Below are 113297 nucleotides of genomic sequence, written 5' to 3' on the forward strand. Positions count from 1 at the left end.
GAGCACGACCTTGCCAAGGTCGGGGTCGCGAGTTCGAGTCTCGTTTCCCGCTCCAGATTAAAGACATGCGCAATAGCGGGTGTCGCGTAAAAAAGTTTTACGGCGCGTTAGCAAAGCGGTTATGTAGCGGATTGCAAATCCGTCTAGTCCGGTTCGACTCCGGAACGCGCCTCCACTTTCTTCCCTGGCCGGATGGTGGAATCGGTAGACACAAGGGATTTAAAATCCCTCGGCGTTCGCGCTGTGTGGGTTCAAGTCCCACTCCGGCTACCATGGGAAAAAGCAGAATAATCAAAGCAATAAGCAGTGTCGTGAAACCACCGAAAGGTGGTTTTTTTGTGCCTGTTTTTCGCCGTATACCATAGTTTCACCTTTCAACTTCGCCACAATAAGAGGGCAATCATGCCCAACAATGGCCATTACCGATAGGATCTGTTGGCGTCGGTCGTCAGCTGCGAAATCACGGTTTTAAATACTGATGGCACTGTCTCTCTGCGTCACCCGGCCCAGAAGGGTCCTCTAAACCGGGTAACGCAGTCGCACTACCAGGCGGTATGGTACAGCTCGCTAATATCTGCCAGGCTCGCTTCCCGTGGGTTGCCGGCAGTACAGACATCATCATATGCCGCCTGGGCCAGCATCGGGATATCTTCTTTTTGTACTCCAGCCTCACGCAGATGGAGCGGGATGCCCACATCGTGATTAAGCCTGAAGACGGCATCCACGGCAGCATTGCGCGCGTCTGCAAGGCTCAGCCCTTCAACCTTCACGCCCATCGCCCGTGCAATATCGCGGAATTTATCGCCGGTAAAGTCAGCGTTGTAACGCATGATATGAGGCAGCAAAATGGCATTCGCCACGCCGTGCGGTGTGTCATAAAAAGCACCCAGCGGGTGCGCCATACCGTGAACCAGCCCCAGGCCAACGTTGGAAAAGCCCATGCCGGCAACATACTGGCCCAGCGCCATCGCCTCGACGGCATCTCGATCGCCCTTGACTGAATCGCGCAGCGCGCCGGCAATAATCTCAATCGCCTTGATGTGTAGCGCATCGGTCAAGGCCCATGCGCCCCGGGTGATATACCCTTCAATCGCATGAGTCAGCGCATCAACGCCGGTTGCTGCTTTCAGCACTGGCGGCATACCGTCCATCATATCTGCATCGATAAAAGCGACCTGCGGAATGTCGTGCGGATCGACGCAAACAAATTTACGCCGCTTCTCTTCATCAGTGATCACGTAGTTAATGGTCACTTCAGCCGCTGTTCCGGCTGTAGTGGGAATGGCCAGAACGGGTACACTGGGGTTACGGGTTGGGGACAGGCCTTCAAGGCTACGAACATCCTTAAACGCCGGGTTATTGTTGATAATGCCGATTGCCTTACAGGTATCCTGAGGCGAGCCGCCCCCGATAGCGATAAGGTAATCTGCGCCGCTGTTCTGAAAAACACCCAGCCCTTCCTGTACTATTCCGATTGTCGGGTTAGGAAGCACGCCGGAGTATATTTCCCAGGCCAACCCCGCTTCGTCCAGCTTATCCGTGACCTTCGCCACCACGCCACACTGTATCAGCGTCCTGTCGGTGACAATCAGCGCTTTTTGATAGCCGCGACGCTTTACCTCATCGCAAAGCATCCCTGTTGCGCCCCGGCCAAACCAGGCCGTTTCGTTCAAAATCATTCTTTTCGCCATGGCATTTCTCCTGTTTGCTATGCGATGTCATTCTTCAATGCGCAGTCCGTAGGTTTTGAATTTTTCCAGCACAATGGCGATAGCATCGTCATCCAGTACCGGGACCGGATCCGTTATTGCCAGCGTGCAAAGGTACAGTTGTGCCAGTACTTCAACTTCATGCGCCAGCCACAGGGCTTTTTCCAGATTTGCTTCACAGGCAATTAAGCCGTGGTGCTGTAACAGCGTTGCTTTGCGGTTCCTGAGGGCAAAGGCGACATAGTCGGACAACTCGCGTGTCCCAAATGTGGCATATGGCGCGCAGGGTATGGAATTACCGCCTGCGGCGGCAATCATGTAATGAATGGCCGGGATAGGGCGGTTAAGAATAGACACGGCGGTACAGTGCACCGCATGGTTATGCACCACCGCCTGCGCATCCGGGCGCGTCTGGTAGGCGGCCATATGGAAACGCCACTCGCTGGAAGGCAGTTTGCCCTGTTCATGCTGACCGTCGGCATCAATATAAACGATGTGTGACTCCGTCAGTTTTTCATAGGGGATCCCCGTTGGCGTTATCAATATCCCGTCCTGATAGCGCACGCTGACGTTGCCAGCCGTGCCCTGATTTAACCCCAGGCGGGTCATTTCCAGGCAGGTATCAATAATCTGCCGCGCCAGTCTATTTCGTTCCATTTTTTTACCTCTCTTGATGATCTAAAGCACCAGCAGGACAAGCCTGTTGTCCTGATGAATTAACCGTATATTTGCGCACCATCTTTATAGGGAATAACGCTAAAAGAATTCCGGTGGTTTCACTTTGTGATCGCCGTCAATTAATAGTCGGGAATTGATCCTTATTCGATTAATTCATTTCGGTAAAAATGACCGATTCAGAAGATTTTTATTCAAACAGTCGTTTTGATGATTTTTACCGTGAAAATGCCCGTTTCCGGAGTAATGCATTAAATCGGTCACTGGGGTTGTGGTTTTTCATGTTTATTTTCCCCGATGGGGGTTGTTTTTATTAAATTTAAAGTGATAACGATCACATAAAAATATCGCGTTGCCGTTAAATGTGATTGTCATCATATTCGCCCCCCTTTTTTACATGAAAATGCATTCACGAGATCATTCCGATCGCCAGATTCGCGCCAGTAAGAGTAAAGCACCTTTTTATTTTTACCGTCTGGCAAGAAAGGAAAGTCACATTCTGACGCTTCTGACTAACGAGGGTGTTATGGGAAATACAACAATACCAACGCAGAGTTTTCGTGCGGTCAATGCCGGGCAAGCCCAGCGTTACATTATTCCTTTCGCGTTACTCTGCTCACTGTTTTTTCTTTGGGCAGTCGCTAATAACCTGAATGACATTTTACTCCCCCAGTTTCAGCAAGCCTTTACCCTGACAAACTTCCAGGCTGGCCTGATACAATCTGCGTTCTATTTCGGCTACTTTGTCATTCCAGTTCCTGCCGGGATACTGATGAAAAAACTCAGCTATAAGGCAGGTATTATTACCGGGTTGTTTTTATATGCCATTGGTGCTGCATTATTCTGGCCTGCGGCTGAGTTAATGAATTATACATTGTTTCTTGTCGGTCTTTTTATTATAGCGGCGGGGTTAGGTTGCCTTGAAACTGCTGCTAACCCCTTTGTGACAGTGCTGGGGCCAGAGAGTGGCGGTCATTTCCGTCTTAATCTGGCGCAAACTTTTAATTCTTTTGGCGCTATTATTGCCGTTGTGTTTGGACAAAGCCTAATTTTGTCTCACGTGCCGCATCACTCTCAGGCGGTACTCGATAAAATGACGCCAGAACAGCTAAGCATTTATAAGCACAGCCTGGTGTTATCCGTACAAACGCCTTATATGATTATCGTGGCAATTGTATTGTTGGTCGCCCTGCTGATTATGTTGACCAAATTTCCGGTCCTTCAGAGCGATAATCACGTCGACGGCACACAAAGCACATTTTCTGCCTCTCTTTCCCGTCTGGTCCGTATTCGCCACTGGCGCTGGGCGGTGCTGGCGCAGTTCTGCTATGTCGGCGCGCAAACTGCCTGCTGGAGCTATCTGATCCGGTACGCTATTGAAGAGATCCCCGGTATGACGCCAGGTTTCGCCGCCAACTACCTGACCGGCACCATGGTGTGCTTCTTCATCGGTCGTTTTACCGGTACATGGCTAATCAGCCGCTTCGCACCGCATAAAGTACTGGCCGCTTATGCCCTGCTTGCCATGGTGCTATGCCTGTTCTCCGCCGTATTCGGCGGCCATTTCGGCCTACTGGCGCTAACGCTGTGCAGTGCATTTATGTCTATTCAGTACCCAACCATTTTCTCCCTTGGGATTAAGAACCTGGGTCAGGACACCAAATACGGCTCGTCATTCATCGTCATGACCATTATCGGCGGCGGGATTGTGACGCCGGTCATGGGCTTTGTCAGCGATGCTGCAGGCAATATCCCAACAGCAGAACTGGTTCCGGCAGTGTGTTTTGCCGTCATCTTCATCTTTGCCCGTTTCCGTTCGCAAGCGGCAACGAATTAAATCTGTATCCGAAAACGTGAGGGATCTGTCATGAAAAAAATCAGCTTACCGAAAATAGGTATTCGTCCGGTGATTGATGGTCGTCGTATGGGGGTTCGTGAGTCTCTGGAGGAGCAAACCCTGAATATGGCCACCGCCACCGCCGCGCTGCTCACTGAAAAGCTTCGTCACCCCAACGGCGAGCAAATTGAATGCGTCATTGCTGACAGTTGCATTGCGGGGATGGCCGAATCCGCCGCCTGTGAAGAAAAATTCAGCAGCCAGAACGTCGGCGTGACCATCACCGTGACGCCGTGCTGGTGCTACGGGAGCGAAACGATCGATATGGACCCCATGCGTCCGAAAGCCATCTGGGGTTTTAACGGGACTGAACGTCCGGGTGCCGTTTATCTGGCCGCCGCGCTGGCTGCACACAGCCAGAAAGGGATTCCGGCATTCTCTATTTATGGTCATGATGTCCAGGACGCCGACGACACCTCGATTCCCGAAGATGTTGCGGAAAAACTGCTGCGCTTTGCGCGTGCCGGTTTAGCCGTCGCCAGTATGAAAGGGAAAAGCTATCTCTCCATTGGGGGGGTGTCGATGGGGATTGCCGGTTCCATCGTCGACCCTAACTTCTTCGAATCCTGGCTGGGGATGAAGGTACAGGCAGTTGATATGACTGAACTGCGCCGCCGCATTGATCAGAAAATCTTCGATGAAACCGAACTGGAAATGGCGCTGGCCTGGGCGGACAAAAACTTCCGCTACGGCGAAGACCAGAACGCGCAGCAGTATAAGCGTAACGAAGCGCAGAACCGCGAGGTGCTGAAAGAGAGCCTGCTGATGGCGATGTGTATCCGCGACATGATGCAGGGCAACCCAGCACTGGCGGAAAAAGGGCGGGTGGAAGAATCGCTGGGCTACAACGCCATTGCGGCAGGCTTCCAGGGCCAGCGTCACTGGACCGATCAATACCCGAACGGCGATACCGCCGAAGCGTTGCTTAACAGCTCCTTTGACTGGAATGGCGTGCGTGAACCCTTTGTCGTCGCGACCGAAAATGACAGCCTCAACGGCGTGGCGATGCTAATGGGCCATCAGTTGACCGGCACAGCACAGGTGTTCGCCGACGTGCGCACCTACTGGTCTCCAGAAGCGGTAGCGCGCGTGACCGGTCAACCGCTCAGCGGTCTGGCTGAGAAGGGTATTATCCACCTGATCAACTCCGGCTCTGCGGCTCTCGATGGCTCATGCAAACAGCGCGGCAGCGATGGCAATCCAACAATGAAGCCATTCTGGGACATTAGCCAGCAGGAGGTTGATGCCTGCCTGGCGGCCACCGAATGGTGTCCGGCGATACATGAATATTTCCGCGGCGGCGGTTTCTCTTCTCGCTTCCTGACCGAAGGTGGCGTGCCGTTCACCATGACCCGCGTGAATATCATCAAAGGTCTTGGCCCGGTTCTGCAGATTGCAGAAGGCTGGAGCGTGGAACTGCCGAAAGAGATGCACGATCAGCTTGACGCCCGTACCAACTCAACCTGGCCGACCACCTGGTTTGCACCACGTCTGACGGGTAAAGGTCCCTTTACCGACGTTTATTCCGTGATGGCGAACTGGGGGGCAAACCATGGCGTGCTGACCATCGGCCACGTTGGCGCTGACTTCATCACCCTGGCATCAATGCTGCGAATTCCAGTCTGCATGCATAACGTGGAAGAGTCGAAGGTCTATCGTCCTTCCGCCTGGGCTGCGCACGGCATGGATAGCGAAGGCCAGGATTACCGCGCCTGTCAAAACTATGGCCCGCTGTACAAACGTTGAGTAACGTCTTTGCCCGGTAGCGTATGTTTACCGGGCCTGTAAAACACCGAATTGCAGGCCGGATAAGCGACACGTTAGCCGGCGACGTTTCAGGAGTTGCTATGAAACAAGAGGTTATTCTGGTTCTCGACTGCGGAGCGACCAATATCCGGGCCATTGCCGTTGACCGGCAGGGCAAAATTATCGCCCGTGCCGCTACGGCAAATGCCAGCGACATCGCCATAGAAAATAACGCCTGGCACCAGTGGTCTCTCGAGGCCATTATGCAACGCTTCGCGGACTGTTGCCGCTCGCTGAAGACGAGTCTGGCAAACTGTCGTGTTCGCGGCGTCACGGTGACCACCTTCGGCGTTGATGGCGCGCTGGTCGATGAGCACGGCAGGCTGCTCTACCCAATCATCAGCTGGAAATGCCCACGCACCGCCGAAGTGATGAAAAATATTGGCCGCTTGCTGTCACCTCAGCGGCTTCAGGACATTTCCGGCGTGGGGGCATTTGGCTTCAATACGCTGTATAAGCTGGTGTGGCTAAAAGAAAATCACCCGCAGCTGTTGGAACAGGCACACGCCTGGCTGTTTATCTCGTCGCTGATTAACCACCACCTGACCGGCGAATTCACCACCGACGTTACTATGGCAGGGACCAGCCAGATGCTGGATATTCAACAGCGCGATTTCAGCCATGAAATTTTGCAGGCTGCGGGTTTGCCGCGTCGGCTCTTCCCACGTCTGGTGGAAGCCGGTGAGCTCGTCGGTAATTTACAGTCTGATGCTGCCCAATGGCTTGACCTACCCGCCGGTATCCCGGTGATTTCCGCCGGACACGATACCCAGTTTGCGCTGTTTGGTGCAGGTGCCGCGGCGGATGAACCCGTCCTCTCCTCGGGAACATGGGAGATCCTGATGGTGCGCAGTGCGCAGGTCAACACGCCGCTGCTCAGTCGCTACGTCGGTTCTACCTGCGAACTGGACAGCCAGCCAGGGCTGTATAACCCTGGCATGCAGTGGCTGGCATCGGGCGTACTTGAATGGGTACGTAAACTGCTTTGGACCGAAGAGACGCCCTGGCAAACGCTGATTGAGACAGCCCGCCGCATACCCATGGGGTCCGAAGGGGTGAAAATGCACTGTGATCTCCTCGGCTGTCAGCATGCAGGCTGGGAGGGCGTCACACTCAACACCACACGCGGTCATTTTTATCGCGCTGCGCTGGAGGGCCTCACCGGGCAGCTGGCGCAGAATCTGCGCACGCTGGAAAAGATTGGTCACTTCAACGCGACTGAACTGCTGCTGGTCGGCGGTGGCAGCCGTAACATGCTGTGGAACCAGATCAAAGCCAATATGCTCGGCATCCCCATCAAGGTACTTGATGATGCAGAAACCACTGTCGCGGGGGCAGCCCTGTTTGGCTGGTACGGGGTCGGAGAATTTACGAGCCCGGAACATGCCAGAGCGCAGATGCATTATCAGTACCGCTACTTCTTTCCGGAAACCGAATCTGCACCGATCGAGGGAGTTTGAGATGTTAAAAACGATTTCACCGTTAATATCACCTGAACTACTGAAAGTCCTGGCCGAAATGGGCCACGGCGATGAGATTATTTTTTCTGATGCCCATTTCCCCGCCCACACTATGGGACCGCAGGTTATACGCGCCGATGGGCTAAAGGTCAGCGAATTGCTGCATGCAATTATCCCGCTGTTTGAGCTCGACAGCTACGCGCCGCCACTGGTGATGATGGCTGCAGTTGAGGGTGACTCCCTCGATCCCCGTGTTGAGGCTCGCTATCGCGATGCGCTTTCACGTCAGGCACCCTGTCCGGCAATTACCCGCATTGACCGCTATGCGTTTTACGCACGTGCCAAAAAATCCTTTGCGATCGTTGTCACAGGGGAGTGTGCTAAATACGGGAATATTCTTTTAAAAAAGGGGGTAACGCCGTAATCTCATGCCGGTGCGCCCGCCAGCGCGGGCGTGTATCGAATGATGGGTGAGAAAAAATGAAAGAGGCACGTCAGCAAACGATAATCGACCTGTTGATTCAGCATCATAGTCTGACGACGGACGTTTTATCCACCCAGCTTAACGTCAGTAAAGAGACCATTCGCCGCGATCTCAGCGAACTGCAGGCGCAGGGAAAAGTGCTGCGCAACCATGGTCGGGCGAAATATATTCACCGGGAAAACCAGGACAGCGGCGATCCTTTTCATATTCGCCTTAAGAGCCACTTCACGCATAAAGCGGATATCGCCAGAGAAGCGCTGGAGTGGATTGAAGCCGGGATGGTCATTGCTCTGGATGCCAGCTCAACCTGCTGGTATCTTGCGCGTCAACTGCCTGACATCGATATTCAGGTCTTTACTAACAGTCACCCCATCTGTCTGGAACTGGGCAAACGTGAACAGATTCAACTTATTAGCTCCGGCGGTAAACTCGAGCGTAAGTATGGCTGCTACGTTAACCCCTCGTTGATTTCACAACTCAAAGTGCTGGACATCGACCTGTTTATCTTCTCCTGCGAAGGGATAGACAGTCATGGAGGGTTGTGGGATTCCAACAGGGTCAACGCTGGCTTCAAATCGCTGCTACTCAAGCGCGCTTCTCAGTCTTTATTGTTGATAGATAAGAGTAAGTTTAATCGTTCAGGGGAGGCCAGAATTGGGCACCTGGATGAGGTAACGCATATTGTGTCTGACACACAACTGAATGAATCAGGGCTGAGACAATAAGCCACCTGACACATTATGACGCAATTAAGTCTATTAGGGATGTGTTTGTTCGCGATAGCGTTAACGTATTATTCATTCCGTATAAGGTTTTTAACGCGGGGGAGGGTAAACAAAAGATGTTAGCAGCACAAATAAGAAGGGGATTACCCTTAAATAAGGGCATCTACAAGAACAGCCATACATTCAGAATAATTATAAATATTTCTTAGCCGCATCCAGAATTTCCTGAGAAGTCAGCTCCCTGTCCGACGCCACATAAACCACTTCATGATCGCCGGTCAGAGAAGGAAAACCTGCGGACATTATCTGCAGGTTTATCGCTTCACCATTTGGATATTCCTGCCGTATGGATGTAATACCCTTAAGCACGGTGACAACATTGCTCGGTTTACCATTGAAAAAGACGATGACTTTCTTCATATCTCACCTTGTTGGTCGTTATCTGCTTAAGCACCTTCTCTGTGAAGGCGAGGGGAATCAGGACGGCGCGAAAATTTTTGTCTGGCTGTCAGGTCTGTCTGCGAATGTCATCGTCGATTTGCAGAAAATGCATTTAGCGCCATACGGATTTTTTTCAGACACATCAAAAATCGACGTTCTGTATTGGGAGCCATGACAACATGGGCATCTGAAGTGAATATTTAAGTTGATATCATTTACCTTTTTTAACATTAGCGGTATTTAATTTTCGAAAAAGCGTTGCATTTGTACTTTCTTTGGTTTTTGCAATCATTCGGAAATAAAAGCAAGCAATCATCTTCGTGAACGTGTATGGTGACAGTCGTTTAAATCAGGAGATGCCTATGTCAGGACGTAAAAATACACAATTCCGTCGCAATTACTTAGTTAAATGTCCATGTCCAAACTGTTCAAAAGACTCTGAGCATAGTTTCAGCCGTGTACAAAAAGGGGCTCAACTTGTCTGCCCACACTGCAGCACTCTTTTCAAAACCGCTCAAAAATTCTAAAAATGCATTTGCCAGATGATGAATTTGCGTCTTTACAGACAATCTCATTTGGCAAAGCAACATTGAAGAAGTGATGCTTTTGGAGGTTGCCTGACCTCTTACGCACTTTGATATTTTACAAGCAGCTCGCTTCTGCTTTAAGACTCTTCGTGCAGCAGACCTGCACTTCATCACATCGGTCAGCACACTCTTTCTACGAGAAAAATATGCTGACCTGTTGCTCAGAAAAAGCCTTCTAATCCAGGACCCGTCTACTCAGGAAAAATCCATCATCGTGATCGCGGGTCCGTGATAACTTTATCTATCGCAAAGTATTACGCTTGCAGCAGCAGGGCCTTTTTCGCCACTCTGGATAGCAAATTCGACTTTCTGGCCTTCAAAGAGAGTTTTAAAATCATCACCCTGCAGAGCAGAAAAGTGCACAAACACATCTTTGCTACCATCGACAGGAGAGATAAAACCGAAACCTTTATCTTCGTTAAACCACTTAACCAAACCTATAATTCTTGAAGACATGCAGACTCCTTGTGAGTATTTGAAATGCTAAGAAACGTATAATATTAAACGTATGGACTCAAAAGGAGGGGATATCAGCGATAGCGCCTGGTTATGAGGACTGCCGGGTAAAATTTTTTACGCTCGTGTGTGGATTAAACCAACGACTTCATTAATGCATGAGGCGGGAGAATTAGCAATTTTTATTTTAGCCTTCCGGAAGGCTCACATAAAAAGTGTCACGCTGCATTAGCTTAAAATTAATTTGTGTGTATAGTTAATGCATGTTTTCTAAGAGGATCTTATTTGTCTCGTAAAATGACAGGAATTGTCAAAAGTTTTGATATGCACAGTGGTAAAGGCCTAATCATCCCTTCAGATGGTCGAAAGGACGTTTTTCTCCACATTTCAGCCTTTAATAACAACGAAAAAGAAACGCTCCTTCCCGGGATTCGCGTTGAGTTCTGTCGCATTAACGGACTCAGCGGACCGATGGCCGCAAATGTCTATCTTTCATAAATAATCAGCGAAGATGTTAATAGAGGTATATTGAATCAACCGCGTCGCATCGCCTGACATATATTTACAGTTATGCGCGACATGCGTATGACACGCGTATGAATTACACCCCGCCTAAATAGGCTTTTCTTACCTCCTGGTTTCCCAGCAACTCCTCGCCGCTGCCGCTGAGGCGAATTTGCCCGTTGACCATGACGTAGCCACGGTCAGAAAGCTTCAGAGCATGATGCGCATTTTGCTCTACCAGAAAAATGGTCATGCCGTTGCGAGCCAGCTCGCGCAGCGTCTGGAAGATCTGCTTAACCACTATGGGCGCCAGACCCAGGCTGGGTTCATCCAGCAGTAGCAGTTTAGGGCGGCTCATTAGCGCGCGGGCGATGGCAAGCATTTGCTGTTCTCCGCCGGACATGGTCATGGCTCGCTGTTTACGGCGTTCTTTGAGGCGCGGGAACAACTCAAACATGCTCTGCATATCGTCGGCGGCAAATTGATTGCCGACAGGAATGGTCCCCATCAGCAGGTTCTCTTCAACCGTCATATCCGGAAAAATACGCCGCCCCTCGGGTGCCTGCGCTATGCCGCCGGAGGCCACATAGTGAGTAGATTTATGGCTGATGTCTTCGCCGCAAAACAGGATCTGCCCGTTACGAATACGCGGCTGGCCAAAAATAGACATCAGCAATGTCGATTTACCCGCGCCATTCGCGCCGATAAGCGCCACCGTTTCCCCTTTATGCACTTCGAGGGATACCTGCTTCAGCGCCTGGATCACGCCATAGAACACATCCACCTCGCGAAATGCCAGCAGCGGCTCATTCATAGGGTGACCTCGCTTTCATCGGTGCCCAGATAGGCGGCAATCACCTTTTCGTCATGCTGGATCTGCTCAGGTTTCCCCCGGGCAATCACATCGCCATGGTCGAGCACAATAATGTCGTCCGATATTTCCATCACCATCCCCATGTCGTGCTCAATCAGTAATACCGTTATGCCGTGGTTGTCGCGCAGAAAACGAATAATGTTACTCAGCTTATGTGTCTCTACCGGGTTCAGCCCGGCGGCGGGTTCATCCAGACAGATCATTTCCGGGCCGGTGCACATGGCCCGCGCGATCTCCAGGCGCCGTTGTTGACCGTACGACATCTCGCCCGCCAGGCGGTTGGCGCACTCCACAAGATCGACCACCTCCAGCCAGTAAAAGGCCCTGTCCAGCGCGTCGTTTTCCGCCCGTCGGTACGCTGGCGTATTGAATACGCCAGCCAGCAGGTTGCGATTGACGCGCATGTGCTGGGCCACGAGCAGGTTTTCCACGACCGACATCTCGCGAAAAAGACGAATATTTTGAAAGGTGCGCGCAAGTCCGGCGCGGTTCACCAGGTGAGTGCCGCCGAACATTTTGTAGAACAGGCGTTGCCCAAACTGCGCAGGGTGGATCCAGTCTCCTGGCTGGAATTTTTGCCCGAGGATCTGAATGACGTTGGTCGTCTTATTGCGCGTATTGAAGAAAATATTGCCGCCGGAAGCCTTATAGAAACCGGTCAGGCAGTTGAAGACGGTGGTTTTTCCCGCGCCGTTTGGGCCAATAAGCGCAGTAATTGAACCGCGCTGCACGTCCAGGTTGACGTCGTTTAACGCCTTGATCCCGCCGAAATGCATCATCAGATGTTCAACGCTTAATATCGTTCCGTTCATGGCGCTACGCCCTTACGCACGGCAAACCCGCTGCGGTTAATGCGGATCAACCCGCGTGGACGCCAGATCATCATCACCACCATCAGCATGCCAAACAGCAAAACCCGGTACTCGGCAAAACTGCGCAGCAGCTCCGGCGTCACCGTGAGCACAAACGCCGCCAGCACCACGCCAAGCGTTGAGCCCATACCGCCGAGCACCACAATCGCCAGGATCAGCGCCGATTCAAAAAAGGTAAACGATGTCGGGTTGACAAAGCCCTGATAAGTGGCAAAAAACACCCCGGCGATGCCGGCAGTCGACGCGCCAAGCGTAAAGGCCGAGAGCTTGACCAGCACATGATTTAATCCCATTGAGCGACAGGCGATTTCATCTTCCCGCAGGGCTTCCCACGCCCGACCAATCGGCATCCGCGTCAGACGATGCTTGATATACAGCACCAGCATCACCACCAGGAACAGCACCGTGTAGATAAAGATAAACTTCATGTTCGGGTTGTAGGTCAGATGGAAAAATTCGTGAAAGGGCACGCCTCCTTCTTTGGCACGGCGGCCAAACTCCAGTCCGAAAAAGGTGGGAGGCGGGGCAGAAACGCCGTTCGGGCCACCGGTGAAGGTCAGCCAGTTGTTGAGGATCAGGCGAATAATCTCCCCAAAGCCAAGCGTGACGATCGCCAGGTAATCACCGTGCATGCGCAGCACCGGAAAGCCGAGCAGGGCGCCGGCCGCGGCAGCCATAATTGCCGCCAGCGGCAGCATGCTCCAGAATCCTAATCCCAGATACTGATACCCCAGCGCCAGCCCGTAAGCGCCGATGGCATAAAAAGCGACATAACCGAGATCCAGAAGCCCGGCCAGACCGACCACAATATTCAGCCCGAGACCGAGAAGCACGTAGATAAGACCAAGAATGGCGACGGTGAGAACGTACTTGGTGGCAACAAAGGGAAAGCAGATCGCAAGGGCGATAATCAGCGGGATTATCCAGCGCATACGGCTTTTGTATTCCGGCGGCCGGACATAAACCCCCGCGCTGTCGGCTTCAAAACGTGCCTGGAAACGTGCACCCGGAGCGGTACCTAAAAAAGCGCTCAGCAGAAAACGGCCCAGCATCACGATGCCGACTATCCATGCGAGCCGCTGTCCGGCGAAATTAAAGCTGTATCCGTCCAGCACCACGCCGGCAATCGGGCCAAAAATTATTAACGCAATCAGCCCGGAAAAAATGGCGTCCAGAATGCAGCGCTTAAGCGAAAAGCCGTGAGAGGTCATCGTATTCTCCTTCACACTTTGGCGACAATCGGGCGGCCAAGCAGACCCTGAGGACGAAAAATCAGGATCAAGACCAGCAAGCCAAACGAGAACACATCTTTATAATCTGAGTTCACCATGCCGGAAAATTGCGCCTCGGCGACGCCCAGAATCAACCCGCCGAGCATCGCACCGGGCAGGGAGCCAATCCCGCCGAGCACCGCTGCGGTAAACGCCTTGATGCCAATGACAAATCCGACGTAGAAATCGAAGGTGCCGTAATTCATGGTGATGAGCACACCCGCCAGACCGGCCATCGCCGCGCCAATCACAAAGACCAGCGAAATGATTCTGTCGGTGTTAATGCCCAGAATGGAGGCCATTTTGCGGTCCTGCTGCACCGCACGGCACATCCGCCCAAGCCGGGTATTGTTGATTATCCATGTCAGCAACAGCATGCCGGCGAACGAGGCAACCAGAATAAACACTTTGGTGTAGGTTATCTGAACGAACCCCTCACCAATATGCAGGCGAAGTACGCCATCCAGCATCGTGGGCACCCCTTGCTGACGCGGCCCCTGGCTCAGCTGCGCGTAGTTTTGCAAAATCAGAGACATCCCGATGGCGGAGATAAGCGGTGCCAGACGGGTAGAGTTACGTAGCGGCTTATAGGCAATGCGCTCGATAGTCCAGCCGTAAACACCGGTCACCACAATCGTGAAGATCAGCGTACCGAGGATAAGCAACGGGAACGACTGCAGGCCGAAGAAGGAGAGCAGCGCCAGGCCAATGGCGCAGAGGTAGGCGGAGATCATATACACTTCGCCGTGGGCGAAATTAATCATACCAATGATGCCATACACCATGGTGTAGCCGATGGCGATTAATCCATACACGGAGCCCAGCGTTAAGCCATTTATTAACTGTTGCAGGAAGAATGTACTCATCATAGCGCGCTCGTTATTTTAAGCTGCGCGGCACGCGCAGCCTGATGTTTATTACGCGCCGACAGGCGAACCTGCCGGCGTTGAGCGTGACTCCGTCCCGTTACTGAACTTCCTTATATTTTCCGTTATCGTCCCACTGATACACCACGTAGTCAGACACTTTCAGATCGCCTTTGCTGTCCCAGGCTTTTTTGCCCATAACCGTGTCGACGGCATTGGCTTTCAGCCATTCGCTGGCTTTGGCCGAGTCTTTACCGCCCGTAGCCTTGAAGGCCGTGGCAATGGCCTGAACGGAGGCATAAGAGTAGAGGGTGTAACCTTCAGGCTCGAATTTTCCGGCGCGGAATTTCTCAATGACCGCTTTCCCATCCGGGATCAGACGCGGGTCCTTACCAAAGGTCATATAAATCCCCTTGGTATATTGTGGCCCACCCGCCGCGGTCACCATCTCTTCGTTGACGATACAGTCGCCGGAGAAGAATTTCGCCTGCACGCCCTGTTCACGCATCTGGCGAACCAGCGGGCCGGCTTCAGGGTGACAACCGCCGAAGAACACCACATCCGGCTTTTGCGCGCCGATTTTTGTCACCAGCGCGTTAAAGTCTTTCTCACCACGGGATAAGCCCTCATACATCACATCCTGAACCCCGCGCTTCGCCAGCGCAGCTTTGGTAGCGTCTGCCAGCCCCTGACCGTAGGTGTCTTTGTCATGGATGATGACCACACGTTTGGCTTTCAGCTTATCGATAATGAAATCGCTGGCGACCTGGCCCTGCTGGTCATCGCGACCACACATGCGGAACATATCGGTCATGCCTCGTTCGGTAATGAGCGGGTTGGTGGAGCCGGGGGTAATGGCAAGGATCCCCGCGTCGCTGTACACCTCGGAAGCGGGCATTGTGGAAGAAGAGCAGAAATGGCCGACCACCGCGTTGACTTTATCCTGGTCGACCAGGCGGTTGGCGACGGCCACGGCTTGTTTCGGCTCGCAGGCATCATCCCCCTGAACCAGCTTAATCTTCTCGCCGTTAATGCCGCCTGCGGCGTTAATGTCTTCAGCGGCCTGCGTTGCACCGTGCCAGTACTGATCGCCATAGGTGGCGTTTGGGCCGGTAAACGGCCCGGCCACACCAATGACAATATCTGCATGCGCAGAAAATGCCGTCACCAGACAACCGGCCAGCACGAGAGAAAGGGGAGTTCTGATAAATTTCAGCGACATTATTATGTTCCTTAGCAAAGAGGTTTTTGCACCACGGCGTAAACCCGGACGCCGGCGGCGCAGCCAATCCAAAAACACGAGCAAGAACAAAATGCACTAAACGAACAAGATCCAGACAACGCCTGCGTAATACGGCGAGGTTTCCCTGCGCAGGTTCGCGCGAAGAACATTAAGCAAAATCGTTGCCAGAATGGTTAACCCATTGAGCGGGTTGTGACATGTTTGAGTATAGAGTGCGGTGATATGGCACCTTGTGGGACGCGATGAAATTACAGCGGAGATCACATATCGTTAACAACAAAGCCCATAAGTTGTGCAATGGTCACGATTTGCACGTTTTTGCAGCAATAAAGACCTAAACTTCAGATAGGAAAGCCGCGAGATATGTGTCAGGATCTTTTCCTTTTTTATCAGGAGTGTCAGCGATGACTGAAGGCCCATTGAATGAAAGCGAAATGGCGTGGCTGGAAGAGACATTAATGTCTTACGGTCATGACGATGCGTCCGTGATTGACGTGTCTGAACTGGACGGCATGCTTACCGCAGTCCTTTCCGGCCCTGTTGTCGTTGAGCCAGATACCTGGCTGGTGGCCGTGTGGGGTGGTGAGAAATACATTCCGCGCTGGAAAAACGATCGTGAAATGCACCGTTTTATCGATCTCTGCTTTAAGCATATGAACGACATTGCTGAGCGCCTGAGCGAATACCCGGATCAGTTTGAGCCGATGTTTGGTTACAACGATGTCGACGATGAGAGCTATACCGTTGTTGAAGAGTGGTGTTATGGCTATATGCGCGGTGTGGCGTTGACGGACTGGTCAGCCTTACCGGAAGCACTGAAGGCCGATCTTGATGCGATTGCGCTGCACGGTACAGACGAGAACAGCGAGAAGCTGGATGAGCTGAGCGAAGACGAATATAAAGCCAGCATTGAGAGCATTCAGCCTGCGGCACTGCGTTTGTACAATTACTGGGTCGACAACCCACAGCAGCCGGAAGCGAAAAAACCGATTGTTAACGGCACAAAGGTCGGGCGTAACGATCCGTGTCCGTGCGGCAGCGGGAAGAAGTTTAAGAGCTGCTGTTTGCACTAATAAAAAGGGGCTGATTTCAGCCCCTTTTTTGTTAACCCACTTCCGGTAGCATTCCTGCGGCTATCAAGCACTGCACCAGAATAATCATCACTCCGCAGGCAAACACAATGCACAGCAGCGGTTTGCCGCCCATGACGCGGTACCCTTGCTGAGGATGCTGCTGGCGGCTCTTCCAGGCCAGCAGGGAAGGGAGCAGCAGGGCCAGCACGGATAACGCCACACCTGCATACCCCAGCGCCATCACGAACCCACGCGGGTAAAACAGCGCGAACGCGAGAGGAGGCAGGAAGGTGACTGCCCCCGTCTGTAAGCGTCCTGCGGCAGTATTACGACGCTGGAACAGATCGGCCAGGTAATCAAACAGGCCGAGCGCCACGCCCAGGAATGAGGTGGCCAGCGCCAGGTCGGCAAACAGATGGACCGCCAGCTCAACGTGCGGGGAGGTGACAACCTCACGCAGTGCCAGCAGAAAGCCGTTCAGGCCAGCGTGTTCCGCCATCAGCCCGGTAAAGGTCGACGCGTCAATGCTCCCCAGCGTCACCAGTTGCCAGAAAATATAGGCAATCAGCGGGATGGCGCTCCCCACCATAAAGACGCGGCGTAGCTTACGGATATCGCCGTTCATATAGCTCACGATGCTGGGTACGCTACCGTGGAAGCCAAACGAGGTGAAAATAACCGGGATCGCGGACAGCGCCAGCCCTTTTTCCAGCGGCAGCGTCAGCAGATTAACCTTGTGAACATGCGGTGCCAGCAAAACCAGCATCACAATCAGGAACAGTATTTTGGCGCTGAACAGAAAACGGTTAAACAGATCGACCAGCGAAGTCCCCACACAGACCACACCCCCGCCAATAAGCGCAAAGAAGATAACGCCCGTTGAAGGCGTGATATCAGCGTCGAACCAGTCGTTAACGCTGGAGGCGATTAACTCGCCGGCGCCGCTGATATAGGCCGCGGTCAGGGCGTACATCAGGAACATCATGCTAAAGCCGGTTATCCACTGGCCATAGCGTCCCAGGTAGCGTGCCGCAAGAGAACCCAGGCCGGTATCCGCGGGCACATGCTGATAAACCTCAAGCAACAGCAGGGCGGTGTAGCACATCAACGCCCAGAGTGTGCCAAGGAGCAGCAGTGTCACTCCAAATCCAACGCCTGCGGCAGCCAGAGGCATCGCCAGCATTCCTGCGCCAATCGTCGTTCCGGCGACGATAAAAATACTTCCCAGGGTTCTGTTTTTCACGCATTCCTCTACAACGATTCGTAATCGCGACAAATTCTGCGGCGCAGAGTAAGGGAAAAGCCCCGCTTCGTCAAATGACCGTTACAGTGGATGTAATGAATTATTTACGATATTTTTCGACTTTAAGTAATTTACCCGCACCTGCCCCTTTGGGAGGGGATACCTACTTCGTAAGGGCACTATTTTTGCCGAAAAATCAGGCGTAATTTAAACAATAATTATAAGTTTTCAAATAAAGTGAGGGCAGATGGCGGGAAATAATCCCTTTACCGCGGCGTGGAGCCGGGGCGGTAATTTACTGTGCCATGGTCACTGGATAATCAGCTGGCAGAACCAGGCCCTGCAGCTTCCTGAATCGCGTCGTGAAAAGGATATGGGCACCTGGGCCATTTATTCGATCATCGATCCTGAGGACGACACCTTTGCGCAGGGGCTAAAAGAAGATGAGTGGATCATCGAAAACGTAGACTGGCTGACAGATGTTTTTTTTGACGCCGGTATTCCGCTGGAGACGGCTAACTACCGGTATTATTACCAGGCGGTCAATGCGCAGGACTGGCGGTGTACAAGCTGTGCGGGGTGTATGTAAATCTGTGCGCGGAGAATAAAAAGTGCGGCGCTGAAAACAGCACCGCAGCAATATTATTTCTGTGTATCGAGGGTAGAAAGTTCTTTATCGATAAAGTAAAGACCTTCGCCTGTTTTCCCCACCAGAGACAATTTATCCAGCACGGATTTAAACAGTTTCTCTTCTTCGTGTTGCTCTGCCACGTACCACTGCAGGAAATTAAAGGTCGGATAATCCTGGCCGATCATTGCCGCATGAACCAGTTCGTTAATTTTTTGCGTAATCAGCTGCTCGTGCTCATAGGTCGCACGGAACAGCTCATCAAGCGAATTATACTCGGCAAACGGGGACGCAACGTTATCGATGCGCGGCAGGCTGCCCGTGTCAGTCAGATAATCAAACAGACGCTGCATGTGGGTCATCTCTTCCTGCGCGTGGCGGCGCAGGAAGGCGGCAGCGCCTTCAAAACTGTGGTAGCTGCACCAGGCGCTCATCTGCTGGTAGAGAAGGGATGAAAAAAGCTCAAGGTTCATTTGCGCATTGAGCTTGTCGATCATTTCAGTTTTCAGCATGGTGACGCTCCGGGTTATTAATTCTGGTTCACAATGAGCGACACTATAATTTGTTATTTAATTATATGCAAAACGTAAAATAATTATTTCTTTATTTAAAATACGAATGGGAATAAAACGCATTGCCGATTTTATATTTTATTAATGAGAATTGTTTTTGTTCGTAATGAAATACACTGCCAGTCAATACTGGCAGCATAGATTAATACCACGGGTTATTTGCTTTAGGGTTTACGGCAAAGCCCATGCATTTATACTGGATCGTCACGCTCTCATTGAGACACAGAGAGCCGCTGGTCAGGGTGCAGGTTTTAATGGGCTGGCCATAGGCAGAGGCGGTGGCATACCCCATGCTCTGACACGCTTTAGCTGCGGTGCCGTTATTAACATACTCATCGGAATAGGCGTTTTGCAGCATTGCTTGCCCGTAGTCGAGGCGGACGATGCCATTTGGCGCGTCCAGGGTGCTGACCTCAGCCTGGCGATTAATGTTACAGCCCGCCAGCAGCAGGATCGTACCGGCGACGAAGACTCTTTTCATGGTTCGCTCTGAGTGAGTGGAAATACGTTATCGTACCTGCAGATGTGAGTCGCAATGCGAGGAATAGCCGGGCAATCTGCGCTTTCTCTTTGCGACGGGCCGTTTAGTCGGCCAGGCTGTCAAAAATGGTTTTAAACTTAAGATGATGCAGGCGAAACAGCGCAATAAGCTGCGGGTCAAAATGGCGGCCGTCACCCTCCAGAATGATTTTGCAGGCTTGCTCGTGTGTGAATCCCGGCTTATAGACCCGCTTTTGCCTCAGGGCATCATACACATCGGCCAGCGCCAGAATGCGGGCTTCCAGCGGGATCTGTTCTCCCCGTAGCCCCTGCGGATATCCGCTGCCATCCCATTTTTCATGATGGAAATGGATAATATTCTCCGCAACTGCGCCCAGCTCTAAGCCCTGAATAATCCGCCACCCTTTCACGGTATGAAGTTTCATCTCGGCAAACTCGTCCTGGGTCAGCGGGCCTTGCTTACGCAGAATACGCTCCGGCACGGCAATTTTTCCGACATCGTGAAGTGAGGCAAAATGTTCTATCTCACGGGTCATTTTGCGCGAAAGCCCAAGCTCACGCGCCATTAAGCCGCAATATCGGGCGACGCGCTGAATATGGCTGCCGGTCTCGTCATCGTGCGCGCGGTTTACCTTCTCCAGCGCCTGCACCATATTGCGGTTAACCATCCGGTTCTGGCGTAAATGGCGACGCATCATGATCAGCATACCGATGCTGAACAGGGCCACGATCAGCAAAATCACGCTGATAATCTTCAGCGTGTTTTTAGAAAAATCGGGTAAGTAACTCTGCTCATCCTGACGTTCTATTTGCGTGCGGTATTCTGACAGGCGATGAACCTGAGTCAGCAGATGAAAGAGCGGATGCTGCGGATCCACCCACGGGCCAATAATAAACTCAGAGCGGGTGACCCCCGCGACTTTCAGCACCCCGCGAAACAGTTCGTTGCCGCGAAGCGTGGACTCCAGCGAACTGAGGTCGCCCAGAATATAGTCAATCTCATCGTTCTCAATCGCGTCGATAAGACCGTCAATGGTTGGCCGGGTCACGATGATCACATCGCTGCCAAAACGCTGGCGTAAATAGGCTGCGGCAAACGAACCGTCGATTACGCCGACGCGCTGGCTGCGAATACTCTCTTCGTTCCACAAGAAGGGCTGACTGCTGCGATTGTAATAGGCGTTGTGCCAGGCGATGTCGGGGCCGATACGACCCTGTGCATGCGCACTGTCGCTTCGATCAACGATATCAATCAATCGAACCGCCCACTGCTGTCGCGGAAGACTCGAATAGTGATCGATAAAATTGACCTCAACCTTCATGCCCAGTAAATCGCGCATGTCGTTAATCATATCAATGGCTGTGCCGTGGTAGCCCTTGCTGTCCCGCCAGATAAGCGGGGCAAAATTCTCGTTTTTGGGCAGGTTGATCTGCAGGCGGTTATGCGCGATCCAGGTTCGCTCCTCCTCTGACAGGGTGATACGGCTTAGCAGGTAATTGCGCTTGCTCTCCTCCAGCATCGTGTTGATTTCGCCGTTGCGATACCAGGTGCCAATCAGCGCATTGATTTTATCCCGCAGGGGAAGCAGGTCAGGGCTGAAGGCGAGGACGACAGGAATGCGTAGCTCAGGAAAGGGCCGGGAGACCAGATAATAGCGCTGGGTATTTTCCATCTCCGGAGCGTCATTAATATAGAAATCAGCCTGGTTGTCGCTCAGTAAGCGAAAAGCTTCATCGCTGGTGGCGACGAGACGCAGAGAACGAAATTTAAGGTCGGGATAACGTTGTTGCACGCTGTCGAGCGTCGCGTCATCTTTACGGAACAGCACCCGGGCATGACTGAGCTGTTCGGCAGTTGTCACCGTCATCGTTGGGCTGGCGGCCACCACGTCGTTATCAAATAAACGTGCTGAGAGAATTTTGGTTCTGGCTCGCTTCTCCGTGCGCAATACCCCGGCATACACGCCATACTCATTTTGTGCAAAACGCTGGCTAATATCGGCACCGGAGAGCGGCCGCAGCTGCAGCTGCGTACCCGCCTGTTTATTGATGGCCTTAATCAGTTCAGGATAAAAACCCTGCCACTCTCCTTGCGGTGTGCGCCAGGATTCGAAGTTGTTGGCATCAAAGATCCAGACTGGTACAGGCTCTCCCGCCCGGGCAGGGGGGCACACAAGTAACAGACCCGTCAACGCGAGTAGAAAGAGGGAGCGAAGCATCCGGCAGCGCTGATTCACAGGTCAACCCCATACGGTTTTAGCGTGTACTTTTGCAGTCTAGCTAACGGGCTGAAGCGGCAACAGGTTTGCTTTAACTTTTTAATGCACGTTTGGCGTACGGTCTCATTCTCGCTAAATTGTGAACCCGTCTTTGTTTTTTAAAACAACCTTTCATTTAATTTGAAAGGTTGTTTGTTTGATAGTAGGGTGAACAGGTAAAGGTATCCATAGCGGGATCTCCCGCCACGCATTCAGGAGAGATGAAATGAAAATTGCACTGATGATGGAAAACAGCCAGGCCGCGAAAAACCCAGTGATACTGAAAGAGTTGAAAACGGTAGCCGATGAAAAAGGGTTCCCGGTTTATAACGTGGGCATGAGCGACGAGAATGACCATCACCTGACCTATATCCATCTGGGGATTATGGCGAGCATTTTACTGAATGCGAAAGCCGTTGATTTTGTTGTGACCGGCTGCGGTACGGGGCAGGGGGCATTGATGTCGCTGAACATCCACCCGGGGGTTATCTGCGGCTATTGCATTGATCCTGCGGATGCGTTCCTGTTTGCTCAGATCAACAACGGTAACGCGCTCTCCCTGCCGTTTGCCAAAGGCTTCGGTTGGGGGGCTGAACTGAACGTTCGGTTTATCTTTGAAAAAGCGTTCACTGGTCGAAACGGTGAAGGTTATCCGCCCGAGCGCAAGGAGCCGCAGGTGCGTAATGCCGGTATTCTGAACCAGGTTAAAGCGGCGGTCGTGAAAGAAAACTATCTGGATACGCTGCGCGCAATCGATCCCGAGCTGGTGAAGACGGCCGTTTCGGGTCAGCGTTTCCAGCAGTGCTTCTTTGAGAATTGCCAGGACAAAGAGATCGAAGCTTTTGTTCGCGGGATCGTAGGCTGACGCTTTAAGGTGCCGTGAGCCCCACTTTTCAGGTTTGGCAGGAAGAATAAAATTGTGATGTACGTCACAAAAATATTGATTTTTGTGACGATGGTCATATTATAAGCACATTGACGATAAAGTTGTATAACAAGTTAATGGAGCTACCTGATGAAACTTCGCAAAATCCTGAAAAGTATGTGGGCTAACTACTGCAACACTTTCAAAGACGTGCCACCGGGCGCAATGTTCTGATGAAAAAAACCTGCTTCGGCGGGTTTTTTTGTGCCCGTAAGCGACGAGAGGGAGATGAATGGGCCTTCGTTTTGTTACTATGGCGGCCTTTAAATAAGGAGAAAGCCCCATGTCACAAAACCTGAGCGCCGATCAGGAGCTGGTGTCTGACGTTGTCGCCTGTCAGTTAGTTATCAAACAAATCCTTGATGTCCTGGACGTTATTGCGCCGGTTGAAGTGCGCGAGAAGATGTCCACGCAGCTGAAAAATATCGATTTCAACAGCCATCCCGCTGCGGCTGACCCGGTCACGCTTCGCGCTATTCAGAAAGCCATCGCGCTGATTGAACTGCGATTCACGCCGCAGGGCGAGTCTCACTAAAGCCCGCCTGACGCTATAAAGGGCGACCGTTTGTCGCCCTTCGCTCACCTTAAAAGAACGTCTGTACCAGCAGATAGCTCGCCGCACACGCGCAGCTAACGCCAATTAATCCCGGCAGAATAAAGCTGTGATTAATGATAAATTTGCCGATGCGGGTTGTGCCCGAACGGTCAAAGCCGATGCAGGCTAAATCGCTTGGGTAGGTCGGCAGGACAAAATAGCCGTAAGAGGCCGGGAAAAAGGCGATCAGCATTTTCGGGTCGATTCCCAGCATCAGCCCCATAGGCGCAACGGCCGTCAGGGCTGCCGCCTGGCTGTTCACCAGCTTTGAGACCAGGAACAGCACAATCGCGTAGGTCCACGGATGACTTTTCACCACGCCTTCCAGCGCCAGCTTTAACTCATCAAGATGCGCCTGGAAAAAGGTATCGCTCATCCACGCCACCCCGAACACCGAGAAGATCGCGACCATACCTGCCTTAAACACCGCGCCGTTAGAAATGGCAGACGCATTGACCTTGCAGGCCATCAGCATTACGGCACCGGCAATTAACATCATCATCTGGATGACAAGGTTCATCGACAGCGCCGTCATTTTTCCTTTTATCTCAAATGCAGGGCGCAGGTCGGGGAATGCCCCCAGCAGGACAACCACGGCAATGCCGGCGAAGAAAATCCACGTGGACCAGTAGGCCTGCTTTGGAAAACGTTGATTCATTAACGTTTCCGTCCCGCCGTAGATGAATTCACGCTGCTTCGGATCTTTGAGCTTTTCCTGAAACTCCTTATCGTCCGCTAACGCTTTCCCACGACGCAAACTCCACAGCGCAGCAATCGCCACACCGAACAGTGAGGCAGGAACCGAGACGGCGAGAATTTCCAGTATTCCCCACGCGTGGCCGAGCCCATGCTGCGCGCCCAGAATGGAGACCAGTGACACAACGGCCACGGAGACCGGCGAGGCCGTAATTGCCATCTGCGATGCCACTGATGCCACGGCCATTGGGCGTTCCGGGCGGATCCCTTTTTTCAGGGCGATATCCGCAATGATGGGAAACATGGTGTACACCACGTGTCCGGTCCCGCAGAGAAAGGTCAGCATCCAGGTGGTAAAAGGGGCGAGAAGCGTGATGTGTTGAGGATGTTTGCGCAGCAGGCGCTCAGCAAATTGCATCATGACGTTCAGGCCGCCTGCGGTCTGAAGCGTTGCGGCACATCCAATGACGGCAAGAATGGTCAGCATCACGTCAACCGGCGGTTTGCCGGGTTGCAGACCAAAGACAAAACATAAAATAAAAAGCCCAATACCGCTTATCAACCCAAGCCCCATGCCGCCGAAACGCGTACCTGTCAGCAGGCAGAGGAGGATGACAATAAACTCAATGGTGATCATGATGCTCCCTCGTCAATGATAATGTAATTAAATAAATCATTACATGTTGTGTGGTTAATCATTGAGAGCGAGATCTGATTTGTTAAATCTTAGCAAAAGCAGAAGGTTGGCGACGAGAAGGGGAACCTGCTACCGGTGGGCCGAAAAGCGCGCCTGGCCGGGAGCAGGAAAAATGATCAGTGGTGCTGTACCGTCACAAGGTCAAGCAGATGACGGTCGGTTTGTTCCGGACATAAACCCGCCTGCTGCGCGTTATGGATTTCGTCCGCCAGCGTTTTAAGCAGCATGCCGTCCTGCTGTTGCGCTTTATCCATATCGCGTAAGAATTTAAGGGTTTTGGTGTCGTGTTGTGCTCTGGCTTCATCGGCCAGCTTGTTAAGCGTGCTGCAACGCTGTTCGTACTGTTCCAGTGTTTTCTCAAACAATTCTTCCAGAGAAGAGTAGTTATCGTCGATCGTATCAAGCGCTTTTACGGTTGGGTTTGCCCCTGCGGCTTTCATGAAGTTAAAAACACGCATCATATGGGTGACGTTGCTTTGCGCCTGGCTGCGAAAAAAAGTGGCGGAGCCATTGAGACTGTTTTCGGAACACCACGAGCTGATATGCAGGTGCAGATTCGAGGCATAGAACTCGAGGTTCAACTGGGCATTGAGTTTTTGCATCATCGTTTGGGTAGTCATACTCATATCCTTATTGACTGTGGGACGTGATGTCCGCGGCTAACCTGACCCGGCAGGCACATCTAATGGAATGCAGAAATGGCATTTCTGCGGCGACAAAAGTCGATCGAATATTCACTTCCTGTGTTCGATATAAATAAGCATACCCTTGTATTCTGTCTAAGAAAACTCTTAATTAGGCTGTGTTTACCATACATTACAAAATTTAATATAGTACAGAAATGAAAACAGGTGGATATAAATTAACACATTAATAACTGATTGATTTTTATGTGTTTGTGTATTGTTTGTCTCGTTTTTTCAAGAGTGAAAATATTAAGGCAACAGAATCTTCTGTGACGATGTGAAAAACAGATCAATCAATCAGGATATATTTTGAGGAATAAAATTGCGCTAAATCAATTTATCGCAAAAAGGCGAGTGTGTGATCGCTGTGCAAGATTGTTCTTAATGATTATGTAAAAATGAAACACTATTTTATCTTGTTTCAATCATTGAGGTCTATGATGGCAAAGGTTGCGGTGCTGTTGGCACCCGGTTTTGAGGAAGCAGAGGCGATTATCACCATTGATATTTTGCGCCGGCTGAACATCGACGTGGAAACTCTGGCCTGCGCGCAGTCGCGTGCAGTGGTCAGTTACCATAACATTCCCATGGTGGCAGACAGCACCTTATCAGAACGCCGTGATTCGCTTTACGATGCGATTGTTCTACCCGGGGGACCGCAGGGCAGCGCAAATCTGGCCGCGGATCCGCAGGTTATCCGTTTTATTTCTGCACATGACGCGCGCGGAAAACTGATTTGCCCTATTTGTTCAGCAGCGGCGCGCGTGCTGGGGGGAAATGGGCTGCTTCGGGGGCGTCGCTACGTCTGCTCCGGGGATTTATGGGAGACGGTAAAAGACGGTGAATATGTGGATGCACCGGTCGTTCAGGATAAAAACCTGCTCAGCGGCAAAGGTCTTGGTCATGCTTTTGACTTTGCGCTGGCCCTGGCTGCTCGACTGTTGGGTGACGAAACGCCCGTTCGCGATCACGCTGACCACATCTATTACGCCTGGTAAATTTCCCGCCGGATGCTAGAGCGTCCGGCGCTCAGGGACTTCTTAGCTGATCTTATGGATAATTCTGCTTAACCCCGTTTCATTTGTCCGACAATTCCTGCCGTTTTTATGTCATTTTCCGCTGAATTTATGTACGCAATTACTGTAATTCTGCGGTGTGATGGCGCTCTCTTATGGATGATTAATTTCCCGCTAAAACTATCACCAGCAATAACGCTTATGACGAGGTAAGCGCTAATGCCTTGTTTTAAGTCCGATTAAATAAGAAGCACGCAAATATTCCCTACAGAAAAGAATGCTAAAGCTGGAGTTTACCATGCACAAATTTACTAAAGCGCTGGCGGCCGTTGGTCTGGCTGCTGTTATGTCACAATCCGCTATCGCAGAGAATTTAAAACTCGGTTTTTTGGTAAAACAGCCAGAAGAGCCGTGGTTCCAGACTGAGTGGAAATTCGCCGATAAAGCCGGAAAAGATTTAGGTTTTGACGTCATTAAAATCGCCGTCCCTGACGGTGAAAAAACCCTGAACGCCATCGACAGCCTGGCGGCCAGCGGTGCGAAAGGTTTCGTTATCTGTACACCCGATCCAAAACTGGGGTCGGCAATTGCGGCTAAAGCGCGCGGTTACGACATGAAGGTTATTGCCGTTGACGATCAGTTCGTCAATGCCAAAGGCAAGCCAATGGACACCGTGCCGCTGGTAATGATGGCCGCGACCAAAATTGGTGAGCGCCAGGGTCAGGAACTCTACAAAGAGATGCAAAAGCGCGGCTGGGATGTAAAAGAGACGGGCGTCATGGCCATCACGGCTGATGAGCTGGATACTGCACGTCGTCGTACTACCGGCTCCATGGACGCTCTGAAAGCCGCCGGCTTCCCGGAAAAACAGATCTATAAAGTGCCTACCAAATCCAACGATATCCCCGGCGCGTTCGACGCCGCGAACTCAATGCTGGTTCAACACCCGGAAGTTAAACACTGGCTGGTGGTCGGTATGAACGACAACACCGTGCTGGGTGGCGTGCGTGCGACAGAAGGTCAGGGCTTTAAAGCTCCGGATGTGATCGGTATCGGTATCAACGGCGTTGACGCCGTCAGCGAACTGTCCAAAGCGCAGGCGACCGGCTTCTACGGCTCTCTGCTGCCAAGCCCGGACGTACACGGCTACAAATCCAGTGAAATGCTCTACAACTGGGTGACCAAAGGGGCTGAACCGCCGAAATTTACTGAAGTGACCGACGTGGTGCTGATTACCCGCGACAACTTCAAAGAGGAACTGGCGAAAAAAGGACTGGGCGGTAAGTAATACGCTGTGATTGCGCCCCTCATTCACCATGAGGGGCCAGACGTACACACTACAGGAATCACGGAGACGTTATGCGACAGTCTGATCCGTATCTCTCATTTCGCGGCATCGGGAAAACGTTCCCCGGTGTTAACGCGCTGACCGATATCAGTTTCGACTGCTATCCCGGCCAGGTTCATGCCCTGATGGGTGAAAACGGCGCGGGGAAATCCACGCTGTTGAAAATCCTCAGCGGCAACTATTCCCCTACGACCGGCACATTGGCCATTCGTGGCGAAGAGGTGGCTTTCGCTGATACCACGGCGGCGCTAAATGCCGGGGTGGCCATCATCTATCAGGAACTGCACCTGATCCCAGAGATGACCGTGGCCGAGAATATCTATTTAGGGCAGCTCCCGCACAAAAGCGGCGTGGTTAATCGTTCGCTACTTAATTATGAAGCAGGGCTGCAGCTTAAACATCTTGGGCTGGACGTCGATCCTCAGACGCCGCTGAAATACCTCTCCATCGGCCAATGGCAGATGGTTGAAATTGCCAAGGCTCTGGCGCGTAACGCCAGAATTATTGCCTTTGATGAACCCACCAGTTCGCTTTCCGCACGTGAAATCGAAAACCTGTTCCGCGTGATCCGGGAGTTACGCCAGGAAGGCCGCACGATTTTGTATGTTTCGCACCGTATGGAAGAGATATTTGCCCTGAGTGACGCCATCACCGTGTTTAAAGATGGCCGCTATGTGCGCACCTTTAGCGATATGGCGCAGGTGAACCATGACCAGCTTGTCCAGGCGATGGTCGGACGCGATCTGGGGGACATTTACCACTGGAAACCGCGTGAGTACGGCCCTGAACGCCTGCGACTGGATAATGTAAAAGCGCCGGGAGTACGCATGCCGGTTTCGTTATCGGTACGCAGCGGTGAAATCGTCGGGCTGTTCGGCCTGGTGGGCGCAGGGCGTAGCGAATTAATGAAAGGGTTGTTCGGCGGCACGCGCATTACCGAAGGCGTGGTGTCTATTGACGGCGCACCGGTGGATATTCAGAAGCCCGCCCACGCGATTAAGGCAGGCATGATGCTCTGCCCGGAAGATCGCAAAGCGGAGGGGATTATTCCGGTGCATTCGGTGCGTGACAACATCAATATCTCCGCCCGTCGCAAATTTATCCGCGCAGGATGCCTGATCAACGATAGCTGGGAATCGAGCAATGCCGATCACCACATTCGTTCACTCAATATCAAAACGCCGGGACCGGAACAGCTGATCATGAATCTTTCCGGGGGCAACCAGCAGAAGGCCATTCTGGGCCGCTGGCTATCGGAGGATATGAAGGTCATTTTACTGGACGAGCCAACGCGCGGTATCGATGTGGGGGCAAAACACGAGATTTATAACGTGATCTATGAACTGGCAAAACGCGGCGTGGCGGTGCTTTTCGCCTCCAGCGATCTGCCTGAAGTGCTTGGCGTCGCCGATCGCATTGTCGTCATGCGTGAAGGTGAAATTGCCGGTGAATTGCTTCATGAACAGGCGAATGAACAACAGGCGTTGAATCTCGCCATGCCTAAAGTCAGCCAGGCTGTCGCCTGAGTAAGGAGTTAATGATGTCCTCTGTTACTACATCCGGAGCGCCAAAGTCGGCGTTCAGTTTTGGCCGAATCTGGGATCAGTACGGCATGCTGGTGGTCTTTGCCGCCCTGTTTGTCGCCTGTGCGATCTTCGTTCCTAATTTTGCCACCTTTATTAATATGAAAGGGCTGGGGCTGGCTATTTCCATGTCCGGCATGGTGGCCTGCGGTATGCTGTTCTGTCTGGCCTCGGGCGATTTTGACCTGTCGGTGGCCTCGGTTATTGCCTGTGCCGGTGTCACCACGGCTGTGGTAATCAACATGACGGAGAGCCTGTGGATTGGCGTGCTGGCGGGTCTGTTACTGGGCGTGCTCAGCGGTCTGGTGAACGGCTTTGTCATTGCTCGTCTGAAGATTAACGCCCTGATCACAACGCTTGCGACCATGCAAATTGTGCGAGGTCTTGCCTATATCATCTCTGACGGTAAAGCGGTGGGGATTGAAGACGAGCGCTTCTTTACCCTCGGTTACGCTAACTGGCTGGGGCTGCCAGCGCCAATCTGGCTGACCGTGGCCTGTCTTATCCTGTTCGGGTTCCTGCTCAACCGGACCACGTTTGGCCGTAATACTCTGGCTATCGGGGGCAATGAAGAAGCCGCACGTCTGGCCGGTGTGCCGGTGGTGCGTACCAAGATTATTATCTTTGTTCTCTCCGGGCTGGTCTCTGCAGCCGCAGGGATTATTCTGGCGTCGCGAATGACCAGTGGCCAGCCAATGACCTCTATTGGTTATGAGCTGATCGTCATTTCAGCCTGTGTTTTGGGGGGCGTTTCCCTGAAAGGCGGCATCGGAAAAATCTCATATGTGGTGGCCGGTATCCTGATCCTGGGGACGGTAGAGAACGCCATGAACCTGCTCAATATTTCGCCGTTCTCTCAGTACGTCGTTCGTGGCCTGATCCTGCTGGCAGCGGTGATATTCGACCGTTACAAGCAAAAAGCGAAGCGCACCGTCTGAGGTTTTTCCTATCTTTATATTGCTCAACTAATAACCTTAGCTGACCCCCGAACCGCCTCGCCAGTTTTGCTGGCGAGGCGGTTGTCAAATGGCGAGCGACGTCACACTGTCTATACTTACATGGCTATGAAAGAGGTAAAGGCGTTTACCTCTCGTAAACCGTAAGGAGGAATAGGGTGGCTGACTTGTTAACTGCACCGCCTGTACTGCCCGGACACTATGCTTTCTTTTTTGATCTCGACGGTACGCTCGCCGAGATAAAGCCGCATCCTGACCTGGTGGCGATCCCCGCCACGGTTCTTCAGAAGTTGCATCAGCTCTCGCAGATGACTGAGGGAGCAGTGGCATTGATATCAGGGCGCTCGATGGCCGAACTGGACCAGCTTGCCAGGCCTTATCGCTTTCCGCTGGCCGGTGTACACGGAGCGGAGCGCCGCGACATCCATGATCAAACGCATATCGTTTCACTCCCCGACGCATTAATCCAGGCGCTACAGGTACAACTCTCGTCTGCGCTGGCAGAACTGCCCGGTACGGAGCTTGAAGCCAAAGGGATGGCCTTTGCCCTGCATTATCGCCAGGCGCCGCAGCACGAAGCGGCTGTGCTTGCGCTTGCGACCGCTATAGCAAATGCACATCCGGAGCTGGCGCTGCAGCCGGGTAAATGCGTGGTGGAGCTTAAACCTAAAGGGATCAATAAAGGCGCGGCGATTGCGGCGTTTATGGCGACACCGCCTTTTAACGGCAGGACGCCCGTTTTTATTGGGGATGACCTGACCGATGAGGCAGGGTTTCGTGTGGTGAATCAGGCCGGAGGGATCGCCATCAAGGTCGGGCCTGGTGAGACTGTCGCCGAATGGCGTCTGGCGGATGTCGCCAGCGTCTGGCAGTGGATATCTGACATCGCTAACCAGCAACAACAACAAATAGCGCAAAACAAAGGGGGAAACCATTATGGGTCGCTTAGTCGTCGTCTCTAACCGAATTGCACCGCCTGATGATAAAAAATCCAGTGCAGGTGGCCTGGCGGTTGGGGTATTAGGTGCCTTAAAAGCCGCCGGTGGGCTGTGGTTTGGCTGGAATGGTGAAATCAGTGAAGAACAGAAACCGCTCAAGAAAGTGACGCGCGGAAATATTACGTGGGCGTCGTTTGCGTTAAACGAAAAAGATTATGACGAGTATTACTCGCAGTTCTCCAATGCTGTGCTGTGGCCAGCGTTTCACTATCGTCTGGATCTGGTTAAATTCCAGCGCGAGTCCTTTGAAGGCTACACGCGGGTGAATTCGCTGCTGGCGGATAAACTGCTGCTTTTAATCGAGGAAGACGATATTTTATGGATCCACGATTATCACCTGCTGCCCTTCGCCAGAGAGTTGCGTAAAAGGGGAGTGAATAACCGGATTGGTTTTTTCCTGCATATTCCGTTCCCGACGCCGGAAATCTTTACCGCGCTGCCGCCGCATGAAGAGTTGCTGGATGCGCTGTGTGACTACGATCTGCTGGGCTTCCAGACCGAGAATGATCGACTTGCGTTCCTCGATTCTGTGTCCGGCAAAACGCGAGTGGTGACCAAAGGGGGGAAAACCCATACGGCCTGGGGCAAGACATTCCACACTGAAGTGTATCCCATCGGTATTGAACCTGAAGAGATTGCCGAGCAGGCTTCCGGTCCGCTGCCGCCCAAACTGGCGCAGCTTAAGAATGAACTCAAGCACGTGAAGAATATCTTCTCGGTGGAACGTCTTGATTATTCCAAAGGGCTGCCGGAACGTTTCCTGGCGTATGAAACGTTGCTGGAGAAGTACCCGCAGCATCACGGTAAAATCCGCTATACGCAGATAGCGCCCACCTCGCGCGGTGAAGTGCAGGCTTATCAGGATATTCGTCACCAGCTGGAGACGGAAGCAGGGCGCATTAATGGCCGCTACGGTCAGTTGGGCTGGACGCCACTGTTTTATCTCAATCAACATTTTGACCGTAAGATCCTGATGAAAGTGTTCCGCTATGCGGATGTCGGGCTGGTTACGCCATTGCGGGACGGGATGAACCTGGTCGCGAAAGAGTACGTCGCCGCCCAGGACCCCGCCGATCCGGGTGTGCTGGTGCTTTCCCAGTTTGCCGGGGCCGCCAATGAATTGACGTCTGCGCTTATCGTCAACCCTTACGATCGTGACGACGTGGCGAATGCCCTCAACCGTGCGCTGACGATGCCGCTCACGGAGCGTATTTCCCGCCATGCCGAGATGATGGAAACGATCCGTAAGAACGATATTAACCACTGGCAGGCGCGTTTTATTCGCGATCTTCGTGATATTGCCCCGCAGAGTAATGAAGGCCACCTGCAAAAAAAGATCGCGACATTCCCTAAACTCGCCTGATTTTCCTCTGGGGGTTTAACGACCCCCAAGAGGCACTAACAACACATCCACCTGGCTTGACGCCACAATCGATTTCGCCGCACAGGCTGCGCGAGAAAAAAAGCTGTGGTTATGATTCCCGCATATTACTAAATCAATATTCTGCTTACTGCATATGCTGAGAATATGCGCATTAAGCTCCCCTGTCGCAATAATGGTGTCATAAATAGGATATTGCGCCTTTTCTACCAGCTCTCGCATAAATTGCTGCGTTTCTTCCTGTAATACCTCACGAATATCTTCCAGCATGGGGGCAGCCAGTTGATTATACATCTCAGGCTCGGCCGCGAGGGTGATCAGGCTGATACGGGCATTATGCGGTCTGGCAATGGAAACCGCCCGGGCGATGAGTTCATGGCTTTCGGGCGAAACCGCAACAGAAACAAGAAGATGGGAGTAACTCATAACGCACTCCTTAGGTGTCTGAAAGACAGCGTCTTAGTCACCATTACCGCGATTTCACCGGATCTGCAAGAGGTGAATACGACATAAGTGTGAAGCTAATCATAATTATTCATTAATTATTCTTATAAGAAGAATAACGGCAAAACGTGCCTAAATGAAAAAAATTAACAACTTAACCTGAATCACACTTTTTTACGTTTCCGGTGTTAAATCGTTTTAACGCGTTATAAACACATTTCTAATGATTACCATGTGAAACAATTGTTATGGGCGTTTTGCATAACTACATGTTTTTTATAGGTAATGAAAATGTGACCTTACGATGGATTCGCTGTGACGCGCATTCGGTCGCTGACACGTTTCGAACAGCACATGTCATGCCACTTCTGCTCATACTCCTGCATGAGTATTCGCCCATAAAGAATAGAAAACAGTGTCGATCGTTCAAAAAACAACCAATTTACAAGTCATACTGATGGATTTATGGGAGATATTCACTTAAATTGTGTGACGTAGATCACATTTTTTTTAAATTTGGGGGTGGCTGCATTGTATGTGTCAAAACTGACGAGTAGAGTTTGCGTCGAATTAGGAAAAATCTTAGTTATTTGTAAGAAATGATAAAACGTGTAAGAGACGTAACCGCGTTTCAGCTGTTGCGCGTTTCAATGAATACAAACCTAAATTCGACTATGCATTTAGCCTTTTCTTTTTTATACCGGGTGATTTCCCGGCGACATCACGGGGTGCGGTCTTTCCGCATAAAAATAATAGTTGGTTATTCGGGATGGGAACAATGCATACATCCGAGTTGCTAAAACATATCTATGACATCAATTTGTCGTATTTACTGCTCGCGCAGCGTTTGATTAGTCAGGACAAGGCGTCCGCGATGTTTCGTCTGGGTATTAATGAAGAAATGGCAACCATGCTGGGTGGGTTAACCCTTCCTCAAATGGTTAAACTGGCGGAAACAAACCAACTGGTTTGCCAGTTCCGTTTTGACAATCCTCAGACTATCACGCGTCTGACGCAGGATTCCCGTGTTGACGATCTTCAACAGATCCATACCGGTATTCTTCTTTCCACTCGCTTGCTTACCGAAATCAGCCAGCCTGATGACGCAGCCCGTAAGAAAAGGGCCTAGCAATGAGCGAGAAAAGCATTGTTCAGGAAGCGCGTGACATACAGTTAGCAATGGAGCTGATTACGCTCGGTGCTCGTTTACAAATGCTGGAAAGCGAGACTCAGCTGAGTCGTGGTCGCCTCATCAAATTGTATAAAGAGTTACGTGGTAGTCCCCCGCCGAAAGGAATGCTGCCGTTTTCAACGGACTGGTTTATGACCTGGGAACAGAACATTCATGCCTCCATGTTCTGTAATGCCTGGCAGTATCTTCTCAAAACCGGTTTGTGTAGCGGCGTTGATGCCGTGATCAAAGCGTATAAACTTTACCTTGAACAATGCCCGCAGCAGGACGAGGGTCCTTTGCTGGCGCTCACCCGCGCATGGACGCTGGTGCGTTTTGTTGAAAGCGGAATGCTTGAGCTGTCGCGCTGTAACTGCTGCGATGGCAATTTTATTACCCATGCGCATCAGCCTGCAGGCAGCTTCGCCTGTAGTTTATGCCAGCCTCCATCCCGAGCAGTAAAAAGACGTAAACTTTCCCGGGAAGCTGCCGATATTATTCCACAACTGCTGGATGAACAGATCGAACAAGCTGTTTAACCCGAACGTGTGGGCAAGATTCCAGCAGCGGTAAGCAATTACCGCTGCTTTTTTTTACCCCGCAAACGGTAAACGCTGCGAACTGAACATCCTTGCCATAGTCACTAGCGGAAGGATGATGTCGTGCTTATCTTATTAGGTTACCTGGTAGTTCTCGGTACAGTTTTCGGCGGTTACATGATGACCGGCGGGCACCTTGGAGCACTCTATCAACCGGCTGAACTTATTATCATCGGCGGCGCAGGGGTAGGGGCTTTTATCGTTGGTAATAACGGTAAATCGATCAAGGGCACGCTGAAAGCTATTCCACTGCTGTTCCGTCGCTCTAAATACACCAAAAGCATGTATATGGATCTGCTTGCGCTGCTCTATCGTCTGATGGCGAAGTCGCGTCAGCAGGGCATGTTCTCGCTTGAGCGGGATATTGAAAACCCGAAAGAGAGCGAAATTTTTGCCAGCTACCCGCGCATTCTCGCAGACGCAATGATGCTGGATTTCATCGTCGATTATCTGCGACTGATCATCAGCGGCAACATGAACACCTTCGAAATCGAAGCGCTGATGGACGAAGAGATTGAAACGCATGAAAGCGAATCCGAAGTGCCGGCAAACAGCCTGGCGCTGGTGGGCGATTCCCTCCCTGCGTTCGGTATCGTCGCGGCGGTGATGGGCGTGGTACACGCGCTGGCCTCGGCGGATCGTCCTGCGGCAGAGCTGGGCGCGCTGATTGCGCATGCGATGGTGGGCACCTTCCTCGGTATTTTGCTGGCGTATGGTTTTATCTCTCCGCTGGCCAGCGTTCTGCGTCAGAAGAGCGCGGAAACGACCAAAATGATGCAGTGCGTGAAGATCACGCTGCTCTCTAACCTCAACGGTTATGCGCCACCTATCGCAGTTGAATTCGGCCGTAAAACGCTTTATTCCAGCGAGCGCCCGTCGTTTATCGAGCTTGAAGAACACGTGCGTGCGGTGAAAAACCCAAACCAACAGACGACAACTGAGGACGCATGAAAAATCAGTCCCATCCGATCGTCATCGTAAAAAAACGCAAGCACAAGGGGCATGGGCACGGCGCGCATGGCTCCTGGAAAATCGCGTACGCCGATTTTATGACCGCAATGATGGCATTCTTTCTGGTGATGTGGCTCATCTCCATCTCCAGCCCGAAAGAGTTGATCCAGATTGCCGAGTATTTCCGAACGCCGCTGGCGACTGCCGTGACCGGTGGGCAGCGAATCTCTAACAGCGACAGCCCGATCCCTGGCGGCGGCGATGATTACACCCAGCAGAAGGGTGAGGTGAAGAAAGAGCCGAACATCGACGAGCTGAAAAAACGCATGGAGCAAGCGCGCCTGAAGAAACTGCGCGGCGATCTCGATCAGCTGATTGAGGCGGATCCTAAACTGCGTGCCCTGCGACCACACCTGAAGATCGATCTGGTGCAGGAAGGTTTACGTATACAGATTATTGATAGCCAGAACCGCCCGATGTTCAAAACGGGCAGCGCGGAAGTTGAGCCATACATGCGCGACATTTTGCGCGGCATTGCGCCAGTGCTGAACGGTATTCCTAACCGTATCAGCCTGTCTGGACACACGGATGACTTCCCGTACGCCACGGGTGAGAAGGGATACAGCAACTGGGAGCTTTCTGCCGATCGTGCCAACGCCTCGCGTCGCGAGCTGGTGGCAGGTGGGCTTGATGATGGCAAGGTACTGCGCGTGGTCGGCATGGCATCAACCATGCGTGTCACTGACCGCGGGCCGGATGACGCCATCAACCGTCGTATCAGTCTTTTAGTGCTGAACCAGCAGGCGGAGCAGGCCATCCTGCACGAAAACGCCGAAAGTCAGAATGAGTCACTGGACGATTTAAAACAGCCTGGGGCCGTTCCTTCGGCTGCCGTTCCAACATCGCCACCAGCCAATCCGAGGTGATAGCGTGAGCATGGATATTAGCGATTTTTACCAGACATTCTTTGATGAAGCCGACGAATTGTTGGCCGATATGGAGCAACACTTGCTGGATTTGGTGCCTGAAGCACCGGACTCCGAGCAGCTCAATGCCATCTTCCGTGCGGCGCACTCGATTAAAGGCGGAGCCGGAACGTTTGGATTTACCATCCTGCAGGAAACGACCCATTTAATGGAAAACCTGCTGGATGAAGCACGACGCGGTGAGATGCAGCTCAATACCGACATTATCAACCTGTTTTTGGAAACCAAAGATATTATGCAGGAACAGCTCGACGCCTATAAAAGCTCGGCAGAGCCTGATGCCGCCAGCTTTGAATACATCTGCAATGCGCTGCGCCAGCTCGCGCTGGAAGCCAAAGGTGACGCAGCCGCAGCCGTTGTTCCGGCAGCCAAACTGAGCGTTGTCGATGCCGTTACCGCACAAGAGGCGGCCCCGGCCGCCGCTGCGAGTAAAGTGCGCGTGGTGCTGTCTCGCCTCAAAGAGAACGAAGTTGACCTGCTTGAAGAAGAGCTGAGTAACCTGGCGAAATTAAGCAACGTGGTGAAAGGCAAAGACAGCCTGAGTGCGACGCTGGAAGAGGGGATCAGCCAGGACGATATCGTGGCGGTCCTGTGCTTTGTTATCGAAGCCGACCAGATCGCGTTTGAAACCGAAACGGCGGCGGTTGACGTGCCAGCGGCAGTGGAAGAGGTGGCGGTTGTTCCTCAGGCGGCCGCGCCTGCCGTTGCGCCTGCGGCGCCGGTATTGAAAGCGGTGCCAAAAGATGCTGCCGCGCCAGGCCGTGGTGACAAACCGGCCGCGCGTTCCAGTGAATCCACCAGCATCCGTGTCGCCGTCGAGAAAGTTGACCAGCTGATTAACCTGGTGGGTGAACTGGTGATTACCCAGTCGATGCTGGCACAGCGGTCTAACGAACTGGATCCGGTGACCCACGGCGATCTGATCACCAGCATGGGGCAGTTGCAACGTAATGCCCGCGACCTGCAGGAATCGGTGATGTCCATCCGTATGATGCCGATGGAATATGTCTTCAGCCGCTTCCCGCGTCTGGTGCGTGACCTGGCCAGCAAACTGAATAAACAGATTGAACTGACGCTGATGGGCAGCTCCACCGAGCTGGATAAAAGCCTGATCGAACGCATTATCGATCCGTTAACGCACCTGGTGCGTAACAGCCTCGACCACGGTATCGAACTGCCGGAAAACCGCATTGCCGCCGGAAAATCCCCGGTCGGGAATCTGATCCTCTCCGCCGAACACCAGGGCGGGAACATCTGCATCGAAGTGACCGATGACGGTGCGGGCCTGAACCGTGAGCGCATTCTGGCGAAAGCCATTTCGCAGGGAATGGCGGTCAACGAAAACATGACTGACGAAGAAGTGGGCATGCTGATCTTCGCGCCAGGCTTCTCGACCGCAGAGCAGGTGACGGACGTTTCCGGCCGCGGCGTGGGAATGGACGTGGTGAAGCGTAACATTCAGGAGATGGGCGGCCACGTTGAGATCAAGTCTAAACAAGGTTCCGGCACCACCATTCGTATCCTGCTGCCGCTGACGCTGGCAATCCTCGACGGCATGTCGGTGAAAGTGGCGGACGAAGTCTTTATTCTGCCGCTGAACGCGGTGATGGAATCGCTGCAGCCGCGTGAAGAAGATCTGCATCCGCTGGCGGGTGGCGAGCGCGTTCTTGAAGTGCGCGGTGAGTACCTGCCGCTGGTCGAATTGTGGAAAGTGTTCGAAGTGGATGGCGCGAAAACCGAGGCCACGCAGGGGATCGTGGTGATCCTGCAAAGTGCGGGTCGACGCTACGCGCTGCTGGTTGATCAGCTGATTGGCCAGCACCAGGTGGTCGTGAAGAACCTCGAAAGCAACTACCGCAAAGTGCCAGGTATTTCTGCCGCCACTATTCTGGGTGACGGTAGCGTGGCGCTGATCGTTGATGTGTCGGCGCTTCAGGGATTAAATCGTGAACAACGTGTGGCGTACACAGCCGCCTGATTAAGTAGAAGGTAATAACATGACCGGTATGAGTAATGTAACGAAACTGGCGGGCGAGCCATCAGGGCAGGAATTCCTGGTATTCACTTTAGGCGATGAGGAGTACGGCATCGATATCCTGAAAGTGCAGGAAATTCGTGGTTACGACCAGGTTACCCGCATCGCGAACACGCCTGCCTTTATTAAAGGTGTCACCAACCTGCGCGGCGTGATTGTACCTATCGTTGACCTGCGCGTGAAGTTCAGCCAGGGCGACGTGGACTATAACGAGAACACCGTGGTGATTGTCCTGAATCTGGGGCAGCGCGTGGTTGGGATCGTGGTGGATGGCGTATCTGATGTGCTGTCCCTGACGTCCGATCAAATCCGTCCGGCACCGGAGTTTGCGGTCACGCTGTCTACCGAGTATCTGACGGGGCTGGGAGCGCTGGGTGAGCGTATGCTGATTCTGGTGAATATTGAGAAGCTGCTGAACAGTGATGAGATGGCGCTGCTGGATATCGCGGCGAATCACGTGGCGTAATGTTTCTCTAAACGGTTCTGTGAGGCTTTCGTGGAACCGTTTCGTTCAGTCGGGCATTTCGGTTATCTGATTCGCCCGCTGCGGTGAACGTATTAAGGGGGCTATTGCAGCCCCCTTATCTTATTCACTTACTGCAGACGTAGTATTTTCTGCTGGTCTTATGGTGAACGAAACCATGCCGCCAACCCGTTATGCTTCCTGCTCTACCAGCTCAGTCTCTGCTTCACGCGCCCCTTCATTTTGCGACAGCATCGCAGTCGCAATACCGTTACCCAGCACGTTAATCGCTGAACGTCCCATATCCAGGAAATGATCGATCCCCATCAGCAGCAAAATACCCGCCACCGGAATATTGAAACTCGGGATGGTTGCCGCCAGCACCACCAGCGACGAACGAGGCACCCCCGCAATCCCTTTTGAAGCCAGCATCAGCGTCAGCATCAGCACGGTCACTTCGGTGAAGCTCAGGTGAATATTGTACGCCTGGGCGATAAACATCGAGGCGAAAGAGCAATACACCATAGAGCCCACCAGGTTAAAGGAGTAACCGATCGGCAGAACGAAAGAGGCGATATTGCGCGAGCAACCAAAACGCTCAAGCTGTTCCAGCGTTTTTGGATACGCCGCTTCTGAACTGCTGGTGGTAAACGCCACCAGCACCGGGTCCTTCAGCATGCTGACCAGGCGGAACACCTCTTTCTTCAGCACCATATAGCCGACGGCCAGCAGCACCATGCAGGTGAGAAGGATTGCCACGTAGTAGCCGCCAATAAAGGAGGCGTAGTTCAGCAGAATGCCCAGACCCTGAGTGGCAATAACTGAGGAGATGGCGGCGAAAATGGCCAGCGGGGCGACGTACATCACGTAACCCGTCACCTTGAGCATGATATGGGAGACCACATCCAGCGCGGCCACCAGCGGGGCATTGAATTTTTGCCCCAGCGACGCGCCGGCGATGCCGAAGAACATAGAGAAGACCACAATCTGCAGGATTTCATTGTTCGCCATCGCACCGGCGATACTGGTCGGAATGGTATGGGACAAGAACGCTTTCAGCGTCATCCCCCCCACCGCAAGGCCGGTGTCTACCGCCTCTTTCGGGATAGCCAGGTTCAGGCCGCTGCCCGGACGTTCCAGCGTGACGATAAACAGTCCCACCAGAATGGAAAGCACGGATGAGCTAATAAACCACACCATCGCTTTGCCGCCCACGCGACCAATGGTGGAGGTTTCACCCAGTTTCATAATGCCCACGGTCAGCGTGCTGAAGACCAGTGGCGCAATAACCATTTTAATCAGACGCAGGAAAATATCGGTCAGCAGCGTGATGTTATCCGACCATGCTTTGATAGCATCCGCAGAGGCATACTCATGAATCGCCGCCCCTGAAAGAATACCCGCCAGCATGAATATCACGATGAAGAGTGTGAGTTTGTTTGCACTTGCCACGAAAAAAGACCCTCTATGCGCTTTGGTTGCCGTCTGCGCCGATGTATATAGATTTTTTATTACGACGCAGGAAATTATTCGGCACATAAATTGAAGTAAAGCGGAGGGAGATACAACTAGTTTTTAATTTTTATTAATTTTGTTGTTAACGCCTCGACGATATATTGTGATGCAGATCACATTTCAATGGATATATCCTCTGCGTATACGAGAAATAAGGCATTTACAAAGTATTAACATCCTGTTTTAAAAATAAATATTCAGTCAATAAGCCATTAGTCTTGCCCTCCGCGGCGCGGGTGGTCGAAGCGGTATCCATAAACTAAATTCTCAATAACCCCCGGAAGAGGAACGTTAAGTGGGGCTAACATCTTGAACAGCAAAAATAAAATGTGGCAAGCGAACGGAAATGTCTTCTGGAGGGTGGTAAATGAAAAGAAAACTCCTTTTGATCTGTGCAGGCACGTTGCTGACGGCGACAACAGCCCAACAGGCGCTGGCGGTGACCAGCAGCGGTACTATTGGCGCGACGTTAACCCTGACGAACGGTTGTCTGATAAACGGCTCGCCCACGCAAAATGGCATTAACTTCGGGACCCTGGATTTCGGCACCCATCCCGCAACGTTTTCCACCCTGACGACGCAGCTGACCGGTGCCAGCGGCGGTAACACGTTCACCATTCAATGTACGACCGCCAGCTATACGGTGGCGATCACCGGGAATACCAACTCCACCGCGCCGGGTACCGTTGTGGGGACGCCAGGCACGCCTGCGCGCTATCTGGTCAACACCACAAATGCTGCACAGGGTGTGGCTTACAGCCTGTATAGCGACAGCGGATTTAACAACGTCGTTGCCAACAACGCGGCACTGCCAATAGCGTCAACCGCCGGGGGCATCGACAGTTACACACTTTACGGGCGCATTACCGGGGGCGGTAACAGCGTTACGGTCGTTCCGGGTACCTACACCGACACGATTAACGTCAGCGTCACCTACTAGTTTCACGCAGCCATGAAGGCATCCATTTTGCGTCTGCGCAACAGCGCGGAGGGGATCGTGCACCCTTTGTACGCGCTGATCGTCTGCCTGATGCTGGTGCCTGCGGCGGGTGCTGTGACGTCCCAGTCATTTAAGGTCAGCGCGACCATTGTGCCCGGGTGCGCGGTATCCACGGGCAGCGGAGGAGTTTTCGGTACGCTCGATTTCGGTACCCACAACGGGGTGGAAAGTGCCCCGGTGAGCACCAGTTTTGTGCCTAACGGGGCCTTGTCCATCGCCTGCACGCCCGGCGTGGCGCTGAGTATGAGTATTAACGGCGGACAGAATTACTCCTCCGTTCGGCGTATGAAGCGCTCAGGGGGAACGGAAGTGGTGGGATATCGCCTTTACAGCAGCAGTTCGCTGGCGGCGAACAGCGAAATTGGCGTCAATCAGGCAATACCGGTGACCTATACCAACAGTAATAACATTGCGCTGCCGCTTTTTGGCGTGGCGCTGCTGACCGGGTTTAGCCCGGCAGGAACGTATTCTGATCAGCTCACCGTGACCTTGTCATGGTGATAAAGGGAGACAGTCGATGAAGCCATTTTTCAGACACCTTTGTCTGGTAAGTTTGTTGGGGGGAATGGCTGCGGCGACAGGCCAGGCGCAGGCGGCGGCAACCATTCTGTTGTGGCCCATCGATCCGTGGCTGTCAGCGGATGCCAAAGCCACTGAATTATGGATCCAGAATCAGGGGAACAGCGCAACGACAATGCAGGTCCGCATTGTGCGCTGGAAGCAGGAGGGCGGTTATGAACGCTACTCCGCACAGCAGGACGTGGTGGCCAGCCCGCCCATCGTCACCATTGGCAAAGGCAGTAAGCAGCTTATTCGTCTGATTAAGCAGGGTACGGTGCCGCTCGGCGTCGAACAGGCCTACCGCATTATTGTGGATGAAATCCCCCAGCCGGATGCCAAAGCCGAGCCGGCCATTGGCCTGAAATTGCAAATGCGCTACTCCATTCCTTTGTTCGTTTATGGACAGGGGATCCCGACCCTCAAAGAGGGGGCACATCATGCGCTGGTGGAGACCAAAAATCTGAGCTGGCGGGTGACGCAGGAGAAGGGACATCCTGCCCTGGAGGTCCGTAATCAGGGGGATGTGCACGTCAAACTCAGCCAGGTGGCGCTGGAGCAGGGCGGGCAGAAGCGGACGGTTGCAGACGGATTACTCGGGTATGTTCTTGCGGGCAGCACCCGCACCTGGTCAATCCCGGCCGGAATAGGTCAGCCAGACCGGCTGAGCGCGCAGATTAATGCCAGGGATACGCAATGGCAGTCGACGCCCGTCAACTGAAACCGGCGATGATGATCCTGCTCTGTGTCAGTACCAGCACCTGGGCTGAGCCCGGCGATGACAGTTTACCGCCGCCGCCGCAGGCTCAGGCGTTGAACGGCGAAGCGGTCTTTCAGCTCTCGATTGTGTTGAATCACTACGACACCGGTATGGTGGTGCCCGTGACGCAGCGCGAGGGGGCATTCTTTATTTCCAGCGCCGACCTGCTGCGGGCAGGGCTTCCGCCGGAGCATGTGCCTGCCGGAGACGTGAACCTTTCTACCCTGCCGCAGGTGCGCGTAGAGTACGACAGCGCGGCGCAGCGTCTGCTGCTGGGCGTTCCGGCCGACTGGGTCGCCTCACGCGTGACCCCTTTCAGCGGACAAATGTCACAAAGCAAACCACACTTCGGGCGTGGAGCGCTGCTCAATTACGATCTCTACACCAACCATACGGAACATGTCGGCGGACAGGCCTCGCTCTGGCATGAATTCCGCTACTTCAATGAGAACGGCTCCTTTTCTTCAACCGGCTATGCCCGGGAAAATTTCACCGGAAACGACGGTCAGCAGGAAGGGTATGTGCGCTATGACACGACGCTTCTGATGACGAACGAGGACGAGGCAACGACCTGGACCGCCGGGGATGTGATCAGCGATGCCCTGAGCTGGAGTACTAGCGTGCGCATGGGCGGGATCAGCTACGGGCGGGATTTCTCCCTGCGTCCTGACCTCGTGACCTGGCCACTGCCAGAGTTCTCGGGTGAAGCGGCGGTTCCCACCTCGGTGGATCTCTTTATCAATGGCTATCGTTCCGGCTCGACCCAGCTTCAGCCGGGACCGTTCACCCTGACCAATCTGCCCTATATCAACGGAGCAGGGGACGCGGTACTGGTCACCACCGATGCGCTGGGCCGCCAGGTGAGTACCACGCTGCCGTTTTACGTCACCAGCGAATTGCTGAAACAAGGCCTGAGCGACGGGGCGGTGACGCTCGGCAGCCTGCGGCGTAATTACGGCATCAAGAATTTTGACTACGGCCCGGCGGCGGGTAGTGGGTCGTATCGCTACGGCGTTACGGACTGGTTGACGCTGGAGGGCCATGCCGAAGGGGCAGAAGCGCTGGCGCTGGGCGGGATGGGGACGGTGGTTAAATTGGGTCGGTTTGGCGTCGTGAATACCGCGTACTCTCAAAGCCGCATGCGTGGAGATAATGGCGGGCAAATCAACTGGGGCTATCAGTACAGTACCAGTGAATATAGTGTAGCGACACAGCATACGCGGCGCGATCGCGACTTTGGCAACCTCGCCCTCTACGACCAACCGACGGTCTATGACGAAAATGACCGGCCCATCGCCAGTTTTAGTCGCAACACCGACCAGTATTCTCTCACCTTTAACCTGGGCGAGTATGGCAGTCTCGGTGCTGCGTGGATCGGCGTGGAGAGCTTTGACAACCAAAAAACCGAACTGCTGAATCTCTCCTGGAGCCGCAATTTGTGGGGGGCGAGCAGTATTTATCTGGCCGCAAGCCGCGATCAGCAGCGGGGAGACTGGACGGTGGCCATGTCGCTTCAGGTGCCGCTGGGAGAGCGTGACAGTGCCGCCGTAACCTATGAAAACACGCCAGATGCCGGCAGCACGCAGCGTATCAACTACAACCACTCCATGCCTTCCGACGGTGGCTTTAGCTGGAACATGGCATGGGCCAACCAGTCGAAAGCCAATGATTATCAGCAGGGAACGCTGGGCTGGCGCAATAACAACATCGAACTTCAGGGCGGTGGTTATGGCGAAAGGGACATGATGACCTGGTGGGGAGAGGCGATGGGCGCGATTGTGCTGATGGACGGCGAGCTGTTTGCGGCAAACAAAATCAACGATGCGTTTGTGGTGATCAGCACCGACGGTCACCCGGACGTTCCCGTCAGCTATGAGAACCAGCCGGTCGGCAAAACGAACAATAACGGCTACCTGCTGGTCAGCGGGGTATCGGCTTATTACCCGGCCAGTTATCGCATTGATACCCTGAATCTGCCCGCGGATACCCGGCTGAAAGAGACAGAGCGGCGGATCGCTATTCGCCGCCACAGCGGTTATCTGGTCGATTTCCCGATGGAGCAGGAGCGGGTGGCAAGCGTCATTCTGCATGACAAACAGGGGCAGGCTATCCCGGTGGGAAGCCAGGTTCGACGCGCCTCGCGCAACAATGCGGTGGTGGGGTATGACGGCATCGCCTGGCTGGAAAATCTCAGCGATGTGAACCCGCTTGAGGTGATTACGCCAGACGGAAAACACTGCTCGGCCACGCTGACCGTGGGGGCCAATCCGGAACATAAACTGCAGACATACGGACCGCTGATTTGCCGGGAGGAACGGTGAAGCGCTTACTGCTGTTGATGCTGCTGCTGTTTTCCGGCGGCGGCTGGGCGGCGTGTACCGTCAGTACGGTAAATGCGTCATTTGGTAGCGTCACCTCGTTCGCGCTCAGCGGAACCGGGGAGGTCGAAACCACCGGCAGGCTGATCGTGGCATGCGACGCTGTGCTCAATCTTCTGACCAACGACTCGGTGACGCTGAACTACACCGCAGCGTCGGTTTCAGGCAACAGCCGTGCCACCATGAAACGCACCGACAATGCGGCCATCACGGATGTGATCCCCACCCGGTTGTGCGGGTTAACGGGGTGTTCGAGCAACAGCGAAGTGCAAATCAGCAAAGCTTATACCTGGAGCGGCAACACCCTGCTGGGATTACTGGGGTCAAAACAGTACAGCATTCCGCTTTATTTCCGCACCGTTGCCGGACAAAACGTCACAGCCGGGCCCTATCAGGTGCTGCTCACCTTCAGCATCAACTACAGCGTCTGTTCCGTGGGCGTGCTGGGCCTTTGCACCGTTCCCCAGACAGGCACGGCGACCACCAGTATTCTTCTCAACATGACCGTTACCAACGACTGCAGCGCCATGACCACGCCTGACGTCAACTTCAACAGTGCGCCGCTGGTGCAAAGTTTCCCCACTGTCTCGCAGGCGATTGCCGTCACCTGTACCAAAGGAAGCACTTACACTATCGGAATTAATAATGGAGCCAACGCGCTGAATAATGTTCGCCGCATGGTGAGCGGCAGTAACTACATGAGTTACGACATTTATAAAGAAGCCACGACCAACCGCTGGGGTGGCAGCGGTACCGAGCGCTGGACCAGCGCAACCTCATCGCAGGTCAGTACCGACGGTTTATTGCGAACCTACAACTACACTGCCAAAGTCCTTACCAGCCAGTCTACGCCGCCTGCCGGCACCTACACCGACACGTTGATCGTTGACGTTGCGTTTTAACCCCGCGCTTTTCCCTTTCTCAAATGTAAAGTTCCTGTAGTCAGTGCCGATAACACCGTTAATAAATCTATGAGAAGGTGTTGTATGTTGAACCGTATCCGCGTTGTCACAATGCTTATGATGGTGCTGGTCATTTTCGCACTTCTTCAGCTTACCTCCGGCGGGCTTTTTTTCTCGTCACTTAAACAAAACCAGGACAGTTTCGCCGCCTCGAACGATCTCCGCGTACAGCAGAGTGAACTGACGTCGACGTGGGATCTGATGCTGCAAACGCGTATCAACCTGAGCCGCTCTTCCGCCCGCATGATGATGGATCCAAATAATCAGCAGAGCAGTGCGAAAACGGAACTGCTGAAAAATGCGCGGGCGACCCTTGCTGACGCCGCGAAACACTACGACGCCTTTAAGAAAATCACGCCACAGCCTGCCATGGCGCAGGTGAGCCAGAATATCGATGAAAAGTACAACGCCTACTATGCCGGTCTGACGGAGCTTATTCAGTTCCTGGAAAGCGGCAACATGGACGCGTATTTCGCGCAACCTACCCAGGGGATGCAAAACGCCCTTGGTGCGGCACTCGGGGAATATGCCAAAGCCAGTGGCGACCTGTATCACTCGGCCTTTACGCAAAGCCAGAATGATTACCGCTTTGCCAAATGGCAGATGGCCGTCATGGCGCTGGCGCTGGTCATCGTGCTGGTGGGCGTGTGGTACGGCATTCGTCACATCCTGCTTAATCCTCTCGGTCGCGTCATTGCCCACATTCGCGAGATTGCCGGTGGTGACCTGACCAAAACGCTGACCGTCTCCGGGCGCAATGAAATTACCGAGCTGGCAAACAGCGTTGATCATATGCAGCGCTCGCTAATTGAGACCGTCGCCAACGTGCGTAACGGATCGGAAGCCATTTATACCGGTACCAGCGAAATTGCGATGGGCAACAACGATCTGTCGTCGCGCACCGAACAGCAGGCGTCGGCGCTCGAAGAGACCGCCGCCAGCATGGAGCAACTTACCGCGACCGTGAAGCAGAACGCGGACAACGCCCGTCAGGCCTCACAGCTGGCGGAAAGCGCGTCCGAAACGGCGCAGCGAGGCGGTCGTGTGGTGGACGGCGTGGTGAAAACCATGCACGAAATCGCCGACAGTTCGAAGAAAATCGCCGACATCATTAGCGTTATCGACGGCATCGCTTTCCAGACCAATATCCTCGCCCTCAACGCCGCCGTTGAAGCCGCACGTGCGGGCGAGCAGGGGCGCGGGTTTGCCGTGGTGGCCGGGGAAGTGCGCAACCTTGCCAGCCGCAGTGCCAACGCGGCGAAAGAGATCAAGGCCCTGATTGAAGACTCCGTTTCCCGCGTCGATACCGGCTCCGTGCTGGTAGAAAGCGCAGGGGAAACCATGAATGACATCGTGAATGCCGTTACCCGCGTAACGGACATCATGGGTGAAATCGCCTCTGCGTCGGATGAGCAGAGTCGTGGTATCGACCAGGTTGCTCTGGCGGTATCGGAAATGGATCGCGTGACACAACAAAACGCCGCGCTGGTGCAGGAGTCCGCTGCGGCGGCCGCTGCGCTGGAAGACCAGGCAAGCCGTCTGAAGATGGCCGTCTCGGCGTTTCGTCTCGCTTCACTCGCTGGAAACACGGTCACCCCGCAAGCAACGTATCTCGCGCCTGCCGCAGCAGCGGCAGCGACCCGTAAACCTGCAGCGACGACCGGACATGAAAACTGGGAAACATTTTGACTGACATTTAAACCGCGGCTGCTTGCCGCATGATGGGAGCGTGGATGTTAAATCGTATTCGTATCTCGACCACACTGTTTTTGATTCTGATCCTTTGCGGTGTGTTGCAGGTTGGCAGTAACGGGTTGTCTTTTTGGGCGTTTCGCGATGGCTATCAGAATTTGCAGGAAGTTGAGGCGAGTAACCAGCAGCGCGCCGCCGTGGCACAGACGCGCGCCGTACTGTTGCAGGCAAGCACGGCGCTGAACAAAGCGGGAACCTTAACCGCCCTGAGTTATCCGCCGGATGACATCAAGGCGTTGATGGTGACCGCGCGCGACAGCCTGAAGCTGGCTGACGCGCAGTTTAACGCCTTCGCGGCACAGGACGCCGGCAGCGCGGAAGTGAAAGCGCTGAAAGTCGCGATGAAGAAGCGTTTTGATCAGTGGCACAGCGACCTGGATCACCAGGCGACCTGGCTTGAGAACAACCAGCTCTCGGACTTTATGACCGCGCCGGTCCAGGCGTCCCAGGCGGCGTTTGATGCGAGCTTTAATGCCTGGCAGCAGAACATTAACCAGTTTGTCCAACGCGCCGGGAATGACAGCCGTAAAAACTACCATATGTCAGGCGTGATTTTTGCCGTGGTGGTGATTCTGGCGGTGCTGCTGACCGGCGGTGCCCTGTACTGGTCGCGCAGAATGATTGTGCAACCGCTGGCGATCGTCAGCAGCCACTTCGACAGTATTGCGAAGGGTAACCTGGCGCGTCCGGTGGCGGTGTACGGCAAGAACGAAATTTCGGCGATTTTTGCCAGCCTGAAGGCGATGCAGGGCGCCCTGCGGGAAACGGTCTCCGATGTGCGACAGGGCAGTTATGCCATGCACACCGGGATCTCGGAGATTGCGGCAGGCAATAACGATCTCTCATCGCGCACCGAGCAGCAGGCAGCTTCGCTGGCGCAAACGGCTGCCAGCATGGAGCAGCTCACCGCGACGGTAAGCCAGAACGCGGATAACGCGCGTCAGGCGTCTGACCTGTCCAGACAGGCGGCGATGACGGCGAAGAAAGGGGGCGATCAGGCCTCTCACGTGGCCAGTACCATGCAGGATATTGCCGCCAGTTCACAGAAAATTGGCGACATCATCAGCGTGATTGACGGTATTGCGTTCCAGACCAACATTCTGGCGCTGAACGCGGCCGTTGAAGCGGCACGAGCCGGTGAGCAGGGGCGTGGTTTTGCGGTTGTGGCCGGTGAAGTCCGTAATCTGGCGAGCCGCAGCGCCAACGCCGCGAAAGAAATTAAAGGACTGATTGAAGAGTCCGTCTCACGCGTCCAGCAAGGCTCTGCCCTGGTGGACACGGCGGCGAAAACCATGCACGAAATCGTCACCTCCGTTACGCGGGTTAACGACATCATGGGCGAGATTGCTTCTGCGTCCGATGAACAGCGTCGCGGAATTGAGCAGGTGGCCCAGGCGGTAAGCCAGATGGATCAGGTCACGCAACAAAACGCCTCGTTAGTTGAGGAAGCGGCAGCGGCAACCGATCAGCTGGCCAGCCAGGCGGATCATCTGACCGGGCTGGTCGCGGTATTTAATGTGAAAGAGCACGTTGAAGCAGTAACAGAAGTCGGGCGGTCGCAGGCCGTGCCAGTTGTATCCTGAATGTAATTAAGAAGGCGCTATGACATCACCAATGCCCCCAGGGCAAACGTCATTACTGTTGCAGATGACACAGCGCCTCGCGCTGTCCGACGCGCATTTTCGTCGGATATGTCAGTTAATCTACCAGCGTGCGGGGATTGTGCTTGCCGATCATAAGCGAGACATGGTCTACAACCGTCTGGTGCGGCGCTTGCGTACGCTTGGGCTGGACGATTTTGGTCGCTATCTGAGCATGCTCGAAGCGAACCAGAACAGCGCAGAGTGGCAGGCTTTTATTAACTCGTTAACCACCAACCTGACCGCATTTTTCCGTGAAGCTCACCACTTCCCGGTCCTGGCGGAGCACGCGCGTCGCCGCAGCGGGGAGTATCGCGTCTGGAGTGCGGCCGCCTCAACCGGGGAAGAGCCGTACTCGCTGGCGATCACCCTTGCCGACACGCTGGGCATGGCGCCTGGACGCTGGAAAGTCTACGCCAGTGATATTGATACCGAAGTGCTGGAGAAGGCACGCAACGGCGTGTATCGCCAGGATGAACTGAAAACGCTGTCACCTCAGCAGTTGCAGCGTTACTTCATGCGCGGAACCGGCCCGCATGAAGGCCTGGTGCGCGTGCGCCAGGAGCTGGCGAACTGTGTCGAATTCGCGCCCGTTAACCTGCTGGATAAGCAGTACAACGTGCCGGGGCCATTCGACGCTATTTTTTGCCGTAACGTCATGATCTATTTTGATAAAACGACGCAACAGGACATTCTGCGTCGGTTTGTTCCGTTGCTCAAGCCTGACGGTTTACTGTTTGCCGGGCACTCGGAAAACTTCAGCAACCTCGTGCGTGAGTTTAGCCTGCGTGGGCAAACGGTATATGCGCTGAGTAAGGAAAAAGCATGAGTAAAATCAGGGTGTTGTCTGTCGACGATTCTGCGCTGATGCGCCAGATCATGACTGAAATTATCAATAGCCACAGCGACATGGAGATGGTGGCGACAGCGCCTGATCCGCTGGTAGCGCGGGATTTAATTAAAAAATATAACCCCGACGTGTTAACGCTGGATGTCGAAATGCCGCGCATGGATGGCATTGATTTCCTGGAAAAATTGATGCGCCTGCGGCCCATGCCGGTGGTGATGGTCTCATCCCTGACCGGAAAAGGATCTGAAATTACCCTGCGTGCGCTGGAGTTAGGGGCGGTGGATTTTGTCACCAAACCTCAGCTTGGCATTCGTGAAGGGATGCTGGCGTACAGCGAAATGATCGCCGAGAAGATCCGCACCGCGTCACGTGCGAAGCTTGCCGCGCACAAACCGATGGATGCACCGGTAACGCTGAAGGCCGGTCCTTTACTCAGTTCGGAAAAACTGCTGGTGATTGGGGCGTCAACCGGGGGAACAGAGGCAATTCGTCATGTACTCCAGCCATTGCCGCTGTCAAGTCCGGGTATTCTGATCACGCAGCATATGCCGCCAGGCTTTACCCGCTCGTTCGCCGAGCGTCTGAACAAGCTGTGTCAGATCAGCGTGAAAGAGGCGGAAGACGGTGAGCGCGTACTCCCCGGCCATGCGTATATCGCCCCGGGTGACAAGCATATGGAGCTGGCGCGCAGTGGCGCTAACTATCAAATCAAAATTCATGACGGGCCGCCGGTAAACCGGCACCGTCCGTCGGTGGATGTGCTGTTTCATTCGGTGGCGAAACATGCGGGGCGCAACGCCGTTGGGGTGATCCTGACGGGGATGGGTAACGACGGTGCCGCCGGAATGCTTGCAATGCACCAGGCTGGCGCCTGGACGATTGCGCAGAATGAAGCAAGTTGTGTGGTGTTCGGCATGCCGCGCGAGGCCATCAATATGGGTGGCGTGAGCGAAGTGGTCGATCTTAGCCAGGTAAGCCAGCAGATGCTGGCGAAAATCAGTGCCGGACAGGCAATACGTATTTGACTCAGGAGTATTATTTTATGGCGGATAAAGAGCTTAAGTTTTTGGTTGTGGATGACTTTTCCACCATGCGTCGTATCGTACGCAACCTGCTGAAAGAGCTGGGCTTCAACAACGTTGAAGAAGCAGAAGACGGCGTTGATGCGCTGAACAAACTTCAGGCGGGCGGGTTTGGTTTTGTTATCTCCGACTGGAACATGCCAAACATGGACGGTCTGGAACTGCTGAAAACCATCCGTGCGGACGCGGGAATGGCGTCATTGCCGGTTCTGATGGTGACCGCAGAAGCGAAAAAAGAGAACATTATTGCCGCAGCACAGGCGGGCGCTAGTGGCTATGTCGTGAAGCCGTTCACTGCGGCCACCCTGGAAGAGAAGCTCGGTAAGATCTTCGAGAAACTCGGCATGTGAGGTGTTGGTTATGATGATGCAACCTGCTATGAAACCCGTTGAAGAACACTCGCCCAGCGATATCATTGCCCGCATCGGCAGCCTGACACGCATGCTGCGTGACAGCCTGCGTGAACTGGGGCTGGACCAGGCAATTGCTGAAGCGGCGGAAGCCATTCCGGATGCCCGCGATCGTCTGGACTACGTTGTGCAGATGACCGCTCAGGCGGCTGAACGTGCGCTGAACAGCGTTGAAGCGTCACAACCGCATCAGGATGCGATGGAGAAAGGCGCGAAAGCGCTGACCAAACGCTGGGATGAGTGGTTTGAGAATCCAATCGAGCTGGCGGATGCCCGCGAGCTGGTCACGGATACCCGTCAGTTCCTGGGCGATGTGCCGGGCCACACCAGCTTTACCAACGCGCAGCTGCTGGACATCATGATGGCGCAGGATTTCCAGGACCTCACGGGCCAGGTTATCAAGCGCATGATGGATGTGATTCAGGAAATTGAACGTCAGCTGCTGATGGTACTGCTGGAGAACATTCCGGAACCGGCCGCTCGTCCAAAACGCGAGAACGAAAGCCTGCTCAACGGTCCACAGCTCGACGCCACCAAAGCGGGCGTTGTGGCAAGCCAGGATCAGGTAGACGACCTGCTGGACAGCCTTGGTTTCTGATTGAGGTGATGACCCTCAGGTTGCGTGCGCAACCTGAGGGTATGCCGCTTAATTTTGAGTGCATAACGCTGGGGTGGCTGGCCCTTGCTCACGCCCTGCTTGCTGACAGTGTTGCCAAACGCTATCTCAAATTTTTTTTTGCCGTTTTTTACTCATCACCCGATTGCTCCGACGCTGAACTGGCTAAAAGAACCCGGTTATTGGGTTTTTTCAACCCATTGATGAAAGGTCAGGCTGGCATGATACCCGTGACTAAATGGGCTGCGAGCAGGCACTGTGGCAGAAGAGAACGACGACAAAACGGAAGCCCCCACACCCCACCGACTAGAAAAAGCGCGTGAGGAAGGGCAGGTCCCCCGATCCCGAGAACTGACATCCCTGCTGATCCTCATCGTAGGCGTGTGCATTATCTGGTGGGGTGGGGAGGCGCTCGCCCGCAAACTGGCGGGAATGCTCTCGGCTGGCCTGCGTTTTGACCACAGTATGGTCAACGACCCTAACCTGATCCTCAGCCAGATAATCCTGCTCGTTAAAGATGCCATGCTTGCGCTGTTGCCCCTGATTACCGGCGTCGTGCTGGTGGCGCTGGTCTCGCCCGTGATGCTGGGCGGTCTGGTGTTTAGCGGGAAATCGCTGCAACCCAAGTTTTCGAAACTGAATCCGCTGCCGGGGATTGCGAAAATGTTCTCGGCGCAAACCGGTGCGGAGTTGCTTAAAGCGATTCTGAAATCGGTCCTGATGGGCAGTACCGGCGGTTTTTTTCTGTGGCACCACTGGCCGGAAATGATGCGCCTTATCAGCGAATCGCCGTTAACCGCGATGAGCAATGCGCTGAACCTGGCCGGGCTCTGTGCCCTGCTGGTGGTGCTCAGCATTATTCCCATGGTGGGTTTTGACGTTATCTTCCAGCTTTACAGCCACTTCAAGAAACTGCGCATGTCTCGTCAGGATATTCGGGATGAATATAAGCAGATGGAAGGTGACCCGCACGTGAAAGGGCGTATCCGCCAGATGCAGCGTGCTGCCGCCCGTCGACGGATGATGGAAGATGTGCCAAAAGCCGACGTCATTGTGACTAACCCGACACACTATTCCGTTGCGCTGCAGTACGACGAAAACAAAATGAGCGCGCCGAAAGTGGTGGCGAAAGGGGCGGGGCTTATCGCTCTGCGTATTCGTGAAATTGGTACCGAAAACCGGGTGCCCATACTTGAAGCGCCTCCGCTGGCGCGCGCGCTGTATCGCCATGCGGAAATTGGACAACAGATCCCAGGACAACTCTACGCCGCGGTGGCGGAAGTGCTGGCCTGGGTATGGCAGTTGAAACGCTGGCGTCTGGCTGGCGGTCAACGGCCTGTGAAACCTGAGAACCTTCCGGTGCCTGACGCGCTGGATTTTATGAACGAGAAGGACACTGATGGCTAATCTGGTGGCAATGTTGCGCCTGCCCGGCAACCTGAAATCGACGCAATGGCAGATCCTTGCCGGACCGATTCTCATCCTGCTAATTCTGTCGATGATGGTGTTGCCGCTTCCGGCGTTCATCCTCGACCTGCTTTTCACATTCAACATTGCGTTGTCCATTATGGTTTTGCTGGTGGCGATGTTCACCCAGCGTACCCTTGAGTTCGCCGCATTCCCGACCATTCTGCTGTTTACCACCTTGTTAAGGCTGGCGCTGAACGTGGCGTCAACCCGTATCATCCTGATGGAAGGCCACACCGGTGCTGCTGCAGCGGGTAAAGTGGTTGAGGCATTCGGCCACTTCCTGGTCGGCGGTAACTTTGCCATCGGTATCGTGGTGTTCGTCATTCTCGTCATCATCAACTTTATGGTTATCACCAAAGGTGCCGGACGTATCGCGGAAGTGGGCGCGCGTTTTGTGCTTGACGGGATGCCGGGCAAGCAGATGGCCATCGACGCGGATCTGAACGCCGGGCTTATTGCCGAAGATGAAGCCAAAAAGCGCCGCTCGGAAGTGACGCAGGAAGCTGACTTCTACGGCTCAATGGACGGTGCGAGTAAGTTTGTTCGCGGTGATGCCATTGCGGGCATCCTGATCATGGTGATTAACGTGGTCGGCGGCCTGCTGGTGGGCGTGCTGCAGCACGGCATGGACATGGGCCACGCGGCGGAAAGCTATACGCTGCTGACCATTGGTGACGGTCTGGTGGCTCAGATCCCGGCGCTGGTCATCTCAACGGCGGCGGGGGTTATCGTGACCCGCGTCAGTACCGATCAGGATGTTGGCGAGCAAATGGTCGGGCAGCTCTTCAGCAACCCGCGCGTGATGCTGCTGGCCGCTGCGGTGCTGGGCCTGCTCGGTCTGGTGCCGGGAATGCCAAACCTGGTGTTCCTGCTGTTCACTGCGGCATTGCTGGGTCTTGCCTGGTGGATGCGTGGACGTGAGATGACCCCGGCAGCGGAACCTGCTCCGGTAAAAATGCCGGAGAACACGCAGGCCGTGGAAGCGACCTGGAACGACGTTCAACTGGAAGACTCGCTGGGAATGGAAGTAGGGTATCGCCTCATCCCGATGGTCGATTTCCAGCAGGATGGCGAACTGTTGGGCCGAATCCGCAGCATCCGTAAAAAATTCGCCCAGGACATGGGCTTCCTGCCGCCGGTGGTTCACATCCGCGACAATATGGATCTGCCGCCTGCGCGCTATCGTATTCTGATGAAAGGCGTAGAGATTGGCAGCGGTGATGCTTATCCAGGCCGCTGGCTGGCTATTAACCCGGGCACCGCGGCGGGTACGCTGCCGGGCGAGCAAACCATCGACCCGGCCTTTGGCCTGGCTGCCATCTGGATTGAAAGCGCGCTGAAAGAGCAGGCGCAAATTCAGGGCTACACCGTGGTGGAGGCGAGTACCGTGGTGGCGACCCACCTGAACCATCTGATTGGACAATTCTCTGCAGAGCTGTTTGGTCGTCAGGAAGCCCAGCAACTGCTCGATCGCGTCACGCAGGAGATGCCGAAGCTGACGGAAGATCTCGTGCCAGGCGTCGTGACGCTGACCACGCTGCACAAGGTGTTGCAAAACCTGCTCGAGGAAAAAGTGCCGATCCGCGATATGCGTACCATTCTGGAAACCCTCGCCGAGCATGCACCGTTGCAAAGCGATCCGCACGAACTGACGGCGGTGGTGCGTGTGGCACTGGGACGGGCGATCACGCAGCAGTGGTTCCCGGGCACCGGGGAAGTGCAGGTTATCGGCCTCGATACGCCGCTTGAACGTCTGCTGCTGCAGGCTCTGCAGGGCGGTGGAGGGCTGGAACCTGGCCTGGCCGACCGTCTGCTGGAGCAAACACAAGAGGCGCTGGCGCGTCAGGAGATGCTGGGGGCGCCACCGGTTCTGCTGGTGAACCATGCGCTGCGTCCGCTGCTGTCACGCTTCCTGCGCCGTAGCCTGAACCAGCTGGTCGTGCTGTCGAATATGGAGTTGTCGGATAACCGTCATATCCGTATGACGGCGACGATCGGAGGAAAATAATGCGTAAGTGGTTATGGATTTTACTTTTTCCGCTGGTGGCCCAGGCCGCCGGGGAAGGGACCTGGCAGGCCAGCAGCATTGGCGTGACCCTCAGCAACCGCGGTGTCGCCATGTCTTCGCGACCGCTATCACCGACTGAGCCGGTGTCCGGTCTGATGACCCTGGTGGTCTGGAACTACACGCTTATTGGCCCAACGCCTGCCGGGCTTCGGGTACGGCTGTGCTCCCAGACACGCTGTACGGAAATTGACGGAGAGAATGGCACCACTCAGGCCTTCAACGGCGTGCCTGCTGTCGAACCTTTGCGCTTTATCTGGGAAGTGCCGGGCGGCGGACGCCTGATCCCTGCGCTGAAAGTTCAACGTAATTCCGTCATCGTCAACTACCGCTAACACCCCGCCTTCTACGTCAGCCATCAGCCATTTCTGATGGCTGGCTCGCAAAAAATGACCTCCTCTTTTGAGGTAAAAGAAACGCTGTTTTATAAATCAGTGACACGCGTAACGACACTCTTTGCATTTTTGCCAGCCGCTTGCCGGTGATGGCAAAAACAGAAAGGTATCACCAGGTCGATACTCTTACTGTAGCCGTGTAATAACTCCCGGATCAGATTTTGCTTACAGGGAGTCTCCCAAAACTGAGTAGGGTTGACGGCAATGAAAACACGAAAAATTGGACTCGCAAATTATCTTGCTTACGGGTCAGGCGATTTCCTCGGGGCGGGAACCACCGCCCTGACGGCGGCCTGGCTGTTGTATTTTTATACAACGTTCTGTGGACTCTCCCCGATTGAAGCAACCTTCATCTTTGCCGCCGCAAGGGTACTGGATGCCGTCGTCAGCCCTTTGATGGGCTTTTTGACCGATAACTTTGGCACGACCTGGCTCGGCAAGCGCTTCGGTCGGCGTAAGTTCTTTATTCTGCTGGGGATCCCGTGCGTGTTCAGCTACTCCCTGATGTGGGTGGGGGAGATGAGTTTCTGGTATTACCTGCTGACCTATCTGGTGTTCGATATCGTCTACACCATGATTCTGGTGCCGTACGAAACGCTGGTGCCGGAAATGACCGACGACTTCAAACAGAAAACCCGCTTCTCAGGTGCCCGTATCTCGATGGCGCAAATGTCTGCCATCCTGGCTTCATTCCTGCCGGGGATCCTGCTCACGCATTTCGGCAAAGACAACGCGGTCTCCTTTTTCTATGCAAGCCTGGTCTTCTCCGTGCTGTGCGCGCTGATGCTGATGCTCGTCTGGTTCTTCACCTGGGAGCGACCGCGGGAAGAGTGGAGCGAAGCCGCCCTGCGTGCCGAAGAAGAGAAGAAAAAACTGTCGCTCGGGCAGAGCCTCAACCGCCTGTTTGTGGAGTTGAGCTCAACGCTGCGCGTGAGAATTTTCCGTCAGCATCTGGGGATGTACCTTGGCGGGTATATCGCCCAGGACGTCTTTAATGCCGTGTTTACCTACTACGTAGTTTTCGTGCTGATGCAGGAAGCATCCATGGCCTCCAGCCTGCTGGGCACGATGGCCATCTTCCAGTTTATTGCGGTTATCGCCATGATCCCGCTGTGCATTCGCTTCGGACCCGCGCCGTCCTATCGGATGGTCGTGGTGCTGTTTGGCCTGGCATCGCTTTCCTACGCCGTGCTGTATTACGCGGGCCTGAGTGATATCTACTCTCTGCTATTGCTGGTCTCTGCAGTTGCCGGTCTGGGACGCGGTGGGATCAACTATGTACCGTGGAATACCTACACCTACATTGCTGATGTCGATGAAGTGATCACCGGCCAGCGCCGCGAAGGGATTTTCGCCGGCATCATGACGCTGACCCGTAAAGCCTCGCAGGCGGGGGCGGTAATGCTGGTGGGCATTGTGATGCAGATGTCCGGCTTTGTCAGCGGACAAAAGACCCAGCCCGCGGAAGTGAGCCACACCATTCTGCTGATCCTGAGCGTGGGAACGCTTCTGGTTCTGTTCTGCGGCTTCCTGGTCTCGCTGCGTTTCAAACTCAATTTGCACACCCACACCACGTTGCGTGAAGAGACCGCCAAAATGCGCGCGTCTGGTCGCGCCATTCCTGAGAGTGCGACACCAGAAGCCCGCGCCACCGTAGAGATGCTGGCCGGTATGCCTTATGCGTCGCTGTGGGGCAATAACAACATTGGTTATCTGAATCGTAATAAGCCTGCGGCACCTTCGCTGAAGGGGCGCGCGGTACTGAATTCGACATACAACAGAGGTTAAGATAATGAAAGTTTGGCCGGTCAAACACAGTCCACTCCTGCGTCAGCCTGCGCATTTCATCGCCCGGGACGAGCTGAAATCGCTGATTGAAAAGGTGACGCATAACCTCGTTAATATCCACGACACAACAGGTGAGTTTTTACTGCGCCTGGACGACGGGCGGGTCATTGACACCAAAGGATGGGCTGGCTGGGAGTGGACCCACGGCGTGGGGTTATACGGTATCTGGCAGTATTACTGCCAGACGGGCGACGAAGCGATGCGTGACATCATTGACCACTGGTTTGCCGATCGTTTCAGGGAAGGAGCGACCACCAAAAACGTGAATACCATGTCACCGTTCCTGACGCTGGCATATCGTTACGAAGAGACCAGAAACCCGGTCTGGCTGCCGTGGCTGGAAAGCTGGGCGGAGTGGGCCATGAATGAAATGCCGCGCACCGACCATGGCGGCATGCAGCACATCACCCTGGCGGAAGAGAATTCTCAGCAGATGTGGGATGACACGCTGATGATGACGGTTCTGCCGCTGGCGAAAATCGGCAAGCTCCTTAATAAACCGGAGTACGTTGAAGAGGCGGTGTATCAGTTTCTGCTGCACGTGCAAAACCTGATGGATCGCGAAACCGGCCTGTGGTTCCACGGCTGGAATTACGAAGGCCACCATAACTTTGCGAAGGCACGCTGGGCACGAGGCAACAGCTGGCTGACCATCGTGATCCCGGATTTCCTTGAGCTGGTGGATTTGCCTGAATATAACGCCGTTCGTCGCTACCTTGTGCAGGTGCTGAACGCGCAGATTGCGGCCCTCGCCAAATGTCAGGACGATAGCGGCCTGTGGCATACGCTGCTCGACGATCCGCACGCCTACCTTGAGGCGTCAGCCACGGCAGGCTTTGCCTACGGTATTCTGAAAGCGGTGCGTAAACGTTATGTCGGCGCGGAATATACTGCGGTGGCGGAGAAAGCGATTCGCGGCATTGTGGAAAATATCTCGCCGGAAGGGGAGTTACTGCAGACGTCGTTCGGTACGGGGATGGGCAGCGATCTGGCGTTCTATCGCCAGATCCCACTCACGTCGATGCCCTATGGACAGGCCATGGCAATCCTGTGTTTAACGGAATACCTGCGCAAATATTTTTGAACATAAAAAACCCGGCGATGGCCGGGTTTGTTTATTACATGCGCTCTACGGTTTCGATACCCAGGGTATCCAGTCCCAGCTTCAGGGTCTTCGCCGTCAGCTGAGCCAGCTTCAGGCGGCTGTTGCGGACCGCTTCGCTTTCCGCAGACAGGATAGGGCAGTGTTCGTAGAAACCGGAGAACAGACCCGCCAGATCGTACAGGTAAGAGCACATCACGTGCGGGGTACCGTCACGTGCGACAACGGCCAGCGTCTCTTCAAACTGCAGCAGACGTGCCGCCAGCTGGGCTTCGCGATCTTCGGAAATGATCACCTCAGCATTGGCCAGCGCGCTTTCATCGATACTGGCTTTACGGAACACGGAGAGCACGCGGGTGTAGGCATACTGCATATACGGCGCAGTATTACCTTCAAAGGCCAGCATGTTATCCCAGTCGAAGATATAGTCGGTGGTACGGTTCTTGGAGAGATCCGCGTACTTCACTGCACCGATACCCACGGCGTTGGCGAGTTTTTCCAGCTCATCGGCAGGCATATCCGGATTCTTCTCGGCCACCAGACGGCGGGCGCGTTCCAGCGCTTCGTCCAGCAGGTCGGACAGCTTCACGGTACCGCCCGCACGGGTTTTGAACGGCTTACCGTCTTTACCCAGCATCATGCCGAACATATGGTGTTCAAGCGGCACGGAATCCGGCACGTAGCCTGCTTTGCGCACGATAGTCCACGCCTGCATCAGGTGCTGGTGCTGACGGGAGTCAATGTAGTACAGCACGCGGTCCGCATGCAGCGTTTCGTAACGGTATTTCGCACAGGCGATATCGGTGGTGGTGTAGAGATAGCCGCCATCCTTTTTCTGGATGATCACGCCCATCGGTTCACCTTCCTTGTTTTTATACTCATCAAGGAACACGACCGTCGCGCCTTCGCTCTCAACCGCCAGGTTTTTGGCCTTCAGGTCAGCCACAATGCCAGGCAGCATCGGGTTATAGAGGCTTTCACCCATCACATCGTCACGGGTCAGGGTGACGTTCAGACGGTTATAGGTGAGCTGGTTCTGGGACATGGTGATGTCAACCAGTTTGCGCCACATCTCGAGGAAGTACGGGTCGCCGCCCTGCAGTTTTACCACGTAACTGCGCGCGCGCTCGGCAAAAGCGTCGTCTTCATCGTAATGTTTTTTAGCTTTGCGGTAGAACCCTTCCAGGTCTGCCAGGGCCATCTCACCCGCGTTTTCCTGCTGCTGTTTTTCCAGGTAAGCAATCAGCATCCCGAACTGGGTACCCCAGTCGCCCACGTGGTTCGCGCGGATCACTTTGTGACCGAGGAATTCCAGGGTACGCACGGCCGCGTCACCGATAATGGTGGAACGCAGGTGCCCGACGTGCATCTCTTTCGCCACGTTTGGCGCTGAGTAGTCAATCACCACGGTCTGCGCTTCTGGCTGGGAGACACCCAGACGGTCAGATTTCAGCGCCGCGTCAACGTGGCGTGCCAGGAAAGCAGGCTCAAGGAAGATGTTGATAAATCCAGGGCCGGCGATTTCAGTTTTGCTGGCAATACCGGTGAGATCCAGATGAGTCAGCACCTGCTCGGCGAGTTGTCGCGGCGGCATACCCAGTTTTTTAGCCACTGCCATCACGCCATTAGCCTGATAGTCGCCAAACTGTACTTTTGCTGACTGACGAACCTGCGGTTCGCAATCCGCAGGCGCACCTGCGGCAATCAGTGCCTGACTGACTTTTTCGGAGAGAAGAGCCTGAATATTCACCTGGATACCTTACATTTTTGATGCGGGCAAATAACCGCCCGCGCCAGTTAAAGAATTTAGGGCGGGAGTATACTGCAAATGCCTTCTGGCGTCAGCATTGCGGGGGCCGAAGATTGCTCAGAATCCAGGCTAAGAAAGCATGCATAAACATGCAGTCGTAAAAACCGCTATTCAGAGGTTGGTCGAAAGAGGGCAACAGAGTAAATTAGCGGCTTTGCGACACGATAAGAGGCTGACGTATGGCGAACTGGCACTCCATTGACGAACTGCATGATATTTCCGCAGATTTACCGCGCTTCACCCAGGCGTTCACAGAACTTGCCACCCGCCTTGGTCTGGATATTGCGCCGCTTGAGGCCGATCACATCTCCTTGCGCTGTCATCAGAACGCAACCGCCGAGCGCTGGCGTCGCGGGTTTGAACAGTGTGGCGAGTTACTCTCAGAGAACATCATCAACGGTCGACCCATCTGCCTGTTCAAACTGCAAGAACCGGTTTGCGTGGCTCACTGGCAGTTCAGTGTGGTCGAATTGCCCTGGCCGGGCGAGAAACGCTATCCGCATGAAGGCTGGGAGCATATCGAAATTGTCCTGCCCGGTGAACCCGAAACGCTGAATGCCCGTGCACTGGCGCTGTTGTCTGATGAGGGTCTGAGCAAGCCTGGCATTTTTGTGAAAACAAGTTCCCCGAAAGGCGAACGTGAGCGTCTGCCTAATCCTACTCTGGCCGTCACTGACGGACAGGTTACCGTGAAGTTCCATCCCTGGACGATTGAACAGATTGTTGCCAGCGAAGCATAAGATGTGACCGTACGCTGAGACCGGGCGTAGCCTGCGTGTCATGATGGTGCGTTAAGTGGATATTAAGGAGGATGTAATGGCGCTGCTGGAGATTTGTTGTTACAGCGTGGAGTGTGCCGTCACCGCGCAACAGCACGGGGCTGACCGCATTGAACTGTGTGCCGCACCCAAAGAGGGTGGGTTAACGCCTTCATACGGGATGCTGAAGTCTGCCCGTCAGGCTGTCACCCTTCCGGTACACCCGATTATTCGTCCTCGCGGCGGTGATTTCTGTTACACGCCGGGCGAATTCAGTGCCATGCTTGAAGATATCACTCTCGTTGGCGATCTGGGATTCCCCGGCCTGGTTATTGGGTTGCTTGATGAAGACGGCAATGTCGATCTGCCGCGCATGCGTCAGGTCATGAACGCGGCAAAAGGGATGGCGGTCACTTTTCATCGCGCGTTTGATATGTGTAAAGATCCCCTGCAATCCTTTGATATTCTTGCTGAACTTGGCGTGGCGCGGGTCCTGACATCGGGTCAGCAGTCCTCTGCTGAAAAAGGACTGCAATTAATTACGGAACTAAAAGCACATTCCGGTGTTCCAATAATAATGGCGGGTGCGGGAGTGCGTGCCAGCAATATGGAACTGTTTTTAAACGCCGGGGTAGAGGAGCTTCACAGCTCTGCGGGCAAATGGATGCCATCGCCCATGCGTTATCGCAACACAGGGTTGTCAATGTCGACGGATGCTGAAGCGGATGAGTACTCACGCTACGGTGTAGAGGGAGAGTCGGTTGCGGTAATGAAATCGATGATTGAACGTCATCACGTGTAGCAACGTACCGATTTTTACCGCGCATCATGTCGCCCAATATGATGCTTGCTTGTACCAGGCCCCTGCAATTTCAACAGGGGCCTTTTTTTATGCCCCTCACCCTAACCCTCTCCCCAAAGAGGAGAGGGAACTGTACGGTGCGGTCTTTTCTCCCTCGCCCTTTGGGAAGAGGGCCGGGGTGAGGGGTGAAAATCTACGGCTTCGTCGCGATCAACACCGCGCGCATTGGCGCAGGATACCCTTCGACAGTCTTGCTGTGGTCTGCCGGGTCGAGGAATTCCGCCAGTGATTCCGTGATCATCCAGTCGGTGCGACGCTGTTCTTCAGTTGACGTTACGCAAACATCGGCAATTCGGACATCCACAAAACCGCACTTCTCCAGCCAGTTTTTCAGCGCCGGCGCGGAAGGAATAAAGTAAACGTTCCGCATCTGCGCATAGCGATCGCCCGGCACCAGAACGGTATTTTCATCACCCTCTACCACCAGCGTTTCCAGCACCAGTTCGCCGCCGCTGACCAGCTGATCTTTCAACTGCCACAGATGTTCGAGTGGGGAGCGGCGGTGGTACAGGACCCCCATCGAAAACACGGTGTCAAACGCCTTCAGGGCAGGGAGCTGCTCAATACCCAACGGCAGCAGGTGCGCGCGCTGGTCGTTACCCAGCAATTTACGCACCGCTTCAAACTGGCACAGGAACAGCTGCATAGGGTCAATCCCCACCGCCAGATGTGCCCCTGCGCCAATCATGCGCCACATGTGGTAACCGCTACCGCAGCCAACATCCAGAATGGTTCGCCCGGTCAGGTCGGAAAGGTGAGGCAGCACGCGATCCCATTTCCAGTCAGAACGCCATTCAGTATTAATGTTAACGCCGTAGAGTGAGAACGGACCTTTACGCCACGGCATCAGGTTACGCATCAGCGTTTCAATGCGGTTTATCTGCCCGGGGGGAAGCGGCGTTTCGCTTTGTGCGGTAACGCTGTGGAGCAGATCCAGACGGTGCGGGGTCAGTTCCGGCAGAAACTCCACCGCGTTAGACCACTGCTTTAACAGACCATGCTGCTGATCCCGCTGCCAGGCAGCAATTTGTGCAGGCAGCGTCTCCAGCCAGTGGGAGAGGTGGTTTTTGGCAATCAGCTGATAGAAATTACTGAACTCGATCATGCGATGTCCCCACCTTTCAGCGCCACCAGCGAGCCGAAGTTGAAGCACTGGAACCACAGTTCGCTGTGCTCGAAGCCTGCCTGACGCAGGCGTGCTTTATGGGTTTCCACGGAGTCCGTCAGCATCACGTTTTCGAGCATGCTACGTTTCTGGCTAATTTCCAGTTCGCTATAGCCGTTGGCCCGTTTGAAGTCGTGGTGCATATTGAACAGCAGCTCACCCACTTCGGCATCTTCAAAGCTGAATTTCTCGGACAGCACCAGCGCGCCACCGGGCTTCAGGCCTTTATAGATTTTGTCCAGCAACAGCTGACGGTCTTCAGGCACCAGGAACTGCAGAGTAAAATTCAGAACCACCAGAGACGCGTTATTGATGTCGATATCACGGATATCACCTTCCACAACCTCGACTGGCGTCGGGGCTTTATACGCGTCGATGTGGCGACGGCAGCGTTCCACCATGGCCGGGGAGTTATCGACGGCAATGATTTTGCAGCCTTCATGGTGAACGTTACGACGAACAGACAGCGTTGCCGCGCCGAGCGAGCAGCCCAGATCATACACCTGCGTGCCGGGTTGAACGAAACGCTCAGCCAGCATGCCGATCATAGAGATGATATTGGAATAACCGGGAACAGAGCGCTGGATCATATCCGGGAAGACTTCGGCTACCCGTTCATCAAAGGTCCAGTCGCCCAGGCTGGCGATAGGCGCGGAAAAAAGCGTGTCGCGATCTGACATAACGTAAAAATCCGGGAAAAATAAAGTGGCGTATTGTGCGCTAATGGAAGGAGAAAACCAACTCCCACGGCATATACCAAAGGTTAGCCAGCACCATCAGCAAAAGCGAACACCAGGTCGCGCTCATGCCGGAACGACGCCAGCGGAACAAGCGGTGGTGAAAGCCGTAATAATGCATTAACCGGCCGGCAATCAGAAGCAGGCCGCAGACGTGCACCATCCAGGTTTCCGCGCCGTTCATTTCCATAAACAGCAGCAAAATTAACGCAACGGGGATGTACTCAACCGCGTTACCGTGAATGCGGATAGCGCTCTGTAACTCCGAAAAACCGCCGTCACCGTAAGAAACACGGTACTGCATTCGCAGGCGCACAACATCAAATGAAAACTTAATCAGCAGTAATGCACCTAACACCGCATACAGCGCGCTGACCATACTAACTCCCTGTTTTTGGCAGATGGCACCTTCCTATGATAGGGGCTGATATCAGAAAAGAGAAGATTGTTGTGGGATAGAAGGGGCGCTGCCAACGGACGGAACCGCAGCCTGCAAGGCCTGCCAGAGAACATCGACCAGTTCGGGGGCATGAGCGATATCCGGCGTATGGAGAAAGAGATACGGCGTGGTGGTTTGCTCCCATTTCGCTAATTTTTGCAGCCAGACGGCGAACATCTCCTGGTTTTGCTGCATGTTATCGCTGCCGATAAACCTGACCATCGGGTTTTGCGCGGTGACCACGGCGTGAACAGGCACTCTGGGCTTTTTACGCTGGGCATCAATGATGGCCTCGTTATGCGGGATGGCGCTGTGCACGGGACGGCTGTCGAGAATCACCCGGTTCACCCCGCGCGCATGTAAGCCACGGTTAAGGGCCGTTTCAGCCTCTCCCTTGGCAAAAAACGCCGCATGTCTCACCTCAACGCCATAGGTAAAGTCCTTGGGCAGGGTATCAAGAAACTGCCATAGCGCAGGCAGGTCGCGTGGGCTAAAGGTGGCCGGAAGCTGCAACCAGTACTGACCGATGCGGTTCGCCAGCGGCGACATCCGGCCAAAGAACTCGTCGGTCAAATCACCGCAGTTTCGCAGCGCAGCGGTGTGGGAGATCGTCGCCGGAAACTTGAAGCAGAAGCGGAAATCATCGGTCGTCTGGTCGCGCCAGCGCTCAACAATCTCTGCTCTGGGTAACGCGTAGAGAGTGGTATTGCCCTCGACGCAGTTGAAATGACGGGCATACTCTTCAAGGCTGGTAATACCCAGGCGCACCCATTTCGGGTGCGACCACTGGGGCAGGCCAAGGTAGATCATAGGGCGCTTATAATGTCGTCCGTGCTACGCACGCGGCCAATGCGCGGGAAGATGTGGGTCATACTGCCCTGGTGCTGCTCCGCAGACGCTGCGCTGCATGCATCTTCAGCAATCACCAGGTTAAAGCCCAGTTCCCAGGCGTTTCGGGCGGTGGATTCCACGCCAATGTTGGTGGAGATCCCACAGAGAATCAGGGTGTCGATACCGCGCCGACGCAGCTGCAGCTCAAGATCGGTGCCGTAGAATGCGCCCCACTGGCGTTTGGTCACTTCGATATCGCTGTCCCGTTTGCCGAGCGAAACCGGATAGGTCCACCAGTTTTCAGGTAGTGAATGTGCTGCAACCTGAGCATCGACAGGCTGTTTCAAGGCCTCAGCGAAATCCGCTGACCAGCCAACGCGCACCATAATCACAGGGGCACCGCTGGCACGGCATTTTTCTGCCAGACGCGCGGCGCGGCTGACAACATCTTCGGCGCTGTGCGGGCCTCCGGCAAACGGCAGGATCCCTTCCTGTAAATCAATCACCACAAGCGCGGTTTTGCGGGCATTAAGTGTTAACATGGTAACTCCAGTGAAATGAGTCGCTTCCGCTACACCTTACGACGTAATGACCTGTTATCGGTCGGATAATTTTGTTAATTTTTGTGAGAATACACAATAAGCGCGCAGCAAACGACCGTCTGGCCGTGGTTCGCTCTTATCGTCTGGCGGAATTTCCAGTATAATAGCCGCCTTTTTTCATCCAGTTGTGACATACAGAAAGCTGCGACATAGTAGCCTGCATTCCAGGCGACATTTAGCCTGCGGCTAATTAAGGGATATCTCATGCGTACAGAATATTGCGGGCAGCTGCGTCAGTCCCACGTTGGACAGCAGGTAACCCTGTGTGGTTGGGTCAATCGTCGTCGTGATCTTGGGAGCCTTATCTTCATCGATATGCGCGACCGCGAAGGTATCGTTCAGGTGTTCTTCGACCCAGATCGCGCAGATGCGTTGAAGCTGGCTTCTGAGCTGCGTAATGAGTTCTGCATTCAGGTCACTGGCACCGTACGTGCGCGTGACGAGAAAAACGTTAACGCAGACATGGCGACCGGCGCAATTGAAGTGCTGGCGTCGGATCTGGTTATCATCAACCGTGCTGAAGCGCTGCCGCTGGACTCCAACCACGTCAACACTGAAGAAGCGCGTCTGAAATACCGCTATCTGGACCTGCGTCGTCCGGAAATGGCTCAGCGCCTGAAAACCCGTGCGAAAATCACCAGCCTGGTGCGTCGCTTTATGGATGACCACGGTTTCCTCGACATCGAAACCCCGATGCTGACCAAAGCCACGCCGGAAGGCGCGCGCGACTACCTGGTTCCTTCCCGTGTACACAAAGGCAAATTCTACGCGCTGCCACAGTCTCCTCAGCTGTTCAAACAGCTGCTGATGATGTCCGGCTTCGATCGCTACTATCAGATTGTAAAATGCTTCCGCGACGAAGACCTGCGTGCTGATCGTCAGCCAGAATTTACCCAGATCGATGTGGAAACCTCCTTCATGACGGCCGAGCAGGTGCGTGAAGTGATGGAAGCCCTGGTGCGCAGTCTGTGGAATGACGTGAAAGGCGTGGAACTGGGTGATTTCCCCATCATGACCTTCGCTGAAGCTGAACGTCGCTACGGTTCTGACAAACCAGACCTGCGTAACCCGATGGAGCTGGTGGACGTTGCAGACCTGGTGAAATCCGTTGAGTTCGCGGTATTTGCCGGCCCGGCTAACGATCCAAAAGGTCGCGTGGCTGCCCTGCGTGTACCGGGCGGTGCGGCGCTGAGCCGTAAGCAGATTGACGATTACGGCAACTTCATCAAGATCTACGGCGCGAAAGGTCTGGCCTATATTAAAGTGACCGAACGTGCGAAAGGTCTGGAAGGCATTACCAGCCCGGTGGCGAAATTCCTGAACGCGGAAATCGTGGAAGCGATCCTCGAGCGCACCGGCGCACAGGATGGCGACATGATCTTCTTTGGCGCAGACAACAAGAAAATCGTTGCTGACGCGATGGGCGCGCTGCGTCTGAAGCTGGGTAAAGACCTGAGCCTGACGGACGAGAGCAAATGGGCTCCGCTGTGGGTAATCGACTTCCCAATGTTCGAAGACGACGGTGAAGGCGGCCTGACCGCAATGCACCACCCGTTCACCTCGCCAAAAGACATGACGGCGGCAGAGCTGAAAGCGGCACCGGAAGATGCGGTAGCAAACGCGTATGACATGGTTATCAACGGCTACGAAGTGGGTGGCGGTTCCGTGCGTATTCACAGCGGCGAAATGCAGCAAACCGTGTTTGGTATTCTGGGAATCAACGAGCACGAACAGCGCGAGAAATTCGGCTTCCTGCTGGACGCCCTGAAATACGGTACGCCGCCACACGCGGGTCTGGCATTCGGTCTTGACCGTTTGACCATGCTGCTGACCGGCACCGACAACATTCGTGATGTTATCGCCTTCCCGAAAACCACGGCTGCGGCCTGTCTGATGACGGAAGCCCCAAGCTTTGCCAACCCGGCCGCGCTGGCTGAGCTGGGCATTCAGGTGCTTCCGAAAGCTTCAAAAGAGATTTCGGAGAACGAATAATATGCAGTATAAGCGTCCCGTTTCGGTTCTGGTTGTCATTTATGCAGAAGATACGAAACGGGTGCTGATGTTGCAGCGGCGCGATGACCCTGATTTCTGGCAGTCGGTTACCGGCAGCCTGGAAGAGGGGGAGACCGCGTCGCAGGCCGCCGCGCGCGAAGTAAAGGAAGAGGTCACCATTGACGTTGCTTGCGAGCAACTGACCCTGAAGGACTGTCAGCGCACGGTGGAGTTTGAAATTTTTAGCCATTTACGTCATCGCTATGCGCCGGGTATTGAGCGCAATACGGAATCGTGGTTCTGTCTCGCGCTCCCCCATGAACGGGAGATCGTGTTTACCGAACACCTGACCTACCGCTGGGTGGATGCGGCGGATGCCGCTGCACTGACCAAATCGTGGAGCAACCGGCAGGCGATTGAAGAATTTGTAATTAACGTAGCCTGAAAAGGCGCGCTCTTTGAGGAAATTTTTATGGCAGGTCATAGTAAGTGGGCCAACACCAAACACCGCAAAGCGGCACAGGATGCCAAGCGCGGTAAGATCTTCACCAAAATTATTCGTGAGCTGGTTACAGCGGCACGTCTGGGCGGCGGCGATGCGGCGTCTAACCCGCGTCTGCGCGCGGCAGTAGATAAAGCCCTGTCCAACAACATGACGCGTGACACCCTGAACCGTGCTATCGCACGTGGCGTAGGCGGTGATGAAGACGCGAACATGGAAACCATCATTTATGAAGGTTACGGTCCTGGCGGTACGGCGGTGATGGTTGAATGTCTGTCCGACAACCGTAACCGTACCGTAGCGGAAGTGCGTCATGCCTTCAGCAAATGCGGTGGTAACCTGGGCACTGACGGCTCCGTGGCCTATCTGTTCAGCAAAAAAGGCGTCATCTCCTTCGAGAAAGGCGACGAAGACGTAATCATGGAAGCGGCGCTGGAAGCCGGTGCAGAAGACGTTGTGACCTATGATGATGGCGCAATCGACGTCTACACCGCGTGGGAAGAAATGGGCGCAGTACGTGACGCGCTGGAAGCGGCAGGTCTGAAAGCAGACAATGCTGAAGTCTCCATGATCCCGTCAACCAAAGCGGACATGGATGCAGAAACGGCACCTAAACTGCTGCGTCTGATCGACATGCTCGAAGACTGCGACGACGTGCAGGAAGTGTATCATAACGGTGAAATCTCTGATGAGGTTGCAGCGACTCTCTGATGAGAGCGTATAAACCGTTTACGGGAGACGCGTGATGTCGATTATCCTCGGGATTGACCCCGGCTCGCGCGTCACCGGTTATGGCGTCATCCGGCAGGTAGGGCGCCAGTTAACCTACCTTGGCAGCGGCTGTATTCGGACCAAAGTGGACGATCTGCCGTCGCGCCTGAAGCTAATCTATGCTGGCGTGTCGGAGATCATCACCCAGTTTCAGCCCGACTTTTTTGCCATCGAGCAGGTCTTTATGGCGAAAAACGCCGATTCAGCGTTAAAACTGGGTCAGGCACGGGGCGTCGCCATTGTTGCGGCGGTGAATCAGGATCTTCCGGTGTTCGAATACGCAGCAAGACAGGTCAAACAGACCGTCGTGGGGATTGGTAGCGCGGAGAAAAGTCAGGTGCAGCATATGGTGCGCACGCTCCTGAAGCTTCCCGCGAACCCGCAGGCAGACGCCGCCGATGCGCTGGCGATAGCCATTACCCACTGTCATATAAGCCAGAACGCGGTTCAGATGAGCGAATCGCGGCTTAATCTGGCGCGAGGCAGGTTACGATAATGACAAATCAGGCTGGATGTTTATCCAGCCTTTTTTTATTATGTCGGCAGTTAATTTCTTCCAGAACGCAGGAGCGTCACGTGATAGGCAGACTCAGAGGCATCATCATTGAAAAACAACCCCCGTTAGTGCTGCTGGAAGTCGGTGGCGTGGGCTATGAAGTCCATATGCCGATGACCTGCTTCTATGAGTTGCCGGACGCGGGCAAAGAGGCAATTGTCTTTACCCAGTTTGTGGTGCGTGAAGATGCCCAGTTGCTGTATGGCTTCAACAACAAACAGGAACGGATGCTGTTTCGCGAGCTGATCAAAACCAACGGCGTCGGGCCGAAGCTGGCGCTGGCTATTTTGTCCGGCATGTCCGCTCCACAGTTCGTCAATGCCGTTGAACGCGAAGATCCTGCTGCGCTGATTAAACTCCCGGGTATCGGTAAGAAAACCGCTGAGCGTCTGATTGTTGAGATGAAAGACCGCTTTAAAGGTCTGCATGGCGATCTGTTTACGCCTGCCGCTGATCTGGTGCTTACCTCGCCGGGGGCGCAAGCCTCTGACGATGCTGAACAGGAAGCGGTTGCTGCGCTGGTGGCGCTGGGATATAAACCTCAGGAGGCCAGCCGGATGGTGAGCAAAATTGCCAAACCGGATGCCAGCAGTGAAACCCTGATTCGTGAAGCGCTACGCGCGGCATTGTGAGGTAAAGGATGATTGAAGCAGATCGCCTGGTATCGGCAGGCACCCTTCAGGCAGAAGACGTGGTGGATCGCGCCATCCGCCCGAAACTGCTTGATGAGTATATTGGCCAGCCGCAGGTTCGTTCTCAGATGGAGATCTTCATCCAGGCGGCAAAACTGCGCGGCGATGCACTCGATCACCTGCTGATTTTTGGCCCTCCCGGTCTGGGGAAAACCACGCTGGCGAACATTGTCGCCAATGAAATGGGCGTTAACCTGCGCACAACTTCTGGCCCGGTGCTGGAAAAAGCGGGCGATCTGGCGGCAATGTTGACCAACCTTGAACCGCATGACGTGCTGTTTATCGATGAGATCCACCGCTTGTCGCCGGTCGTGGAAGAGGTGCTCTATCCGGCGATGGAAGATTACCAGCTGGACATCATGATCGGTGAAGGTCCGGCAGCACGTTCCATCAAGATCGATCTGCCTCCGTTTACCCTGATTGGCGCGACGACGCGCGCCGGGTCATTGACCTCTCCGCTTCGCGATCGTTTTGGTATCGTTCAGCGTCTGGAGTTCTATCAGGTTGCGGATCTTCAGCATATCGTTGGCCGCAGTGCCCGCTATATGGGGCTGGAGATGAGCGAGGAAGGGGCGTTTGAGGTAGCGAAGCGCTCACGGGGGACGCCGCGTATTGCGAACCGCCTGTTGCGTCGCGTACGTGACTTTTCCGAAGTAAAACACGATGGCACGATCTCGGCTGAGATTGCAGCGCAGGCGCTGGATATGCTGAATGTGGATGCCGAAGGCTTTGACTACATGGACCGTAAGCTGTTGCTGGCGGTACTGGATAAGTTCTTTGGCGGTCCGGTCGGACTGGATAACCTGGCGGCAGCGATTGGTGAAGAGCGCGAGACAATTGAAGATGTGCTTGAGCCGTATCTGATCCAGCAGGGTTTCTTGCAACGTACCCCGCGCGGTCGTATGGCAACGGTGCGGGCGTGGAACCATTTTGGTATTACCCCGCCAGCGATGCCGTAGCAGAGGTCCCCTCTCCCGGGTGGGAGAGGGGAGAGGCGATCAGCTTGCAGGCTTCTTCATCATACTGAAGATAAACAGCAGCGCCGCACACAGCACCACAGACGGGCCGGCAGGGGTATCGTAGAACGCCGAGAAGGTTAACCCTCCCGTTACCGCAATCATCCCGATGATAACCGCGACACCGGCCATTTGCTCCGGCGTACGGGCAAAACGACGCGCAGTGGCCGCGGGGATAATCAGCAGGGAAGTGATGATCAGCGCGCCGACGAATTTCATCGCCACACCAATCGTTAACGCCGTCACCAGCATCAGCAACAGCTTCACGCGCTGCAGCTTCACGCCGTCGACAAACGCCAGATCCGGGCTGACGGTCATTGCCAGCAAATTACGCCACTGCCAGAGCAGAATACCCAGCACGACCACCACACCACCGGCGATGGAGATCAGATCTTCAGGCGTCACGGCCAGCAGGTCACCGAACAGGTAGGCCATCAGATCAACACGAATGTTCGACATCAGGCTCACGACCACCAGACCCAGCGACAGGGCGCTGTGGGCCATAATACCAAGCAGCGTATCGATGGCGAGGTGAGGGCGCTTTTCCAGCCATACCAGCCCTGCGGCCAGCAGCAGCGTGACCACAATCACCGCGTAGAAGGGATTCACGTCCAGTAACAGGCCAAAGGCAACGCCCAGCAGAGACGCGTGTGCCAGCGTATCGCCAAAATAGGACATTCTGCGCCACACCACAAACGAGCCCAGCGGGCCCGCGGCGCAGGCAAGCATAATCCCGGCCAGCCAGCCGGGCAGTAACAGTTCAATCATGAGTGTCCATTTCCCCGGCGCAGGACAATTCGTCCCTGTAAATCATGGCGGTGATTGTGATGATGGCGATAAATTCCCAGCTGCTCAGCGCCGCGAGGGCCGAACATGGAGATGAATTCAGGGTGCATTGACACCACTTCCGGCGTGCCGGAACAGCAGATGTGATGGTTAAGGCACAGCACTTCGTCGGTCTTGGCCATCACCAGATGGAGATCGTGGGAAACCATCAGCACCGCACAGTTGAGTTCGCGGCGTAGTTGGTCGATTAAATCGTAAAGTGCGACCTGACCATTGACGTCCACACCCTGCGTCGGCTCATCCAGCACCAGAAGCTGTGGGCTGCTCAACAGGGCGCGGGCAAGCAATACGCGCTGGGTTTCACCGCCGGACAGTTTCTGCAGCGGGGCATCAATCAGATGGCCTGCCTGCACGCGTTTCAGCGCCGGAAGAATATCGGCTTTATGTGTCCCGGGGCGCAGACGCAGGAAGCGGCTAACCGTCAGCGGCAGTGTGGCGTCGAGGTGGAGTTTTTGCGGCACATAGCCGATGCGTAATTTTTCCTCACGGCGGATAACCCCTTCGTCAGGTGTTACCAGACCCAGCACCACGCGCACCAGGGTGGATTTCCCTGCGCCATTGGGGCCGAGCAGCGTCAGAATTTTGCCGGGTTTCAGATCCAGCGACACGTCAGAGAGGACGCGGCGTTGGCCAAATGAGACCGAAATATTGTCGAGAGAAACCAAAGTCGTCATGTCAATTTAAGCTTGCAGAAGTCAACGAATGTTATAATATCACATCCCACGCATTCATTACGATGATTAGTCGCATTATGTTACATAAAAATACGCTTCTTTTCGCAGCATTATCCGCTGCCCTTTGGGGTTCAACAGCACAAGATGTTAACGCTGCTGTTGTCGCTTCGCTTAAACCGCTCGGTTTCATTGCTTCCGCGATTGCAGATGGGGTCACTGACACCCAGGTTCTGCTCCCTGATGGGGCTTCCGAGCATGATTATTCCCTGCGTCCATCTGATGTAAAACGCTTACAAAACGCGGACTTAGTTGTCTGGATTGGTCCAGAGATGGAAGCGTTTATGCAGAAGTCGGCAAAACAGGTGCCGGGCGAAAAACAGGTCGCCATTGCCGAACTCCCGGGCGTGAAACCGTTGCTCATGAAAGGGGCTGACGACGACGGTGATGAACATGATGCCGGACACGCCGACGGCGAAAAAGGTGATGGGGATCACCATCACGGCGAGTACAACATGCACCTTTGGCTATCCCCAGAGATAGCGCGGCTTTCGGCGGTTGCAATCCATGACAAATTAGTGGAACTTATGCCGCAAAGTCGAGCCAAACTAGACGCCAACCTGAAGGATTTTGAGGCACAATTAGCCGCAACCGATAAGCAGGTGGGTAATGAGCTCGCACCGTTGAAAGGAAAAGGGTATTTCGTTTTTCATGACGCCTATGGCTATTACGAGAAACACTACGGCCTGACCCCGCTGGGGCACTTTACCGTCAACCCTGAAATTCAACCTGGTGCGCAGCGTTTACATGAAATCAGAACACAGTTGGTTGAGCAGAAAGCGACATGCGTTTTTGCTGAGCCACAGTTCAGGCCAGCGGTCGTAGAAGCCGTGGCCAGGGGAACATCCGTGCGCATGGGAACCCTTGACCCGCTAGGAACGAATATCCAGTTGAGCAAAGCGAGCTATTCGCAGTTTCTCAGCCAACTGGCGAACCAGTATGCGAGCTGCCTGAAAGGAGATTAACGAGGAAGTGAATACGTGCAACAGATAGCCCGCTCTGTCGCCCTGGCATTTAACAATCTGCCTCGACCCCATCGCGTTATGCTGGGGTCTCTTACAGTTCTCACGTTAGCGGTCGCCGTCTGGCGGCCCTATGTTTACCATCCGAGTTCTGCCCCAATCATCAAAACCATCGAGCTTGAGAAGAGCGAGATCCGCTCTCTCCTCCCTGAGGCCAGTGAACCTATCGACCAGGCGGCTCAGGAAGATGAAGCCATCCCGCAGGATGAGCTGGACGATAAAACCGAGAATGAAGCGGGGATCCACGAATATGTCGTTTCGACGGGTGATACGTTAAGCAGCGTTCTGAACCAGTACGGTATCGACATGGGAAACATCAGCCAGCTGGCGGCGGCGGATAAAGATCTTCGTAATCTGAAAATTGGTCAACAGCTCTCCTGGACGTTAACCGCTGATGGCGATCTGCAACGCCTGACCTGGGAAATGTCCCGTCGCGAAACCCGCACCTACGATCGCACTGCAAACGGTTTCAAAATGACCAGTGAAATGCAGAAAGGCGACTGGGTGAACAGCGTGATGAAAGGGACCGTAGGCGCAAGCTTTGTCTCCAGCGCGCGCGATGCGGGGCTGACCAGCGCCGAGATCAGCTCGGTAATCAAAGCCATGCAGTGGCAAATGGACTTCCGCAAACTGAAGAAAGGCGATGAATTCTCCGTTCTCATGTCCCGTGAAATGCTTGACGGCAAGCGTGAGCAGAGCCAGCTGGTGGGTGTGCGTCTGCGCTCTGATGGCAAAGATTACTACGCCATTCGTGCCGAAGACGGTAAGTTCTACGACCGCAGCGGTACCGGGCTTGCGAAGGGCTTCCTGCGCTTCCCGACGGCTAAACAATTCCGTGTCTCATCCAACTTTAACCCGCGCCGTTTGAACCCGGTAACCGGGCGTGTTGCGCCGCACCGTGGCGTTGACTTTGCCATGCCGCAGGGGACACCTGTGCTGGCTGTGGGTGATGGCGAAGTGGTGATTGCGAAACGCAGCGGTGCAGCCGGGTATTATGTCGCAGTGCGTCATGGTCGTACCTACACCACCCGCTATATGCACCTGCGTAAGCTGCTGGTTAAGCCGGGCCAGAAAGTGAAACGTGGCGACCGTATCGCGCTCTCCGGGAATACCGGGCGCTCTACCGGGCCGCATTTGCACTATGAGGTGTGGATTAACCAACAGGCAGTGAACCCGCTTACGGCGAAACTGCCGCGTACCGAAGGCCTGACAGGTAAAGATCGTTCCGATTACCTGGCGCAGGTGAAAGAGGTGATTCCGCAGCTGCGCTTTGATTAAGCCCTCTGTTTTGTGAAAAAGCCGGCCTCAGTATGTGCCGGCTTTTTGTTTTGTGCGCGAGCGGCTGCCTCGCTACACTATCTGAATGAAATTTTGCGTCACCAGACCCTGGAACCAGCATGGAAACCCAAAAAAACAATATTGAGTACATTCCTGAGTTTGAAAAATCTTTTCGCCACCCGCGCAACTGGAGTGCCTGGCTTGGCGTTTACGCATTTGCGGGGGTTGCGATGTTACCTGCCTCGGTTCGCGATCCGGTACTGGGAAAAATAGGCCGCCTGGCGGGCCGGTTTGGTAAAAGTGCCCGTCGCCGTGCGCAGATTAACCTCCTGTACTGTTTCCCGGAGAAGAGTGACGCCGAGCGCGAAGCGCTGATTGACGACATGTATACGACCGCGCCTCAGGCCATGGCAATGATGGCCGAACTGGCGCTCAAAGGGCCGGAGAAAGTTCAGACGCGTGTTGACTGGAAAGGGCTGGAAATTATCGAAGAGATGCGCCGCAACAACGAGAAGGTGATCTTCCTCGTTCCTCACGGCTGGGGCGTGGATATTCCTGCGATGCTGATGGCGTCACAGGGGCAGAAAATGGCGGCAATGTTCCATAACCAGGGCAATAAGATCTTTGATTACGTCTGGAACACCGTGCGTCGCCGTTTTGGTGGCCGTCTGCATGCGCGTAATGATGGCATCAAACCGTTTATACAGTCCGTGCGTCAGGGCTACTGGGGTTACTATCTGCCGGATCAGGACCACGGCCCCGAGCACAGTGAGTTTGTGGATTTCTTCGCGACGTATAAAGCCACGTTGCCGGCGATTGGCCGCCTGATGAAAGTCTGCCGTGCGCGCGTCATTCCGCTGTTTCCGGTATACGACGGGAAAACTCATCGCCTGAGCATTGAAGTGCGTCCACCGATGGATGATTTACTGACGGCGGACGATCACACCATTGCGCGTCGAATGAACGAAGAGGTCGAGATTCTGGTGGGACCGCATGCTGAGCAATACACGTGGATACTGAAGTTGCTCAAAACGCGTAAGCCCGGTGAAACAGAGCCATACAAACGCAAAGAGCTTTTCCCGAAGAAATAAGCAGAAATAAAAAAAGCCCGCTCCGAAAAGAGCGGGCTTTTTAACAGGGGTGTGCTTACTCGACGGTCAATACGCGAGTGGTATTGGTCGAGCCGATGGTGCTCATCACGTCACCCTGAGTCACAATCACGATATCACCGGAGACCAGATAGCCTTTGTCACGCAGCAGGTTCACGGCGTCGTGGGCAGCCGCGACACCGTCGTTGGTGCTGTCGAAGTGAACCGGCGTGACACCGCGATACAGCGCCGTCAGGTTCAGCGTACGCTCGTGGCGAGACATGGCGAAGATGGGCAGACCGGAGCTGATACGGGAGGTCATCAACGCGGTACGGCCAGATTCGGTCATGGTGATAATCGCCGTTACGCCTTTCAGGTGGTTAGCGGCGTACATGGCAGACATCGCAATCGCTTCTTCCACGTTGTCGAACTGCACGTCAAGACGGTGTTTAGAGACGTTGATGCTTGGGATCTTTTCAGCACCCAGGCAAACGCGTGCCATCGCGGCTACGGTTTCAGCAGGATACTGGCCGGCTGCGGTTTCTGCAGAAAGCATTACGGCATCGGTACCGTCCAGCACGGCGTTAGCCACGTCCATCACCTCTGCACGGGTCGGCATTGGGTTGGTGATCATGGATTCCATCATCTGGGTTGCGGTGATCACGGCACGGTTAAGCTGACGTGCACGGCGGATCAGTGCTTTCTGGATCCCCACCAGCTCAGGGTCGCCAATTTCCACGCCCAGATCGCCACGGGCAACCATCACCACGTCAGAGGCCAGAATCACGTCATCCATCGCGTCCTGATCGCAAACGGCTTCCGCACGTTCCACTTTAGCAACGATTTTGGCATCACAGCCCGCATCACGTGCCAGACGGCGCGCGTAGTTCAGGTCTTCGCCACAGCGCGGGAAGGAGACGGCCAGGTAGTCAACGCCAATCAGCGCAGCGGTCACGATATCCGCTTTGTCTTTATCGGTCAGCGCTTCGGCTGAGAGGCCACCGCCGAGTTTGTTAATGCCTTTGTTGTTTGAGAGCGGGCCCCCGACGGTGACTTCGGTGAATACCTTCATCCCCTGAACTTCCAGCACTTTCAGCTGAACGCGACCGTCGTCGAGCAGCAGGATATCGCCAGGCACAACATCAGCCGGCAGACCTTTATAGTCGATCCCAACTTTTTCTTTATCGCCTTCGCCTTTACCCAGGTTGGCATCAAGCAGGAATTTGTCGCCGATATTGAGGAAGACTTTACCTTCTTTGAAGGTTGAAACACGAATTTTTGGACCCTGCAGGTCCCCGAGGATAGCAACATGACGGCCAAGTTTGGCCGCAATTTCACGCACTTTGTCGGCACGTAATTTATGGTCTTCTGGCGTACCGTGAGAGAAGTTCATACGCACCACGTTGGCACCCGCGGCGATAATTTTCTCGAGATTGTTATCGCGGTCAGTGGCCGGGCCTAAGGTGGTTACGATCTTGGTTCTGCGAAGCCTTCTGGACATGTAATACTCCGTTGACTGAAACAACTTTGGTGTTGCGTGAACATTAAATCGGCCTTCATCTGCTGCAAGGCAACAGAGAGAGGACCGAATGCCGTAAATCGTTACATCGTAGTTATTAAACTATTTAGGGAACATCGCTTTTCATAAGCAATTCTTTATCAAAACGCGATTCCTTAAGCGCTTCCTTGACACGCTTCAAGTTATCTCTGAATTTTGCGCCACGGCGCAGGGTGAAACCGGTTGCCAGCACGTCAATCACCGTGAGCTGCGCCAGACGGGAGACCATCGGCATATACATGTCGGTGTCTTCCGGGACATCAAGGGTGATGGCGAGCGTCGCTTCTCTTGCCAGCGGCGTGCCCGCCGTCGTGAGGGCAATAACCATGGCATCGTTTTCACGCGCCAGTTGCGCCAGCTCCACCTGGCTTTTGGTGCGCCCAGTGTGCGAAATGAGTACCACGACATCATCTTCACTGCAATTCATACAGCTCATGCGTTGCAGGACAATGTCATCGGAATAAATGACCGGGACGTTAAAGCGGAAGAATTTATTCATGGCGTCATGCGCCACGGCCGCCGACGAGCCGAGGCCAAAGAACGCAATGCGCTTGGCCTGGGTCAGTAAATCCACCGCGCGGTTCACGGAATTCATATCCAGGGACTGGCGAACGTGGTCCAGCGTAGCCATGGCCGACTCAAATATTTTTGCCGTATAGGCATCAACACTGTCGTCTTCATCCACATTGCGATTAACATAAGGCGTGCCGTTTGCCAGACTTTGTGCAAGATGCAGTTTAAAATCAGGAAAGCCGCGCGTTTCAAGGCTACGGCAGAAGCGGTTAACCGTCGGTTCGCTGACGCCTGCCTCCTGCGCCAGAGCGGCGATGCTTGAATGAATCGCCTGAGCAGGAGCAGCAAGAATGACTTCGGCCACTTTTCGCTCGGATTTGCTAAGGTGTTCCAGTTGGAACTGGATTTTTTCCAGCATGTTCATTGTTAACAGGGCGCTCATGGGTGGAAACGATTTCATTAATACATGAAATCATGATTCGATTTAGCCGATATTACCCCTGTGGCTTCCATAAAGGGTAACAGTCGACAAGATAATGTTGTTGTTTTTTTTCATTACTTGATCGGTGTCGGGTTTTGTTATGACCCTGTAGTTCAAAGAATCAACGCTTTTTGCGTGATTCCGCCACCACACGCGTCTGACGGCGAAAAAATCGCGGTATCGCACGCGAGGTTAAGCGCTAATGGTTTCGGGAATGACGTAAAAGCAGTACAGTGCAACGTAATAAAATTACAACGATACCTGGCAGAAGTACCAGGTGATCCAACTGAGGAGAATGACATGGCGGTAACGCAAACAGCCCAGGCATGTGACCTGGTCATTTTCGGCGCGAAAGGCGATCTTGCACGCCGGAAATTGCTGCCTTCCCTGTATCAACTGGAGAAAGCGGGCCAAATTCATCCGGATACGCGTATCCTGGGCGTTGGGCGCGCCGACTGGGACAAGGAAGCTTATACCAAGGTCGTACGCGAGGCGCTCGAAACTTTCATGAAGGAAAAGATTGATGAAAGTTTGTGGGATACCCTCAGCGGACGTCTTGATTTCTGTAACCTGGACGTGAACGACGTCAGCGCGTTTAACCGTTTAGGCGCGATGCTGGATCAGAAAAACCGTGTCACCATTAACTACTTCGCCATGCCGCCAAGCACTTTCGGTGCAATCTGCAAAGGCCTGGGCGAAGCGAAGCTGAACGCTAAACCGGCACGCGTGGTGATGGAGAAACCGCTGGGGACCTCTCTTTCAACCTCACGCGAAATTAACGACCAGGTCGGCGAGTACTTCGAAGAGTGCCAGGTCTACCGTATCGACCACTATCTCGGTAAAGAGACGGTACTGAACCTGCTGGCGCTGCGTTTTGCCAACTCCCTGTTTGTGAATAACTGGGACAACCGTACCATCGACCATGTGGAAATCACCGTGGCCGAAGAGGTGGGGATTGAAGGCCGCTGGGGTTACTTTGACCAGGCCGGTCAGATGCGCGACATGATCCAGAACCACCTGCTGCAAATCCTTTGCATGATTGCCATGTCTCCACCGTCTGACCTGACGGCGGACAGCATCCGTGATGCTAAAGTGAAAGTGCTGAAGTCGCTGCGTCGCATCGATCGCTCAAACGTGCGTGAGAAAACGGTACGCGGTCAGTACACCGCAGGGTTTGCTCAGGGTAAAAAAGTGCCGGGCTACCTGGAAGAAGAGGGTGCCAACAAGGCGAGTAATACCGAGACGTTTGTGGCGATCCGCGTGGATATCGATGACTGGCGCTGGGCGGGCGTTCCGTTCTACCTGCGTACCGGTAAACGTCTGCCGACCAAATGCTCTGAAGTTGTCGTTTACTTCAAAAACCCTGAACTCAACCTGTTCAAAGAGTCCTGGCAGGAGCTGCCGCAGAACAAACTGACCATTCGTCTGCAGCCAGACGAAGGGGTGGACATCCAGATCCTGAACAAAGTGCCGGGCCTGGATCATAAACATAACCTGCAGACCACTAAGCTGGACCTGAGCTACTCCGAAACGTTCAATCAGACGCACCTTGCCGATGCTTACGAGCGTCTGCTGCTGGAAACCATGCGCGGTATCCAGGCGCTGTTCGTGCGTCGTGATGAAGTGGAAGAGGCGTGGAAATGGGTCGACTCCATCACCGAAGCCTGGGCTGCGGATCAGGATGCGCCAAAACCGTATCAGGCGGGCACCTGGGGGCCTGTCGCGTCCGTCGCGATGATCACCCGTGATGGCCGCTCCTGGAATGAGTTTGAGTAAAATTATCAGCTGCCTCTTAGGTGTTATTTTACCGGTAACATGATCTAACACAGTTCGTGGCACAATTTATAAACTTTTAAGCTCCGCGTGGATTCACCCGCGGAGCTTTTTTTATTACACTGCCGGAAGTGATTTTGCCCCTGAGCTCCGGACAGCAAGCGTTTCAGCGTTGTTAATAATCGCCAGCGACTTTGTAAACTCCCGAGCCCGGACAGATAAATTAGAGGAGCTTTTATGAATCCGACATTGTTACGCGTAACACAACGCATTATTGAGCGCTCGAAAGAGACCCGTTCTGCCTACCTCGCCCGGATTGAACAGGCTAAAAGTAATACCGTTCATCGCTCACAACTCGCCTGCGGTAACCTGGCGCACGGTTTCGCCGCCTGCCAGCCCGACGATAAAGCCTCGCTGAAAAGCATGCTGCGTAACAATATCGCCATCATTACCTCCTACAACGACATGCTTTCTGCGCATCAGCCGTACGAAGTGTATCCGGAGATCATCCGTAAAGCGCTGCACAGCGTCAATGCGGTAGGCCAGGTCGCGGGCGGCGTGCCAGCCATGTGCGACGGCGTGACGCAGGGTCAGGATGGGATGGAGCTCTCTCTGCTGAGCCGCGAAGTGATTGCGATGTCGGCCGCAGTGGGCCTGTCTCACAATATGTTTGATGGCGCGCTGTACCTCGGCGTGTGCGATAAAATCGTCCCGGGGCTGGCCATGGCAGCGCTGTCGTTTGGTCATCTGCCTGCGATCTTCGTGCCGTCAGGTCCGATGGCAAGCGGCCTGCCAAACAAAGAAAAAGTGCGTATCCGTCAGCTGTATGCGGAAGGTAAAGCAGACCGTCAGGCACTGCTGGAAGCGGAAGCCGCCTCCTACCATGCGCCGGGTACCTGTACTTTCTACGGTACGGCCAACACCAACCAGATGGTGGTGGAATTTATGGGGATGCAGCTTCCTGGGTCCTCTTTCATTCAACCGGATGCGCCACTGCGTAAGGCCCTGACTGAAGCAGCTGCTCGCCAGGTAACGCGTCTGACCGGTAACGGCAACGCGTGGATGCCGCTGGGTAAAATGGTCGACGAGAAAGTGATCGTCAACGGTATCGTTGCGCTGCTGGCAACCGGCGGCTCAACCAACCATACCATGCATCTGGTGGCGATGGCGCGTGCGGCGGGCATCCTGATTAACTGGGATGATTTCTCTGATATCTCGTCTGTGGTGCCACTGATGGCGCGCCTGTACCCGAACGGCCCGGCTGACATCAACCACTTCCAGGCTGCCGGTGGCGTGCCGGTGCTGATGCGCGAGCTGCTGAAAGGCGGTCTGCTGCATGAAGATGTGAACACCGTGGCGGGCTTTGGTCTGCAGCGTTATACCCATGAGCCGTGGCTCAATAACGGTGAGCTTGACTGGCGTGAAGGCGCCACCGCCTCGCTTGACGCACAGGTTATCGCCACCTTTGAACAACCGTTCTCTCGTCACGGCGGCACCAAAGTGCTCAGCGGTAACCTGGGGCGTGCGGTGATGAAAACCTCCGCCGTACCGGAAGAGAACCAGATTATCGAAGCGCCGGCCGTGGTGTTTGAAAGCCAGCATGACGTTTTGCCTGCGTTTGATGCCGGTCTGCTCGACAAAGATTGCGTCGTTGTGGTGCGCCATCAGGGGCCAAAAGCGAACGGCATGCCAGAATTACATAAACTTATGCCGCCACTTGGTGTATTATTGGACCGCCGTTTCAAAATTGCGTTAGTGACCGATGGACGCCTCTCTGGCGCATCAGGTAAAGTGCCTTCTGCCATCCACGTGACCCCGGAAGCTTACGACGGCGGTTTGCTGGCGAAAGTTCGTGATGGAGACATGATCCGCGTCAACGGTCAGACAGGTGAGTTAACCCTGCTGGTGGATGACGCTGAACTGGCGGCACGTAAGCCACATATTCCTGACCTGAGCGCATCGCGCGTGGGAACCGGACGCGAAATGTTTGGCGCGCTGCGTGAGAAACTCTCCGGTGCGGAGCAGGGCGCAACCTGTATTACGTTTTAAGACGACTTGATTTTATCGATCTGGCGAGAGAAAACTCTGATGAAAAACTGGAAAACAAGTGCAGAAGCAATCCTGACCACTGGCCCTGTCGTGCCGGTAATCGTGGTGAACAAGCTGGAACATGCTGTCCCGATGGCGAAAGCCCTGGTCGCGGGTGGTGTTCGTGTTCTGGAAGTGACCCTGCGTACCGCCTGCGCGATGGACGCTATTCGCGCTATCGCCAAAGAAGTGCCGGACGCGATCATCGGTGCGGGTACCGTACTCAACGCACAGCAGCTGGCTGACGTGACCGAAGCGGGCGCGCAGTTTGCTATCAGCCCTGGCCTGACCGAGCCGCTGCTGAAAGCTGCAACTGAAGGCACGATCCCTCTGATCCCGGGTATCAGCACCGTATCTGAACTTATGATGGGTATGGATTACGGTCTGAAAGAGTTCAAATTCTTCCCGGCTGAAGCTAACGGCGGCACCAAAGCGCTGCAGGCTATTGCGGGTCCATTCTCTCAGGTTCGCTTCTGCCCGACGGGCGGTATCTCTCCGGCAAACTACCGTGACTACCTGGCGCTGAAAAGTGTCCTGTGCATCGGCGGCTCATGGCTGGTTCCTGCGGATGCGCTGGAAGCAGGCGACTGGGATCGCATCACTAAACTGGCTCGCGAAGCGGTTGAAGGCGCGAAGCAGTAAGCGAAGACAGTATGAAAAACGGGCCTGCTGGCCCGTTTTTTTTATCCTGCAACCTTCACATTCGCGGCGGCTGTTTTGGCTCTTGCCACAGCCTCATCCACGTTTTCACCGGTCGCTAGCGCCACGCCAAGGCGGCGCGTGCCGTCAATCTCCGGTTTCCCGAACAGACGAACCTGCAAGCCTGCACCCATAGCCCCTTCGACGTTATCAAAGGTGACGTTCTGGCTGGTTAATTGCGGCAGGATCACCGCCGAAGCCGCCGGGCCGTACTGACGAATGCCGCCAACGGGCAGGCCGAGGAAGGCGCGCACATGCAGGGCGAATTCAGAAAGGTCCTGTGAAATCAGCGTGACCATCCCGGTATCGTGCGGGCGAGGGGAGACTTCACTGAAAATTACCTCATCGCCGCAGACAAACAGTTCCACGCCAAACAATCCGTAACCGCCCAGCGCCAGAACCACTTTACGGGCAATTTCCTGCGCACGTACCAGCGCCAGGTCGCTCATCTGCTGCGGCTGCCAGGACTCACGATAGTCGCCATCTTCCTGACGGTGGCCAATCGGATCGCAGAAATAGACGCCATCAACGGCGCTGACCGTCAGCAGCGTGATTTCGAAATCAAACTTTACGACGCCTTCGATAATCACGCGACCGGCACCGGCACGTCCTCCCTGCTGGGCATACTCCCACGCCTTATCCAGAGTGCTGCTGTCGCGGATAAAGCTCTGTCCTTTACCGGAGGAACTCATGACGGGCTTAATGATGCATGGGTAGCCAATTTCGTCGACAGCCTGCAGGAAAGCGGCTTTATCGCCGGCAAAACGGTAGCCTGAGGTAGGTAAAGCCAGCTCTTCAGCTGCCAGACGACGAATGCCTTCGCGGTTCATGGTCAGTTTGGCCGCTTTTGCGCAGGGCACCACGCGCTGGCCTTCCTGCTCAAGGGCGATCAGCGTATCGGTGGCAATGGCTTCAATTTCGGGTACCACAAAATCCGGTTTCTCCTGCGTAATCAGCGTACGCAGGGCATCGCCATCCAGCATATTGATCACATAAGAACGGTGGGCGACATGCATGGCAGGTGCATCAGCGTAACGATCCACTGCAATGACTTCCACGCCCAAACGCTGGCACTCAATGGCGACCTCTTTACCCAGTTCGCCCGATCCTAACAGCATCACACGCGTCGCCGCAGGTCGCAGCGCGGTTCCTAAACGAGTCATAACAATCCCCCTGAAAAAGTTGCGCGCATTATAAACGTAAACGTTTGCGTCTGTCTTGTTCAGGGCCCGAGAGCGGTTAAGAAATTTGCGCTTCTTTAGCCGTGGCAGACATTTCCTGACGCCTGCTCGCTTACGCTGGGAGACATATTCACCGTTAAGTGAGGGAAACCATGTCAGGCTGGCTAAATCAATTGCAATCCATGTTGGGACAGAAAACGTCGTCATCCGGCGAGCAGGGGCTGAGCAAACTCCTGGTACCGGGGGCGCTTGGCGGGCTGGCTGGACTGCTGGTTGCCAATAAATCCTCGCGTAAGTTACTGGCAAAGTATGGTACCGGCGCGCTGCTGGCGGGCGGCGGCGCTATTGCGGGTACCGTACTGTGGAACAAATACAAGGACAGAGTGCGGACCGCGCACAGCGACGAACCCCACTTTGGTGAGCAGACCTCGCCGCTGGATCTGCGTACCGAACGGCTCATCCTGGCGCTGGTGTTCGCGGCGAAAAGCGACGGGCACATTGATGACCAGGAACGATCGGCGATTGAGCAGCAACTGCGCGAAGCCGGTGTCGAAGAAAAGGGCAGAGCGCTGGTGGCGCAGGCCATCGAACAGCCACTCGAACCGCAGCGTCTGGCGCAAAGCGTGAAAAATGAGGAAGAGGCGCTTGAGCTCTATTTTCTGAGCTGTGCCGCCATCGATATCGATCACTTTATGGAGCGCAGCTATCTCAATGCGCTGGGTGATGCCCTGAAGATCCCACAAGATGTCCGGGACGGGATCGAGAAGGATATTCAGGAGCAAAAACGGGCGTTACAGGGCTAACTGCCGCCGTCGCAGCCATGTTTCGCTTGCATCATGCGTGGGTTTTGCCAACCTTATAGGGTGTAAAACTCAAAAGAATGATGACATGCCACCGAAAGCCCGACGTACTCCTTATGCGATCACCACGCATGGCGATACGCGTATAGACAATTATTACTGGCTGCGGGACGACTCCCGTTCCCGGCCAGAAGTGCTCGACTACCTGCACGAGGAAAACGACTATGGCCGCAAGGTCATGTCCAGCCAGCAGGCGTTGCAGGATCAGCTGTTAAATGAAATGGTGCAGCGTATCCCCCAGCGCGATATTTCCGCGCCCTGGACCAAAAATGGCTATCGATATCGCCATATCTACGAACCTGGCAACGAGTATCCCATCTACCAGCGACAGTCGGTGTTATGCGCCGAATGGGATGAGTGGGACATCCTGCTGGATGCCAACCAGCGCGCCGCCCATAGCGAGTTTTATACCCTCGGCGGCATGTCCATCTCCCCCGATAACACCATTATGGCGCTGGCGGAGGATTACCTCTCCCGTCGTCAGTACGGTTTGCGTTTTCGCAATCTGGAAACCGGTAACTGGTATCCGGAAATGCTGGATAACGTTTCGCCGGACTTTGTCTGGGCGAATGATTCCGAAACGGTCTACTACGTCAAAAAGCATGCCTCCACGTTGCTGCCTTACCAGGTGTGGCGCCATACCGTTGGGACGGATTCTGCTGACGACGAACTGGTTTACGAAGAGAAAGACGAAACGTTTTATGTCAGCCTGCACAAAACCTCGTCCCGCCACTATGTGATTATCTTCCTGGCCAGCGCCACAACCTCTGAAGTTCTGCTTCTGGACGCCGAACTACCCGATGCGCAGCCGCTATGCTTCCTGCCGCGGCGCAAAGATCATGAATACAGCCTCGATCACTTCCAGCACAGCTTTTACCTGCGCTCTAATCGGGAGGGTAAAAACTTTGGCCTCTACAAAACCAAAGTACGCGATGAACGCAAGTGGGAAGTATTAATCCCCGCCCGGGAGCAGGTAATGCTCGAAGGGTTTACGCTGTTCACCGACTGGCTGGTGGTTGAGGAGCGCCAGCGGGGGCTGACCAGCCTGCGGCAAATTAACCGCAAAACGCGGGAAGTGATCGGGATTGCGTTTGACGACCCGGCCTATGTTACGTGGATAGGGTTTAATCCTGAGCCGGAATCGTCGCGTCTGCGCTACGGCTACTCGTCTATGACCACGCCCGATACGCTCTTTGAGCTGGATATGGACACCGGGCAACGTCAGGTGCTTAAACAGTCCGAAGTGAAAGGGTTCGATTCCGACAACTACCGAAGCGAACACCTGTGGGTTACCGCCCGTGATGGCGTCGAGGTGCCGGTCTCGCTTGTTTATCATCGGGCGCATTTCCAGAAAGGTAAGAATCCGATTCTGGTTTACGGCTACGGCTCCTACGGCTCAAGCATGGACGCTGATTTCAGCAGCAGCCGGTTAAGTCTGCTGGATCGCGGTTTTGTGTTCGCCATTGCGCATGTTCGCGGCGGCGGGGAGTTGGGTCAGCACTGGTATGAAGACGGGAAATTCCTGAAAAAGAAAAATACCTTCAATGATTATCTCGACGTCTGCGATGCGTTGATTGAGCAGGGCTATGGCGATCCTGGGCTTTGCTTTGGTATGGGCGGCAGCGCGGGAGGATTATTGATGGGGGCCGTCATCAATCAGCGTCCCGAACGCTTTAAAGGGATTATTGCGCAGGTGCCGTTTGTCGATGTGGTAACGACCATGCTGGATGAATCCATCCCGCTGACGACCGGAGAGTTTGAAGAGTGGGGCAACCCGCAGGATGAGATCTACTATCGCTACATGAAAGAGTACAGCCCGTACGACAATGTGGAAGCGAAAGCGTATCCGCACATGCTGGTAACCACCGGGTTGCATGATTCACAGGTACAATACTGGGAGCCTGCAAAATGGGTGGCGAAACTGCGGGAACTGAAAACCGACGACAACCTGCTGCTGCTGTGCACGGATATGGACTCCGGTCACGGCGGGAAATCGGGACGATTTAAATCTTACGAAGGTGTGGCACTGGAGTATGCGTTTTTGATTGGCCTGGCACAGGAGACGCTGCCAGGCCGTGCGGAGCGTTAAGCTTCGCCAAGATAGTGCTTAAGCGTTAAACGCAGTTCCGGGCTCATCTTATCGAGGTTGTTATAGAGCCAGCGCAGATAGCCCGGATCTTTATCCGCAATATCGGAAACCGCCCGACCGCGGTATTTGCCAAAGGTGAAGGTAGTCAGCAATGCCGGACGCCCGGTAATGGTCGCCATATCATCAGGGGTCCAGCCGGAGTTATTCATAATATCAATGAGTAACGCGGCGGTGATGTAGCAGTCATACAGGGCGCGGTGATGGTGCAGACCCTCCGGCGTTCTGACGCTCAGCTTACGGGATTTGTACAACGCCATATTGCTGTACTTAATCCCGGGCCAGAGACGACGCGCCAGTTTCATCGTGCAAATCCATTCTCCGGGCATGTCGGGGAGCACCCGGCGGTCAAAACTGGCGTTGTGCGCGACGTACCACGGGCTACCGTAATAATGGGGTATCACCTCTTCTATCCACGGTTTGTCCGCCACCATCGATTCTGTAATGCGATGAATAGCCATTGCCTGCGGGCTGATCGGGCGGTCGGGACGTACCAGATGGCTCATTGGGTTGACTATTTTTCCATCAATCACGTCGACAGAAGCCACTTCCACTATTCCGCCCTGAAGATCGCAGGTTTCGGTATCGATGACGCGCAGCATTGAACTCTCCTGAGCCTAAAACGCCTAGCCTAAAGGAATGATATCGCCTTGCCAACCCTGTCTGCCAAGAGATCCGGTCAATAGCAGTTCACCTTTGTCCGCGCGGACGATCAGCTGACCTTTTTCATCCCATAACGCGCTGCCGCCGCGCGCGTTCGCCATTAACACCGCAATGGCATATTTGTGTGCGAATCGCTGCAGGGTACTGATGGATTGCCGCCAGCGGCTGTCTCCCACTGACTGGCAGCTGGTAAACAGCGTCGCCTGTGGGTCGAGATTTGGCGAATCAGCATGTGCATCGATGATCGTCAGCTGTTTATCACCCGGGATCAGGCTTGCACCACGACCCTGAGGGTAGCGCAGGATGCTATGGCGAGAAGGGGTAAAAAGGGCAAGGCCTTTCTGACGATGGCCATTCACGTCGAGCGGAAGCCCGGCAATAATAGTGATCCGGTATAATTTCGCGGCGTTTAGCAACGGGGCCAGCTGTTTATCATCGGGAGGGGCGGGGAGCGTTGTTGTCCCTGGGCCAGTTAATGAGAGCTCCGGGAATACCAGCAAATCGCACTGCTGGCGTACCGCTTCGGCAATGAAACGGAGATGGTGCGCGACATGTTCATCTACACTGTGGTGCAGCCCGGCATACTGGGCTGCAGCAATATTCCATTGTGACATCGTGACTTCCTTTACACAGAGTCGCAGTGATTTAAGAATACACCTAATTTAACCAGGGTTTTCTTATCCTGCCATATTCCGCGTAAGGAAGTGTAACGACTCGTTAAGCTTATTTAACTTTAGGTTCGTATGGTAAACGAGAGAGGTTAACTGAGGCGAGACGATGCGCAATTAAGCGTTCGCGAAACCAGTCGCGCAGATGAGCAGGTTGCTCACGTTCAACCACTTCAGCCACGATGGGCATGTTGTAACGCTCTTTAAATGCGACGCCAGCGGCAGCGAGATCGACATTCACTTTATCCATCTCGTCCTGAGGAAGGGCGGCCAGATTGATCTTCATTACCTTCTCCTTTTTAGACGGCGGCAACGTTACCGCGATTGCTCGACGATGACAAGCAGAGGTGGGATGATCCTCGACTCGCTTATTATACAGAGTTATTCTTTGCCATACAGGCATAACAAAAAGGAATGATTGCGATGGGTTTATCCTCTTCCCGCGCGGCAGGCGCACTGGTCTTTTTGGCCTCTTGCGTGATGTCACCCTCCGTGCTGGCGCACGCTCACCTTAAACAACAGACTCCGGCAGCAGATAGCCTCGTGACGGCACCGCGCACGCTGACGCTGACGTTTTCAGAAGGTATTGAGCCCGGTTTTAGCGGTGTGGTGGTGACGGATGCACAAAAGCAGACCATCAGGACCGGTGCCGTTAAACGCGACGAGAAAGACAAGACGCAGTTGAATGTGCCGCTGGAACGCGAGTTGACGCCCGGAACCTACCAGGTTGACTGGCATGTGGTGTCGGTAGACGGCCACAAGACAAAAGGCAGTTATCACTTTAGCGTGAAATAGCATGCTGGCGATGTGCTACGTAGGGCTGCGCTTTCTCCATTTCGGCGCGTTAATGCTTATTTTTGGCAATGCGCTGTATAGCGTCTGGTTTGCTCCTTCCTCTCTGCAACGACTCATGTCCCGGCGTTTTCAGTCGCAGCAAAGAATGGCGGCGTTAATCAGCCTGGTGACAGCGCTCCTGATGTTTACGCTTCAGGGCGGGTTAATGGGGAATGGCTGGGGCGATGTCGTCAACCCCGACATCTGGCGTAGCGTGCTGGGGACGCAGTTTGGAAGCGTCTGGCTGTGGCAAATCATTCTCGCGGCCCTTACTGCCGGTACAGCATGGCTGGCTCCGCATAAAGGCTCACGGCTGTTACTGCTCGCCATGGGACAGTTCGTCCTGCTGGCGGGAGTAGGGCATGCGACAATGAACGAAGGCGCGGTGGGCGCATTGCAGCGTCTTAATCACGCTCTTCATGTGTTATGTGCCGCAACCTGGCTTGGCGGATTACTGCCGCTGCTGTTTTGCATGCGTCTGGCGAAAGGGCAGTGGCAGCCTGCCGCAATCTACACCATGATGCGCTTCTCACGCGTGGGGCATTACGCCGTAGCAGGCGTGGTGCTTACCGGCGTTTTCAATGCGCTGTTTATTCTGGGTATCGATATTCCCTGGCAGGCCCGTTACGTGCAATTTTTGTTGTTCAAATGTGCGCTGGTGGCTTTGATGGTGGTAATTGCGCTAGCAAATCGGTATTTTCTGGTGCCACGGTTTCGTGCGCAAAGCGGGCGAGAACAACAAATATTTATCAGAATGACACAAGCAGAAGTGGTGCTGGGTGCGCTGGTGCTGGCTACAGTCAGTCTGTTCGCGACCTGGGAACCCTTCTGACAAGGTTAACTATCCTATGAAAAAGACACTACTTTCTCTCCTCTTGCTGGCCTGCACGGGGAGTGCCCTGGCCGCACCACAGGTCATTACCGTCAGCCGTTTTGAAGTGGGTAAGGACAAATGGGCGTTCAATCGCGAAGAGGTGATGCTGACCTGCCGTCCGGGGCACGCCTTGTATGCGATTAACCCAAGCACGCTGGTGCAATACCCTTTAAATGATGTCGCAGAACAGCAGGTCGCCAGCGGCAAAAGCAGTGGACAGCCAATCAGCGTTATTCAGATTGATGACCCCGCGCATCCAGGTCAGAAGATGAGCCTGGCACCGTTTATCGAGCGTGCAGACACGCTTTGTTAATCTTCGGGTTTCCAATAAAAAACCGCAGATGCTTGCGAAAGCACTGCGGTTTTTCACTTTTAATGATGCTCATACGCTTTTTTTCCGGCCGCTTTAACTGAGGACTGGAAAACCTGGCGTCGTCATCTATTCTTAAAAGGCAAGGCGACTTAGCCTGCATTAATGCCAACTTTTAGCGCACGGCTCTCTCCCAAGAGCCATTTCCCTGGACCGAATACAGGAATCGTATTCGGTCTCTTTTTATCTGATTGAAAGCAAACGATTTATTCCTTTCACTGGCTCTCTCAGAAGGGACACGTTCAGTGATCCGCCTTCAACCATATCACAAAACGGCAGGCGTAAGTCCAGCCCTTTTTGCCGGTTTTGTTAAATTTTTGTGCAGAGTTGAAGAAAGCTCTCAGCGCGCTTAAAAGCGTGATTTCACCTCAGCCTCAATGCAGTCAAGCAGTTCAAAGCGACGGCGATATTCCGCCCGTTTTTTACTGGCGATATCTTCCAGGGATTTACGCTCCATCTGTAACGGCAGCTGCCAGCAGAAGGGGGAGATTTTTTTACCGTCCAGACTCGCCCAGAATTCGTCATAGCTGGCGTGGAAATGACGGCCTTTGCTCAGGCGGTAACGCAGTGCGCGGAAAACGTGTCCCTCATCACCAACAGCAAAAATCGCCCGGACGGATGAATGTGCGGCCAGCTGGAAAACCACTTCCATCAGCACGCGTTTTGGAAACAGGCCATGGCAGGCGCGGGTCGCCAGTTTAATGGCGTCATGCGAGACGTTGCGACGTGGCCCCTGAAGCCCACCAATCACCAGCACTCGCTGCCCGTTGCTGCGTGCGACGCTAAACGTCAGGCTTGCGAGCACGGTATTCTCGCTGTCGCGCAGCCACAGCGTGCTTTCACCTTCCCGCTCGGCTTTGCCGGCAGAGGAGGCACTCACGGTATACGTCGCGTCGTTTTTTGCCTGAAATTGCACTATCGTCTGCTCTTGCGGGCTGGTCAGCGCGTTGGCGAGGGTGATATTTTTCAGGCTATCGACCCAGTGATAATGGCTGATGATAGCGTCAGCCCGATCGCCGGCCGTCAGGCCACGCATCAGATACTGCCGATGGGTTTTACTCGGTAAGGTAATTTGAGAGGCCAGCAGACGGTCAAAATCATCACGTCCTGAGAGCGTTTCCAGCACGCGATGGGTGGAAGACCAGAACAGGAGCGAGCGCAGCAGGAACTTCAGACGATACTCGCGCTTCTGCCAGATTGGACCCGGAACGCGTTTTCCTTTCACCAGCTCGGAAATGATATTTGTGCGATGCGGATAGAACACATCGTTGTGCAGGTGCATATTAGACACGTTAAGACCTCTCGTTTAATTCATGCCTTATTCTAAAGAGTCAGCAAAAAGGGATTAATAGCGCGCGGATCTTTATTTCCATTTGGTTTACCGTTCGTTTGGCTTTGTGAATGCTGTGCGTGTCAGCTGCAATTTCTGCTGCGTCTATACTTAAGCAAGGAGGTTTTATGTATCAGCGAATCGATGGTGGGAAGTGGCGGCACGTCTGGGTTGTCAGCGACATACATGGTTGTTATCAATGGCTCATGGATGAACTGAAACGCCGGCATTTTAATCCTTATGAGGATTTGCTTATTTCCGTAGGGGATGTAATTGACCGTGGCTCTGACAGTATTAAATGTTTACAGCTCATGAATGAAAAATGGTTTCGTGCAGTACGGGGCAACCATGAACAAATGGCTATCGACAGCCTTGATAATAATGATTTCGCACTCTGGACAATGAATGGCGGAATTTGGTTTACCCGCCTTGAGCACACACAGCAGCAGCTGGCGCTGACGTTACTTAATGCGTGTCGGGAACTGCCGCACATAATCGAGATAACCTGTGCAAACGGTTTGAATGTGATTGCTCACGCTGACTATCCCGCAGCGGAATACCGCTGGCAAAAACCCGTAAGCGCCCGGCACGTACTATGGGATCGCGACCGGCTGATGGGGTTTATGGTCGGGAAAGGGCAGGGGATCGGTGGTGCGGACCATTTCTGGTTCGGACATACGCCACTTGACCGGCGGTATGATTTTAATAACCTGCACTACATTGATACCGGCGCCGTTTTCGATGGTTACTTTACGCTGGCGCAGCTTCAGTAATAAATAACCCGCCTTCGGGCGGGTTCTCTTTAGGTCAGGCAAGACGCATGACCCAGGCATCGGATTGACTATCGTAATGCTCACGGTAAAGGACTGAGTGTTCGCCATCAAGTATTGCCGGTACGCTGGTATCGGCATCCCAGGCATCCAGTTGCATGCACAAATCCGGGTCGGATTTGCAGGGAATACTTAACGTTCGTTCGCCCTGTGCTTCGCCGCGCAATTCTGCGTCGTCGATTTCGAAAGCGCCAATACGCACGCTGGTTTTCGTCATATTGCTCTCCGGGTGTGTTGTCAAAATCTGGTATGACCAGTATGGGCATCCATTTTTGATCGTAGACAAGGAGAGCAAAATCGCCAGTAAAAAAATGCGCTTTTTTCAGCCGGTGCGATCGTTACCGGTAAACAATCGCCCATCACGAACCAGCTCTCGCGGATAGCTGTTTTTCAGTCGCGAGCCTACCTTTTTCGCCAGCCCTAACGGATAACCCTGATAGGTCACCACCACTTCATCATGCGATGGCGTGTTGTCCGGATATACATCACGGCCCCGGTACCACTCTTCGGCTTCCTGGTGCGTCAGGGCGAACGTATTCTCGCTGCCGGCGAGGGCGATAACAGCCTCATGCTGCCAGCGATAGCCTTTATTGTGCACTTCCGCCAGGCGGATCCCGATGCGGGAAAAACGTACCTTGCCGATAAGCGGCTCAATATTTGCCGGGAAAAGCCAAATCTCTTTATCGCGAATCCAAAGATGGCATGTGTCATCCCAGGCAAGCCCGACCTTAGCGGCGGCGGTAGTGACTTGCTCCGCCTCACGCCTTTTCATGGGGGCGAAGGGGAAATTGCCGACCTTAAACGTCGGGGCTGGCAGTGGCTCAACCGCCTGCGTTTTACGCAACCGTGCGACAAAAAAACCTTCGCAGTCATAAATCTGGGGGAAAACGTGCAGAAATCCTTCAGGCGTGACGGCTTCATTGGCTGAAGCGAACAAGCCGTTTAACGGCAGGAACTCGACGGCATCAGGGTATTGCGCCTTGAGCCACAGACAGACGTCCTCGTTCTCGTCACGGTTTAAGGTGCAGGTCGAATAAACCAATGTGCCACCGGGACGCAGGGCATGGAAGGCGCTGTCGATCAGTTCGCGCTGGGTGGCGGCAATCTCAAGGTTACTCTCCACAGACCAGTTTTTTAACGCATCAGGATCTTTACGCACCACCCCTTCGCCGGAGCAGGGCGCGTCCAGCAGGATGGCATCAAACGCTTCTGGCAGGGCTGCGCCAAATACGCGGCCATCGAAGTGCGTCAGGGCAACGTTATGGATCCCGCAGCGGCTGATGTTAGCGTGCAGAACTTTAACGCGACTGGCTGAAAACTCGTTGGCGAGAATGGCCCCGCGATTCCCCATCCTGGCGGCAATCTGCGTGGTTTTGGAGCCCGGCGCGGCAGCGACATCCATGACGCGTTCTGGCGCATTATCATCCGCAAACAGGGCGGCAACCGGCAGCATCGAGCTGGCTTCCTGGATATAAAACAGACCACTCAGATGTTCTGCGGTACTGCCCAATGGCAACGACGCTTCGTCATCCCGTTCAATCCAAAAACCCTCTGCACACCACGGTACTGGCGTCAGTTGCCAGTTATACGGCGAGACCAGCGCCAGAAAATCGGCGACGCTTATTTTCAGCGTGTTGACGCGAATACTCCGGCGCAACTGCCGCTGACAGGCGGCGATAAAATCGTCTAACGAGAGGTGAGAAGGAAGCGCCTCGCGCATCTGCGCCAGGAATTGTTCAGGAAGAAATACGGAGTTTTGAGCCACGTGCACACCACAGGGAAAAGTTCAGGGGCGCAGTGTAACATAAAGGCTCCGGTGCGTTGACACCGGAGCCCTGAGATTAACGCGGCAGGGCAGTGCCCCATTCACGCCACTCTTTCGGCTCGCTTTCGAGCAGCAGGAAGTGTTTGCCCGGTTGCGCTTTCGGCGCCAGCGGCGTCCCCGGTGGTGTAGCGAAAGCAATACCGCCACGAATGAACTGGTTGAAGGTGCCGGTTTTCACCACCCCGCCCGTCAGACCGAAGTCCAGTGAATAGCCGGAGGCCAGCCAGAACACCGAGTTATTACGCACCAGGTGCTGGTAACGATCGCTGATGCGTAATGCCACCATCACGCGGTCAGAGAGCGTACCGAGCGTCAGGCCCGTCACTGTACCCACCTCAATCCCGCGGAACAGCACCGGTGTGCCGATGTTCAGCGAGCCTGCTTCCGGCACTTCCACCACAATGCTCAGGCCATCCAGATAGCGAGAGTCAGTGATCGTGGCTTCCTGCAGTTCAAAGTCACGGCGGGCATTCCCCTTACCGGGTTCGACGTTGATATAAGGCTGCAGGATAGTGTCGAGGTGCTCAACGCCAGCGGCCGAAATCTGTGGCGTCACCACCGAGAAGCGGGAGCCTGAGCGGGCGAAGGTTTGAACATATTCCGGGTAGAGCACGGCGGTGGCCTGCACCTCGTTACGCGCGGTGATAAGCGTCAGCTTCTGGATCTGCCCGATATCAATACCCAGATAACGGATGGGCATCCCTTCCGCCAGCTTCCCTGCATCAAAAGCATGCAGGGTAATCTGTCCGCCAACGGCACGGGCAGCGGTTTCTGACGGGAAGAGAATACGCTTATCGCCTTTGCGCAGGTTTGCACCCGCACCGCTGAGGTTATCGAAGCTGATCGCTCCCCGCAGCGCACGTGAAAGCGGGGAGGCCTGCACGGTCAGCCCGTTACCGTTAAGCTGCACTTTCGCACCACCTTCGGCCCAGAACACGCTATTCGGGGTCAGCAACTTGCGATACTCCGGTTTGATATGCAGTTCGATATCAAACGCGTCCGCATGAGGGCGTACGGCAATCACTTCCCCGACCTCAAACTTCCGGTACAGCACGACGGAGCCAGCCTGGACATCAGGAAGCGTCTCGGCGCTTAACGTCAGTGTCGTGGTTGGGAGATCGCTCATGCTGTTTTCAATCGCTTTGTCCAGGTTGGCATACAGTGGATAACTGTCGCGCACCGGGCCTTTATTGCCCGGTAAAATGCGGATCCCGCCGTTAACCCATTCGCTGGCGCTGGCACCGAGGAACTCGACGCCGTCGAGGCCAACCTTCACGTCGACGCGGCTGTTCACCACAAATTTACTGTCGCCATGCACAAGGTCGCTGTATTGCGGATCGATAGCCACCGAGAAGCTCACGCCGTTTTCAGAGAGCGTACGCTCCAGCACCTGGCCCACCTGGACGCCATGCAGAATCAGCGGCTGGCCGGCTTCGATACCGTAACTTTCAGGCGCGGTCAGTTTTACCGTTACGACGCCCGGTTTTTGCAGCAGCGCTTTATCTGCCGGCGCAACAACGAAACTGTTGCTGGGTTGACCTTCACCGGGGATCAGTTCAAACGTATTGCCGGTCAGAAGATTGCTCAGGCTGGTATCGTTCAGAGACAGTTTTGGGCTGCGCATCTCGATGCGCGTTTTTTCACGCAGGAGATCAACCACGCTCGGGTCGACGGTCATCTCACCGGTCACGGAACCGCCTGGGTTGAGCGTCATTTTGGTGAGCTGCCCAACCTGCAATCCCTGATACATAAGCGGTGTGGAACCCGCTTTCAGCCCTTTAGCGTCGGGCAGGGCGAGTTTGACGATCACGCCGCGCTGGCTGTGCGCCAGGTCAGCATACAATCCGAAGGTGTCATCTGCCGTGGCCGGGCTGGAGTTTTCCGGAGAGTCGAAGGCAACGGCGCCGTTGACCAGTGCGGCCAGGCTCTCGAGCTTCACTTTGGCACCGCTCAGGCTGAGATCGGCATCCACGCCGGAGACGTTCCAGAAACGGCTGCCTTTTTTCACCAGGTTAGTGAAGCGGCGATCGATTAACACATCAATCGTCACGCCCTGTTTATTCGGGTTGATGGCGTAATCATAAACGCGACCTACCGGAATTTTACGGTAATAAACCAGTGAGCCACTGTTGAGGGAACCCAAATCCGGTGCCTGCAGATGGATCATCAGATCGCCGTTGTTCAGTCGGTATTTTGGTTGGGTATCCAGCGCAACAAAGTGATCCTGCGGTTCACCTTTACCCGGCATCATGCCGATGTAGTTACCGCCAACCAGTGCATCCAGCCCTGAAACACCCGCCAGAGAGGCCTTAGGCGTTACCAGCCAGAACTGCGTTTCGCTGCGCAGCGCATCCTGCATATCGGACTTAATGCTGGCGCGGACCTGAATTTTATTCAGCCCTTTTCCCAGGCTGATGTCCTGAACGGTACCCACCTCAACCCCCTGGAAGCGGACAGGGGTTCGCCCGGCCACAATGCCGTCGGCAGACTGAAAGTCAATGGTGATGGTGCTTCCGCGATCTTCATAACTCGTCCAGATAAGCCAGCCTGCAATCATCAGGGCGATGACAGGCAGCAACCAGAATGGAGAAATGCGGCGTTTTGTTTTAATTCTCGCTTCAGTCGGCGAAGCGGGCGTTTCCTGACTCATGTGCATCCCAAAGTAAGCGGCTATCCAGCCATTCCACAGCAAGAATAGTCAATATCACCGCGGAGCCGAAATAAAAAGCTGCGGGTCCCATTGTAAAAGCCAATAACTGGTCGCGATTGATCAGCGACATCATCAACGAAATCACGAACAGATCCAACATCGACCAGCGGCCAATCCAGGTGACGAATCGCAAAAGCAGAATTCGGGTACGTAAACCTTGCTCACATTTGAAGTGAATACTCAGGAGCAGGGTAAACATCACCACCACTTTGGTAAACGGCACCAGAATACTGGCGATAAACACAATTGCCGCCACCCCCACGTTGCTGTGGGCGAGGGAGATGATCCCGGAGAGGATGGTATCCTCCTGGCGCCCACCATTCACGTAAATGATGGAAATCGGCAGCATATTGGCCGGGATCAAAAAGACCAGCGAGGCAATCAGCGCGGCCCAGCATTTTTGCAGGCTGTTGTTGCGCCGCAGTCTCAGGGGAATATGACACCGCGGGCAACGGCCACGTGGGTCGGGCAAGCCAGTATAGTGACACCCCAGACAGACCCGGAGACGTTCATCCGGTCGCGTGGCCGGGCGCTGAGGGTAAAAGCGCTCCCAGAGCTGTTCGACGTTCAGATGAATGAGTGTGAGGATGCTGAGCAAGACCAGACAAATAAATGCAAAGAGTCCGACCCCGGGCTGCAAGAATGCATAGTCCTGGACTTTTATGGACGCCACGCCGACGCCCACCAGGTAGATATCCAGCATGACCCACTCTTTCAGTTTGTCCAGCATCAGCAACACGGGGCGGAGATTCATCCCCAGAATGTTACCAAACCAAAGATAGGCAATGGCGGCGACCAGCACCAGCGGCGCGCCGACCGTACAGAAAAGCACCATGGCGGCAGTGAGCGGGTCGCCCTGGCGCGTCATCTGCCAGATCCCCTGCAGTACGTTGGCATCAATACGCACACCAAGCAGGTACAGCTTCAGCAGCGGTTCGCCCCAGGCAAACGGCATAAGAAGCAGCATGGTGATGGCCATCGCGGCGAGACGGGTCAGCGACCAGTCGCGTCCGTCGCGAATTTTAGCGTCGCAGCGGGGGCAAAAAGCACTTTCATGCGATTTCATCTTCGGCAACATAAAAAGCGTATCGCACTGCGGGCAACGCTGATAATGTGCACGAGGCAAAGCTTCGCTTACCGTATGGACAGTTATCTTTTTTGTCGGCGTAATTTTGGTTGTTTTTAAGGCCATCAGCTGCGCACAAATAAGTATTGTTGAACGTTATATTAACTCATGAACGGATTCATCTTGAGCATGAGCGCATTTAATGCTTATTTTAATAGGCTATGCGGTAATTTTGTAAGACAACTAAGTGATTGAATAATGAACAAAACAGAATTCTACGCGGATCTTAACCGCGATTTTAAGGCATTGATGGCGGGTGAGACCAGCTTCTTAGCCACTCTGGCAAATACTAGCGCATTGCTGTTTGAACGGCTATCAGACGTTAACTGGGCCGGCTTTTACCTTCTGGAAGGTGAAACGCTGGTGCTTGGCCCGTTCCAGGGGAAAATTGCCTGCGTGCGTATTCCCGTAGGACGTGGCGTTTGTGGTACAGCGGTCGCGACTAATCAGGTACAGCGCGTCGAAGACGTCCATGCGTTTGACGGACACATTGCCTGTGACGCCGCCAGTAATTCTGAAATCGTTCTGCCTCTGGTGGTAAAAAATCAGATTATTGGCGTTCTGGATATCGACAGCACGGTCTTCAGTCGCTTCACAACCGAGGACGAACAAGGGCTGCGCGAGCTGGTTACGAACCTCGAAAACGTTCTCGCCGCAACCGATTATCAAAAATTCTTTGCGAGCGTAGCAGGATAATCAACGGATAACGTAGCATTTACTGATAGCGTCATTATAATGACGCCTGTTCATGCCTGCGCTTGTTGGCAACGTCCGTTGTAATCAGGAAATTTCATGGAAAATCAACCTAAGTTGAATAGCAGTAAAGAAGTTATCGCATTTCTGGCCGAGCGTTTCCCACAGTGCTTCAGTGCTGAAGGTGAAGCTCGTCCCCTGAAAGTCGGTATTTTTCAGGATCTGGTGGCACGCGTTGAGGGGGAAATGAACCTCAGCAAAACTCAGCTTCGTTCCGCCTTACGTCTTTATACTTCGAGCTGGCGTTACCTGTACGGTATCAAAGCGGGCGCGACGCGTGTTGATCTTGACGGCAACCCTTGTGGTGAGCTGGACGAGCAGCACGTTGAGCACGCACGTAAACAGCTGGAAGAAGCCAAAGCACGCGTTCAGGCACAACGTGCAGAACAGCAAGCGAAAAAACGCGAAGCCGCAGCGGCAAACGGCCAGGAAGAAGCGCCTCGTCGTGAGCGTAAACCACGCCCAGCGCCGCGTCGTAACGATAATAACGATCGAAAACCGCGTGCTGACAAACCAGCAGCTAAAGCCCCGCGCGCCCCTCGTGAAGAGCCGCGCCATACGCCGGTTTCTGACATTAACGCCCTGAGCGTGGGTCAGGCACTGAAGGTGAAAGCGGGTAACAACGCAATGGACGCCACCGTACTGGAAATCACCAAAGATGGCGTTCGTGTACAGCTGACTTCTGGTATGTCAATGATTGTACGCGCAGAACACTTGTTGTTCTGAAACGGAGGCCAAGCCTGGCATGAACACTTTTTTTAAGCTCACCGCGTTGGCGGGCCTGTTTGCTATAACAGGCCATGCTTTCGCAGTGGACGATATCACGCGTGTTGATCAAATTCCGGTCCTCAAGGAAGAGACGCAGCACGCGACGGTGAGCGAGCGTGTGACCTCACGCTTCACCCGTTCGCACTATCGTCAGTTCGATCTCGATCAGGCCTTTTCGGCCAAAATCTTTGACCGCTATCTGAACTTGCTGGATTACAGCCATAACGTATTGCTCGCCAGCGATGTCGAGCAGTTCGCTAAGCGTAAATCCGGGGTGGGTGACGAGTTGCGTTCAGGCAAGCTGGATCTGTTCTACGATCTCTATAACCTGTCGCAAAAGCGCCGCTTTGAACGCTATCAGTATGCGCTGAAAGTGCTGGAACGTCCGATGGACTTCACCGGCAACGACACCTTTAATCTGGACCGCAGCAAAGCGCCCTGGCCGAAAGACGAAGCCGAGCTGAATGCGCTGTGGGATGGAAAAGTAAAATACGACGAGCTGAGCCTTAAGCTGACCGGCAAAGATGAAAAAGAGATCCGTGACACGCTGACGCGTCGTTACAAATTCGCTATTCGTCGTCTGGCTCAGACCAATAGTGAAGATGTTTTCTCACTGGCGATGACCGCTTTCGCTCACGAAATCGATCCGCATACCAATTATCTCTCGCCTCGCAATACCGAACAGTTTAATACCGAAATGAGCCTGTCTCTGGAAGGTATCGGTGCGGTGCTGCAGATGGACGATGATTACACCGTGATCAACTCAATGGTCGCCGGTGGCCCGGCGTCGAAAAGCAAAGCGATAAGCGTAGGCGATCGCATTGTTGGTGTGGGTCAAACCGGACAGAACATGGTCGATGTGATCGGCTGGCGTCTGGATGATGTGGTTGCGCTGATCAAAGGTCCGAAAGGCAGCAAAGTTCGCCTTGAAATTCTGCCAGCCGGTAAAGGCACCAAAACCCGTATCGTTACCCTGACGCGTGAGCGTATCCGCCTGGAAGACCGCGCGGTGAAAATGTCGGTGAAGACCGTGGGTAAAGAGAAGGTGGGTGTTCTGGATATCCCGGGCTTCTACGTCGGGCTGACTGATGATGTAAAAGTCCAGCTGCAGAAGCTTGAAAAGCAGAACGTGAGCAGCGTCATCATCGACTTGCGCAGCAACGGTGGTGGGGCGCTGACCGAAGCGGTTTCACTGTCCGGGCTGTTTATCCCGTCTGGTCCGGTGGTTCAGGTGCGCGATAACAACGGTAAAGTACGTGAAGATGCCGACAACGATGGTGTGGTCTACTACAAAGGCCCGCTGGTGGTCTTGGTCGATCGCTTCAGTGCTTCCGCGTCTGAAATCTTTGCCGCCGCTATGCAGGACTATGGCCGTGCGCTGATTGTCGGTGAGCCGACATTTGGTAAAGGTACCGTACAGCAGTATCGTTCTCTGAATCGTATCTACGATCAGATGCTGCGTCCGGAATGGCCTGCACTGGGTTCGGTTCAGTACACCATTCAGAAATTCTATCGTGTGAACGGTGGCAGTACGCAGCGTAAAGGCGTGACGCCGGATATCATGATGCCGACAGGCACGGAAGAGACTGAAACCGGCGAGAAGTTTGAAGATAACGCATTGCCGTGGGATAGCATTAACGCCGCGACCTACGTGAAAGCGGGTGATATGACGCAGTTTGGTCCTGAACTGCTGAAAGCGCACAACGATCGCATCGCCAAAGATCCGGAATTCCAGTACATCTTGAAGGATATTGCTCGTTTCAATGCCCTGAAAGATAAGCGGAATATTGTTTCTCTCAACTACGCTCAGCGTGAGAAAGAGAACAACGAAGATGATGCAACGCGTCTGGCGCGTATCAACGATCGCTTCAAGCGTGAAGGTAAGCCTCTGCTCAAGAAACTGGACGATCTGCCAAAAGATTACCAGGAGCCGGATCCTTACCTCGACGAGACGGTGCATATCGCTCTTGACCTGGCGAATCAGGAAAAGGCGAAGCCCGCCGTGCAACCCGCACCGGCAAAATAATCCCCCAACAGGCACAAGAAATTGTGCCTGTTTCTTTTTGTTCCGCATTCTCCCGTCAGGCAAATTTCCAATTGTGTAAAGTTGTGTCTTTCTGGTGACTTACGCCCGATGGATGCTTGAAAATAGCCGTAATACCCATACGATGTGGGTAATCGCATAGTGCGCTTTGTTAAACTGAGGTTAAAAGAAAATTATGATGCGAATCGCGCTCTTCCTGCTCACCAATCTTGCGGTGATGGTGGTTTTCGGGCTCGTGCTAAGCCTGACAGGAATTCAGTCGAGCAGCGTTCAGGGTCTGTTGATTATGGCGCTGCTGTTTGGTTTTGGTGGCTCATTCGTTTCACTCCTGATGTCGAAATGGATGGCACTGAAATCGGTAGGTGGTGAAGTCATTGAGCAACCGCGTAACGATATGGAACAGTGGCTGATGAATACCGTGGCTCAGCAATCGCAGCAGGCGGGTATCGCCATGCCGCAGGTGGCCATTTACCACGCGCCAGATATTAACGCCTTTGCCACAGGTGCCCGTCGTGATGCGTCGCTGGTTGCCGTCAGCACCGGGTTGTTGCAGAACATGAGCCGTGACGAAGCCGAAGCGGTTATCGCTCACGAAATCAGCCATATCGCGAACGGCGACATGGTCACCATGACCCTGATCCAGGGCGTAGTGAACACCTTTGTTATCTTCATCTCCCGTATTCTGGCGCAGATCGCGGCAGGCTTTATGGGCGGGAACCGCGATGAAGGGGAAGAGAGCAACGGCAACCCGCTGATCTACTTCGCGGTTGCGACGGTACTGGAGCTGGTATTCGGTATTCTGGCCAGCATCATCACCATGTGGTTCTCCCGTCACCGTGAGTTCCATGCGGATGCCGGCTCGGCGAAACTGGTTGGTCGTGAGAAGATGATTGCCGCGCTGCAGCGTCTGAAAACCAGCTATGAACCGCAGGAAGCGACCAGCATTATGGCATTCTGCATTAACGGTAAATCAAAATCGCTGAGCGAGCTGTTTATGAGTCACCCGCCGCTGGATAAACGTATCGAAGCGCTGCGCAGTGGTGAATACCTGAAGTAACGCTAAGAAGAGCAATGAGCCGGGCTGGTGATATCCGCCCGGCTTTTTTTATGCCTGTACTCTGGGCTGGGTAATGCGCAGCCCGCTGATGATGGCGGCGAGGGTGGCAAGGGCGCCTGCGGTGAAAAGTGCAACGTGGTTGCCATTTTGCCCGGCAAGATTAAACATCAGCGCGACCAGGGCCGCGCCGGTGCTTTGTCCCAGCAGACGTGCGGTGCCCAACATACCGCTGGCACCACCGCTGCGATGGCGCGGCGCTGAGGTGATGATGGTGTGGTTGTTAGGCGACTGGAACAGACCGAACCCTGCACCGCACAGGATCATGCGCCAGATGATATCCAGATCGGTGGGTGATGAGGGGAGTAGTGCGAGTGCGAAGAGCCCCGTGGCCATGACGGCAAGCCCCAGCGCGCCAAGCAATCCGGCGTGGACGCGCTCAATCAAATACCCTGCCAGCGGCGCCATTACCATCGTCGCCAGTGGCCACGGCGTTAACAGCAGTCCGGTCTCGACTTCAGTACGTCCCACCACACTTTGCAGGAAGAAGGGCAGAGAGACCAGGGCCAGCATCTGGGCGCAGAACGAGCAAACAGAGGTACAAATCGAGAGAGAAAAAAGAGGAATACGCAGCAGGTCGACAGGCAATAAAGGGACAGGGAGCGAGAGCTGGCGGCGTACAAAGAAGAAGCCAATCACCAGCAACGCAATGAGCTCCGCGGCGGTAAGTAAAAGGGACTGACCTTGTGCAAAGCCGCTCAGGGCAGTAATCAGCAGGCCAAAGGTCAGGGCATTCATCACTGCGCTGATAAGGTCAAAGCGTGGCATCGTGCTTTTGGGACCGTTCGCGGGAAGATAGCGCAGAGCAAAGAAGAGGGCCACAATACCCAGCGGTACGTTAATGGCGAATAACCACTGCCAGGACGCGACAGAGAGTATGGCCGCCGCAAGGGTTGGCCCGGCCGCAGACGAGACGGCGACAATAAACGAGTTTATCCCCATACCGCGTCCCAGATGACGCTGCGGATAGATTAAGCGGATCAACGCCGTGTTGACGCTCATCAGTGCCGCGCCCCCAAAACCCTGTGCTATGCGCGCAAGCGTCAGAGTATGCAGCGAATCAGAAAGGGCACAGAAAAGGGAAGTAAAGGTGAACACCAGCAGGCCGCATTGATACACCCGTCGGTAACCGAACATATCGCCCAGGAAAGAGAACGAGAGCAGTGAAACCACGATCGCTATCTGGTAGGCATTGACTATCCATATAGAACTGGCAGGGGAGGCATGCAGGTCGCTGGCAATGGTTGGCAGGGCAACGTTAGCGATTGCACCGTCAAGGACGGCCATTGAAATACCGATAACAATCGTGGCGATAGCGCCATACCGCTGAGGCAAAGGCAGGCCATCGGACAGGTTTTTTTCCATTAGGGATGAAAAGCTCAGTGTGAAATTATTCTCAGGGTAACTATTTTAGCATCGTTATTTCAGTTTTATGTCGCAGATTTGTAACGAAGTAAACGAGGATCGATTGCAGGTAACATGACGGGAATTTATAATAAAAACCGGTTCTGATTTTTATAAAACACTCTCTATGAGGTGGTAAATGGCAATTGCAGATTTGGATAAACAGCCAGATTCTGTTTCTTCCGTGCTGAAGGTGTTTGGCATCCTACAGGCGCTCGGAGAAGAGCGTGAAATTGGTATTACAGAGTTGTCGCAGCGTGTGATGATGTCGAAAAGCACCGTTTATCGCTTTTTGCAAACCATGAAGTCACTGGGTTACGTCGCACAGGAAGGCGAGTCTGAAAAGTATTCTCTGACGCTGAAACTGTTCGAGCTCGGGGCCCGTGCGCTGCAAAACGTGGATTTGATCCGCAGCGCAGATATCCAGATGCGTGAGATCTCTCGCCTGACCAAAGAGACTATCCACCTGGGGGCACTGGATGAAGACAGCATTGTCTACATCCATAAAATCGACTCCATGTACAACCTGCGCATGTATTCACGCATCGGTCGTCGTAATCCGCTTTACAGTACCGCGATTGGCAAAGTGCTGCTGGCGTGGCGCGATCGCGAAGAAGTGAAGCAGATCCTCGAAGGCGTGGAATATAAGCGCAGCACTGAACGCACTATTACCAGCACTGACGAGTTATTGGCCGTGCTCGACAAAGTACGTGAGCAGGGGTATGGCGAAGATAACGAAGAGCAGGAGGAAGGGCTGCGCTGTATCGGTGTGCCGGTATTTGACCGCTTTGGCGTTGTCATTGCCGGGCTGAGTATCTCTTTCCCGACCCTGCGCTTTTCTGAAGAACGTCTGCATGAGTATGTGGCGATTCTCCATACAGCCGCACGCAAGATTTCTGAACAAATGGGCTATAACGACTACCCGTTCTGATCCTTACGGGCATGAAAAACGCCGCACACAGTGCGGCGTTTTTTATCAGTATCAATCGGGGTGATTAGCCGTTATCAATGACGACGGATGTTTTACGCAGAACCGGGCAGTTGGTTAAACCAATGATCCCGCTGTCTGAATGAATATATTGTGCCGTGCTCATTCCCTGCGCGGTCATGTATTTGCATTGAATCCCTAATCCAGCGGCGTTTTCGGTGCTTCCCACAAGCACGCCATAGCCGGTTAACAGAAGGCCAACCCATACTACGGCCAGTGCAATAATTGTACGAATGATTAAATGCATCATTGCCTCTTTATCTTTGTTGTCATGCAGTAAGCCTAAACGGTTTACTCTATGAAACAAGTGCATGATTCTGAAAACGACCAGATGGCGGTACAGTTAGTCCTTGTTTAAGATAGCCGTGATAACCTGGTTATATCGGGCCTTTAGACGGAGTGTGGAGTGAAAAAAATACGCTGGGTGATTCTGATTATTGTGCTGGTAGCCTGTGTGGTGTTGTGGACGCAGACTATCAATGTGATGTGCGATCAGGATGTACAGTTTTTTAGCGGCGTTTGCGCAATCAATAAGTTTATTCCGTGGTAACACGCATTTTTTCTCAAGGTGATTTCCTTCCTTCGCACCAGTGGTAAGATAGACGTTTTTATTGAGGTGGTGAAATGGGTGAGTTACTGAATTCAGGGCTGCTAAATATGGCATCCCTGATGATCTCGTTGGTTGTTCTGCTGGTGGGGCTTGTCATTTGGTTTTTCGTAAACCGTGCCAGTTCCCGTACAAACGAGCAGATCGAACTGCTGGAAGCGCTGCTTGACCAACAAAAACGTCAGAATGCGCTGTTACGTCGTCTGTGCGAGGCTAACGAACCAGAAGAGAAAGAGTCGGCGAAAGCCGCGGTTGCTGAAGACAACACTGAGCAGGATGACTTTATCCGCCTGGTGGCTGAGCGTTAATTTGTCTTATCCGGGAGGTGGCTGTGGTCTGGAAAAATCCCTGGTATGACCCCTCCCTGAAACATCACACACCGAACGGTTTTCGTAATACTGACCCCGTCGGGCATCAGCCCGGTGACGTTGATCGCTGGCGAAAAGCGCGCAAAGAAGCTGGCTTACCCCGCCCCCCGGCAAACGGATATGAGGACTTTATCCGCCAGTGGTGGCAGCCGGCAACGCTTAAGCAGCCGCAGGAAAATGGGGTATGGTGGCTCGGACACGCAAGCCTGTTGTTGCACATTGATGGTAACACCCTGCTGACCGACCCCGTTTTTTCTCGCCGCGCCTCTCCCTTACCTTTCCTCGGACCACAACGTAAAACGCCTCCCGCTCTGTCTGTCGAACAGCTCCAGCAACTCGATGCAGTGGTTATCTCCCATAATCATTACGATCATCTGGATGACGCGACCATTCGCCGGATCCTTAAACGCTTCCCCGACGTCACTCTGTTTGTTCCCTTAGGTCTGGGAGACTGGTTTCGCCGCCGGGGGGCAAGACGTATTGTTGAGCTCGACTGGTGGCAGAGTTTCACCTGGCAGGGGATAACGCTGTCCGCCGTACCGGCGCAGCACTGGAGTATGCGCACGCTCTGGAACCGCAATCGCTCCCTGTGGTGTGGCTGGGTGTTTGAAGGGCGGCATCATCGTTTCTGGTTTAGCGGTGACACGGGCTATTCACCTGAACTGCTGCGGATACCGGAAAGGCTGGGTAAAATTGACACCGCGGCGTTGCCCGTTGGCGCTTATGCACCACGGTGGTTCATGGCCATACATCATATGGATCCGCAATCTGCCGTTGTGTTGTGGCAACAGTTGGGATGCCCACTGGCGTTTCCCATTCACTGGGGCGTGTTTGAACTGGCTGATGAATCGCTTGATGACCCCGTGCGAGAGTTAACTGCAGTCCTCGATAATTTAGCACCGGTTAATAATTCCTTCAGGATACTGAAAATTGGTGAATATTTATCCTTATAAACGAAGCGCTGGATTGTTGCATATATTCTGTATGTCTAAGGTCTAAAGAATGTTTTATTTTTATCGAAACGTTTTGCTTGCCTTGTTTTGATGCAGAGTCATAAAAATTTCATTATTTTGGTGCATAACATTCTTTATTAGCTGGTGCTTTTTAATACAGTTTAGCGTGAAGGATTAACATTGTATTTCCACTGTAACAATACAGGGGCGTTACAATGATTTAAGCATAAGTTTTCACAAATTGTTCTAACTCAATCAATGTAGGGGTTTTTCTTAGCGGGTTGCTGGACGCACTGGAATGATTGAGCTATGTTAAAAAAGTCTTAGATAACAGCGGTTGTGAAAGCAACGGCGAGTCTGTGTAAGTGAGCAGGGCTGTCCATATGTCATGCGCATAATTGTGCAAAAGCATACCGGCACAGTTCGAATTTGTGCGGCGGATCGAGACATGTTTAAAAATGGCTTGCCATATTAAACATAGTGTGTGATAACACGTTTTGGGTCAAACGAGGTACAGTTCTGTTTATGTGTGGCATTTTCAGTAAAGAAGTCCTGAGTAAACACGTTGTCGTTGAATACCGCTTCTCTGCCGAACCTTATATTAGTGCCTCATGCAGTAATGTCTCAGTTTTATCTCAGTAATGCCTGCGGGCTAAGAAAACACTCTAAGGAATTTTGCAAATGGCAAAGATTAAAGGTCAAGTTAAGTGGTTCAACGAGTCTAAAGGTTTTGGTTTCATTACTCCTGCTGACGGCAGCAAAGACGTGTTCGTACACTTCTCTGCAATCCAGGGTAACGGCTTCAAAACTCTGGCTGAAGGCCAGAACGTTGAGTTCGAAATTCAGGACGGCCAGAAAGGCCCAGCTGCAGTTAACGTAACTGCTATCTGATCGAACCACTGCTGACTGAAGCACGTTGTACTTCACTCTCAGACATAAAGCCTCGCATATAGCGGGGCTTTTTTATGTGCCTTATCTTTCAAAATATTACCATCCCCGCTCTTGTTAGTAACTTGTTGCAAAGCTACGAGGTTAGTAGCACTGTTTTCCCTCCCTCTGGCCGTCTTTTCCCGTTAAATCAGGGCGTTGTTTAACAGTCCTGGGGTTCAGGTGAAGAAGAAAATGATAACGACCGCCGGCAATTTCACGCCGGCGCGTTTTGCGCTGCTCTGTTTAGCCATTTTTTGCAGTCTGGCGTTTTTGCTGGGCCGCGTTGCCTGGCTGCAAATTATTAAACCTGACAACCTGGTCAAGCAGGAGGATATGCGATCGCTACGCGAACTGCCGATTGATGCTCCCCGCGGAATGATCATGGATCGTGAGGGCCGGCCGCTGGCGGTCAGTGTCCCGGTCAGGGCCGTGTGGGCCGACCCAAAAACGGTGCTGGCAAAAGGGGGCGTGGGCTTTGACGATCGCTGGCAGGCGCTGGCGAATGCGTTACATCTCTCCCTGAACACCCTGTCATCACGGATTAACGCGAATCCACAGGGGAGGTTCATCTACCTTGCCCGGCAGGTAGATCCGGCTCAGGCAAAATGGATCGATAAGCTGAATTTGCCGGGTATCAATTTACGCGATGAATCACGCCGTTTTTATCCTGCGGGGCATGTGGCGGCAAACCTGATTGGTTTCACCAATATTGACGGTCAGGGCATTGAGGGGGTGGAGAAAAGTTTTAACACCCAGCTAACAGGCAAGCCGGGCGTCCGGCAGGTCAGGGAAGACCGTTACGGTCGCGTGGTGGAGAATCTGACGGAAGTCGCGCCGGTGCCTGCGCACAATATTCAGCTCAGTATTGATGAGCGCCTGCAAACCATCACCGAAGATGCGCTAGATAACGCAGTGGCCTGGAACAAGGCGGAGTCGGGGGCATCAGTGCTCATTAATATCCCCACCGGTGAAATCCTCGCGATGGCGAGCTATCCGGATTTCAACCCCAATAACCGCCAGGGCGCGACAATAGACGATTTTCGTAACCGTGCCATCAGCGATACGTTCGAGCCAGGTTCAACCGTGAAGCCGCTTGTGCTGATGACGGCATTGCAACAGGGGCTGGTGCAGCCTGACAGCGTCATTGACACCCATCCGTATATGCTTGACGGGCACCGCATTCGGGATGTGGGTTACTACCCTGAACTCTCGATGACCGGGATCCTGCAAAAATCGAGCGACACCGGCGTATCGCGCCTCTCGCTGGCGATGCCTGTTCAGCACCTGATTGATACCTACCGGAACTTTGGTTTTGGTACAAACACCGGGCTTGGCTTAACCGGCGAGAGCGCCGGTCTGTTACCCCAGCGTAAATACTGGAGCCAGCTCGACAGGGCGACCTTCGCCTTTGGCTATGGTCTGATGGTCACCCCCCTCCAGCTGGCGCACGTCTATGCCACCATCGGCGGCTTCGGGCTGGAACGGCCCCTCTCAATTACCCGTATCGATCCACCCGTTATCGGGCATAGAGTCATGCCGGAAGAGATTGCTCATCAGGTCGAGCATATGATGGAGAGCGTTGCGCTGCCGGGCGGGGGCGGCGTTAAGGCTGCGGTGCGTGATTACCGTGTGGCGGTGAAAACCGGTACGGCGAAGAAAATCGATGATAGCGGCAAATATGTCGATAAATACGTTGCCTATACCGCGGGCGTCGCGCCTGCCAGCGATCCGCGTTTTGCGCTGGTGGTCGTGATTAACGATCCTCAAAACGGAGCGTACTATGGCGGCGCCGTCTCCGCACCGGTATTCAGCGAGATTATGGGTAACGTATTGCGTCTTGAGAACGTCAAACCCGATGGTCTGGCGCCTGATTCCTCGCACCTTATCGTCATGCGTTAACCCAGGCGTTTTATACCGGGGCGAATAGCGGTACACTTCGCCCTTTGATTTACGCTCCGGAGCTGCCATGTCCTTCAGTTGTCCCCTTTGCCACGCGCGTCTGACGCGATCAGAAAAAAGTTTTGCCTGTCCGCAGGGACATCAGTTTGATATGGCGAAAGAAGGCTACGTGAATCTTCTGCCGGTGCAGCATAAGCGCTCGCGCGATCCGGGTGACAGTGCTGAGATGATGCAGGCACGCCGGGCATTTCTCGACGCCGGGCACTATCAGCAACTCAGAGAGGCCGTCGCGCAATTGCTGGAAGATAATCTGACTGACAGTGCAGCAGGCGTGCTGGATATTGGCTGCGGGGAAGGGTATTACACCGCGCGGTTTGCTGAGGTTGCACAAGAGAAGGGCGCGCAGACATTTGGTCTGGATGTTTCCAAAGTGGCTATCCGCGCGGCGGCAAAACGCTACTCCAGCGTGACGTTCTGCGTGGCATCGAGCCACCGACTGCCGTTTGACGATGCCAGCATGGATGCGGTTATCCGCATCTATGCGCCCTGTAAGGCGCAGGAGCTGGCACGCGTTATCAAACCGGGCGGATGGGTCATTACCGTCACGCCAGGTCCCCGACATCTGATGGAGCTTAAAGGGCTTATCTATGATGATGTTCGGCTGCATGCGCCACATTCTGAGCAACTGGCGGGCTTTACGCTGAAGCAGGAGCAGACGCTGGCCTACGAGATGAACCTGGCAGGGGAAGAAGCTGTAGCGTTGTTGCAGATGACGCCATTTGCATGGCGGGCGAAACCGAACGTGTGGGAAACCTTAGCGGAGCAAACAACGTTTCGCTGCCAGACGGATTTCAGTATCCACTGCTGGCAGCGCGAAGATTAACCGGCAAAGTGTGCCCAGAGGATCTGGGCACCAATGCCAATCAGCACGATACCGCCCAGGATCTCGGCGCGTTTGCCCAGCAGGGGGCCAATAAACCGGCCAACCATCATTCCCAGCGTCGACATAATCAGCGTGGCACAACCAATGGCCAGCGCGGTCGCAATAATATTGACCTGCAGGAATGCCAGGCCCACGCCGACGGCCATGGCGTCGAGACTGGTGGCGATGGCGGTGGTCACCAGCAGCCAGAAACCGTGGCGGTGCTGCGGCTCGTCTTCCTC

At 54.1% G+C, this 113297-nt stretch carries 111 protein-coding genes, 2 tRNA genes and 1 pseudogene (1 of these 114 running past the window's edge); 74 read left to right on the plus strand and 40 right to left on the minus strand.

The window, feature by feature from the left end:
- Positions 1 to 101 precede the first annotated feature (101 nt).
- Positions 102 to 175, plus strand: a tRNA-Cys gene (locus tag QLG09_RS08920).
- 11 nt (positions 176 to 186) lie between these two features.
- Positions 187 to 273: transfer RNA gene (locus tag QLG09_RS08925), tRNA-Leu, on the plus strand.
- 269 nt (positions 274 to 542) lie between these two features.
- Here the strand turns inward: QLG09_RS08925 and fucO are convergent.
- A complete protein-coding gene (gene fucO, locus QLG09_RS08930; RefSeq protein ID WP_049022889.1) occupies positions 543 to 1691 on the minus strand; it encodes a lactaldehyde reductase in 1149 nt (382 codons plus the stop codon).
- Between the two features lie 27 nt (positions 1692 to 1718).
- Positions 1719 to 2366 carry an L-fuculose-phosphate aldolase gene (fucA, locus tag QLG09_RS08935; protein ID WP_020883353.1) on the minus strand — a complete coding sequence of 216 codons (648 nt, stop codon included), beginning with the start codon at positions 2364 to 2366 and terminating at the stop codon, positions 1719 to 1721.
- Positions 2367 to 2910: 544 nt separating this feature from the next.
- On the opposite strand from fucA, the gene fucP reads away from it, so the two are divergent.
- The 5 genes from fucP to fucR all read left to right on the plus strand — a co-directional run bounded on the left by fucP (position 2911) and on the right by fucR (position 8756).
- A complete protein-coding gene (gene fucP / locus QLG09_RS08940) occupies positions 2911 to 4221 on the plus strand; it encodes an L-fucose:H+ symporter permease (protein ID WP_050737180.1) in 1311 nt (436 codons plus the stop codon).
- A 30-nt stretch (positions 4222 to 4251) separates the two neighbouring features.
- On the plus strand, positions 4252 to 6027 hold the full coding sequence (gene fucI, locus QLG09_RS08945) for an L-fucose isomerase (RefSeq protein ID WP_079230836.1): 1776 nt from the start codon (positions 4252 to 4254) through the stop codon (positions 6025 to 6027).
- 101 nt (positions 6028 to 6128) lie between these two features.
- Positions 6129 to 7547, plus strand: coding sequence for an L-fuculokinase (fucK, locus tag QLG09_RS08950; RefSeq protein WP_079230837.1), 1419 nt, complete (start codon positions 6129 to 6131; stop codon positions 7545 to 7547).
- Between the two features lies 1 nt (position 7548).
- Positions 7549 to 7971 (plus strand): L-fucose mutarotase, encoded by a 423-nt coding sequence (fucU, locus tag QLG09_RS08955; protein ID WP_032678451.1) that lies wholly within the window; start codon positions 7549 to 7551, stop codon positions 7969 to 7971.
- A gap of 56 nt (positions 7972 to 8027) precedes the next feature.
- Entirely contained in the window at positions 8028 to 8756 is a 729-nt protein-coding gene (gene fucR, locus QLG09_RS08960; protein WP_049022886.1) for an L-fucose operon activator, read from the plus strand.
- Between the two features lie 192 nt (positions 8757 to 8948).
- Here fucR and QLG09_RS08965 read toward each other — a convergent pair whose 3' ends face one another.
- Both QLG09_RS08965 and QLG09_RS08970 read right to left on the minus strand, forming a co-directional pair.
- Positions 8949 to 9176, minus strand: coding sequence for a hypothetical protein (locus QLG09_RS08965; RefSeq protein ID WP_014170703.1), 228 nt, complete (start codon positions 9174 to 9176; stop codon positions 8949 to 8951).
- A 108-nt stretch (positions 9177 to 9284) separates the two neighbouring features.
- A pseudogene (locus QLG09_RS08970) lies at positions 9285 to 9428 on the minus strand (cold-shock protein); the annotation flags it as partial.
- 131 nt (positions 9429 to 9559) lie between these two features.
- Between QLG09_RS08970 and QLG09_RS08975 the strand changes: the two are divergent.
- The gene (locus QLG09_RS08975) at positions 9560 to 9724 is read left to right on the plus strand and encodes a YnfU family zinc-binding protein (protein ID WP_214579409.1); all 165 of its coding nucleotides are present in this window, start codon (positions 9560 to 9562) and stop codon (positions 9722 to 9724) included.
- Between the two features lie 297 nt (positions 9725 to 10021).
- On the opposite strand, the gene QLG09_RS08980 is transcribed toward QLG09_RS08975, so the two are convergent.
- Entirely contained in the window at positions 10022 to 10240 is a 219-nt protein-coding gene (locus QLG09_RS08980) for a cold shock domain-containing protein (RefSeq protein WP_014170702.1), read from the minus strand.
- 285 nt (positions 10241 to 10525) lie between these two features.
- Between QLG09_RS08980 and cspF the strand changes: the two genes are divergently transcribed.
- Complete coding sequence (cspF, locus tag QLG09_RS08985; protein WP_025203826.1) at positions 10526 to 10738, plus strand: cold shock-like protein CspF; 213 nt, start codon at positions 10526 to 10528, stop codon at positions 10736 to 10738.
- A gap of 103 nt (positions 10739 to 10841) precedes the next feature.
- On the opposite strand, the gene QLG09_RS08990 is transcribed toward cspF, so the two are convergent.
- From QLG09_RS08990 to QLG09_RS09010, 5 genes are all read right to left on the minus strand, one after another.
- Complete coding sequence (locus QLG09_RS08990) at positions 10842 to 11558, minus strand: ABC transporter ATP-binding protein (protein WP_014170701.1); 717 nt, start codon at positions 11556 to 11558, stop codon at positions 10842 to 10844.
- Positions 11555 to 12430 (minus strand): ATP-binding cassette domain-containing protein, encoded by an 876-nt coding sequence (locus tag QLG09_RS08995; RefSeq protein ID WP_014170700.1) that lies wholly within the window; start codon positions 12428 to 12430, stop codon positions 11555 to 11557. The genes QLG09_RS08990 and QLG09_RS08995 overlap by 4 nt, the downstream gene beginning before the upstream one ends.
- Entirely contained in the window at positions 12427 to 13701 is a 1275-nt protein-coding gene (livM, locus tag QLG09_RS09000; RefSeq protein ID WP_020883360.1) for a high-affinity branched-chain amino acid ABC transporter permease LivM, read from the minus strand. The genes QLG09_RS08995 and livM overlap by 4 nt, the downstream gene beginning before the upstream one ends.
- A gap of 11 nt (positions 13702 to 13712) precedes the next feature.
- Positions 13713 to 14627, minus strand: a complete 915-nt coding sequence (locus QLG09_RS09005) for a branched-chain amino acid ABC transporter permease (RefSeq protein ID WP_025203827.1) — start codon at positions 14625 to 14627, stop codon at positions 13713 to 13715.
- A 100-nt stretch (positions 14628 to 14727) separates the two neighbouring features.
- Entirely contained in the window at positions 14728 to 15849 is a 1122-nt protein-coding gene (locus QLG09_RS09010) for a branched-chain amino acid ABC transporter substrate-binding protein (protein WP_049022885.1), read from the minus strand.
- Positions 15850 to 16274: 425 nt separating this feature from the next.
- Here QLG09_RS09010 and QLG09_RS09015 point away from each other — a divergent pair, with 425 nt between their 5' ends.
- The gene (locus QLG09_RS09015; protein WP_049022884.1) at positions 16275 to 16943 is read left to right on the plus strand and encodes a YecA family protein; all 669 of its coding nucleotides are present in this window, start codon (positions 16275 to 16277) and stop codon (positions 16941 to 16943) included.
- 31 nt (positions 16944 to 16974) lie between these two features.
- Here QLG09_RS09015 and tyrP read toward each other — a convergent pair whose 3' ends face one another.
- The gene (gene tyrP / locus QLG09_RS09020) at positions 16975 to 18126 is read right to left on the minus strand and encodes a tyrosine transporter TyrP (RefSeq protein WP_233093491.1); all 1152 of its coding nucleotides are present in this window, start codon (positions 18124 to 18126) and stop codon (positions 16975 to 16977) included.
- A gap of 307 nt (positions 18127 to 18433) precedes the next feature.
- Here tyrP and QLG09_RS09025 point away from each other — a divergent pair, with 307 nt between their 5' ends.
- Positions 18434 to 18775: a hypothetical protein gene (locus tag QLG09_RS09025; RefSeq protein ID WP_049023839.1), complete on the plus strand. Its 342-nt coding sequence runs from the start codon at positions 18434 to 18436 to the stop codon at positions 18773 to 18775.
- A gap of 53 nt (positions 18776 to 18828) precedes the next feature.
- Here QLG09_RS09025 and ftnA read toward each other — a convergent pair whose 3' ends face one another.
- The 3 genes from ftnA to QLG09_RS09040 form a co-directional block, all read right to left on the minus strand.
- Positions 18829 to 19326 (minus strand): non-heme ferritin, encoded by a 498-nt coding sequence (ftnA, locus tag QLG09_RS09030; RefSeq protein ID WP_014170693.1) that lies wholly within the window; start codon positions 19324 to 19326, stop codon positions 18829 to 18831.
- 202 nt (positions 19327 to 19528) lie between these two features.
- Positions 19529 to 19867: a YecR family lipoprotein gene (yecR, locus tag QLG09_RS09035; protein ID WP_020883365.1), complete on the minus strand. Its 339-nt coding sequence runs from the start codon at positions 19865 to 19867 to the stop codon at positions 19529 to 19531.
- A 103-nt stretch (positions 19868 to 19970) separates the two neighbouring features.
- On the minus strand, positions 19971 to 22124 hold the full coding sequence (locus tag QLG09_RS09040) for an HD domain-containing phosphohydrolase (RefSeq protein ID WP_231106642.1): 2154 nt from the start codon (positions 22122 to 22124) through the stop codon (positions 19971 to 19973).
- Positions 22125 to 22371: 247 nt separating this feature from the next.
- Between QLG09_RS09040 and QLG09_RS09045 the strand changes: the two genes are divergently transcribed.
- The 3 genes from QLG09_RS09045 to QLG09_RS09055 all read left to right on the plus strand — a co-directional run bounded on the left by QLG09_RS09045 (position 22372) and on the right by QLG09_RS09055 (position 23605).
- On the plus strand, positions 22372 to 23010 hold the full coding sequence (locus tag QLG09_RS09045) for an RpiB/LacA/LacB family sugar-phosphate isomerase (RefSeq protein ID WP_020883367.1): 639 nt from the start codon (positions 22372 to 22374) through the stop codon (positions 23008 to 23010).
- A 150-nt stretch (positions 23011 to 23160) separates the two neighbouring features.
- Positions 23161 to 23244: a stress response protein AzuC gene (gene azuC, locus QLG09_RS09050; RefSeq protein ID WP_014832437.1), complete on the plus strand. Its 84-nt coding sequence runs from the start codon at positions 23161 to 23163 to the stop codon at positions 23242 to 23244.
- A 109-nt stretch (positions 23245 to 23353) separates the two neighbouring features.
- Positions 23354 to 23605 (plus strand): DUF2766 family protein, encoded by a 252-nt coding sequence (locus QLG09_RS09055; protein ID WP_014170688.1) that lies wholly within the window; start codon positions 23354 to 23356, stop codon positions 23603 to 23605.
- Between the two features lie 49 nt (positions 23606 to 23654).
- Here QLG09_RS09055 and QLG09_RS09060 read toward each other — a convergent pair whose 3' ends face one another.
- Together QLG09_RS09060 and QLG09_RS09065 are read right to left on the minus strand one after the other, a co-directional pair.
- Positions 23655 to 24998 carry an anaerobic C4-dicarboxylate transporter gene (locus QLG09_RS09060; RefSeq protein ID WP_020883368.1) on the minus strand — a complete coding sequence of 448 codons (1344 nt, stop codon included), beginning with the start codon at positions 24996 to 24998 and terminating at the stop codon, positions 23655 to 23657.
- Positions 24999 to 25174: 176 nt separating this feature from the next.
- Positions 25175 to 25678: a non-heme ferritin-like protein gene (locus QLG09_RS09065; RefSeq protein ID WP_020883369.1), complete on the minus strand. Its 504-nt coding sequence runs from the start codon at positions 25676 to 25678 to the stop codon at positions 25175 to 25177.
- 506 nt (positions 25679 to 26184) lie between these two features.
- Between QLG09_RS09065 and QLG09_RS09070 the strand changes: the two genes are divergently transcribed.
- From QLG09_RS09070 to otsA, 6 genes are all read left to right on the plus strand, one after another.
- Complete coding sequence (locus QLG09_RS09070; RefSeq protein WP_049023835.1) at positions 26185 to 26742, plus strand: DJ-1 family glyoxalase III; 558 nt, start codon at positions 26185 to 26187, stop codon at positions 26740 to 26742.
- A gap of 316 nt (positions 26743 to 27058) precedes the next feature.
- Entirely contained in the window at positions 27059 to 28048 is a 990-nt protein-coding gene (gene araF, locus QLG09_RS09075) for an arabinose ABC transporter substrate-binding protein AraF (RefSeq protein WP_020883371.1), read from the plus strand.
- 71 nt (positions 28049 to 28119) lie between these two features.
- Entirely contained in the window at positions 28120 to 29634 is a 1515-nt protein-coding gene (araG, locus tag QLG09_RS09080; RefSeq protein WP_282488844.1) for an L-arabinose ABC transporter ATP-binding protein AraG, read from the plus strand.
- Between the two features lie 14 nt (positions 29635 to 29648).
- A complete protein-coding gene (araH, locus tag QLG09_RS09085) occupies positions 29649 to 30629 on the plus strand; it encodes an arabinose ABC transporter permease AraH (RefSeq protein ID WP_014884358.1) in 981 nt (326 codons plus the stop codon).
- Between the two features lie 176 nt (positions 30630 to 30805).
- Positions 30806 to 31609: a trehalose-phosphatase gene (gene otsB, locus QLG09_RS09090; protein WP_014170681.1), complete on the plus strand. Its 804-nt coding sequence runs from the start codon at positions 30806 to 30808 to the stop codon at positions 31607 to 31609.
- On the plus strand, positions 31584 to 33008 hold the full coding sequence (gene otsA / locus QLG09_RS09095) for an alpha,alpha-trehalose-phosphate synthase (protein WP_282488845.1): 1425 nt from the start codon (positions 31584 to 31586) through the stop codon (positions 33006 to 33008). Before otsB ends, otsA begins: the two co-directional genes overlap by 26 nt.
- Before the next feature lie 15 nt (positions 33009 to 33023).
- On the opposite strand, the gene uspC is transcribed toward otsA, so the two are convergent.
- On the minus strand, positions 33024 to 33452 hold the full coding sequence (gene uspC / locus QLG09_RS09100; protein WP_014170679.1) for a universal stress protein UspC: 429 nt from the start codon (positions 33450 to 33452) through the stop codon (positions 33024 to 33026).
- Between the two features lie 796 nt (positions 33453 to 34248).
- Between uspC and flhD the strand changes: the two genes are divergently transcribed.
- The 6 genes from flhD (at position 34249) to cheW (ending at position 39678) form a co-directional block, all read left to right on the plus strand.
- The gene (flhD, locus tag QLG09_RS09105; protein ID WP_020883374.1) at positions 34249 to 34599 is read left to right on the plus strand and encodes a flagellar transcriptional regulator FlhD; all 351 of its coding nucleotides are present in this window, start codon (positions 34249 to 34251) and stop codon (positions 34597 to 34599) included.
- A gap of 2 nt (positions 34600 to 34601) precedes the next feature.
- Positions 34602 to 35180 carry a flagellar transcriptional regulator FlhC gene (flhC, locus tag QLG09_RS09110; protein ID WP_014170677.1) on the plus strand — a complete coding sequence of 193 codons (579 nt, stop codon included), beginning with the start codon at positions 34602 to 34604 and terminating at the stop codon, positions 35178 to 35180.
- Positions 35181 to 35303: 123 nt separating this feature from the next.
- Entirely contained in the window at positions 35304 to 36191 is an 888-nt protein-coding gene (gene motA, locus QLG09_RS09115; RefSeq protein WP_008500417.1) for a flagellar motor stator protein MotA, read from the plus strand.
- Complete coding sequence (gene motB, locus QLG09_RS09120) at positions 36188 to 37117, plus strand: flagellar motor protein MotB (protein WP_014170676.1); 930 nt, start codon at positions 36188 to 36190, stop codon at positions 37115 to 37117. Before motA ends, motB begins: the two co-directional genes overlap by 4 nt.
- Positions 37118 to 37121: 4 nt before the next feature.
- Positions 37122 to 39155, plus strand: coding sequence for a chemotaxis protein CheA (gene cheA / locus QLG09_RS09125; RefSeq protein ID WP_014170675.1), 2034 nt, complete (start codon positions 37122 to 37124; stop codon positions 39153 to 39155).
- Positions 39156 to 39174: 19 nt separating this feature from the next.
- The gene (gene cheW, locus QLG09_RS09130; protein ID WP_014170674.1) at positions 39175 to 39678 is read left to right on the plus strand and encodes a chemotaxis protein CheW; all 504 of its coding nucleotides are present in this window, start codon (positions 39175 to 39177) and stop codon (positions 39676 to 39678) included.
- Between the two features lie 189 nt (positions 39679 to 39867).
- On the opposite strand, the gene QLG09_RS09135 is transcribed toward cheW, so the two are convergent.
- Complete coding sequence (locus tag QLG09_RS09135; RefSeq protein WP_025203835.1) at positions 39868 to 41127, minus strand: dicarboxylate/amino acid:cation symporter; 1260 nt, start codon at positions 41125 to 41127, stop codon at positions 39868 to 39870.
- 430 nt (positions 41128 to 41557) lie between these two features.
- Here QLG09_RS09135 and QLG09_RS09140 point away from each other — a divergent pair, with 430 nt between their 5' ends.
- The 16 genes from QLG09_RS09140 (at position 41558) to QLG09_RS09215 (ending at position 60060) form a co-directional block, all read left to right on the plus strand.
- A complete protein-coding gene (locus QLG09_RS09140; RefSeq protein WP_020883378.1) occupies positions 41558 to 42130 on the plus strand; it encodes a spore coat protein U domain-containing protein in 573 nt (190 codons plus the stop codon).
- Between the two features lie 12 nt (positions 42131 to 42142).
- Positions 42143 to 42691, plus strand: a complete 549-nt coding sequence (locus tag QLG09_RS09145) for a spore coat U domain-containing protein (protein ID WP_025203836.1) — start codon at positions 42143 to 42145, stop codon at positions 42689 to 42691.
- A 16-nt stretch (positions 42692 to 42707) separates the two neighbouring features.
- Positions 42708 to 43469 (plus strand): molecular chaperone, encoded by a 762-nt coding sequence (locus QLG09_RS09150; RefSeq protein WP_014170669.1) that lies wholly within the window; start codon positions 42708 to 42710, stop codon positions 43467 to 43469.
- Positions 43445 to 45829 carry a fimbria/pilus outer membrane usher protein gene (locus tag QLG09_RS09155; protein WP_282488846.1) on the plus strand — a complete coding sequence of 795 codons (2385 nt, stop codon included), beginning with the start codon at positions 43445 to 43447 and terminating at the stop codon, positions 45827 to 45829. Before QLG09_RS09150 ends, QLG09_RS09155 begins: the two co-directional genes overlap by 25 nt.
- Positions 45826 to 46788 (plus strand): spore coat U domain-containing protein, encoded by a 963-nt coding sequence (locus QLG09_RS09160; protein ID WP_020883381.1) that lies wholly within the window; start codon positions 45826 to 45828, stop codon positions 46786 to 46788. Before QLG09_RS09155 ends, QLG09_RS09160 begins: the two co-directional genes overlap by 4 nt.
- 84 nt (positions 46789 to 46872) lie before the next feature.
- Positions 46873 to 48537, plus strand: a complete 1665-nt coding sequence (gene tar / locus QLG09_RS09165) for a methyl-accepting chemotaxis protein II (protein WP_020883382.1) — start codon at positions 46873 to 46875, stop codon at positions 48535 to 48537.
- A gap of 44 nt (positions 48538 to 48581) precedes the next feature.
- A complete protein-coding gene (gene tap, locus QLG09_RS09170) occupies positions 48582 to 50183 on the plus strand; it encodes a methyl-accepting chemotaxis protein IV (protein WP_032680769.1) in 1602 nt (533 codons plus the stop codon).
- A 19-nt stretch (positions 50184 to 50202) separates the two neighbouring features.
- The gene (gene cheR, locus QLG09_RS09175; RefSeq protein ID WP_014170664.1) at positions 50203 to 51069 is read left to right on the plus strand and encodes a protein-glutamate O-methyltransferase CheR; all 867 of its coding nucleotides are present in this window, start codon (positions 50203 to 50205) and stop codon (positions 51067 to 51069) included.
- Positions 51066 to 52115, plus strand: a complete 1050-nt coding sequence (locus QLG09_RS09180) for a chemotaxis response regulator protein-glutamate methylesterase (protein WP_014170663.1) — start codon at positions 51066 to 51068, stop codon at positions 52113 to 52115. Before cheR ends, QLG09_RS09180 begins: the two co-directional genes overlap by 4 nt.
- Before the next feature lie 17 nt (positions 52116 to 52132).
- On the plus strand, positions 52133 to 52522 hold the full coding sequence (cheY, locus tag QLG09_RS09185) for a chemotaxis response regulator CheY (protein ID WP_000763862.1): 390 nt from the start codon (positions 52133 to 52135) through the stop codon (positions 52520 to 52522).
- A gap of 13 nt (positions 52523 to 52535) precedes the next feature.
- Positions 52536 to 53180: a protein phosphatase CheZ gene (gene cheZ, locus QLG09_RS09190; RefSeq protein ID WP_013096065.1), complete on the plus strand. Its 645-nt coding sequence runs from the start codon at positions 52536 to 52538 to the stop codon at positions 53178 to 53180.
- Between the two features lie 276 nt (positions 53181 to 53456).
- Positions 53457 to 54605 carry a flagellar biosynthesis protein FlhB gene (gene flhB / locus QLG09_RS09195; protein ID WP_014170659.1) on the plus strand — a complete coding sequence of 383 codons (1149 nt, stop codon included), beginning with the start codon at positions 53457 to 53459 and terminating at the stop codon, positions 54603 to 54605.
- The gene (gene flhA / locus QLG09_RS09200; RefSeq protein WP_014170658.1) at positions 54598 to 56676 is read left to right on the plus strand and encodes a flagellar biosynthesis protein FlhA; all 2079 of its coding nucleotides are present in this window, start codon (positions 54598 to 54600) and stop codon (positions 56674 to 56676) included. The genes flhB and flhA overlap by 8 nt, the downstream gene beginning before the upstream one ends.
- Entirely contained in the window at positions 56673 to 57068 is a 396-nt protein-coding gene (locus tag QLG09_RS09205; protein WP_123266835.1) for a flagellar protein FlhE, read from the plus strand. Before flhA ends, QLG09_RS09205 begins: the two co-directional genes overlap by 4 nt.
- Before the next feature lie 264 nt (positions 57069 to 57332).
- On the plus strand, positions 57333 to 58916 hold the full coding sequence (locus QLG09_RS09210) for an MFS transporter (protein ID WP_025203842.1): 1584 nt from the start codon (positions 57333 to 57335) through the stop codon (positions 58914 to 58916).
- Positions 58917 to 58920: 4 nt separating this feature from the next.
- Entirely contained in the window at positions 58921 to 60060 is a 1140-nt protein-coding gene (locus QLG09_RS09215) for a glycoside hydrolase family 88 protein (protein ID WP_049022568.1), read from the plus strand.
- Positions 60061 to 60094: 34 nt separating this feature from the next.
- On the opposite strand, the gene argS is transcribed toward QLG09_RS09215, so the two are convergent.
- Entirely contained in the window at positions 60095 to 61828 is a 1734-nt protein-coding gene (gene argS / locus QLG09_RS09220; RefSeq protein ID WP_049022567.1) for an arginine--tRNA ligase, read from the minus strand.
- 239 nt (positions 61829 to 62067) lie between these two features.
- Here argS and QLG09_RS09225 point away from each other — a divergent pair, with 239 nt between their 5' ends.
- Positions 62068 to 62628: a VOC family protein gene (locus QLG09_RS09225; protein WP_044867377.1), complete on the plus strand. Its 561-nt coding sequence runs from the start codon at positions 62068 to 62070 to the stop codon at positions 62626 to 62628.
- Between the two features lie 76 nt (positions 62629 to 62704).
- Positions 62705 to 63448, plus strand: a complete 744-nt coding sequence (gene cutC, locus QLG09_RS09230; RefSeq protein WP_041162738.1) for a copper homeostasis protein CutC — start codon at positions 62705 to 62707, stop codon at positions 63446 to 63448.
- A gap of 193 nt (positions 63449 to 63641) precedes the next feature.
- Here the strand turns inward: cutC and cmoB are convergent, their stop codons facing one another.
- Genes cmoB through QLG09_RS09255 form a run of 5 tightly spaced genes read right to left on the minus strand, consistent with a single transcriptional unit; the run spans position 63642 to position 67222 of the window.
- Positions 63642 to 64613, minus strand: a complete 972-nt coding sequence (gene cmoB, locus QLG09_RS09235) for a tRNA 5-methoxyuridine(34)/uridine 5-oxyacetic acid(34) synthase CmoB (protein ID WP_020883389.1) — start codon at positions 64611 to 64613, stop codon at positions 63642 to 63644.
- Entirely contained in the window at positions 64610 to 65353 is a 744-nt protein-coding gene (gene cmoA, locus QLG09_RS09240; protein ID WP_020883390.1) for a carboxy-S-adenosyl-L-methionine synthase CmoA, read from the minus strand. The genes cmoB and cmoA overlap by 4 nt, the downstream gene beginning before the upstream one ends.
- 40 nt (positions 65354 to 65393) lie before the next feature.
- Complete coding sequence (locus QLG09_RS09245; protein ID WP_020883391.1) at positions 65394 to 65789, minus strand: MAPEG family protein; 396 nt, start codon at positions 65787 to 65789, stop codon at positions 65394 to 65396.
- A 51-nt stretch (positions 65790 to 65840) separates the two neighbouring features.
- Positions 65841 to 66659 (minus strand): DUF72 domain-containing protein, encoded by an 819-nt coding sequence (locus QLG09_RS09250; protein WP_020883392.1) that lies wholly within the window; start codon positions 66657 to 66659, stop codon positions 65841 to 65843.
- Positions 66656 to 67222, minus strand: a complete 567-nt coding sequence (locus QLG09_RS09255) for a hydrolase (protein ID WP_032678431.1) — start codon at positions 67220 to 67222, stop codon at positions 66656 to 66658. Before QLG09_RS09255 ends, QLG09_RS09250 begins: the two co-directional genes overlap by 4 nt.
- Before the next feature lie 264 nt (positions 67223 to 67486).
- Between QLG09_RS09255 and aspS the strand changes: the two genes are divergently transcribed.
- The 6 genes from aspS (at position 67487) to ruvB (ending at position 72754) form a co-directional block, all read left to right on the plus strand.
- On the plus strand, positions 67487 to 69274 hold the full coding sequence (aspS, locus tag QLG09_RS09260; RefSeq protein WP_032678430.1) for an aspartate--tRNA ligase: 1788 nt from the start codon (positions 67487 to 67489) through the stop codon (positions 69272 to 69274).
- A gap of 1 nt (position 69275) precedes the next feature.
- Positions 69276 to 69719 carry a dihydroneopterin triphosphate diphosphatase gene (nudB, locus tag QLG09_RS09265; protein WP_014170644.1) on the plus strand — a complete coding sequence of 148 codons (444 nt, stop codon included), beginning with the start codon at positions 69276 to 69278 and terminating at the stop codon, positions 69717 to 69719.
- Positions 69720 to 69746: 27 nt separating this feature from the next.
- Positions 69747 to 70487, plus strand: coding sequence for a YebC/PmpR family DNA-binding transcriptional regulator (locus tag QLG09_RS09270; RefSeq protein ID WP_014170643.1), 741 nt, complete (start codon positions 69747 to 69749; stop codon positions 70485 to 70487).
- Positions 70488 to 70521: 34 nt separating this feature from the next.
- On the plus strand, positions 70522 to 71043 hold the full coding sequence (gene ruvC, locus QLG09_RS09275) for a crossover junction endodeoxyribonuclease RuvC (protein WP_025203848.1): 522 nt from the start codon (positions 70522 to 70524) through the stop codon (positions 71041 to 71043).
- A gap of 80 nt (positions 71044 to 71123) precedes the next feature.
- A complete protein-coding gene (ruvA, locus tag QLG09_RS09280; protein ID WP_020883395.1) occupies positions 71124 to 71735 on the plus strand; it encodes a Holliday junction branch migration protein RuvA in 612 nt (203 codons plus the stop codon).
- A gap of 8 nt (positions 71736 to 71743) precedes the next feature.
- Complete coding sequence (gene ruvB / locus QLG09_RS09285; RefSeq protein ID WP_014170640.1) at positions 71744 to 72754, plus strand: Holliday junction branch migration DNA helicase RuvB; 1011 nt, start codon at positions 71744 to 71746, stop codon at positions 72752 to 72754.
- 39 nt (positions 72755 to 72793) lie between these two features.
- Here the strand turns inward: ruvB and znuB are convergent, their stop codons facing one another.
- Together znuB and znuC are read right to left on the minus strand one after the other, a co-directional pair.
- Positions 72794 to 73579 carry a zinc ABC transporter permease subunit ZnuB gene (gene znuB / locus QLG09_RS09290; protein ID WP_032680775.1) on the minus strand — a complete coding sequence of 262 codons (786 nt, stop codon included), beginning with the start codon at positions 73577 to 73579 and terminating at the stop codon, positions 72794 to 72796.
- Positions 73576 to 74331 (minus strand): zinc ABC transporter ATP-binding protein ZnuC, encoded by a 756-nt coding sequence (gene znuC / locus QLG09_RS09295; RefSeq protein WP_014170638.1) that lies wholly within the window; start codon positions 74329 to 74331, stop codon positions 73576 to 73578. Before znuC ends, znuB begins: the two co-directional genes overlap by 4 nt.
- A 77-nt stretch (positions 74332 to 74408) precedes the next feature.
- On the opposite strand from znuC, the gene znuA reads away from it, so the two are divergent.
- The 3 genes from znuA to lpxM all read left to right on the plus strand — a co-directional run bounded on the left by znuA (position 74409) and on the right by lpxM (position 77779).
- Positions 74409 to 75353: a zinc ABC transporter substrate-binding protein ZnuA gene (gene znuA / locus QLG09_RS09300; RefSeq protein WP_025203849.1), complete on the plus strand. Its 945-nt coding sequence runs from the start codon at positions 74409 to 74411 to the stop codon at positions 75351 to 75353.
- 15 nt (positions 75354 to 75368) lie between these two features.
- The gene (mepM, locus tag QLG09_RS09305; protein ID WP_014170636.1) at positions 75369 to 76688 is read left to right on the plus strand and encodes a murein DD-endopeptidase MepM; all 1320 of its coding nucleotides are present in this window, start codon (positions 75369 to 75371) and stop codon (positions 76686 to 76688) included.
- Positions 76689 to 76807: 119 nt separating this feature from the next.
- Complete coding sequence (gene lpxM / locus QLG09_RS09310; protein ID WP_079230847.1) at positions 76808 to 77779, plus strand: lauroyl-Kdo(2)-lipid IV(A) myristoyltransferase; 972 nt, start codon at positions 76808 to 76810, stop codon at positions 77777 to 77779.
- Positions 77780 to 77834: 55 nt separating this feature from the next.
- Here the strand turns inward: lpxM and pyk are convergent, their stop codons facing one another.
- Both pyk and QLG09_RS09320 read right to left on the minus strand, forming a co-directional pair.
- A complete protein-coding gene (gene pyk, locus QLG09_RS09315) occupies positions 77835 to 79277 on the minus strand; it encodes a pyruvate kinase (protein WP_020883399.1) in 1443 nt (480 codons plus the stop codon).
- A 124-nt stretch (positions 79278 to 79401) separates the two neighbouring features.
- Positions 79402 to 80271, minus strand: coding sequence for a MurR/RpiR family transcriptional regulator (locus QLG09_RS09320; protein ID WP_025203851.1), 870 nt, complete (start codon positions 80269 to 80271; stop codon positions 79402 to 79404).
- Positions 80272 to 80628: 357 nt separating this feature from the next.
- Between QLG09_RS09320 and zwf the strand changes: the two genes are divergently transcribed.
- The 3 genes from zwf (at position 80629) to kdgA (ending at position 84831) form a co-directional block, all read left to right on the plus strand.
- On the plus strand, positions 80629 to 82104 hold the full coding sequence (zwf, locus tag QLG09_RS09325; RefSeq protein WP_020883401.1) for a glucose-6-phosphate dehydrogenase: 1476 nt from the start codon (positions 80629 to 80631) through the stop codon (positions 82102 to 82104).
- A 234-nt stretch (positions 82105 to 82338) separates the two neighbouring features.
- Positions 82339 to 84150: a phosphogluconate dehydratase gene (gene edd, locus QLG09_RS09330; RefSeq protein WP_014170631.1), complete on the plus strand. Its 1812-nt coding sequence runs from the start codon at positions 82339 to 82341 to the stop codon at positions 84148 to 84150.
- A gap of 39 nt (positions 84151 to 84189) precedes the next feature.
- Positions 84190 to 84831: a bifunctional 4-hydroxy-2-oxoglutarate aldolase/2-dehydro-3-deoxy-phosphogluconate aldolase gene (gene kdgA, locus QLG09_RS09335; protein ID WP_020883402.1), complete on the plus strand. Its 642-nt coding sequence runs from the start codon at positions 84190 to 84192 to the stop codon at positions 84829 to 84831.
- Positions 84832 to 84872: 41 nt separating this feature from the next.
- On the opposite strand, the gene purT is transcribed toward kdgA, so the two are convergent.
- Positions 84873 to 86051, minus strand: a complete 1179-nt coding sequence (purT, locus tag QLG09_RS09340; RefSeq protein ID WP_049022587.1) for a formate-dependent phosphoribosylglycinamide formyltransferase — start codon at positions 86049 to 86051, stop codon at positions 84873 to 84875.
- Between the two features lie 170 nt (positions 86052 to 86221).
- On the opposite strand from purT, the gene QLG09_RS09345 reads away from it, so the two are divergent.
- A complete protein-coding gene (locus QLG09_RS09345; protein ID WP_014170628.1) occupies positions 86222 to 86872 on the plus strand; it encodes a tellurite resistance TerB family protein in 651 nt (216 codons plus the stop codon).
- 85 nt (positions 86873 to 86957) lie between these two features.
- Entirely contained in the window at positions 86958 to 89018 is a 2061-nt protein-coding gene (gene ptrB / locus QLG09_RS09350; RefSeq protein WP_032678427.1) for an oligopeptidase B, read from the plus strand.
- Here the strand turns inward: ptrB and exoX are convergent.
- From exoX to QLG09_RS09365, 3 genes are all read right to left on the minus strand, one after another.
- Complete coding sequence (gene exoX / locus QLG09_RS09355; RefSeq protein WP_014170626.1) at positions 89015 to 89677, minus strand: exodeoxyribonuclease X; 663 nt, start codon at positions 89675 to 89677, stop codon at positions 89015 to 89017. The genes ptrB and exoX overlap by 4 nt on opposite strands.
- 24 nt (positions 89678 to 89701) lie before the next feature.
- Positions 89702 to 90352, minus strand: a complete 651-nt coding sequence (locus QLG09_RS09360; RefSeq protein WP_049023009.1) for a carbon-nitrogen hydrolase family protein — start codon at positions 90350 to 90352, stop codon at positions 89702 to 89704.
- A gap of 109 nt (positions 90353 to 90461) precedes the next feature.
- The gene (locus tag QLG09_RS09365; RefSeq protein ID WP_013096102.1) at positions 90462 to 90692 is read right to left on the minus strand and encodes a DNA polymerase III subunit theta; all 231 of its coding nucleotides are present in this window, start codon (positions 90690 to 90692) and stop codon (positions 90462 to 90464) included.
- A gap of 137 nt (positions 90693 to 90829) precedes the next feature.
- On the opposite strand from QLG09_RS09365, the gene yobA reads away from it, so the two are divergent.
- Genes yobA through QLG09_RS09380 form a run of 3 tightly spaced genes read left to right on the plus strand, consistent with a single transcriptional unit; the run spans position 90830 to position 92427 of the window.
- Positions 90830 to 91201 (plus strand): CopC domain-containing protein YobA, encoded by a 372-nt coding sequence (yobA, locus tag QLG09_RS09370; RefSeq protein WP_049023010.1) that lies wholly within the window; start codon positions 90830 to 90832, stop codon positions 91199 to 91201.
- Between the two features lies 1 nt (position 91202).
- Positions 91203 to 92072, plus strand: coding sequence for a copper homeostasis membrane protein CopD (gene copD, locus QLG09_RS09375; RefSeq protein WP_032678425.1), 870 nt, complete (start codon positions 91203 to 91205; stop codon positions 92070 to 92072).
- A gap of 16 nt (positions 92073 to 92088) precedes the next feature.
- Positions 92089 to 92427 (plus strand): YebY family protein, encoded by a 339-nt coding sequence (locus QLG09_RS09380; protein ID WP_049023011.1) that lies wholly within the window; start codon positions 92089 to 92091, stop codon positions 92425 to 92427.
- Positions 92428 to 92833: 406 nt separating this feature from the next.
- On the opposite strand, the gene QLG09_RS09385 is transcribed toward QLG09_RS09380, so the two are convergent.
- On the minus strand, positions 92834 to 93775 hold the full coding sequence (locus QLG09_RS09385) for a VirK/YbjX family protein (protein ID WP_014170619.1): 942 nt from the start codon (positions 93773 to 93775) through the stop codon (positions 92834 to 92836).
- Between the two features lie 167 nt (positions 93776 to 93942).
- On the opposite strand from QLG09_RS09385, the gene pphA reads away from it, so the two are divergent.
- Positions 93943 to 94587 carry a protein-serine/threonine phosphatase gene (gene pphA, locus QLG09_RS09390; RefSeq protein ID WP_282488861.1) on the plus strand — a complete coding sequence of 215 codons (645 nt, stop codon included), beginning with the start codon at positions 93943 to 93945 and terminating at the stop codon, positions 94585 to 94587.
- Positions 94588 to 94621: 34 nt separating this feature from the next.
- Here pphA and QLG09_RS09395 read toward each other — a convergent pair whose 3' ends face one another.
- The 4 genes from QLG09_RS09395 to yebS all read right to left on the minus strand — a co-directional run bounded on the left by QLG09_RS09395 (position 94622) and on the right by yebS (position 100371).
- Complete coding sequence (locus QLG09_RS09395) at positions 94622 to 94861, minus strand: YebV family protein (RefSeq protein WP_020883412.1); 240 nt, start codon at positions 94859 to 94861, stop codon at positions 94622 to 94624.
- Positions 94862 to 94966: 105 nt separating this feature from the next.
- Complete coding sequence (gene rsmF / locus QLG09_RS09400) at positions 94967 to 96409, minus strand: 16S rRNA (cytosine(1407)-C(5))-methyltransferase RsmF (RefSeq protein ID WP_282488848.1); 1443 nt, start codon at positions 96407 to 96409, stop codon at positions 94967 to 94969.
- A gap of 76 nt (positions 96410 to 96485) precedes the next feature.
- Positions 96486 to 99119 (minus strand): PqiB family protein, encoded by a 2634-nt coding sequence (locus QLG09_RS09405; RefSeq protein WP_020883414.1) that lies wholly within the window; start codon positions 99117 to 99119, stop codon positions 96486 to 96488.
- Positions 99088 to 100371, minus strand: coding sequence for a membrane integrity lipid transport subunit YebS (gene yebS, locus QLG09_RS09410; protein ID WP_282488849.1), 1284 nt, complete (start codon positions 100369 to 100371; stop codon positions 99088 to 99090). The genes QLG09_RS09405 and yebS overlap by 32 nt, the downstream gene beginning before the upstream one ends.
- A gap of 132 nt (positions 100372 to 100503) precedes the next feature.
- On the opposite strand from yebS, the gene QLG09_RS09415 reads away from it, so the two are divergent.
- From QLG09_RS09415 to htpX, 4 genes are all read left to right on the plus strand, one after another.
- Positions 100504 to 101001: a GAF domain-containing protein gene (locus tag QLG09_RS09415; RefSeq protein WP_151712411.1), complete on the plus strand. Its 498-nt coding sequence runs from the start codon at positions 100504 to 100506 to the stop codon at positions 100999 to 101001.
- Positions 101002 to 101097: 96 nt separating this feature from the next.
- The gene (gene proQ / locus QLG09_RS09420; RefSeq protein ID WP_014170612.1) at positions 101098 to 101784 is read left to right on the plus strand and encodes an RNA chaperone ProQ; all 687 of its coding nucleotides are present in this window, start codon (positions 101098 to 101100) and stop codon (positions 101782 to 101784) included.
- Positions 101785 to 101803: 19 nt separating this feature from the next.
- A complete protein-coding gene (gene prc, locus QLG09_RS09425; protein ID WP_044858513.1) occupies positions 101804 to 103852 on the plus strand; it encodes a carboxy terminal-processing peptidase in 2049 nt (682 codons plus the stop codon).
- A 193-nt stretch (positions 103853 to 104045) separates the two neighbouring features.
- Positions 104046 to 104927 (plus strand): protease HtpX, encoded by an 882-nt coding sequence (htpX, locus tag QLG09_RS09430; protein WP_014170610.1) that lies wholly within the window; start codon positions 104046 to 104048, stop codon positions 104925 to 104927.
- 48 nt (positions 104928 to 104975) lie between these two features.
- Here htpX and QLG09_RS09435 read toward each other — a convergent pair whose 3' ends face one another.
- Positions 104976 to 106349, minus strand: a complete 1374-nt coding sequence (locus QLG09_RS09435; RefSeq protein ID WP_068794731.1) for an MFS transporter — start codon at positions 106347 to 106349, stop codon at positions 104976 to 104978.
- A 178-nt stretch (positions 106350 to 106527) separates the two neighbouring features.
- On the opposite strand from QLG09_RS09435, the gene kdgR reads away from it, so the two are divergent.
- Positions 106528 to 107319: a DNA-binding transcriptional regulator KdgR gene (gene kdgR, locus QLG09_RS09440; protein ID WP_014170608.1), complete on the plus strand. Its 792-nt coding sequence runs from the start codon at positions 106528 to 106530 to the stop codon at positions 107317 to 107319.
- Between the two features lie 64 nt (positions 107320 to 107383).
- Here kdgR and QLG09_RS09445 read toward each other — a convergent pair whose 3' ends face one another.
- Positions 107384 to 107623 carry a YobH family protein gene (locus tag QLG09_RS09445; protein ID WP_020883418.1) on the minus strand — a complete coding sequence of 80 codons (240 nt, stop codon included), beginning with the start codon at positions 107621 to 107623 and terminating at the stop codon, positions 107384 to 107386.
- A 159-nt stretch (positions 107624 to 107782) separates the two neighbouring features.
- Here QLG09_RS09445 and mgrB point away from each other — a divergent pair, with 159 nt between their 5' ends.
- The 7 genes from mgrB to rlmA all read left to right on the plus strand — a co-directional run bounded on the left by mgrB (position 107783) and on the right by rlmA (position 113016).
- Positions 107783 to 107926 (plus strand): PhoP/PhoQ regulator MgrB, encoded by a 144-nt coding sequence (gene mgrB, locus QLG09_RS09450; protein WP_014170606.1) that lies wholly within the window; start codon positions 107783 to 107785, stop codon positions 107924 to 107926.
- Between the two features lie 74 nt (positions 107927 to 108000).
- Positions 108001 to 108291, plus strand: a complete 291-nt coding sequence (locus QLG09_RS09455; RefSeq protein WP_257805628.1) for a YebO family protein — start codon at positions 108001 to 108003, stop codon at positions 108289 to 108291.
- Positions 108292 to 108314: 23 nt separating this feature from the next.
- Complete coding sequence (locus tag QLG09_RS09460) at positions 108315 to 109304, plus strand: MBL fold metallo-hydrolase (RefSeq protein WP_282488850.1); 990 nt, start codon at positions 108315 to 108317, stop codon at positions 109302 to 109304.
- Between the two features lie 525 nt (positions 109305 to 109829).
- Positions 109830 to 109946, plus strand: coding sequence for a DUF2627 domain-containing protein (locus QLG09_RS09465; RefSeq protein ID WP_032611517.1), 117 nt, complete (start codon positions 109830 to 109832; stop codon positions 109944 to 109946).
- 39 nt (positions 109947 to 109985) lie between these two features.
- The gene (cspE, locus tag QLG09_RS09470; RefSeq protein ID WP_001062678.1) at positions 109986 to 110195 is read left to right on the plus strand and encodes a transcription antiterminator/RNA stability regulator CspE; all 210 of its coding nucleotides are present in this window, start codon (positions 109986 to 109988) and stop codon (positions 110193 to 110195) included.
- A 231-nt stretch (positions 110196 to 110426) separates the two neighbouring features.
- Positions 110427 to 112133, plus strand: a complete 1707-nt coding sequence (gene ftsI / locus QLG09_RS09475) for a peptidoglycan glycosyltransferase FtsI (RefSeq protein WP_072126430.1) — start codon at positions 110427 to 110429, stop codon at positions 112131 to 112133.
- A 67-nt stretch (positions 112134 to 112200) separates the two neighbouring features.
- On the plus strand, positions 112201 to 113016 hold the full coding sequence (gene rlmA / locus QLG09_RS09480) for a 23S rRNA (guanine(745)-N(1))-methyltransferase (RefSeq protein WP_282488851.1): 816 nt from the start codon (positions 112201 to 112203) through the stop codon (positions 113014 to 113016).
- On the opposite strand, the gene mntP is transcribed toward rlmA, so the two are convergent.
- Positions 113013 to 113297, minus strand: partial view of a manganese efflux pump MntP gene (mntP, locus tag QLG09_RS09485; protein WP_014170601.1) — the 3' portion only. It continues 282 nt past the right edge of the window; only the last 285 of its 567 coding nucleotides appear in the window; the start codon falls outside the window, past its right edge; the stop codon is at positions 113013 to 113015. The genes rlmA and mntP overlap by 4 nt on opposite strands.

It is taken from the genome of Enterobacter sp. V89_11 (genome assembly GCF_029967775.1).
In the GTDB taxonomy this organism is placed as follows: Bacteria; Pseudomonadota; Gammaproteobacteria; order Enterobacterales; family Enterobacteriaceae; genus Enterobacter; species Enterobacter ludwigii.

What these genes read in the sequence shown, in the direction of transcription:
- fucO (WP_049022889.1), bottom strand. Translation starts at nt 1,691, where the DNA reads ATGGCGAAAAGAATGATTTTGAACGAAACGGCCTGGTTTGGCCGGGGC.
- fucA (WP_020883353.1), bottom strand. Translation starts at nt 2,366, where the DNA reads ATGGAACGAAATAGACTGGCGCGGCAGATTATTGATACCTGCCTGGAA.
- fucP (WP_050737180.1), top strand. Translation starts at nt 2,911, where the DNA reads ATGGGAAATACAACAATACCAACGCAGAGTTTTCGTGCGGTCAATGCC.
- fucI (WP_079230836.1), top strand. Translation starts at nt 4,252, where the DNA reads ATGAAAAAAATCAGCTTACCGAAAATAGGTATTCGTCCGGTGATTGAT.
- fucK (WP_079230837.1), top strand. Translation starts at nt 6,129, where the DNA reads ATGAAACAAGAGGTTATTCTGGTTCTCGACTGCGGAGCGACCAATATC.
- fucU (WP_032678451.1), top strand. Translation starts at nt 7,549, where the DNA reads ATGTTAAAAACGATTTCACCGTTAATATCACCTGAACTACTGAAAGTC.
- fucR (WP_049022886.1), top strand. Translation starts at nt 8,028, where the DNA reads ATGAAAGAGGCACGTCAGCAAACGATAATCGACCTGTTGATTCAGCAT.
- QLG09_RS08965 (WP_014170703.1), bottom strand. Translation starts at nt 9,176, where the DNA reads ATGAAGAAAGTCATCGTCTTTTTCAATGGTAAACCGAGCAATGTTGTC.
- QLG09_RS08975 (WP_214579409.1), top strand. Translation starts at nt 9,560, where the DNA reads ATGTCAGGACGTAAAAATACACAATTCCGTCGCAATTACTTAGTTAAA.
- QLG09_RS08980 (WP_014170702.1), bottom strand. Translation starts at nt 10,240, where the DNA reads ATGTCTTCAAGAATTATAGGTTTGGTTAAGTGGTTTAACGAAGATAAA.
- QLG09_RS08990 (WP_014170701.1), bottom strand. Translation starts at nt 11,558, where the DNA reads ATGAATGAGCCGCTGCTGGCATTTCGCGAGGTGGATGTGTTCTATGGC.
- QLG09_RS08995 (WP_014170700.1), bottom strand. Translation starts at nt 12,430, where the DNA reads ATGAACGGAACGATATTAAGCGTTGAACATCTGATGATGCATTTCGGC.
- livM (WP_020883360.1), bottom strand. Translation starts at nt 13,701, where the DNA reads ATGACCTCTCACGGCTTTTCGCTTAAGCGCTGCATTCTGGACGCCATT.
- QLG09_RS09005 (WP_025203827.1), bottom strand. Translation starts at nt 14,627, where the DNA reads ATGAGTACATTCTTCCTGCAACAGTTAATAAATGGCTTAACGCTGGGC.
- QLG09_RS09010 (WP_049022885.1), bottom strand. Translation starts at nt 15,849, where the DNA reads ATGTCGCTGAAATTTATCAGAACTCCCCTTTCTCTCGTGCTGGCCGGT.
- QLG09_RS09015 (WP_049022884.1), top strand. Translation starts at nt 16,275, where the DNA reads ATGACTGAAGGCCCATTGAATGAAAGCGAAATGGCGTGGCTGGAAGAG.
- tyrP (WP_233093491.1), bottom strand. Translation starts at nt 18,126, where the DNA reads ATGCTGGCGATGCCTCTGGCTGCCGCAGGCGTTGGATTTGGAGTGACA.
- QLG09_RS09025 (WP_049023839.1), top strand. Translation starts at nt 18,434, where the DNA reads ATGGCGGGAAATAATCCCTTTACCGCGGCGTGGAGCCGGGGCGGTAAT.
- ftnA (WP_014170693.1), bottom strand. Translation starts at nt 19,326, where the DNA reads ATGCTGAAAACTGAAATGATCGACAAGCTCAATGCGCAAATGAACCTT.
- yecR (WP_020883365.1), bottom strand. Translation starts at nt 19,867, where the DNA reads ATGAAAAGAGTCTTCGTCGCCGGTACGATCCTGCTGCTGGCGGGCTGT.
- QLG09_RS09045 (WP_020883367.1), top strand. Translation starts at nt 22,372, where the DNA reads ATGAAAATTGCACTGATGATGGAAAACAGCCAGGCCGCGAAAAACCCA.
- azuC (WP_014832437.1), top strand. Translation starts at nt 23,161, where the DNA reads ATGAAACTTCGCAAAATCCTGAAAAGTATGTGGGCTAACTACTGCAAC.
- QLG09_RS09055 (WP_014170688.1), top strand. Translation starts at nt 23,354, where the DNA reads ATGTCACAAAACCTGAGCGCCGATCAGGAGCTGGTGTCTGACGTTGTC.
- QLG09_RS09060 (WP_020883368.1), bottom strand. Translation starts at nt 24,998, where the DNA reads ATGATCACCATTGAGTTTATTGTCATCCTCCTCTGCCTGCTGACAGGT.
- QLG09_RS09065 (WP_020883369.1), bottom strand. Translation starts at nt 25,678, where the DNA reads ATGACTACCCAAACGATGATGCAAAAACTCAATGCCCAGTTGAACCTC.
- QLG09_RS09070 (WP_049023835.1), top strand. Translation starts at nt 26,185, where the DNA reads ATGGCAAAGGTTGCGGTGCTGTTGGCACCCGGTTTTGAGGAAGCAGAG.
- araF (WP_020883371.1), top strand. Translation starts at nt 27,059, where the DNA reads ATGCACAAATTTACTAAAGCGCTGGCGGCCGTTGGTCTGGCTGCTGTT.
- araG (WP_282488844.1), top strand. Translation starts at nt 28,120, where the DNA reads ATGCGACAGTCTGATCCGTATCTCTCATTTCGCGGCATCGGGAAAACG.
- araH (WP_014884358.1), top strand. Translation starts at nt 29,649, where the DNA reads ATGTCCTCTGTTACTACATCCGGAGCGCCAAAGTCGGCGTTCAGTTTT.
- otsA (WP_282488845.1), top strand. Translation starts at nt 31,584, where the DNA reads ATGGGTCGCTTAGTCGTCGTCTCTAACCGAATTGCACCGCCTGATGAT.
- uspC (WP_014170679.1), bottom strand. Translation starts at nt 33,452, where the DNA reads ATGAGTTACTCCCATCTTCTTGTTTCTGTTGCGGTTTCGCCCGAAAGC.
- flhD (WP_020883374.1), top strand. Translation starts at nt 34,249, where the DNA reads ATGCATACATCCGAGTTGCTAAAACATATCTATGACATCAATTTGTCG.
- flhC (WP_014170677.1), top strand. Translation starts at nt 34,602, where the DNA reads ATGAGCGAGAAAAGCATTGTTCAGGAAGCGCGTGACATACAGTTAGCA.
- motB (WP_014170676.1), top strand. Translation starts at nt 36,188, where the DNA reads ATGAAAAATCAGTCCCATCCGATCGTCATCGTAAAAAAACGCAAGCAC.
- cheW (WP_014170674.1), top strand. Translation starts at nt 39,175, where the DNA reads ATGACCGGTATGAGTAATGTAACGAAACTGGCGGGCGAGCCATCAGGG.
- QLG09_RS09140 (WP_020883378.1), top strand. Translation starts at nt 41,558, where the DNA reads ATGAAAAGAAAACTCCTTTTGATCTGTGCAGGCACGTTGCTGACGGCG.
- QLG09_RS09145 (WP_025203836.1), top strand. Translation starts at nt 42,143, where the DNA reads ATGAAGGCATCCATTTTGCGTCTGCGCAACAGCGCGGAGGGGATCGTG.
- QLG09_RS09150 (WP_014170669.1), top strand. Translation starts at nt 42,708, where the DNA reads ATGAAGCCATTTTTCAGACACCTTTGTCTGGTAAGTTTGTTGGGGGGA.
- QLG09_RS09155 (WP_282488846.1), top strand. Translation starts at nt 43,445, where the DNA reads ATGGCAGTCGACGCCCGTCAACTGAAACCGGCGATGATGATCCTGCTC.
- tar (WP_020883382.1), top strand. Translation starts at nt 46,873, where the DNA reads ATGTTGAACCGTATCCGCGTTGTCACAATGCTTATGATGGTGCTGGTC.
- tap (WP_032680769.1), top strand. Translation starts at nt 48,582, where the DNA reads ATGTTAAATCGTATTCGTATCTCGACCACACTGTTTTTGATTCTGATC.
- cheR (WP_014170664.1), top strand. Translation starts at nt 50,203, where the DNA reads ATGACATCACCAATGCCCCCAGGGCAAACGTCATTACTGTTGCAGATG.
- QLG09_RS09180 (WP_014170663.1), top strand. Translation starts at nt 51,066, where the DNA reads ATGAGTAAAATCAGGGTGTTGTCTGTCGACGATTCTGCGCTGATGCGC.
- cheY (WP_000763862.1), top strand. Translation starts at nt 52,133, where the DNA reads ATGGCGGATAAAGAGCTTAAGTTTTTGGTTGTGGATGACTTTTCCACC.
- cheZ (WP_013096065.1), top strand. Translation starts at nt 52,536, where the DNA reads ATGATGCAACCTGCTATGAAACCCGTTGAAGAACACTCGCCCAGCGAT.
- flhA (WP_014170658.1), top strand. Translation starts at nt 54,598, where the DNA reads ATGGCTAATCTGGTGGCAATGTTGCGCCTGCCCGGCAACCTGAAATCG.
- QLG09_RS09210 (WP_025203842.1), top strand. Translation starts at nt 57,333, where the DNA reads ATGAAAACACGAAAAATTGGACTCGCAAATTATCTTGCTTACGGGTCA.
- QLG09_RS09215 (WP_049022568.1), top strand. Translation starts at nt 58,921, where the DNA reads ATGAAAGTTTGGCCGGTCAAACACAGTCCACTCCTGCGTCAGCCTGCG.
- QLG09_RS09225 (WP_044867377.1), top strand. Translation starts at nt 62,068, where the DNA reads ATGGCGAACTGGCACTCCATTGACGAACTGCATGATATTTCCGCAGAT.
- cutC (WP_041162738.1), top strand. Translation starts at nt 62,705, where the DNA reads ATGGCGCTGCTGGAGATTTGTTGTTACAGCGTGGAGTGTGCCGTCACC.
- cmoB (WP_020883389.1), bottom strand. Translation starts at nt 64,613, where the DNA reads ATGATCGAGTTCAGTAATTTCTATCAGCTGATTGCCAAAAACCACCTC.
- cmoA (WP_020883390.1), bottom strand. Translation starts at nt 65,353, where the DNA reads ATGTCAGATCGCGACACGCTTTTTTCCGCGCCTATCGCCAGCCTGGGC.
- QLG09_RS09245 (WP_020883391.1), bottom strand. Translation starts at nt 65,789, where the DNA reads ATGGTCAGCGCGCTGTATGCGGTGTTAGGTGCATTACTGCTGATTAAG.
- QLG09_RS09250 (WP_020883392.1), bottom strand. Translation starts at nt 66,659, where the DNA reads ATGATCTACCTTGGCCTGCCCCAGTGGTCGCACCCGAAATGGGTGCGC.
- QLG09_RS09255 (WP_032678431.1), bottom strand. Translation starts at nt 67,222, where the DNA reads ATGTTAACACTTAATGCCCGCAAAACCGCGCTTGTGGTGATTGATTTA.
- aspS (WP_032678430.1), top strand. Translation starts at nt 67,487, where the DNA reads ATGCGTACAGAATATTGCGGGCAGCTGCGTCAGTCCCACGTTGGACAG.
- nudB (WP_014170644.1), top strand. Translation starts at nt 69,276, where the DNA reads ATGCAGTATAAGCGTCCCGTTTCGGTTCTGGTTGTCATTTATGCAGAA.
- QLG09_RS09270 (WP_014170643.1), top strand. Translation starts at nt 69,747, where the DNA reads ATGGCAGGTCATAGTAAGTGGGCCAACACCAAACACCGCAAAGCGGCA.
- ruvC (WP_025203848.1), top strand. Translation starts at nt 70,522, where the DNA reads ATGTCGATTATCCTCGGGATTGACCCCGGCTCGCGCGTCACCGGTTAT.
- ruvB (WP_014170640.1), top strand. Translation starts at nt 71,744, where the DNA reads ATGATTGAAGCAGATCGCCTGGTATCGGCAGGCACCCTTCAGGCAGAA.
- znuB (WP_032680775.1), bottom strand. Translation starts at nt 73,579, where the DNA reads ATGATTGAACTGTTACTGCCCGGCTGGCTGGCCGGGATTATGCTTGCC.
- znuC (WP_014170638.1), bottom strand. Translation starts at nt 74,331, where the DNA reads ATGACGACTTTGGTTTCTCTCGACAATATTTCGGTCTCATTTGGCCAA.
- znuA (WP_025203849.1), top strand. Translation starts at nt 74,409, where the DNA reads ATGTTACATAAAAATACGCTTCTTTTCGCAGCATTATCCGCTGCCCTT.
- lpxM (WP_079230847.1), top strand. Translation starts at nt 76,808, where the DNA reads ATGGAAACCCAAAAAAACAATATTGAGTACATTCCTGAGTTTGAAAAA.
- pyk (WP_020883399.1), bottom strand. Translation starts at nt 79,277, where the DNA reads ATGTCCAGAAGGCTTCGCAGAACCAAGATCGTAACCACCTTAGGCCCG.
- QLG09_RS09320 (WP_025203851.1), bottom strand. Translation starts at nt 80,271, where the DNA reads ATGAACATGCTGGAAAAAATCCAGTTCCAACTGGAACACCTTAGCAAA.
- zwf (WP_020883401.1), top strand. Translation starts at nt 80,629, where the DNA reads ATGGCGGTAACGCAAACAGCCCAGGCATGTGACCTGGTCATTTTCGGC.
- edd (WP_014170631.1), top strand. Translation starts at nt 82,339, where the DNA reads ATGAATCCGACATTGTTACGCGTAACACAACGCATTATTGAGCGCTCG.
- kdgA (WP_020883402.1), top strand. Translation starts at nt 84,190, where the DNA reads ATGAAAAACTGGAAAACAAGTGCAGAAGCAATCCTGACCACTGGCCCT.
- purT (WP_049022587.1), bottom strand. Translation starts at nt 86,051, where the DNA reads ATGACTCGTTTAGGAACCGCGCTGCGACCTGCGGCGACGCGTGTGATG.
- QLG09_RS09345 (WP_014170628.1), top strand. Translation starts at nt 86,222, where the DNA reads ATGTCAGGCTGGCTAAATCAATTGCAATCCATGTTGGGACAGAAAACG.
- ptrB (WP_032678427.1), top strand. Translation starts at nt 86,958, where the DNA reads ATGCCACCGAAAGCCCGACGTACTCCTTATGCGATCACCACGCATGGC.
- exoX (WP_014170626.1), bottom strand. Translation starts at nt 89,677, where the DNA reads ATGCTGCGCGTCATCGATACCGAAACCTGCGATCTTCAGGGCGGAATA.
- QLG09_RS09360 (WP_049023009.1), bottom strand. Translation starts at nt 90,352, where the DNA reads ATGTCACAATGGAATATTGCTGCAGCCCAGTATGCCGGGCTGCACCAC.
- QLG09_RS09365 (WP_013096102.1), bottom strand. Translation starts at nt 90,692, where the DNA reads ATGAAGATCAATCTGGCCGCCCTTCCTCAGGACGAGATGGATAAAGTG.
- yobA (WP_049023010.1), top strand. Translation starts at nt 90,830, where the DNA reads ATGGGTTTATCCTCTTCCCGCGCGGCAGGCGCACTGGTCTTTTTGGCC.
- copD (WP_032678425.1), top strand. Translation starts at nt 91,203, where the DNA reads ATGCTGGCGATGTGCTACGTAGGGCTGCGCTTTCTCCATTTCGGCGCG.
- QLG09_RS09380 (WP_049023011.1), top strand. Translation starts at nt 92,089, where the DNA reads ATGAAAAAGACACTACTTTCTCTCCTCTTGCTGGCCTGCACGGGGAGT.
- pphA (WP_282488861.1), top strand. Translation starts at nt 93,943, where the DNA reads ATGTATCAGCGAATCGATGGTGGGAAGTGGCGGCACGTCTGGGTTGTC.
- QLG09_RS09395 (WP_020883412.1), bottom strand. Translation starts at nt 94,861, where the DNA reads ATGACGAAAACCAGCGTGCGTATTGGCGCTTTCGAAATCGACGACGCA.
- QLG09_RS09405 (WP_020883414.1), bottom strand. Translation starts at nt 99,119, where the DNA reads ATGAGTCAGGAAACGCCCGCTTCGCCGACTGAAGCGAGAATTAAAACA.
- yebS (WP_282488849.1), bottom strand. Translation starts at nt 100,371, where the DNA reads ATGGCCTTAAAAACAACCAAAATTACGCCGACAAAAAAGATAACTGTC.
- QLG09_RS09415 (WP_151712411.1), top strand. Translation starts at nt 100,504, where the DNA reads ATGAACAAAACAGAATTCTACGCGGATCTTAACCGCGATTTTAAGGCA.
- proQ (WP_014170612.1), top strand. Translation starts at nt 101,098, where the DNA reads ATGGAAAATCAACCTAAGTTGAATAGCAGTAAAGAAGTTATCGCATTT.
- prc (WP_044858513.1), top strand. Translation starts at nt 101,804, where the DNA reads ATGAACACTTTTTTTAAGCTCACCGCGTTGGCGGGCCTGTTTGCTATA.
- htpX (WP_014170610.1), top strand. Translation starts at nt 104,046, where the DNA reads ATGATGCGAATCGCGCTCTTCCTGCTCACCAATCTTGCGGTGATGGTG.
- QLG09_RS09435 (WP_068794731.1), bottom strand. Translation starts at nt 106,349, where the DNA reads ATGGAAAAAAACCTGTCCGATGGCCTGCCTTTGCCTCAGCGGTATGGC.
- kdgR (WP_014170608.1), top strand. Translation starts at nt 106,528, where the DNA reads ATGGCAATTGCAGATTTGGATAAACAGCCAGATTCTGTTTCTTCCGTG.
- QLG09_RS09445 (WP_020883418.1), bottom strand. Translation starts at nt 107,623, where the DNA reads ATGCATTTAATCATTCGTACAATTATTGCACTGGCCGTAGTATGGGTT.
- QLG09_RS09455 (WP_257805628.1), top strand. Translation starts at nt 108,001, where the DNA reads ATGGGTGAGTTACTGAATTCAGGGCTGCTAAATATGGCATCCCTGATG.
- QLG09_RS09465 (WP_032611517.1), top strand. Translation starts at nt 109,830, where the DNA reads ATGTGTGGCATTTTCAGTAAAGAAGTCCTGAGTAAACACGTTGTCGTT.
- cspE (WP_001062678.1), top strand. Translation starts at nt 109,986, where the DNA reads ATGGCAAAGATTAAAGGTCAAGTTAAGTGGTTCAACGAGTCTAAAGGT.
- ftsI (WP_072126430.1), top strand. Translation starts at nt 110,427, where the DNA reads ATGATAACGACCGCCGGCAATTTCACGCCGGCGCGTTTTGCGCTGCTC.
- rlmA (WP_282488851.1), top strand. Translation starts at nt 112,201, where the DNA reads ATGTCCTTCAGTTGTCCCCTTTGCCACGCGCGTCTGACGCGATCAGAA.